The organism is Streptomyces sp. NPDC001822 (genome assembly GCF_042892135.1).
Classification (GTDB): Bacteria; Actinomycetota; Actinomycetes; order Streptomycetales; family Streptomycetaceae; genus Streptomyces.
The window spans coordinates 327,431-437,481 of the sequence record NZ_JBIATW010000001.1 but is presented as its reverse complement, the minus strand read 5'-3'; the positions used below and the strand labels follow the sequence as shown (position 1 = coordinate 437,481).

The 110,051-nt window shown below is 72.8% G+C and carries 104 protein-coding genes, 2 pseudogenes and 3 riboswitches (1 of these 109 cut by a window edge); of the genes and pseudogenes, 49 read left to right on the top strand and 57 right to left on the bottom strand.

Annotated features, from left to right (window positions below; genetic code table 11):
• Nucleotides 1-13 precede the first annotated feature (13 nt).
• The gene (locus ACFYY2_RS02015; RefSeq protein ID WP_388735702.1) at nt 14-355 is read right to left on the bottom strand and encodes a chaplin; all 342 of its coding nucleotides are present in this window, start codon (nt 353-355) and stop codon (nt 14-16) included.
• A gap of 233 nt (nt 356-588) precedes the next feature.
• On the opposite strand from ACFYY2_RS02015, the gene ACFYY2_RS02010 reads away from it, so the two are divergent.
• A complete protein-coding gene (locus ACFYY2_RS02010) occupies nt 589-918 on the top strand; it encodes a UBP-type zinc finger domain-containing protein (protein ID WP_388735699.1) in 330 nt (109 codons plus the stop codon).
• 103 nt (nt 919-1,021) lie between these two features.
• Here ACFYY2_RS02010 and ACFYY2_RS02005 read toward each other — a convergent pair whose 3' ends face one another.
• On the bottom strand, nt 1,022-1,891 hold the full coding sequence (locus ACFYY2_RS02005) for an oxygenase MpaB family protein (RefSeq protein ID WP_388735696.1): 870 nt from the start codon (nt 1,889-1,891) through the stop codon (nt 1,022-1,024).
• 186 nt (nt 1,892-2,077) lie between these two features.
• On the opposite strand from ACFYY2_RS02005, the gene ACFYY2_RS02000 reads away from it, so the two are divergent.
• Nucleotides 2,078-2,590 carry an SRPBCC family protein gene (locus ACFYY2_RS02000; RefSeq protein WP_388735694.1) on the top strand — a complete coding sequence of 171 codons (513 nt, stop codon included), beginning with the start codon at nt 2,078-2,080 and terminating at the stop codon, nt 2,588-2,590.
• Between the two features lie 119 nt (nt 2,591-2,709).
• On the opposite strand, the gene ACFYY2_RS01995 is transcribed toward ACFYY2_RS02000, so the two are convergent.
• Nucleotides 2,710-3,675, bottom strand: a complete 966-nt coding sequence (locus ACFYY2_RS01995; RefSeq protein ID WP_388735691.1) for a pirin family protein — start codon at nt 3,673-3,675, stop codon at nt 2,710-2,712.
• 121 nt (nt 3,676-3,796) lie between these two features.
• Between ACFYY2_RS01995 and ACFYY2_RS01990 the strand changes: the two genes are divergently transcribed.
• Nucleotides 3,797-4,201 carry a tetratricopeptide repeat protein gene (locus tag ACFYY2_RS01990; protein WP_388735688.1) on the top strand — a complete coding sequence of 135 codons (405 nt, stop codon included), beginning with the start codon at nt 3,797-3,799 and terminating at the stop codon, nt 4,199-4,201.
• Nucleotides 4,202-4,273: 72 nt separating this feature from the next.
• Here ACFYY2_RS01990 and ACFYY2_RS01985 read toward each other — a convergent pair whose 3' ends face one another.
• Both ACFYY2_RS01985 and ACFYY2_RS01980 read right to left on the bottom strand, forming a co-directional pair.
• Nucleotides 4,274-4,978, bottom strand: coding sequence for a TetR/AcrR family transcriptional regulator (locus ACFYY2_RS01985; protein ID WP_388735687.1), 705 nt, complete (start codon nt 4,976-4,978; stop codon nt 4,274-4,276).
• Nucleotides 4,979-5,108: 130 nt separating this feature from the next.
• A complete protein-coding gene (locus tag ACFYY2_RS01980; RefSeq protein ID WP_388735684.1) occupies nt 5,109-5,858 on the bottom strand; it encodes an SDR family oxidoreductase in 750 nt (249 codons plus the stop codon).
• 202 nt (nt 5,859-6,060) lie between these two features.
• Between ACFYY2_RS01980 and ACFYY2_RS01975 the strand changes: the two genes are divergently transcribed.
• Entirely contained in the window at nt 6,061-6,639 is a 579-nt protein-coding gene (locus ACFYY2_RS01975) for a GNAT family N-acetyltransferase (protein ID WP_388735683.1), read from the top strand.
• Between the two features lie 135 nt (nt 6,640-6,774).
• Here the strand turns inward: ACFYY2_RS01975 and ACFYY2_RS01970 are convergent, their stop codons facing one another.
• Entirely contained in the window at nt 6,775-7,551 is a 777-nt protein-coding gene (locus ACFYY2_RS01970; protein WP_388735681.1) for a CbtA family protein, read from the bottom strand.
• A 26-nt stretch (nt 7,552-7,577) separates the two neighbouring features.
• Complete coding sequence (locus ACFYY2_RS01965; RefSeq protein WP_329042387.1) at nt 7,578-7,793, bottom strand: CbtB-domain containing protein; 216 nt, start codon at nt 7,791-7,793, stop codon at nt 7,578-7,580.
• 273 nt (nt 7,794-8,066) lie between these two features.
• Between ACFYY2_RS01965 and ACFYY2_RS01960 the strand changes: the two genes are divergently transcribed.
• Nucleotides 8,067-8,639: a histidine phosphatase family protein gene (locus ACFYY2_RS01960; RefSeq protein WP_388735678.1), complete on the top strand. Its 573-nt coding sequence runs from the start codon at nt 8,067-8,069 to the stop codon at nt 8,637-8,639.
• 5 nt (nt 8,640-8,644) lie between these two features.
• Here ACFYY2_RS01960 and ACFYY2_RS01955 read toward each other — a convergent pair whose 3' ends face one another.
• The 4 genes from ACFYY2_RS01955 to ACFYY2_RS01940 form a co-directional block, all read right to left on the bottom strand.
• Entirely contained in the window at nt 8,645-9,325 is a 681-nt protein-coding gene (locus ACFYY2_RS01955) for a 4'-phosphopantetheinyl transferase (protein ID WP_388735676.1), read from the bottom strand.
• The gene (locus tag ACFYY2_RS01950) at nt 9,322-10,215 is read right to left on the bottom strand and encodes a metallophosphoesterase family protein (RefSeq protein WP_388735674.1); all 894 of its coding nucleotides are present in this window, start codon (nt 10,213-10,215) and stop codon (nt 9,322-9,324) included. Before ACFYY2_RS01950 ends, ACFYY2_RS01955 begins: the two co-directional genes overlap by 4 nt.
• 184 nt (nt 10,216-10,399) lie before the next feature.
• The gene (locus ACFYY2_RS01945) at nt 10,400-10,957 is read right to left on the bottom strand and encodes a BLIP family protein (protein WP_388735672.1); all 558 of its coding nucleotides are present in this window, start codon (nt 10,955-10,957) and stop codon (nt 10,400-10,402) included.
• A 308-nt stretch (nt 10,958-11,265) separates the two neighbouring features.
• On the bottom strand, nt 11,266-12,441 hold the full coding sequence (locus tag ACFYY2_RS01940; protein ID WP_388735669.1) for an epoxide hydrolase family protein: 1,176 nt from the start codon (nt 12,439-12,441) through the stop codon (nt 11,266-11,268).
• Between the two features lie 164 nt (nt 12,442-12,605).
• On the opposite strand from ACFYY2_RS01940, the gene ACFYY2_RS01935 reads away from it, so the two are divergent.
• Nucleotides 12,606-13,226 carry a maleylpyruvate isomerase family mycothiol-dependent enzyme gene (locus ACFYY2_RS01935; protein WP_388735667.1) on the top strand — a complete coding sequence of 207 codons (621 nt, stop codon included), beginning with the start codon at nt 12,606-12,608 and terminating at the stop codon, nt 13,224-13,226.
• Nucleotides 13,227-13,344: 118 nt separating this feature from the next.
• Here ACFYY2_RS01935 and ACFYY2_RS01930 read toward each other — a convergent pair whose 3' ends face one another.
• The gene (locus ACFYY2_RS01930; protein WP_388735664.1) at nt 13,345-14,310 is read right to left on the bottom strand and encodes a MerR family transcriptional regulator; all 966 of its coding nucleotides are present in this window, start codon (nt 14,308-14,310) and stop codon (nt 13,345-13,347) included.
• A 95-nt stretch (nt 14,311-14,405) separates the two neighbouring features.
• Between ACFYY2_RS01930 and ACFYY2_RS01925 the strand changes: the two genes are divergently transcribed.
• Nucleotides 14,406-15,962, top strand: coding sequence for an alpha/beta hydrolase (locus ACFYY2_RS01925; protein ID WP_388735662.1), 1,557 nt, complete (start codon nt 14,406-14,408; stop codon nt 15,960-15,962).
• 60 nt (nt 15,963-16,022) lie between these two features.
• On the opposite strand, the gene ACFYY2_RS01920 is transcribed toward ACFYY2_RS01925, so the two are convergent.
• The gene (locus tag ACFYY2_RS01920) at nt 16,023-16,949 is read right to left on the bottom strand and encodes a cupin domain-containing protein (RefSeq protein WP_388735659.1); all 927 of its coding nucleotides are present in this window, start codon (nt 16,947-16,949) and stop codon (nt 16,023-16,025) included.
• A gap of 124 nt (nt 16,950-17,073) precedes the next feature.
• On the opposite strand from ACFYY2_RS01920, the gene ACFYY2_RS01915 reads away from it, so the two are divergent.
• The 5 genes from ACFYY2_RS01915 (at nt 17,074) to ACFYY2_RS01895 (ending at nt 23,015) form a co-directional block, all read left to right on the top strand.
• On the top strand, nt 17,074-18,045 hold the full coding sequence (locus ACFYY2_RS01915) for an SDR family NAD(P)-dependent oxidoreductase (RefSeq protein WP_388735658.1): 972 nt from the start codon (nt 17,074-17,076) through the stop codon (nt 18,043-18,045).
• Nucleotides 18,046-18,177: 132 nt separating this feature from the next.
• Complete coding sequence (locus ACFYY2_RS01910; RefSeq protein WP_388735656.1) at nt 18,178-19,443, top strand: NAD(P)/FAD-dependent oxidoreductase; 1,266 nt, start codon at nt 18,178-18,180, stop codon at nt 19,441-19,443.
• Nucleotides 19,444-19,492: 49 nt separating this feature from the next.
• A complete protein-coding gene (locus ACFYY2_RS01905) occupies nt 19,493-20,725 on the top strand; it encodes a lycopene cyclase family protein (RefSeq protein ID WP_388736805.1) in 1,233 nt (410 codons plus the stop codon).
• Entirely contained in the window at nt 20,722-21,456 is a 735-nt protein-coding gene (locus ACFYY2_RS01900) for a class I SAM-dependent methyltransferase (protein ID WP_388735653.1), read from the top strand. Before ACFYY2_RS01905 ends, ACFYY2_RS01900 begins: the two co-directional genes overlap by 4 nt.
• Nucleotides 21,453-23,015, top strand: a complete 1,563-nt coding sequence (locus ACFYY2_RS01895; protein WP_388735650.1) for an FAD-dependent oxidoreductase — start codon at nt 21,453-21,455, stop codon at nt 23,013-23,015. The genes ACFYY2_RS01900 and ACFYY2_RS01895 overlap by 4 nt, the downstream gene beginning before the upstream one ends.
• Nucleotides 23,016-23,035: 20 nt before the next feature.
• Here ACFYY2_RS01895 and ACFYY2_RS01890 read toward each other — a convergent pair whose 3' ends face one another.
• The 5 genes from ACFYY2_RS01890 to ACFYY2_RS01870 all read right to left on the bottom strand — a co-directional run bounded on the left by ACFYY2_RS01890 (nt 23,036) and on the right by ACFYY2_RS01870 (nt 28,461).
• The gene (locus ACFYY2_RS01890; protein ID WP_388735648.1) at nt 23,036-24,043 is read right to left on the bottom strand and encodes a DUF5914 domain-containing protein; all 1,008 of its coding nucleotides are present in this window, start codon (nt 24,041-24,043) and stop codon (nt 23,036-23,038) included.
• Entirely contained in the window at nt 24,040-25,020 is a 981-nt protein-coding gene (locus tag ACFYY2_RS01885; protein WP_388735646.1) for a phytoene/squalene synthase family protein, read from the bottom strand. Before ACFYY2_RS01885 ends, ACFYY2_RS01890 begins: the two co-directional genes overlap by 4 nt.
• A complete protein-coding gene (crtI, locus tag ACFYY2_RS01880; protein ID WP_388735643.1) occupies nt 25,017-26,549 on the bottom strand; it encodes a phytoene desaturase family protein in 1,533 nt (510 codons plus the stop codon). The genes ACFYY2_RS01885 and crtI overlap by 4 nt, the downstream gene beginning before the upstream one ends.
• Complete coding sequence (locus ACFYY2_RS01875) at nt 26,546-27,766, bottom strand: polyprenyl synthetase family protein (RefSeq protein WP_388735640.1); 1,221 nt, start codon at nt 27,764-27,766, stop codon at nt 26,546-26,548. The genes crtI and ACFYY2_RS01875 overlap by 4 nt, the downstream gene beginning before the upstream one ends.
• A 206-nt stretch (nt 27,767-27,972) precedes the next feature.
• Complete coding sequence (locus tag ACFYY2_RS01870) at nt 27,973-28,461, bottom strand: carboxymuconolactone decarboxylase family protein (protein ID WP_388735636.1); 489 nt, start codon at nt 28,459-28,461, stop codon at nt 27,973-27,975.
• Nucleotides 28,462-28,585: 124 nt separating this feature from the next.
• Here ACFYY2_RS01870 and ACFYY2_RS01865 point away from each other — a divergent pair, with 124 nt between their 5' ends.
• From ACFYY2_RS01865 to metE, 3 genes are all read left to right on the top strand, one after another.
• Nucleotides 28,586-29,581 carry a pirin family protein gene (locus ACFYY2_RS01865; RefSeq protein WP_388735633.1) on the top strand — a complete coding sequence of 332 codons (996 nt, stop codon included), beginning with the start codon at nt 28,586-28,588 and terminating at the stop codon, nt 29,579-29,581.
• Nucleotides 29,578-29,919, top strand: coding sequence for a GNAT family N-acetyltransferase (locus ACFYY2_RS01860; protein WP_388735631.1), 342 nt, complete (start codon nt 29,578-29,580; stop codon nt 29,917-29,919). The genes ACFYY2_RS01865 and ACFYY2_RS01860 overlap by 4 nt, the downstream gene beginning before the upstream one ends.
• 219 nt (nt 29,920-30,138) lie before the next feature.
• Nucleotides 30,139-30,287, top strand: a riboswitch (cobalamin riboswitch).
• A gap of 182 nt (nt 30,288-30,469) precedes the next feature.
• A complete protein-coding gene (gene metE, locus ACFYY2_RS01855; protein WP_388735629.1) occupies nt 30,470-32,788 on the top strand; it encodes a 5-methyltetrahydropteroyltriglutamate--homocysteine S-methyltransferase in 2,319 nt (772 codons plus the stop codon).
• An 80-nt stretch (nt 32,789-32,868) separates the two neighbouring features.
• Here the strand turns inward: metE and ACFYY2_RS01850 are convergent, their stop codons facing one another.
• Together ACFYY2_RS01850 and ACFYY2_RS01845 are read right to left on the bottom strand one after the other, a co-directional pair.
• A complete protein-coding gene (locus ACFYY2_RS01850; RefSeq protein WP_388735626.1) occupies nt 32,869-33,585 on the bottom strand; it encodes a (2Fe-2S)-binding protein in 717 nt (238 codons plus the stop codon).
• Nucleotides 33,572-33,910 carry a (2Fe-2S) ferredoxin domain-containing protein gene (locus ACFYY2_RS01845; protein WP_388736804.1) on the bottom strand — a complete coding sequence of 113 codons (339 nt, stop codon included), beginning with the start codon at nt 33,908-33,910 and terminating at the stop codon, nt 33,572-33,574. Before ACFYY2_RS01845 ends, ACFYY2_RS01850 begins: the two co-directional genes overlap by 14 nt.
• Before the next feature lie 123 nt (nt 33,911-34,033).
• Nucleotides 34,034-34,156: riboswitch (cobalamin riboswitch) on the bottom strand.
• Between the two features lie 161 nt (nt 34,157-34,317).
• A riboswitch (cobalamin riboswitch) is annotated at nt 34,318-34,491 on the top strand.
• Nucleotides 34,492-34,532: 41 nt separating this feature from the next.
• Between ACFYY2_RS01845 and ACFYY2_RS01840 the strand changes: the two genes are divergently transcribed.
• From ACFYY2_RS01840 to ACFYY2_RS01830, 3 genes are read left to right on the top strand one after another with little or no spacing between them, the layout of a single operon-like run.
• On the top strand, nt 34,533-35,564 hold the full coding sequence (locus tag ACFYY2_RS01840) for an ABC transporter substrate-binding protein (protein ID WP_388735624.1): 1,032 nt from the start codon (nt 34,533-34,535) through the stop codon (nt 35,562-35,564).
• A complete protein-coding gene (locus tag ACFYY2_RS01835; protein ID WP_388735621.1) occupies nt 35,561-36,676 on the top strand; it encodes a FecCD family ABC transporter permease in 1,116 nt (371 codons plus the stop codon). The genes ACFYY2_RS01840 and ACFYY2_RS01835 overlap by 4 nt, the downstream gene beginning before the upstream one ends.
• The gene (locus tag ACFYY2_RS01830; protein WP_388735618.1) at nt 36,673-37,476 is read left to right on the top strand and encodes an ABC transporter ATP-binding protein; all 804 of its coding nucleotides are present in this window, start codon (nt 36,673-36,675) and stop codon (nt 37,474-37,476) included. The genes ACFYY2_RS01835 and ACFYY2_RS01830 overlap by 4 nt, the downstream gene beginning before the upstream one ends.
• A gap of 55 nt (nt 37,477-37,531) precedes the next feature.
• Here ACFYY2_RS01830 and ACFYY2_RS01825 read toward each other — a convergent pair whose 3' ends face one another.
• The 7 genes from ACFYY2_RS01825 to ACFYY2_RS01795 all read right to left on the bottom strand — a co-directional run bounded on the left by ACFYY2_RS01825 (nt 37,532) and on the right by ACFYY2_RS01795 (nt 47,129).
• Entirely contained in the window at nt 37,532-39,880 is a 2,349-nt protein-coding gene (locus ACFYY2_RS01825; RefSeq protein WP_388735616.1) for a GH92 family glycosyl hydrolase, read from the bottom strand.
• A gap of 312 nt (nt 39,881-40,192) precedes the next feature.
• Nucleotides 40,193-40,792, bottom strand: coding sequence for a class F sortase (locus tag ACFYY2_RS01820; protein ID WP_388735614.1), 600 nt, complete (start codon nt 40,790-40,792; stop codon nt 40,193-40,195).
• Between the two features lie 81 nt (nt 40,793-40,873).
• Entirely contained in the window at nt 40,874-41,245 is a 372-nt protein-coding gene (locus ACFYY2_RS01815) for a hypothetical protein (protein ID WP_388735612.1), read from the bottom strand.
• A gap of 103 nt (nt 41,246-41,348) precedes the next feature.
• Nucleotides 41,349-43,439 (bottom strand): ATP-binding protein, encoded by a 2,091-nt coding sequence (locus tag ACFYY2_RS01810; RefSeq protein WP_388735610.1) that lies wholly within the window; start codon nt 43,437-43,439, stop codon nt 41,349-41,351.
• Complete coding sequence (locus ACFYY2_RS01805) at nt 43,423-44,145, bottom strand: response regulator transcription factor (RefSeq protein WP_388735607.1); 723 nt, start codon at nt 44,143-44,145, stop codon at nt 43,423-43,425. The genes ACFYY2_RS01810 and ACFYY2_RS01805 overlap by 17 nt, the downstream gene beginning before the upstream one ends.
• 239 nt (nt 44,146-44,384) lie before the next feature.
• Nucleotides 44,385-44,555: a hydrophobic protein gene (locus ACFYY2_RS01800; protein ID WP_327111949.1), complete on the bottom strand. Its 171-nt coding sequence runs from the start codon at nt 44,553-44,555 to the stop codon at nt 44,385-44,387.
• Nucleotides 44,556-44,816: 261 nt separating this feature from the next.
• Nucleotides 44,817-47,129, bottom strand: coding sequence for a SpoIIE family protein phosphatase (locus tag ACFYY2_RS01795; protein WP_388735604.1), 2,313 nt, complete (start codon nt 47,127-47,129; stop codon nt 44,817-44,819).
• A 380-nt stretch (nt 47,130-47,509) separates the two neighbouring features.
• On the opposite strand from ACFYY2_RS01795, the gene ACFYY2_RS01790 reads away from it, so the two are divergent.
• The 8 genes and pseudogenes from ACFYY2_RS01790 (at nt 47,510) to ACFYY2_RS01755 (ending at nt 56,187) form a co-directional block, all read left to right on the top strand.
• A complete protein-coding gene (locus tag ACFYY2_RS01790; RefSeq protein ID WP_388735601.1) occupies nt 47,510-47,746 on the top strand; it encodes a hypothetical protein in 237 nt (78 codons plus the stop codon).
• A 151-nt stretch (nt 47,747-47,897) separates the two neighbouring features.
• A pseudogene (locus ACFYY2_RS01785) lies at nt 47,898-48,497 on the top strand (TetR/AcrR family transcriptional regulator); the annotation flags it as partial.
• Between the two features lie 46 nt (nt 48,498-48,543).
• Nucleotides 48,544-50,202: an acyl-CoA dehydrogenase family protein gene (locus ACFYY2_RS01780; RefSeq protein ID WP_388735598.1), complete on the top strand. Its 1,659-nt coding sequence runs from the start codon at nt 48,544-48,546 to the stop codon at nt 50,200-50,202.
• 316 nt (nt 50,203-50,518) lie between these two features.
• Nucleotides 50,519-51,058 carry an ArsR/SmtB family transcription factor gene (locus ACFYY2_RS01775; protein ID WP_388735595.1) on the top strand — a complete coding sequence of 180 codons (540 nt, stop codon included), beginning with the start codon at nt 50,519-50,521 and terminating at the stop codon, nt 51,056-51,058.
• Nucleotides 51,055-52,347, top strand: a complete 1,293-nt coding sequence (locus ACFYY2_RS01770; protein ID WP_388735593.1) for an MFS transporter — start codon at nt 51,055-51,057, stop codon at nt 52,345-52,347. The genes ACFYY2_RS01775 and ACFYY2_RS01770 overlap by 4 nt, the downstream gene beginning before the upstream one ends.
• 89 nt (nt 52,348-52,436) lie before the next feature.
• On the top strand, nt 52,437-53,144 hold the full coding sequence (locus ACFYY2_RS01765) for a GntR family transcriptional regulator (protein ID WP_388735590.1): 708 nt from the start codon (nt 52,437-52,439) through the stop codon (nt 53,142-53,144).
• 200 nt (nt 53,145-53,344) lie between these two features.
• The gene (locus ACFYY2_RS01760; protein ID WP_388735587.1) at nt 53,345-54,649 is read left to right on the top strand and encodes an amidohydrolase family protein; all 1,305 of its coding nucleotides are present in this window, start codon (nt 53,345-53,347) and stop codon (nt 54,647-54,649) included.
• A 188-nt stretch (nt 54,650-54,837) separates the two neighbouring features.
• Nucleotides 54,838-56,187: an amidohydrolase family protein gene (locus tag ACFYY2_RS01755; protein ID WP_388735584.1), complete on the top strand. Its 1,350-nt coding sequence runs from the start codon at nt 54,838-54,840 to the stop codon at nt 56,185-56,187.
• A 106-nt stretch (nt 56,188-56,293) separates the two neighbouring features.
• Here the strand turns inward: ACFYY2_RS01755 and ACFYY2_RS01750 are convergent, their stop codons facing one another.
• Both ACFYY2_RS01750 and ACFYY2_RS01745 read right to left on the bottom strand, forming a co-directional pair.
• On the bottom strand, nt 56,294-58,303 hold the full coding sequence (locus ACFYY2_RS01750; RefSeq protein ID WP_388735581.1) for a hypothetical protein: 2,010 nt from the start codon (nt 58,301-58,303) through the stop codon (nt 56,294-56,296).
• 328 nt (nt 58,304-58,631) lie between these two features.
• Nucleotides 58,632-58,874 carry a DUF6411 family protein gene (locus ACFYY2_RS01745; protein WP_327111959.1) on the bottom strand — a complete coding sequence of 81 codons (243 nt, stop codon included), beginning with the start codon at nt 58,872-58,874 and terminating at the stop codon, nt 58,632-58,634.
• Nucleotides 58,875-59,191: 317 nt separating this feature from the next.
• On the opposite strand from ACFYY2_RS01745, the gene ACFYY2_RS01740 reads away from it, so the two are divergent.
• From ACFYY2_RS01740 to ACFYY2_RS01730, 3 genes are all read left to right on the top strand, one after another.
• Nucleotides 59,192-59,392, top strand: a complete 201-nt coding sequence (locus ACFYY2_RS01740; protein ID WP_388735579.1) for a hypothetical protein — start codon at nt 59,192-59,194, stop codon at nt 59,390-59,392.
• 344 nt (nt 59,393-59,736) lie between these two features.
• Nucleotides 59,737-60,612, top strand: coding sequence for an SDR family oxidoreductase (locus ACFYY2_RS01735; protein ID WP_388735576.1), 876 nt, complete (start codon nt 59,737-59,739; stop codon nt 60,610-60,612).
• Between the two features lie 49 nt (nt 60,613-60,661).
• Nucleotides 60,662-61,846: an alcohol dehydrogenase catalytic domain-containing protein gene (locus ACFYY2_RS01730; protein WP_388735573.1), complete on the top strand. Its 1,185-nt coding sequence runs from the start codon at nt 60,662-60,664 to the stop codon at nt 61,844-61,846.
• Nucleotides 61,847-61,983: 137 nt separating this feature from the next.
• On the opposite strand, the gene ACFYY2_RS01725 is transcribed toward ACFYY2_RS01730, so the two are convergent.
• Nucleotides 61,984-63,429: a dihydrolipoyl dehydrogenase family protein gene (locus tag ACFYY2_RS01725; protein WP_388735570.1), complete on the bottom strand. Its 1,446-nt coding sequence runs from the start codon at nt 63,427-63,429 to the stop codon at nt 61,984-61,986.
• A 115-nt stretch (nt 63,430-63,544) separates the two neighbouring features.
• On the opposite strand from ACFYY2_RS01725, the gene trxA reads away from it, so the two are divergent.
• Nucleotides 63,545-63,928, top strand: coding sequence for a thioredoxin (trxA, locus tag ACFYY2_RS01720; RefSeq protein WP_388735568.1), 384 nt, complete (start codon nt 63,545-63,547; stop codon nt 63,926-63,928).
• Nucleotides 63,929-64,000: 72 nt separating this feature from the next.
• Here the strand turns inward: trxA and ACFYY2_RS01715 are convergent, their stop codons facing one another.
• Both ACFYY2_RS01715 and ACFYY2_RS01710 read right to left on the bottom strand, forming a co-directional pair.
• Nucleotides 64,001-64,297: a hypothetical protein gene (locus ACFYY2_RS01715; RefSeq protein WP_388735565.1), complete on the bottom strand. Its 297-nt coding sequence runs from the start codon at nt 64,295-64,297 to the stop codon at nt 64,001-64,003.
• A 153-nt stretch (nt 64,298-64,450) separates the two neighbouring features.
• A complete protein-coding gene (locus ACFYY2_RS01710; protein WP_388735563.1) occupies nt 64,451-65,587 on the bottom strand; it encodes a glycosyl hydrolase family 18 protein in 1,137 nt (378 codons plus the stop codon).
• Nucleotides 65,588-65,676: 89 nt separating this feature from the next.
• Between ACFYY2_RS01710 and ACFYY2_RS01705 the strand changes: the two are divergent.
• Nucleotides 65,677-65,907: pseudogene (locus ACFYY2_RS01705) on the top strand (type II toxin-antitoxin system PemK/MazF family toxin); the annotation flags it as partial.
• Here the strand turns inward: ACFYY2_RS01705 and ACFYY2_RS01700 are convergent.
• A complete protein-coding gene (locus tag ACFYY2_RS01700) occupies nt 65,892-66,728 on the bottom strand; it encodes a TIGR02452 family protein (RefSeq protein ID WP_388735560.1) in 837 nt (278 codons plus the stop codon). The pseudogene ACFYY2_RS01705 and the gene ACFYY2_RS01700 overlap by 16 nt on opposite strands.
• A 145-nt stretch (nt 66,729-66,873) precedes the next feature.
• Between ACFYY2_RS01700 and egtA the strand changes: the two genes are divergently transcribed.
• The 4 genes from egtA to egtD are packed head-to-tail and all read left to right on the top strand — an operon-like array spanning nt 66,874 to nt 71,223.
• Nucleotides 66,874-68,172, top strand: a complete 1,299-nt coding sequence (gene egtA, locus ACFYY2_RS01695) for an ergothioneine biosynthesis glutamate--cysteine ligase EgtA (protein WP_388735557.1) — start codon at nt 66,874-66,876, stop codon at nt 68,170-68,172.
• Complete coding sequence (gene egtB, locus ACFYY2_RS01690) at nt 68,169-69,509, top strand: ergothioneine biosynthesis protein EgtB (RefSeq protein WP_388735555.1); 1,341 nt, start codon at nt 68,169-68,171, stop codon at nt 69,507-69,509. The genes egtA and egtB overlap by 4 nt, the downstream gene beginning before the upstream one ends.
• Nucleotides 69,509-70,264, top strand: a complete 756-nt coding sequence (egtC, locus tag ACFYY2_RS01685) for an ergothioneine biosynthesis protein EgtC (RefSeq protein ID WP_388735552.1) — start codon at nt 69,509-69,511, stop codon at nt 70,262-70,264. Before egtB ends, egtC begins: the two co-directional genes overlap by 1 nt.
• Nucleotides 70,261-71,223 (top strand): L-histidine N(alpha)-methyltransferase, encoded by a 963-nt coding sequence (gene egtD, locus ACFYY2_RS01680; RefSeq protein ID WP_388735550.1) that lies wholly within the window; start codon nt 70,261-70,263, stop codon nt 71,221-71,223. The genes egtC and egtD overlap by 4 nt, the downstream gene beginning before the upstream one ends.
• On the opposite strand, the gene ACFYY2_RS01675 is transcribed toward egtD, so the two are convergent.
• The 3 genes from ACFYY2_RS01675 to ACFYY2_RS01665 all read right to left on the bottom strand — a co-directional run bounded on the left by ACFYY2_RS01675 (nt 71,166) and on the right by ACFYY2_RS01665 (nt 74,271).
• A complete protein-coding gene (locus ACFYY2_RS01675; RefSeq protein ID WP_388735547.1) occupies nt 71,166-72,005 on the bottom strand; it encodes a lysophospholipid acyltransferase family protein in 840 nt (279 codons plus the stop codon). The genes egtD and ACFYY2_RS01675 overlap by 58 nt on opposite strands.
• The gene (locus tag ACFYY2_RS01670) at nt 72,002-72,847 is read right to left on the bottom strand and encodes a GNAT family N-acetyltransferase (RefSeq protein WP_388735545.1); all 846 of its coding nucleotides are present in this window, start codon (nt 72,845-72,847) and stop codon (nt 72,002-72,004) included. The genes ACFYY2_RS01675 and ACFYY2_RS01670 overlap by 4 nt, the downstream gene beginning before the upstream one ends.
• Nucleotides 72,848-73,017: 170 nt before the next feature.
• Nucleotides 73,018-74,271, bottom strand: coding sequence for an extracellular solute-binding protein (locus tag ACFYY2_RS01665; protein WP_388735542.1), 1,254 nt, complete (start codon nt 74,269-74,271; stop codon nt 73,018-73,020).
• 204 nt (nt 74,272-74,475) lie between these two features.
• Between ACFYY2_RS01665 and ACFYY2_RS01660 the strand changes: the two genes are divergently transcribed.
• The gene (locus ACFYY2_RS01660) at nt 74,476-74,691 is read left to right on the top strand and encodes a dodecin (RefSeq protein WP_388735540.1); all 216 of its coding nucleotides are present in this window, start codon (nt 74,476-74,478) and stop codon (nt 74,689-74,691) included.
• Nucleotides 74,692-74,864: 173 nt separating this feature from the next.
• Nucleotides 74,865-75,434, top strand: a complete 570-nt coding sequence (locus tag ACFYY2_RS01655) for a type 1 glutamine amidotransferase domain-containing protein (protein ID WP_388735538.1) — start codon at nt 74,865-74,867, stop codon at nt 75,432-75,434.
• Nucleotide 75,435: 1 nt separating this feature from the next.
• Here ACFYY2_RS01655 and ACFYY2_RS01650 read toward each other — a convergent pair whose 3' ends face one another.
• A complete protein-coding gene (locus ACFYY2_RS01650; protein ID WP_388736803.1) occupies nt 75,436-75,714 on the bottom strand; it encodes a plasmid stabilization protein in 279 nt (92 codons plus the stop codon).
• A gap of 114 nt (nt 75,715-75,828) precedes the next feature.
• Between ACFYY2_RS01650 and ACFYY2_RS01645 the strand changes: the two genes are divergently transcribed.
• Both ACFYY2_RS01645 and ACFYY2_RS01640 read left to right on the top strand, forming a co-directional pair.
• On the top strand, nt 75,829-76,020 hold the full coding sequence (locus tag ACFYY2_RS01645; RefSeq protein ID WP_388735535.1) for a DUF6381 family protein: 192 nt from the start codon (nt 75,829-75,831) through the stop codon (nt 76,018-76,020).
• Between the two features lie 207 nt (nt 76,021-76,227).
• Nucleotides 76,228-78,684, top strand: a complete 2,457-nt coding sequence (locus tag ACFYY2_RS01640) for an ABC transporter (RefSeq protein WP_388735533.1) — start codon at nt 76,228-76,230, stop codon at nt 78,682-78,684.
• A 32-nt stretch (nt 78,685-78,716) separates the two neighbouring features.
• Here the strand turns inward: ACFYY2_RS01640 and ACFYY2_RS01635 are convergent, their stop codons facing one another.
• From ACFYY2_RS01635 to ACFYY2_RS01625, 3 genes are read right to left on the bottom strand one after another with little or no spacing between them, the layout of a single operon-like run.
• Complete coding sequence (locus ACFYY2_RS01635; protein WP_329042300.1) at nt 78,717-79,463, bottom strand: succinate dehydrogenase/fumarate reductase iron-sulfur subunit; 747 nt, start codon at nt 79,461-79,463, stop codon at nt 78,717-78,719.
• Complete coding sequence (locus ACFYY2_RS01630) at nt 79,460-81,409, bottom strand: fumarate reductase/succinate dehydrogenase flavoprotein subunit (protein WP_388735530.1); 1,950 nt, start codon at nt 81,407-81,409, stop codon at nt 79,460-79,462. The genes ACFYY2_RS01635 and ACFYY2_RS01630 overlap by 4 nt, the downstream gene beginning before the upstream one ends.
• A 1-nt stretch (nt 81,410) precedes the next feature.
• Nucleotides 81,411-82,118, bottom strand: a complete 708-nt coding sequence (locus tag ACFYY2_RS01625; RefSeq protein ID WP_388735528.1) for a succinate dehydrogenase — start codon at nt 82,116-82,118, stop codon at nt 81,411-81,413.
• 96 nt (nt 82,119-82,214) lie between these two features.
• On the opposite strand from ACFYY2_RS01625, the gene ACFYY2_RS01620 reads away from it, so the two are divergent.
• On the top strand, nt 82,215-83,147 hold the full coding sequence (locus tag ACFYY2_RS01620; protein ID WP_388736800.1) for a LysR family transcriptional regulator: 933 nt from the start codon (nt 82,215-82,217) through the stop codon (nt 83,145-83,147).
• Nucleotides 83,148-83,159: 12 nt separating this feature from the next.
• Here the strand turns inward: ACFYY2_RS01620 and ACFYY2_RS01615 are convergent, their stop codons facing one another.
• From ACFYY2_RS01615 to ACFYY2_RS01605, 3 genes are all read right to left on the bottom strand, one after another.
• Nucleotides 83,160-85,334, bottom strand: coding sequence for a putative bifunctional diguanylate cyclase/phosphodiesterase (locus ACFYY2_RS01615; protein WP_388735525.1), 2,175 nt, complete (start codon nt 85,332-85,334; stop codon nt 83,160-83,162).
• A complete protein-coding gene (locus ACFYY2_RS01610) occupies nt 85,331-86,149 on the bottom strand; it encodes an SAM-dependent methyltransferase (RefSeq protein ID WP_388735523.1) in 819 nt (272 codons plus the stop codon). The genes ACFYY2_RS01615 and ACFYY2_RS01610 overlap by 4 nt, the downstream gene beginning before the upstream one ends.
• Before the next feature lie 203 nt (nt 86,150-86,352).
• Nucleotides 86,353-87,309 carry an SCO0930 family lipoprotein gene (locus tag ACFYY2_RS01605; RefSeq protein WP_388735520.1) on the bottom strand — a complete coding sequence of 319 codons (957 nt, stop codon included), beginning with the start codon at nt 87,307-87,309 and terminating at the stop codon, nt 86,353-86,355.
• 801 nt (nt 87,310-88,110) lie between these two features.
• On the opposite strand from ACFYY2_RS01605, the gene ACFYY2_RS01600 reads away from it, so the two are divergent.
• Both ACFYY2_RS01600 and ACFYY2_RS01595 read left to right on the top strand, forming a co-directional pair.
• Complete coding sequence (locus ACFYY2_RS01600; protein WP_388735517.1) at nt 88,111-88,878, top strand: hypothetical protein; 768 nt, start codon at nt 88,111-88,113, stop codon at nt 88,876-88,878.
• Between the two features lie 200 nt (nt 88,879-89,078).
• Nucleotides 89,079-89,609: a hypothetical protein gene (locus ACFYY2_RS01595; RefSeq protein ID WP_388735514.1), complete on the top strand. Its 531-nt coding sequence runs from the start codon at nt 89,079-89,081 to the stop codon at nt 89,607-89,609.
• Nucleotides 89,610-89,711: 102 nt separating this feature from the next.
• Here the strand turns inward: ACFYY2_RS01595 and ACFYY2_RS01590 are convergent, their stop codons facing one another.
• Nucleotides 89,712-90,344 carry a hypothetical protein gene (locus ACFYY2_RS01590; protein WP_388735512.1) on the bottom strand — a complete coding sequence of 211 codons (633 nt, stop codon included), beginning with the start codon at nt 90,342-90,344 and terminating at the stop codon, nt 89,712-89,714.
• Nucleotides 90,345-90,657: 313 nt separating this feature from the next.
• Here ACFYY2_RS01590 and ACFYY2_RS01585 point away from each other — a divergent pair, with 313 nt between their 5' ends.
• Nucleotides 90,658-91,320: a class F sortase gene (locus ACFYY2_RS01585; protein ID WP_388735509.1), complete on the top strand. Its 663-nt coding sequence runs from the start codon at nt 90,658-90,660 to the stop codon at nt 91,318-91,320.
• A gap of 136 nt (nt 91,321-91,456) precedes the next feature.
• Here ACFYY2_RS01585 and ACFYY2_RS01580 read toward each other — a convergent pair whose 3' ends face one another.
• Nucleotides 91,457-92,305 (bottom strand): polysaccharide deacetylase family protein, encoded by an 849-nt coding sequence (locus tag ACFYY2_RS01580; RefSeq protein ID WP_388735507.1) that lies wholly within the window; start codon nt 92,303-92,305, stop codon nt 91,457-91,459.
• A 163-nt stretch (nt 92,306-92,468) separates the two neighbouring features.
• Here ACFYY2_RS01580 and ACFYY2_RS01575 point away from each other — a divergent pair, with 163 nt between their 5' ends.
• The gene (locus tag ACFYY2_RS01575) at nt 92,469-92,930 is read left to right on the top strand and encodes a universal stress protein (protein WP_388735504.1); all 462 of its coding nucleotides are present in this window, start codon (nt 92,469-92,471) and stop codon (nt 92,928-92,930) included.
• A gap of 39 nt (nt 92,931-92,969) precedes the next feature.
• On the opposite strand, the gene ACFYY2_RS01570 is transcribed toward ACFYY2_RS01575, so the two are convergent.
• Nucleotides 92,970-94,190, bottom strand: coding sequence for a CapA family protein (locus ACFYY2_RS01570; RefSeq protein ID WP_388736798.1), 1,221 nt, complete (start codon nt 94,188-94,190; stop codon nt 92,970-92,972).
• 257 nt (nt 94,191-94,447) lie between these two features.
• On the opposite strand from ACFYY2_RS01570, the gene ACFYY2_RS01565 reads away from it, so the two are divergent.
• Nucleotides 94,448-95,017, top strand: coding sequence for a sigma-70 family RNA polymerase sigma factor (locus ACFYY2_RS01565; RefSeq protein WP_388735502.1), 570 nt, complete (start codon nt 94,448-94,450; stop codon nt 95,015-95,017).
• Here ACFYY2_RS01565 and ACFYY2_RS01560 read toward each other — a convergent pair.
• Nucleotides 94,951-95,148, bottom strand: coding sequence for a zf-HC2 domain-containing protein (locus ACFYY2_RS01560; RefSeq protein WP_388735499.1), 198 nt, complete (start codon nt 95,146-95,148; stop codon nt 94,951-94,953). The two genes, ACFYY2_RS01565 and ACFYY2_RS01560, sit on opposite strands and share 67 nt — an antisense overlap.
• A gap of 110 nt (nt 95,149-95,258) precedes the next feature.
• Between ACFYY2_RS01560 and ACFYY2_RS01555 the strand changes: the two genes are divergently transcribed.
• Entirely contained in the window at nt 95,259-95,765 is a 507-nt protein-coding gene (locus ACFYY2_RS01555) for a hypothetical protein (RefSeq protein ID WP_388735497.1), read from the top strand.
• A gap of 37 nt (nt 95,766-95,802) precedes the next feature.
• Here ACFYY2_RS01555 and ACFYY2_RS01550 read toward each other — a convergent pair whose 3' ends face one another.
• The 4 genes from ACFYY2_RS01550 to ACFYY2_RS01535 form a co-directional block, all read right to left on the bottom strand.
• Entirely contained in the window at nt 95,803-97,029 is a 1,227-nt protein-coding gene (locus ACFYY2_RS01550) for a sensor histidine kinase (protein ID WP_388735495.1), read from the bottom strand.
• On the bottom strand, nt 97,026-98,516 hold the full coding sequence (locus tag ACFYY2_RS01545) for a cation acetate symporter (protein WP_388735493.1): 1,491 nt from the start codon (nt 98,514-98,516) through the stop codon (nt 97,026-97,028). The genes ACFYY2_RS01550 and ACFYY2_RS01545 overlap by 4 nt, the downstream gene beginning before the upstream one ends.
• Entirely contained in the window at nt 98,513-98,875 is a 363-nt protein-coding gene (locus ACFYY2_RS01540; protein WP_388735491.1) for a hypothetical protein, read from the bottom strand. The genes ACFYY2_RS01545 and ACFYY2_RS01540 overlap by 4 nt, the downstream gene beginning before the upstream one ends.
• Nucleotides 98,876-98,938: 63 nt before the next feature.
• The gene (locus ACFYY2_RS01535) at nt 98,939-99,691 is read right to left on the bottom strand and encodes a LytR/AlgR family response regulator transcription factor (RefSeq protein WP_388735488.1); all 753 of its coding nucleotides are present in this window, start codon (nt 99,689-99,691) and stop codon (nt 98,939-98,941) included.
• A 167-nt stretch (nt 99,692-99,858) separates the two neighbouring features.
• Between ACFYY2_RS01535 and ACFYY2_RS01530 the strand changes: the two genes are divergently transcribed.
• Complete coding sequence (locus ACFYY2_RS01530) at nt 99,859-100,104, top strand: zf-HC2 domain-containing protein (protein ID WP_388735486.1); 246 nt, start codon at nt 99,859-99,861, stop codon at nt 100,102-100,104.
• A gap of 9 nt (nt 100,105-100,113) precedes the next feature.
• On the opposite strand, the gene ACFYY2_RS01525 is transcribed toward ACFYY2_RS01530, so the two are convergent.
• From ACFYY2_RS01525 to ACFYY2_RS01515, 3 genes are all read right to left on the bottom strand, one after another.
• Nucleotides 100,114-100,974, bottom strand: a complete 861-nt coding sequence (locus tag ACFYY2_RS01525) for an Fpg/Nei family DNA glycosylase (RefSeq protein ID WP_388735483.1) — start codon at nt 100,972-100,974, stop codon at nt 100,114-100,116.
• Nucleotides 100,975-101,110: 136 nt separating this feature from the next.
• Nucleotides 101,111-102,472, bottom strand: coding sequence for a wax ester/triacylglycerol synthase family O-acyltransferase (locus tag ACFYY2_RS01520; protein ID WP_388735480.1), 1,362 nt, complete (start codon nt 102,470-102,472; stop codon nt 101,111-101,113).
• 120 nt (nt 102,473-102,592) lie between these two features.
• Entirely contained in the window at nt 102,593-104,656 is a 2,064-nt protein-coding gene (locus tag ACFYY2_RS01515; RefSeq protein ID WP_388735478.1) for a SpoIIE family protein phosphatase, read from the bottom strand.
• Nucleotides 104,657-104,851: 195 nt separating this feature from the next.
• Between ACFYY2_RS01515 and ACFYY2_RS01510 the strand changes: the two genes are divergently transcribed.
• Nucleotides 104,852-105,361: a DUF1990 family protein gene (locus ACFYY2_RS01510; RefSeq protein ID WP_388735476.1), complete on the top strand. Its 510-nt coding sequence runs from the start codon at nt 104,852-104,854 to the stop codon at nt 105,359-105,361.
• Nucleotides 105,362-105,391: 30 nt separating this feature from the next.
• Nucleotides 105,392-106,831, top strand: coding sequence for a lipase maturation factor family protein (locus tag ACFYY2_RS01505; protein WP_388735473.1), 1,440 nt, complete (start codon nt 105,392-105,394; stop codon nt 106,829-106,831).
• Nucleotides 106,832-106,895: 64 nt separating this feature from the next.
• Here ACFYY2_RS01505 and ACFYY2_RS01500 read toward each other — a convergent pair whose 3' ends face one another.
• The 3 genes from ACFYY2_RS01500 to ACFYY2_RS01490 all read right to left on the bottom strand — a co-directional run.
• Nucleotides 106,896-107,069 carry a hypothetical protein gene (locus tag ACFYY2_RS01500; protein ID WP_388736840.1) on the bottom strand — a complete coding sequence of 58 codons (174 nt, stop codon included), beginning with the start codon at nt 107,067-107,069 and terminating at the stop codon, nt 106,896-106,898.
• 417 nt (nt 107,070-107,486) lie between these two features.
• Complete coding sequence (locus tag ACFYY2_RS01495; protein ID WP_388735471.1) at nt 107,487-108,977, bottom strand: SDR family NAD(P)-dependent oxidoreductase; 1,491 nt, start codon at nt 108,975-108,977, stop codon at nt 107,487-107,489.
• Nucleotides 108,978-109,134: 157 nt separating this feature from the next.
• Nucleotides 109,135-110,051 carry the 3' portion of an MFS transporter gene (locus ACFYY2_RS01490; protein ID WP_388735469.1) on the bottom strand. 547 nt of this gene lie beyond the right edge of the window, so 917 of the gene's 1,464 nt are visible here — the last part of the coding sequence; its start codon lies off the right edge, out of view — the gene reads right to left on this strand; the stop codon is at nt 109,135-109,137.

Here is a 110,051-nt window from a genome sequence, read left to right as displayed (position 1 = left end):
GGCTCAGGAGGTGTTACTCGCCGTGGCCTTCGGAGTGGCCGTGGTGGCCGCCCTTGCCGTCGCTGTGGTGCTCACCCTTGCCGTCGCTGTGCTCGTCGAAGTCCTTGCCGCCGAAGTCGCCGTTGATGCAGGTGTTGCCGGCGCTCGGGTTCAGCAGGCCGATGATGTTCACCGAGTTGCCGCACGCGTTGACGGGGATGTGGATGGGCAGCTGCACGACGTTGCCGGACAGCACGCCCGGCGAACCGTAGGCGACGCCCTGCGCACCGGCGTCGGCGCTGGCCACACCCGGCCCGGCCAGAACCAAGGCGCCCGCGGCCACGCTCAGGACCGCCGCACTTCCCAGCTTGAACATGATGTCTCCAGACGTGTGGGGGCCGCCCCACGGAGGGCGGCGAACTGCGATCTACACTGCGCACGCCCGCCCGCCCGTCCACGCTGACACGCCTGTTGCCCGGTACCGCCCCCTCGAACGGTGGACCCCGCCGGGCGGGCCGGAGCGTTCGATCCGCTCGATCGGGCAGCATGTCCGCAGCAGTGGCGGTCGGTACGCTCGCCGACGGCGCGCGACGACGGAGGGACGGGCCGATGGCCGCATGGAAGGTGGCGCCCGACGCGGGCGCGCTGGGCCGCAGATGCTGCACGCACGCGGACGCGGACGAGCACCTGCCCGAGCGGGAGGGTACCCCGGCCTGCGACGACTGCCGTGCGGGTGCCCCGTCCGCGAGCCTGCTGCGCTGTCTCACCTGCGGGCATGTCGGGTGCAGCGACAGTTCGGCCGGACAGCACGCGTACAGGCATGCCCGGACCCGCGGTCATCCCCTGGCCCGCTCCCTGCGTCCCGGCGACGCGTGGGCCTGGTGCTACGAGGACGAACTCTTCCTGCTTCCCGTGGACGGCGACGGCCTCTCCCGGTGACCTCACACCCATGGCCTCCGGGCCGGGGCGCCGGCATTCCGTCGCCGATGGACGGTGCGGTGGGGGCGACGCAGGAGACGCGACGGCTGGGGGTTCAGGATCGTCATCCGTCCTCGGGCCCGCGCATGGCCCACCCGATGAGGCCGGTGGCCGCTCGTCCCACCGGCCTCAGCACCCACCGCTCCCCCGGCTCCCAGCGCGGAAGGCCCAGTTCGCCGGCCGCCCAGCGGGGCAGGAGGGCGACGGCGTTGCCCGCCAGTGCCCCGTAGAACGGCAGCGCGATGACCGGTACCGGCGGCCGCAGGAGCAAGTACCGGGTGGTCTCCCGTGCCTGCGGCGTGCCCCGCAGTTCCGCACGGTACGTCTCCAGGCGTGCGCGCAGGGCCTCGGCCGACCGGGGCGGGGACGCGACTCCCAGGGCCTGGGCGATTCGCGCCATCTCCGCGACGTAGCGAGAGCATTCCTCGTCCGTGAGGGGGCGCGCCCCGAACACCTGGTGCGCTTCGAGGAAGCTGTGCGTCTCGGCGATGTGAACCCACTCCAGCAGATGAGGGTCGGAGGCGCTGTACGGCACGCCCTCGTCGGTCACGCCCTTGATACGCGCGTGCACGGCCCTGACGCGCTCGCAGGCGGACTGCGCGCTGTCGGCCGTGCCGTAGGTCGTGGTGGCGAGGAAGGTGCTCGTGCGCTGGAGCCGCCCCCACGGATCGCCCCTGAACCCGGAGTGGTCGGCCACTGCGGCCATGGCCTGCGGCTGGAGGGACTGCAGGAGCAGCGCGGACAGTCCGCCGATGAACATCGAGCTGTCCCTGTGGACGCGGCGTACGGGACTGTCCGGCGCGAACCATCGAGGGCCGGGCGTGTGGTGGATCGCGTCCCGGTTCCGGGGGCCGTCCGGGCCGGCCACGCGCTCGAACAGGAGCGCGCCGGCGCGCCTGCGCAACGCGTCGAGTGCATGGGGGAGAACGGCCATAGACGCTCCTCGCGGCTCTGCCGGCCTGCGCGCGCGACCGGCCCGGGCTGTGCCCGCCACGCCCGGCGGATGCGGCCGGGCGGAAGCGGCAGCCGTCACCCCATGGTCCGCACGGCACGGGGCGCCCGCCACTCGTCGGGGGGACCGGCGTGCGTCCGATGATCGCGCACGGGTAGGAGGACCATCGTGCCCAGCGCGGGCACGGAGCACGACGTGACCCCAGGAGCCGCAGTGATCAAGGTCGAACGCATCATGCACTCGAACCGCACGCGCGACGAGATCGTCGCCTACATGGCCGACTTCTCCCACACCGAGCAGTGGGACCCGGGCACCATCAGCTGCCGGCAGGTCGATGCAGGTGCTCCGGTGAGGGTGGGCACGACGTGGCTGAACGTGTCCTCGTTCCGCGGACGCCGCACCGAGCTCCGCTACGAACTGACACGGATGGACGACGACCGGCTCACCTTCGTCGGGCGCAACAGGACGGCGACGTCGACGGACGACCTGCGCTTCGAGCCGGACTCCGGCGGCACCAGGATCACGTATCGCGCTCTCGTCGAGTTCCACGGGGTGGCGCGCCTGGCGACACCCGTCCTGAAGCGGGAGTTCGAGCGGCTGGGGGACGAGGTCTCCGAGCAGCTTCCGGCCGCACTCCGGGAAGCCCTGGGCCCCTCCCCGTCCGGCCCGCAAGAACCGTGACCGGTGACCACGAGGCTCTCCGACGGCCGACGGGGAAGCCCGGCCCCGTGGACGGCGGCGGCGCGAGGCCACGGCACGTCCCGGGGCTCCCCCGACGGCGAGCCGAGGGCGGCGTACGCCTAGCGCACCCGGCCCCGGGGCTTCAGCGCTCCCGGGGGAAGAGCCGGCGCGGGCAGGCGCGCGCCGTCGTAGCCCCGTACTACGCCGAAGCGGGTGCCCTCCATCCAGTCCAGGCGGGCCGCCTCGACCTCCCCGTGGGACCGTCCGACGAAGTTCCACCACATGACGATCTCCTCCTCGAACGGCTCGCCGCCCAGAAGCATCAGCCCGGCGTCGGAGGCCGCGCGGAGCGGCAGTTCGGTGCGTCCGCAGCCGAGGTAGAGCATGGACCCCGGAAGCACCGGCACACCGTCCACCTCGGCCTCACCCGACATCGACAGCACCGCGTACTCGAAATCCGGGTCCATCGGCAACCGGGCTTCGGCACCGGCATCCAGCGCGATGTCGGCTCCTACGATCGGCGTGTACGCCGTGCCGGGTGAGGCCGCCCCGTCGAGCTCACCCAGGATCACGGTCGCGGTGAGGCCCGGAGCCGTGACGGCGGGCAGGTCGGTGTGGTGCTGGAAGTGCGGCTCGACGTGCCGGTGGGCGTCCGGGAGGGCCACCCAGAGCTGGGCGCCGTGCAGGAACCTGGCGTGCGGCTTCGGGCTCTCCTCGGAGTGACTGATCGCCCTGCCCGAGGTCATCAGGCCCAGTTCGCGCGGACGGATGGTCCGCAGGCTTCCCAGGCTGTCACGGTGCAGGACCTCGCCGTCGTGCAGCCAGCTGACCGTCTGCAGTCCCATGTGCGGGTGCGGGGGCACCTGCATGCCCGGCTCGTCGGCGATGTCGTCCGGACCGTAGTGGTCCACGAAGGCCCAGGCCCCGACCATGCGGCGGCCGAGGTTGGGAAGCAGTCGGCGTACCTCCGCGGACTCCCCGAGCCGGACGCGGCGGGGAGTGAGGAGTTCTCGTACGGGCTCGGCCACGACGAACCCCCGTCCCCCGCAGACGGAGAGGGGTGCCTGACGGTCCAGATTGCTCATGGCGCACAACCTACGGCCAAGGAGGGCCCGGGGCGCCGGTCCCACGCCGAATATTTAGTGGAATGTTAAACTATCTTCCGGTGTTGGGCACGATGCACCACACCATGGCCGAGGAGGAGAAGTGGACGAGACCTACTACGAGTTCGGCACACCGGCCGAGCGCTGGGACCGTGCGCAGATGTTCTTCGAGGCGAAGGAATACCTGACAGCCGCACGGATCCTCGGCGGGCTGGTCCAGGAGGCGCCGGAGCAGGTGGCGCCGCGCCTGCTGCTCGCCCGCGCCTACTACCACTCCGCCCGGCTCACCAAGGCCGAGACGGAGCTGCGCGAGGTGCTGAGGCGCAACCCTGTCGAGGACTACGCCCTCCTCATGCTCGGACGCACGCTCGAGCGCCAGGGCCGGGCGGCCGAGGCGGCGCCCCACCTGCGGATGGCGCGGGCGATGGCGGGGGACTTCGAGCCCGGGCCGACCGGTTCCGGGCCGGCTCCCCTGGGCCTGTCGTCCGGAGGCGCGGAGCCGGCCTGACGGTCCGAGGAGGGGGCCGGCGCCGGGAGGGCGAGGGGTCCGGCCCCCGAAGGTGCCCGGGCCGGGCCCCTCTCAGCCGCGCTCCGGCCCCCCGCTCGACACGCGGTCCAGCCACTCCGTCATCAGGGCCGATTCGGCCGCACTGAGGCCGGCCCCCTGCGAGCGCCGCAACAGCGCGGCGAGCCGGGCCGCCACGGACGGGACCTCAGCGTCCTCCGGTTCGGCCGTCCACGCGTCCGGCGTGAAGACGGCCGCGTGCACGGCGTCGCGCACACGGACCGAAGTGGCCGCGTCCGGGAAGGTCGCCGGGCGGGCCACCAGCATGAGCGCCACTCCCGTCGTGGCGGACATGATCATCTGGGCCGCGGCCTCAGGGGCGATGCGGAGTTTCCCCTGCTCCGCCGCGCGCTCCAGATCCCGGGTCAGAATGCGATGGGCCTCGATCGCGGAGGCCGGGGGCGTCCGCATCGCCGGCGAGTTCATCAGGCGGTAGAGGTTGGGGTTCCGCCGGGCGAAGTCGATGTGCCCGTCCCAGCCGTTGCGCAGGTCCTCGACGGGGTCCCCACTGTCTCCCCGCTCCCGTTTGGTCGCCAGGTACGCGTCGAATCCGTGGTCGACGACGGCCGAGAGGAGTCCCGCCTTGTCCCCGAAGTGCCGGTAGAGGGCCGGAGCCCCGACCTGCGCCCCCTCGCACACGGCCCGCGTGGAGATGTCCCCGTCCGGGGACTCCGCGACCAGCTCGGCCGCGACTTCGAGGATGCGTGCTCGTGTACTCACCGGACGGACGCTATCAAGCGCCGCGCCGGCCAGGACCGGACGACGGTATGCGATGCGCCTCCGCTCTCCGCGACGGCGCACCAGCGGCGCCGGGCATCCCCGGACAGGCACGGCGGACGTCGACGGCCCGTCAGGCGATGCCGCCGTTGGCCCGCAGGACCTGGCCGTTGATCCAGCGCCCGGGACCGGCGAGGAAGGAGACGACCTCCGCGATGTCCTCCGGCACGCCGAGCCGCTCCAGCGGCGGCTGCGCGGCCGTCCTCGCGATCGTCTCCTCGTCCTTGCCGTCGAGGAACAGGGCCGTGGCGGTGGGCCCGGGTGCTACGGCATTGACGGTGATGTCCCTGCCCCGCAGTTCACGGGCGAGTATCAGCGTGATCGCCTCCACCGCACCCTTGGACGCGGCGTAACCGCTGTATCCCGGGAGCGCCAGCGCCAGCACGGAGCTGGAGAAGTTGATGACCGCTCCACCGTCACGCAGCCGGCGCGCGGCCTGCTGGCCGACGACGAAGGTGCCGCGGATGTTCGTGCGGTGCATCTGGTCGAGGACGTCCAGATCGAAGTCGGCCAAGGGGGCGAGGGACATCACGCCCGCCGCGTGGACGACGACGTCCACTCCCCCGAAGGCCTCCTCGGCGGCGTCGAAGAGGGCGGCCACGGCCACCTCGTCGGCGACGTCCGCCCGGCGGGCGAAGGCCAGGCCCCCCGACGCGGTCACGGTCTCGACCACCGCGCGTGCCTCAGCCTCGCGTCCCGCGTAGGAGACGACGACCGCGAATCCGTCCGCCGCCAGCCTCTCGGCGCTCTCGCGGCCGATCCCCCGCGACCCACCGGTGACGAGAGCGACCCGGCGGGCGGGGGCGGGGTTCTGCTCGGTCATGACGTGCTCCTCGACGAGAGATGTACGCCGCTGACGCCCCGGGCCATGACGCAGCCGGCCCGGCTCGGCCTCGACGCTGACAGGAACAACGCTAACATTCACGTGGTATCGACGCTACACCCTTACTGTCGCTCCCTCCCGGACCCCTCGCGAGGACGAAATCAAGGTGCGTGCGCCGGGGCGGCGGTGATACCCAGGCCGGATGAAAGCCCTCATGACCACCCGGCTCGCGCTGCATCCCCTGAGTGCCGCCGAAGCCGCGGACATAGAAGCAAGCGGCCGCGAGAACCCGCCGGCGGCGCACTGGGCGCCCGGCTATCCCGATGCAGGCGACCGGAGGGCGGCAGGCCGGTTCCTGCGGACCTGCGCGAGTGTCGGTGACCCCGGGCCCTTCGGCGCGTTCGAGATTCGCCGGCGCGCGGACGGTCTGGCGATCGGCGGCGCGGATTTCCACGGCGCCCCGGATTCCGAGGGGCGGCTCACCGTCGGATACGGCCTGATCGCCTCGGCACGGGGGTTCGGCTACGCGGCCGAGGCACTCGGTTCACTGCTGGCCTTCGCACGCTCGCAAGGGGTGTTGTCCGTGAAGGGCGACGCCGATCTCGACAACGTCGCCTCCCATCGCGTCATGACGTCGGCCGGTATGCGGCTGGTGGCGGTGGACGACCGGTTGATGCACTTCCGCGTCGACTGGAGGGACACCCCGGCACCGGGCCCCGGGCCATCGCACCCGGTGCGGGCCCGGCCGTCGGCCGCCCGCCCTGAACCACGGGGAGCGTGAGACCGGTTGCCCGGCGCCCGTCCACTCGACGGGCTCCCGTCACGCAGGGCCGAGCGATCACGCAAGGTACCGCGGACGACGGAACCCGCCGGTGAATCCGGCGGGTTCCGTCGTCCGTTCCGTGGCGCGTGAAGGTCAGTTCGCGACCCCCACCGACCGCGTGGCGCCCGGCGCGGCACCGGCCGCCGATGCGGTGGGCGGCAGCAGCTGTCGTTCCGTGAGCGCCCCGAAGACCAGGCCGAACGCGGTCCAGAGGGTCGCCTGAACAGCGAGCGTGGACAGCCTGAACTCCCAGAGGAGCGTGGCAGGGAAGTCGGCACCGACTTCGTTGAACGAGGGGAGGAAGGCGTAGGCGAGCCCGATCAGGACGACGTAGCCCCCGGCCGCGGCGATCGTCGCGTTCCAGTTGCCGAGCCGCGGCGCGAGTCGTTTGCCCGTGATGACGGCGGCGACGGCCAGCAGCACGCTGAGCGCGACCATCAGGAAGAACAGACCGGTGCGCTGACCGATGGTGTCGGGGTTGCCGACGGCGGGCGGGTTCGCCGGATACTTCAGGAACGGCACCACGTACACCGTCAGCAGCGCCGCCCCCGCGACCAGCGCGGCGGTGGCCCTGGGACCAAAGGCGCCGATGCGGCCCAGTGCGTAACAGAAGACGAGTGCCGCGATGCCGCCGGCTGCGACACCGAACACCAGGACGCCGGTGGCGAGTCCACCGGTGGCCTGCATGGTGCGGCTGACGAGTTCCTCGCCGCCGTGCTCGTGGCTGTGGGCGTGCGCCTCTTCCAGTGCGATGGCGGCGTCCACCCGGGATTCCCCGAGGAAGTAGGCCACGCCCAGCGCGAGCACGCCGGCCACGAGGCCGGCCAGCATGCCGCGGATGAGCAGGGCCCGGACCGATACGGAGTTCATGGGGCGCTCTCCTGCTTTCCCGTCCCTCAGTGGCAGGGGAAGCCGAGCAGGTGACGGCCGTCGTGCACCCATTCGTGCACGCCTTCGCCGGAGATGAGCGCCGTGGCGCCCTGCTCCGCACCGACGAAGTAGAGGAGCACGAGCATCAGGATTCCGAAGAAGACCGCCCACGGCGCGAGGGCCTTGAGCGATATGGGCGCGATGACCGGTGCGACGGTGGTGGGGGCGGCAGAGTGTGCCATGGCAGAACCTCCTGTGGGAACACGCGTCCCTGTCGTGGTGCCGTTGACGAGGTGCCGGGTCTGACTTCCCGCAGCGGGGCGGGTACACAGTGGCGCGACCGTGCCGGATTCTCACCGGGCTTCCGTCACACCTTCGTCATGGTTGCCGAGACCATACCGCTTGCCGTTCGGCCACCGCCATGGCGCAGGGGGAGCTTGTCGGTCCGCGGGACCCCTGTGTTCCCATGGGGCGACTGCGGGGCGGGCCCGCTGTCCGGGGAGTGGAGTCGGAGCATGACGGTACGGGTGATGTTGATCTCACCTGCGGTCAACGCCGCTTTGCGTGAGGCCCGGTTCGAGGGTGACGCTCCCCTGGACGAGGCCGGCGCGCGCGGGGCGGCGGCCGTCGCGGCGGCAGGAGGGGTGCCCGGCGCGGACCGGCACGTGCGGAGTCCGTCCCGGCGCTGCGGCGGGACCGCTGCCGCGCTGGGGGTGGAGGCCCGCGCCGAACCGGTCCTCGCCGACTGGGACATGGGGCGCTGGCGGGGCCTGCGGCTCTCGGACGTCGGCGCGGTCGAGCCGGACGCCGTGTCCGCCTGGCTCGCCGACCCCTCGGCCGCGCCCCACGGCGGTGAATCCCTGCTGGACCTGATCGCCCGGGCGGGGACGGCACTGGATTCGCTGGGCGGCGCTGACGGACGGCTGCTGGCCGTGGCGGAGCCGGCGGTCGTACGGGCCGCGCTCGTCCACGCGCTGAGACTTCCCGTGGAGGCCTTCTGGCGGCTGGACGTCGCCCCCCTGAGTCTCACGGAGCTCAGCGGCCGCTCGGGCCGGTGGAACCTGCTGTGCGGCCGGCCGCTGAGCTGAGGTGATCAACCGGCGGCGTCGCCCCCGTCCGCCGGGAGCACGATCGCGGTGACGACGAGCCCTTCCGCCGCCAGCCAGCGCCCCTCGTAGGACGCGGGCATCCCCGGAGCCGTGCGCAGCAGTTCCGCGGTGAACGTGCCTTCGGCGGCGGCTCCCGGGCTGCGGTGGAAGGTGATGTCGGCCTCGCTGAAGTCGAGTTCGACGCGGGTGAGCGGGAACCACGTCTTGAAGACGCTTTCCTTGGCGCTGAAGAGCAGCCGGTCCCAGTGGACGCCCGCCCCGTCGGTCCCCGCGGATATCCGCGCGCGTTCCGAGGGCAGCGAGACGATCTCGTAGACGTCGGACGGGAGCGGTTCGTTCGGTTCGGCGTCGATGCCGATCGCCCGGGCCCGAGAGGTCCGGCCCAGCACCGCGGCGCGGTAGCCGTCGCAGTGCGTCATGCTGCCGATCACTCCGTCGGGCCACAGCGGTATGCCGCGGTGCCCCGTCAGCACCGGCATCGGCGGCAGCCCGAGAGCGGCCATCGCCCGCCGTGCGCAGACGCGTACGGCCGCGAACTCGTGCTTGCGGCGGTCCACGCTGCGGGCCACGAGCCGCGCTTCCTCGGGGTACAGGCTCCCGGGCGGCGCCTCCGCCATGTGCGTGTCCGCGCAGGCGACGTAAGAGGGGAGCAGGCGTTCGATCATGTGTCGGCTCCGTGTGCGGCCGGGGCCCGCTCGCCGTCGTAGGGGAGGATCTGCCGCAGCAGGCCCTGTGGATGGCCGCGTTCGCGCCACTCCCTCGGGTAGCCGATCGAGACCTCCTCGAACCGGACGCCGTCGTACCACGTCGTCCGGGGGATGTGGAGGTGGCCGTACACGACGGCGGCGACGTTGAAACGGCGGTGCCAGTCGGCGGTGAGTTCCGTGCCGCACCACTGGGCGAACTCCGGGTACCACATGACCGAGGTCGGTTCGCGCAGCAGGGGCCAGTGTCCTGCGATGACGAGGGGGATGGACGGGTCGTGCGCCGTCAGTCGCTCCTCGGTGAGCGCCACCCGGGCGCGGCACCAGTCGTCCCTGGCCGGGTAGGGGTCGGGGTGGAGGAGGTATTCGTCGGTGCAGACGACGCCCGCCTCGTGCGCCCGGGCCAGGGACTCCTCCTTGGTCGACGTCCCCGGGACCCTGAAGGTGTAGTCGTACAGCGTGAAGACGGGCGCCACGGCGACGGGGCCGTCCGCGCCCCGCCAGTGCGGGTACGGGTCCTCCGGCGTGGTGACCCCCAGCTCCCGGCAGACCTGTACGAGGTGCTCGTACCGCGCTCGGCCCCGCAGGCGTACCGGGTCCTTGTCCACGGTCCACAGTTCGTGGTTCCCGGGGGTCCACACCACATGGGCGAAGCGGCGGGTCAGCTGCTCCAGCGCCTTCTCGACCTCTTCGGCCTGCTCCGCCACGTCTCCCGCGACGATCAGCCAGTCCGCGTCCGTGGTGGGCCGCAACCGGTCGGCGATCGGGCGGTTGTCCGCGATACCTACGTGGAGGTCGCTGACGGCGAGGAGCCGCCCCTCCCCCTTCGGCGTCCGGGGGACGTCGCTCATCGGGCTCATTGTTCGAATTTACCGCCTCGACGGATCTCCCCCGCACCGGCTCGCTCGACGTGCTCTCCCTTCGTGCGGCCGCGGTTCACAGCGGGCGCACCGGGCGGGGCGGCGTCGCGCGCACCGGTGGCGTCCGGACGGGCCGGCCGACGCGGCGGCCGCCACCGGTGCGGGACCGCTCGCGTCAGGTCAGGCTGCGCTGGTAGCGGTAGGTCAGCCGGCCGTCGGTGAAGTCGAAGTAGGCGGTCGGCGGGAAGAGTCCCGTGGCCGCCTTGCAGGCGTACTTCTCGACGAAGCCCGTGGTGGCGGGCCAGTTGGCGTAGCTCTGTCCCTGCACGACACAGGAGTCCTTGGGAACGACTGCCCACACCTGGGCCTCGCTCATCCCCAGGGCGGTCTTGTTGTAGTGGGACAGCCTGATGGACGGGCTCTTCGGCTTGTACAGGAACTCGTTGCGCTTGGAGTACAGCTTGCCGTCGTCGGTGAAGTCGAAGCCTCCGTAGGGGGCGTAGTCGCTCGACTCGGTGAAGCAGAGGATGGAGTCACCGACGACACCACCGGTGTCGCACGCCGGTTCGCCGCCGCCGATCTCCCAGACCTCGTCGAAGGTCATGCCGAACTGGATCTGCTCGTATCTCTCGACCGAGAAACCGGAATTGGCCTCTGCGGCCGTCGTCGTGGCGGCGAGGGCTGCCGCGGCGGTGGCGAGTGCGAGTCCCGTACGCGCAATCCGGGTCTTCACCACGTGTGTCCTTTCGTCGAGGCCCCGGGCACACGCCTCGTCCTGGACGCGGTGGGGCGGTCCGTGGGGTGCGGTCCGTGCGGTGCGGGGAGTCCCACACCGTCTGCGGCGCGGCAGGCCCGCGGGCGTGGCCCCCGCCACCGGTCGCGACGCTATGGTCCGCCGCTCTCCGCCCCGTCTCCCGGCCGGATCCGTGGCCGGGAAACGCCGTGCGTTCCGCGTACCCACCCTCCCGCCGGACGCCTGTCGCCCGGCACCACCCCGAACGGCGGGCCGGGAGAAACGCCGCGTGGTGGACGCCGCGGTGTTCAGCCCTTCGCGGAGGTCCGGTAGGGGCGGAAGAAGGCGCGCAGTTCCTCGGCGTAGATCTCCGGCTCCTCGAACGCGGCGAAGTGTCCGCCGCGGGCGGGTTCGGTCAGGCTCACCAGGTTCGTCGTACGTTCCAGCCAGGCCCGCGGAGGGCGGACGATGTCGCCCGCGAAGAGCGAGAAGCCGGACGGGACCTCTACCCGGCGGGCGAGCTGGGCGGGCGGAATCGCGGCGTTCGCGCGGTACATGCGCATCGACGAGCCGATCGTCCCGGTGAGCCAGTAGAGCATCACGTTCGTCAGGATCTCGTCCTTCGTGAAGGACCGCTCGATGTGGCCGCCGCAGTCGCTCCACGCCTGGAGCTTCTCCGCGATCCAGGCGGCGAGGCCGGCGGGCGAGTCGTTCAGGCCGACGGCCGCCGTCTGGGGCTTCGTGCGGTGCACGGCGGCGTACGCGCCCTCGGTGGCTCCCCAGGCGGTGACGTCCTCCATCCAGGCTCGCTCCTCGGGCGTGAGGAGGGCCGGGTCGCCGCTGAAGACGGGCAGACCGCCGTCGGTCCGGTGGACCGCCACGACGCGGTCGGGGTGGTCGAGTGCCAGGTACCGGCTCACGTGGCTGCCGATGTCCCCTCCGGCCGCACCGAAGCGGGTGTATCCGAGAACGCTCATCAGCTCGGACCACAGGCCCGCCACGGCGATGGAGTCGAGGGGCTCGTCCGTGGGCCGGTCGGAGTACCCGAAGCCCGGCGCGTCGGGCACGACCACGTCGAACGCGTCGGCGGGGTCGGCCCTGTGCGCTCCGGGGTCGGTGAGGAGCGGAATGACCTTGGTGTAGCGCCAGAAGGAGTCGGGCCACCCGTGGCTCAGGATCAGCGGCAGCGCGCCCCGGGCGGGTTCGGCCGCACGCACGTGGACGTAGTGGATCCCGAGGCCGCCCAGAGGCACGCGGAAGCGGGGGAACCGCGAGAGCGCTGCCTCCTGCGCGGGCCAGTCGAACTCCTCGGCCCAGTAGGCGACGAGCTCGCGGAGCCAGCCGAGGTCGGTGCCCTGCGACCACCCCGCGTCCTCCGGGCTGTCGGGCCAGCGTGTAGTGCGCAGTCGTGCGCGCAGGTCGTCGAGCGCCGCGGGGGCGGTCTGCTGGATGAACGGCTCGGGGCGGGGCTCGGCGTCCGGCATGGGGATCATCCTAGAGGGCGGTGTGCCGCCGGCCCCGGCGTCGGCAGCCGGCAGGACGGAGGTCGCGGGGGCGCCGCGTCCGGCGGACGATGAGTTCGCGCGCTCCCCGGGGTCTCCATGGGCGGACAGTAGCGCCGAGGAAGGCCGACGAAGGAGGAGGAGCCGTGCAGAAGGACGAGGTCTGGGGCGTGGTGCACGCGGAGCGAGCGGCACTGATCGAGGACCTGGCCGGCCTCGACGACGAGGGCTGGCGGACGCCCTCGCTGTGCGAGGGGTGGACCGTGCACGACGTGGTGGCCCATCTCGTCGACTCCGCCCGGACGACGCGCCTCGGTTTCGTGGTCTCGCTGGCGCGGGCGCGGTTCGACTTCGACCGGCAGAACGCCCTCGGCGTGGAACGCGAACGCGGGGACACCCCGCAGGAGACCCTGCGACGGCTCCGCCGGGCGGCACCGCGTACGTCCACCCCTCCGGCGCCGCTCGCCGGCCGCCTCGTCGAGGAGATCGTCCACGGCGAGGACATCCGCCGGCCCCTGGGACTCACGCGCGCCTATCCGCAGGCGGCCGTCGTCGACGCGCTGCGGCTCCAGACGCGCACGTCCGCGTCCTTCGGCGGAGCGAAGGAGCTGGTGGCGCGCGTACGCCTCACAGCGACCGACACGGATCTGGCGATCGGGTCCGGGCCTGAGGCCGCGGGCCCCGTGCTCGGTCTCCTCCTGGCCGTGTCGGGCCGCCGGGTGGCGCTGGACGACCTATCGGGGGCCGGCGTGATGGGGCTGGCGTGACGGGGCTGGCGTCACGGGCGTCGGAGCGCGCTGAAGTCGCTCTCCCCCGGCTGCCACGGTCGCCGCCCGGAGCCCGCCGGTACGGGCGAGGGCAGTCGCACGGCAGGGTGCGGCCCGCTCAGCCGCGCCGGACGGCCGCGGGCGCCCCCGAGTCGGCGTGAAGGGCGGCCAGCAGCCAGTCGTGCGCCGTGCCGGGGTTCGGCTCGGGCCGGTCGGTGTGCCCGCTGACGAGCTCGGCCGTCAGCTCCCAGTACCTGTCGATGCGCGGGTCCGCCGCGAGCCGCCCTGCGAGCGCCCGGCGGAAGGCCGGGGTGTCGGCGGCGTCGCCGGCGCGCGCGTAGGCGTCCACGAACGCTTCCAGCGCCTCCCCCGCGTGCGGTTCCCTCCCCTCGCGCATCCGGACCGCCGCCAGGTCGTACGCCTCGGCGAGGCCCGCGTACAGCACGGCCGACTCCCGGGCGCCCGCCGACGCGTGCGCGTGGGGCTGGGTGGGCGTCCCGTCGTCGCAGGGGCCGGACACCATGGCGTACAGCCGGGCGAAGGCAAGCACCTGGGCCGGTTCGGGGTCCTCGGGCGGCTGCGGGACGGCGGCGTCGAGGAAGGCGCTGACGGACCGGGCCGGCATCCGTGGTGGCAGCCACGCACGCCAGAACCGTGCCAGAGGAGCGGTGTTCGGCGGCGCGGCGACGGCTCCGATCAGCAGCAGACGGCCGGGGCGGTCGGACGGCGGGCTCTCCTGCACCGCGCGCAGAGCGGCCTCTCTCCAGCGCAGGGCCGTGAGTTGTGTACCCAGTTCAGCCAGCTGCCGGGCGACCGCCTCCTCCAGCGCTCCCCCCGCCCGGCCCCGGTCGTCGTCACCGAGGACGCGGTGCACGGTGGAGACGGGAAGGTCCAGGGTGCGCAGGGAGCGGATCAGCCGCAGCCGTTCCAGGGCGTCGGGGCCGTAGCGGCGGTGCCCGCCGGGACTGCGGGCCGCCTCCGGCAGGAGACCGCGGTCGGAGTAGAAGCGGACCGTCTTGACGGTGACCCCCGCGCGCCGGGCGAGCTCGCCGATACCGCACAGACCGTCCCATGACGAGAACACTTGAACCTCCCTCTGGGGGAGTTCCTACGGTACCGGCGAGAGGGCCGGCCGGAAGGTGTGCCGGCCCGCGGACGACGGCGTACCGAGGAGAGATCATGACCGTGTTCATCCTGGTGTCGGGCATGTTCACCGGACCGCACGTGTGGCACGACACGGCGGCGCGGCTGACCGCCGCGGGGTCCGGCGTCCGTACGGTGCCGCTCGGCGGGCTCGGCGGGACCCCAGCCGCGCCGGGTCGGGTCATCGATCTGGAGTCGCACGTCGCGGACGTCGTCGCGGTGATCGACTCGGTCCTGCGGGAGGCGCACGCGGAGGCCGGCCCGGTCCCTCCGGCAGCGCACGCGGAGATCGTCCTGGTCGGCCATGACTACGGCATCCATCCCGTGCTGGGCGCCGCCGACCGTCGCGCCGCGTCGATCGCGCGGATCGTGTACCTGGACTCGGGGCTGCCCCGGGACGGCGTTCCCGCGCTGGCCGCCGTCGCCGACCGGCAGGTGCGCGAGGAGGTGATGCGGCGGTCGGCCGGGGGCGGGGGCGCGGCAGCCGAACTCCCGCCCCCGGCCCGTGAGGAGTGGGGGCTCTGGGGCAGTGTCGCCGGCGTCCCGGACGCGGCCCTGGACCGGCTCACCGAGTCGGCGGTGCCTCAGCCGCTGGGCACACTGCTCCAGCCGCTGAGCCTGACGGGGGCGCTCGCCCCGGTCCCCTCGACCGGCGTGCTGTGCACCGCCGGCGGGGCGGGGATCGCACTGGTCCAGAGCCGGGTGGATCTGGGCGAACCCTCACTGCGGGAATGGGCCGATCCGCGGATGACGTTCTTCGAACTGCCCACGGGGCACTGGCCGATGCTGTCGTGCCCGGACGAACTGGCACGGACGCTGATCGGGGCCGCCGCCGGCGAGGGGCACCGGCTCACTCCCGCGAACGCCTCCGGGGGTCCGGCGCATCTGCGTCCGTTCCTGCTGGACGTGCCCGCGGCGCCCGTCGAGCGGGTCGCCCACGTCGATCTTCATCTCCCCTCCGCACCGGGCCCCCGCCCGGCGGTCCTGTTCGTGCACGGCGGGCCCGTTCCGGCGGCAGTCCGCCCGACCCCCAGGGAGTGGCCGGGCATGACCGGGTACGCCCGTTACGCGGCCGCGCAAGGCGTGGTGGGTGTGACGGTCGATCACCGCCTGCACGACGTGGCGGACTACGGGCGGGCCTCGGCGGACGTCGCGGCGGCGGTGGATCTGGTCCGGTCGGATCCCCGGGTGGACGCGGACCGGATCGCGCTGTGGTTCTTCTCGGGCAGCGGCCTCATGAGCACCGGGTGGCTGGCGGCGCCCCCGGCGTGGCTGCGCTGCCTGGCGGCGAACTACCCGGTCATGGCTCCGTTGCCGGGCTGGGGCGGGGTGGGGAGCGGGTTGTACCCGGCGGAAGCGGTCGCCCATGCCGGTGACCTGCCCGTCGTGCTGGTGCGCGCCGGGCTGGAGAGTCGTGGGATCGCCGCCACCGTGGAGGAGTTCCTGGACTCGGCGGAGCGGCACGGGGCGAACGTCGAGGTGGTGGACGTGCCGGAGGGCCACCACAGTTTCGAGGCGGTCGATCCCACGGACGCGTCGCGCGAGGCGGTGCACCGGGCCATGCGTGCCGTGCTGGGGCGTCTGACGGCCTGACCCGTGGCCTCGGAGCGGCCCCGGGGCCGTCGCCGCGCGGGTGCCTGCAGGCGGCCCGGTTCACCCGCCCCGGGGCTGCCGGAAGGCGGCGCGGTAGTCCCGGGGCGACGATCCGGTGACCCGCTTGAAGGCCGTACTGAGCGCGCTCTCGGAGCCGTAGCCGACCGCGTGCGCGATGGTGGCGATCGTTCCGGTGTCCTCGCGCAGGTGCCGGGACGCGAGCTCGACGCGCCAGCGTGTGAGGTAGTCGAGCGGCCCGCAGCCGACCATGTCCTTGAAGCGCGCGGCCAGGGTGGACCTGGACACCGCACCCGTCTCCGCGAGCTCGGCCACGGTCCACCGGTGCTCGGGACGCCGGTGCATGGAGGTCAGGGCGGCTGCCACCGCGGGGTCCGTGAGGCCCGCCAGCCAGCCCGACACCGCGTGGGGCTCGCGGGCGAGGTGCACGCGCAGGACGTGGACGAGCATGACGACGGCCAGGTGCTCGGCCACCAGTGCCGAGGCCATCTCCCCGCGCCGGAGCTCCTGGTCGATCTGCGCGAGTGCCCACTGGAGGGTGTCGGCACCGGCGGTGCCCGCCGGCACGTGCACGACCGCGGGCAGGCCTTCGAGCAGCAGTGACCGCGCCCGGTCGCCGAAGGAGAAGCGTCCTCCCACGAGAAGGACCTCGTCCGAGCCGTCGCCCGCCCGCGCCACCCCGCCCTCGGCCCGGGAGAAGACGTGCTCGGCGTCGACGGCGAAGGCCCCGGGGTCACTGCGCAGGGTGAACCGACGCGGCTGGGTGAGCAGGTAGCAGTCCCCGGCGGCGAGGGCGATCGCCTCCCGCTCCCCCTCCACCTCCAGGGAGCACGCGCCGCGCCGTACGGCGTTGAACTTCACCCCGGCCGGCGCCTCGAAGTTCAGGGCCCACCGCCCTCCGGCAACCAGGCTCGACGAGAGGTGACTGCGTGTGTCCAGCAACGCGAGTACATCTTCCAAGGGATCCATCACCACTCCACTCCTGGACGTTCAAACATGTTTCCAGGATTCCACATCATAGATGCTCCGCATCGCTGTCGGTAACGTCGGGAAGCGACAGGTACTCCCCACCTCCTACACGGAAGGGTTTCCCGTGCGAGACCACCAGCGACTGACCACGCCGTTCCACTCCCATGCCACAGCGGCCGAAGTCCTCGACGGCGCCGACCTCACCGGGCTCCGTGCCGTCGTCACCGGGGGAGCCTCCGGGATCGGCACCGAGACCGTGCGGGCTCTGACAGCCGCGGGGGCGGACGTGACCGTCGCCACCCGGAACCCGGCTTCCGCAGGGGCCACGGTCCGTGAGCTCGACTCCCTGCCCGGGCCCGGGTCCGTGCGCGCCACCGCGCTCGATCTCTCGGACCTGGCGTCGGTCGAGGCCTTCGCCGGGACCTGGCAGGGTCCGCTCGACATCCTGGTCGCCAACGCGGGCGTCATGGCCGTGCCGGAGCGCCGGCTCAGCCGCGAGGGCTGGGAGCTGCAGCTCGCGACCAACCACCTGGGCCACTTCGCCCTGGCCACGGCCCTGCACCCCCACCTGCGCGCGTCAGGGTCGGCGCGCATCGTCGTCGTCAGCTCGGGTGCGCACCTCACCGCGGCCTTCGACTTCGAGGACCCGCAGTTCGAACGCCGCCCCTACGACCGCTGGACGGCCTACGCCCAGTCCAAGACCGCCGACGTGCTGCTCGCGGTGGGCGCCCGGCGATGGGCCTCCGACGGGATCACCGCCAACGCCCTGAACCCGGGGTGGATCAGCACCCGGCTCCAGCGCCACCTCGACGACGACACCATGCGTGCGCTGGGCGCCGTCGACGAGAAGGGCGAGATCATCCCCCAGCCCTATTACAAGGAGCCGGACCAGGGAGCCTCGACCTCCGTGCTCCTCGCCGCCTCCCCGCTCCTGGACGGCGTCACCGGCCGCTACTTCGAGGACAACCAGGAGGCGCGGCTCGTCGAAGGACCTGAGGAGACTCCGGGCGGGGTCGCGGCCCACGCACTGGATCCCGTGGCGGCGGATCGCCTCTGGGACTACGCGTCCGAGGCCGTCGCGGCCGCGCGCGGGTGACGAACCGCCCGCTTCGCGGGCACACGGGTCACACGATGAGGGGATCTCCGTGGCGGCTCCTGGCTTCGGAGCCCCGAACGTGATCGGGTTGACAACCCGTCAGCCTTGCGGGAACCAAGCCGAGGGACACGGATGACGAACCGACAGCACCAGCGGTCGCCGGACGCTCTCGTCGTCGGCGCCGGGCTCGCGGGACTGGCCTGCGCACTCGACCTCAGCCGCGCGGGTCTCCGCGTCGAACTGCTGGAGGCGTCCGACGGCGTGGGCGGACGGATGCGGACGGACCGCAGGGACGGCTTCCTGCTGGACCGCGGTTTCCAGGTCTTCAACACCTCGTATCCGCAGGTGAAACGCCGTGTCGACCTGCGCGCACTGCGCCTGCGGCCGTTCACCCCCGGCCTCGTCGCCAGGACCCCGTCGGGGCGGGTGCGCCTCACGGACCCCACGCGGCGGCCCGCAGACGCGGCGGAGTTGCTGCCAGGCCGCGTCCTGTCGGCCCGGGACCTGGCCGCGCTGGCCTCCCTCACCGCACGTGACGCGCTGCTTCCGGCGAAGCGTCTGGGGCGGTCGACCGACCGCACCGCCGCGGAGGCGCTCGTCCGCGCCGGGCTCTCGCCCCGCGCGATCGACGAACTGATGCGGCCGTTCCTGTCGGGGGTGTTCCTCGAAGAGGGGCTGGAGACCTCGGCGCGCTTCCTCCACCTCGTCTGGCGCAGCATGGCCCGGGGCACTCTCTGCCTGCCCTCCGAGGGCATCGGGGCCGTGCCCGCCCAGCTCGCGGCCCGCCTGCCGGACGGTGTCCTGCGGCTCGGTTCGCCGGTCGCCGGCATCACGGACTCCGGAGTGCTGCTCGCGGACGGGCGCGAACGGACGGCCGCCCGCGTGGTCGTGGCCACGGATTCCGCCGCGGCGGCGCGCCTGCTGCCCGGCCTCCCCGTCCCCGGCAGCCGGACGGTGACGACCTACTACCACGCGGCCGAACGCTCCCCGCTGAGCGAGCCGACCCTGGTGGTCGACGGTGGTCTGGCCATCCTGAACAGCTGTGTGCTCACCGAGGTCGTCCCCGGTTACGCTCCGCCGGGCACCGCGCTGGTGTCCACGTCCGTCCTCGGCGGCGGGCCTCCCGGGGGTGAGCCGACGGTCCGGGCCCGGCTGGCGGAGCTGTACGACACGGACACGAGTGTCTGGGACCCGGTCGCGTCGTACACCGTGGAGGGGGCGCTCCCCGCCATGCTGCCGCCCTGGCCGCTGAGCCGTACGACGCGTTTCGTTCCGGGGCGTTACGTCTGCGGGGACCACCGGGCCACCGGATCGGTGCAGGGGGCGCTCGCCTCGGGCAGCAGGGCCGCACGCGAGGTGATGGCCGACCGCGCGGCGGCGCGGGCCGCCAGGACGTGACCGGGCCGTGCCGGGTAGCGGGCGGGACGCGGTGCGGGCGGTGGAGCGGGTGAACCCGTCGCCGGCGGGACAGGACCGGGTGGACGACGTGGTGGTGGTCGGCGGCGGCGCGGCGGGACTCTGCCTGGCGGACCGGCTCACCGCCGCCGGTGTCGGCGTGACCCTGGTCGAGGCCCCCGACGGACCGTTGCGCCCGGCGGAGCGCACCTGGTGCTACTGGGAGGCCGGTTCGGGCAGGTGCGAGGAGGAGGACGAGGAGGTGGTCGCCTCGTGGCGCCGGCTGAGGGTGCGCGGGCCCGACGGCCGCGGCGTCGAGGCGGACCCCGCTCCCCTGCGCTACCTGATGGTCCGCTCGACGGGGTACGAACAGCTGGTCCACAGGAGGCTGCGGGCCTCCCCCGGCGCCCGCGTCCTGCGTGCCACCGCCCACGAGGTGCGCGACGCGGCGTGCGGCGCGGAGGTGCGCTGCACGACGTCGGACGGCCGTCCGCTGACCGTGCGCGGCCGGCGCGTCTTCGACTCCCGGCCCGTGCCTCGCACACCACCGCACCGCACGCTGCTGCTGCAGCACTTCCGCGGCTGGTTCGTGCGCACCTCGGCTCCCGCGTTCGATCCGGGCGTGGCCGACCTCATGGACTTCCGGGTCCCGCAGCCACGTCACGGCCTCGCGTTCGGCTACGTGCTGCCGCTCGCGGCCGACCGGGCACTGGTGGAGTACACGGAGTTCTCCCGCAGCCCGCTGACGACGGCGGCGTACGAGAAGGCGCTGCGGCACTACAGCGACGACGTGCTGCGGCTCGGCCCGCTGACGGTGGAGTCGGCCGAGCAGGGTGTCATCCCCATGACCGACGCACGCTTTCCGGGCAGGACAGGGTCCGCGGTCTTCCGCATCGGGGCGGCCGGCGGCGCCACCCGGCCGGCCACCGGATACACCTTCGCGGCCGTGCGGCGGCAGAGCGGCGCCATCGCCACCGCGCTGAGCCGCGACCGCGACCGTCCGTTCGTGCTGCCGGCGCCTCACGGCCGCAGGGCGCTGGCCATGGACGCCGTCCTGCTCCGCGCGCTGGACACGGGGCGGGTCGACGGCCCGCGCTTCTTCACCGGCCTCTTCCGCCGTGTCCCGATGGAGCGGATGCTGCGCTTCCTGGACGGCGGGAGCACGCCGTGGGAGGAGTTCGGAATCGGTCTGCGCACGCCCGTGGGGCCGATGCTCCGCACCGCGGCCGAACTCCCCTTCCTCGCCCGCCGGACCGCCGGCCGATCCGAAGAGAGCCCTCGATGACCCTGCTGCGCGACCGCGAACTCGCCCGCGCCTTCGATCACGCGTCCCACACCTACGACCGCCTCACCGGGCTGAACCCGGGCTACCGCTCCGGCCTCCTCCGCTCGGCGCGCCGCCTCCGTCTGCAACGCGGCGGCACGGGGCTGCGGGTGCTCGACGTCGGATGCGGGACGGGCGCGTCCACGCGGGCGCTGCTGCGGGCCGCCCCGTACGCCAGGATCACCGCGGTCGACGCGTCCGAGGGCATGCTGGCGCGGGCCCGGTCGAAACGCTGGCCGGCGAACGTCCGCTTCCTGCACCGGTCCGCCGAGGACCTCTCCACCACGGACGACGACGGGACGTACGACGCGGTCTTCGCCGCCTACCTCTTCCGCAACGTCACCGACCCCGGGACGGTCCTCGAAGCCATGCGCGCCCTGCTGCGCCCGGGGGGCCGGATGCTGGCCCACGAGTACAGCCTCAGCGGCTCGCCCGCGCACCGGACGCTGTGGAACTCGGTCTGCCGGGGCGTCATCGTCCCCGCGGGCACCCTGACCGGCGACCGGGAGCTCTACCTCCATCTGTGGCACAGCGTCCTCGCGTTCGACACGGCCCCGGACTTCGCGGCCCGGATCTCCCGCGCCGGATTCCCCTTCGTGCGGGTCCTCCCCGTCCCCGGCTGGCAGACCGGCATCGTGCACACCTTCCTGGCCCGCAGCGGTGCGGAGCCGGGCACGGCGGAGGCGTCGTGAGCGGCCGGGGAAGCCGCCCGGGAGCGGCCCGGCACGGGCGCGACCGCCGGGCCGAGGTCGTCCTGCCGGCCCCGGGCCGCGCGCGCCTGACCGGCGACGCGCCGTCCACGGCGGTGATCGGAGGCGGCATCGCCGGGCTGGCGGCGGCGACCGCGCTCGCGGAGCGGGGGATCCGCGTGACCCTGTACGAGCGGGAGCCGGCCCTCGGCGGCCGGCTCGCCGGATGGCCGGTGCGGCTCGCCGACGGGTCCGCGGTGACGATGAGCCGCGGCTTCCACGCCTTCTTCCGGCAGTACTACAACCTGCGCGGCCTGTTGCGTCGTACCGATCCGGGGCTGACCGGGCTGACCCCGCTCCCGGACTACCCGCTGCGGCACCGCAGCGGCATGACGGACGGTTTCGCGCGGGTGCCGAGGACTCCGCCGTGGAGCGCTCTCGGATTCGTCGCGCTCAGCCCGGCGTTCGGGTGGCGCGACCTCGCCGCGATGAACCCCCGCGAGGCCCTGCCCATGCTCGACGTGCGGGTCCCCGAGGTGTACGAGCGGTTCGACGGGATCAGCGCGTCCGGCTTCCTGCACCGGATCAACTTCCCCGAGGCCGCGCACCACCTGGCCTTCGAGGTGTTCTCCCGCAGCTTCTTCGCCGACCCGCGCGAGCTGTCCGCCGCCGAACTGCTGCTGATGTTCCACATCTACTTCCTGGGCTCGTCCGAGGGCCTCCTCTTCGACGTACCGCGCGAGCCCTTCCCCCAGGCCCTCTGGGAGCCGTTGGGCGGCTATCTGCGCGGACTCGGCTGCGAGGTGCGCACCGGTACCCCGGTGCACCGTGTGCGCCGGGCCGGGGGCGGGGACTTCATGGTCGAGGCCGGCGGAGCGCCCGTCCGCCACCAGGCGGTGGTCCTCGCGCTGGACACCGGCGGGCTGCGCCATGTCGTCGCCGCGTCGGAGGAGTTGGGGGACGCGGGATGGCGCGCGGACATCGCGGGGCTGCGCACCGCACCCCCGTTCCTCGTCTCCCGTCTGTGGCTGGACCGGCCCGTGCGCGAGGACCGCGCCGGGTTCCTCGGCACCAGTGGATACGACGGCCTCGACAACATCAGCGTCCTCGACCGATGGGAGGGCGAGTCCGCACGCTGGGCGGCGCGGACGGGGGGCTCCGTGGTCGAACTGCACGCCTACGCCGTCGACGAACGCGCCGAACGCAAGGAGGTCCAGGGACGGATCCTCGACCGCCTCCACGAGGTCTACCCCGAGACGGCGGACGCCCGGATCGTCGACGCGCGGCACGAGTGGCGTGCGGACTGTCCGGTCTTCTCCGTCGGCGGCTACTCCCGGCGGCCCGCCGTGCGGACGCCGCACCGGCGGCTCGTGCTGGCCGGGGACCTCGTCCGCACCGGCCTGCCCGTCGCCCTGATGGAGCGTGCGGCGACATCGGGGTTCCTCGCCGCCAACGAGCTGCTCGCCGGGTGGGGCGTCCGCGGGCAGGTGCTGTGGACGGTGCCGCGCGCCGGGCGTTCCAGGGTGCTCGGCGCGCTGGCCTGCGCGGCCTCCCGGCGCTGAGACCCGGGCCGGCCGGGCGTTCAGCCGGGGAAGCGTCCGGAGCTCCGCAGCGACCAGCGGCGTTCGGCGTACGCCAGGTCGTCGCGCCAGAGCCGGGCCGCCGTGCGTCGCATCAGCGGGCGCAGGGCCGGGGCAGCGGCGCGCGCCACGGCGAAGCCCCGTCGTCCGGAGGCCGCGACGACGGCCTCGACCACGGCCGTCCTGGGCCGGGCGGTGCCGGGCGCCGTGAGGGGCGTCGCGTGGGTCTCCACCACCGAGCCCTCCCCTTCGCCGTCCGTGATGTGCATGACGACGGTGCGCGGTTCGGGCGCGGTGAAGACGGCCCGTACGGGGACGACCAGCCGCCCGGCCACCTTGAACGAGACGTCGACGGCGAATCCGTCGTCACCGCCGTCCTCGGGGGTGCGGACGACCTTCAGCCCGACGAAGGCGTACGGGTGGAACCACGAGCCGTGCCAGGGGTCGAGCCGGTTGGCGACCACGTCCTGGGGCTCGCAGCGGCCCACCGCGGTGAACACGGCGTCCACCGCGCTCCCGGCGCGGGGCCGCACCGGCACGACCGGCCGCTCCAGCGGTGGCTCGCCTCCCTCGGCGTCCAGCCTGACCCACACCAGCACCCCGTCGTCATGCACGGGAAACGGCTGCCACCCGGCGAACGCCCCGCCGTTCAGCGCCAGTCCGTGCCAGTGGCACAGGAGCGTCCCGCAGGTCACCCGGCTGTCGCGCAGCGGGGCCCCGAGGTGGGGGCACTCACCGGGACCGGCGCGCAGCGTGCCGTCCCCGGCCCGCCACAGGACGATCTCCCTGCCCGCGACCGTGCGGCCGTAGGGGCGGTCCCGGGCGGCCGTGTCCCGGGAGGAGCCGACGACGTACCAGTTGCCCGAGGGGCGTGCCGCGGCCCGGGCGAGCGCTTCGGCGATCAGCGCCGGCCTGGCCTCACGCCAGGTCGGGGCCTGCCGTTCCCACCGCGGGGAGCGTCGCAGGCGGAGCGGCGGGGTCCATGCGGGCCCGGTGCGGGGTCCGTTCATCCGGGAGCGCCCTCCTTCCCGGTGACCGGCACGGGCGCCGGCTGACGTGTCAGGACGCGTGCCCGCAGGATGCCGGCGAGTCCGGCCGCCGCGACGGCCGCCCGCCGCCGCCCGGGTACGGCGGCGCGCCGGTGCAGGACGGCGTAGCCGCTGTCGGCGATCGCGTCCAGGATTCCCCCGTACAGCGTGAACGCCGTACGGATGCAGGGCCGTACCCGTGGTTCCAGCATCGCGATGCCGGGCTCCGCCTCGCGGTACACGGTGCGGATCATGGCGTCGGCCTCGACGAGCGCCGCCCGGATGCGCGGGTCGTCGCGTCCCGTGCGACGGCTCCATCGCAGGAGTGCCTGGTCCACGCCGTGCGAGGCGAGCATGTCCTTCGGCAGGTAGACGCGGCCCCGGTCCAGGTCCTCCCCCACGTCCCGCAGGAAGTTCGTCAGCTGGAAGGCCTCACCGAGGGCGGCCGCGTGGGGCGCCGCCTCCGCCCGGTCCACGACCGTCCCGAGCACCGGCAGCATCTGCAGCCCGATCACCGCGGCCGAGCCGTGCATGTAGGCACGCAGGTCCGCGTACGTCGGGTAGTCCGTGACACTCAGATCGCTGCGCATGGACACGAGGAAGTCGGCGAAGAGCCCGTGGTCGATGGCGTAGCGCTCGGCGGTGTCCGCCACGGCCCTGACCACGGGTTCGTCGCCGCCCCCGGTGCGCAGTCCGTGGGCCAGATCCGCTTCCAGGAGCCTCAGGAGGCGGTCCCGCTCCTCGGGGGGCTCCTGGCGGTCCAGATCGTCGACGATGTCGTCGGCCCACCGGGCGAAGCCGTACAGGGCGTGCACGGCGCACCGGCGTTCCACCGGGAGGAGCCGGGTGGCCAGGAAGTACGTCCGTCCGTGCCGGGCGTTGAGCGCGCGGCACCGGCTGTACGCGGCTCGCAGGTCGGGGCCGGTGATCCCGGCGGCGTCCAGTTCACGTCGGTTCATCGGCGCTGCCCTTCTGTGACGGGTCCGCGGCGCGTGCCGGCCCCACCGCGGAGGCCTGTGACCCGGGCCGCGGCGAGCTTGCCGCTCACGAGGACGGTCGGTACGCCGACCCCGGGCGTCGTCCCGCAGCCGGCGAGCACGACGTTCTCGTGTCCGCGCACGAGGTTGCGGGGCCGGAAGGGGCCGGTCTGCGCGAAGGTGTGGGACACGGAGAAGGGTGTGCCCGCCGCGTGTCCCTGGGCCGTCCAGTCCACGGGGGTCACGAGCAGTTCCCTGTCCATGGACGCCTCGAAACCGTCGAGTCCCCGGCGCTCCAGTTCGGCCAGGAGGCTGTCGCGGTAGCGCGGTCCCAGTCCACGCCAGGTGCCCGCCGACGGGCCGGTCGTGGTGTTGGGGCAGGGCGCGAGGACGTAGTGGAGGTGCTTGCCCGCCGGGGCGAGGGACGGGTCGTGCGTGGTCGGCCGGGTGATGAGGAGGGACGGGTCGCTCATGAGCCGCCCGGCGCGGGTCAGTTCGTCGAAGGTGTTCTCCCAGGCGGCCCCGAAGGAGATGGTGTGGTGGGCCAGTTCGGGCCAGGTGCGGTCCGTGCCGGCGTGCAGGACCACCGCCGAGGGCGAGTGGCGCAGCCGCACCGGGCGGCGCGGTGCCCGGCCGAGGAGGCGGTGGACGACGGGCAGGTCGGGCGTCAGGACCACCGCGTCGCAGGTGATGCGTTCGCCCGATGCCAGGTGTACCGCTTTCACCCGGCCCGCCGAGCGTTCGAGCCGGGTGACCTCGGCGGACCAGTGGAAGTGCCCGCCGGCGTCGGCGGCCGCGTCCGCCATCGCCCGGGGGAGGGCGTGCATGCCGCCCTTCGGGAACCAGACGCCCGCGACGGTGTCCATGTATGCGATGACGGCGTACGCGGCGAGGGCGCGGGCGGGTGCCACTCCCGCGTACAGCGCCTGGAAGGAGAACACCCGGCGAAGGCGGGGGTCCGCGAGGAAGCGGCCGATCTGCGGATCCAGCCTGCCGAAGCCGCCCAGGGCGGCCAGCCGCGCCAGATCCGGATGCAGGAGCTGGAGGGGCGAGTCGAAGTTGGTGTCGATGAAGCGGCGCATCTGTACGCGGTAGAGGCGTTCGAGCCAGCCGCGCAGACGACGGTATCCGGCGGCCTCCGCGGGACCGGCGAACCTCCGCACCTCGGCCTCCATGGCCTCGCCGTCGGTGTGGACGTCCACCTGGCTGCCGTCGGCGAAGCGGGCCCGGTAGGCGGGATGCAGCGCGATGAGCTCGACCCGCCGGTGAAGGCTGTCCCCGACGGCGGCGAAGGCCTCGTCGGCGAGGTGCGGCATGGTCAGCACCGTCGGCCCGGTGTCGACGCGGTAGCCGCCGAGTTCGAGCCGTCCCGCGCGGCCGCCGGGACCGGCGTCGCGTTCGACGACGGTGACCCGGCGCCCCGCGCCGAGGAGGTGCAGTGCGGCGGCGAGTCCGGACAGGCCGGCGCCGACCACCACCACGTGGTCCGTGGGACCGGACAGGGCCCTCATGCGTCCTCCTCCGCGCTCATTTCACGGGCCTCGCGGATTTCACGGGCCTCGTGGGTCTCGCGGATCTCACCGGCTCCGTTGATCCCACGGGCGGGCGTGGCGCCGACGGCTCCGGCCACCAGTGACGCGAACTCGCACCGGGCGGGATCGTCGGCACCGGCGTCCGCGAAGTGACGCAGACCGGCTGCCGCCAACTGCGCGATCTCGTCCTCCACCTCCGCCCGCGCGCCCGTGCGTTCGAGGGCCGCACGCATCCGGTCGGCCCTGTCCGGCGACGCCGCGCCTTCCGGACCGAGCGCGTCCAGCGCTTCCTCGTCCCCCGACTCCGCCGCGCGGCGGAGGCCGACGGCGAGCAGGTAGGTGGGTTTGCGCCCCCGCAGGTCCTCGTCCGCGGGCTTGCCCGTCACGGCCGGGTCACCGAAGGCGCTCAGCAGGTCGTCGCGGAGCTGGAAGGCGACGCCCGCGCAGCGTCCGGCGGACCGCAGGGCGTCCATGGTGCGGGGGCCGGCGCCCGCGAGGGACGCGCCGAGGGCGAGCGGCCGCTCGACGGTGTAGAGCGCGCTCTTCAGCGTGGCGATGTTCAGTGCCTGGACCGGATCGCACGACCCGGTCGCCTGCGCCCGCATGTCGAGGTACTGCCCTGCCACCATCTCACCGCGCATCGCCCGCCACTCGCGGTGCAGCACACCGCCGTGGGGGGTGACCAGCGCCGTCTCGGTGAGCAGGTCGTCGGCCCACACCAGTGCCAGGTCACCGGCCAGCACGGCCGCGGTGGCCGAGAAGGACGCGGCGGAACCGCCCATGCGGGCCGCCCGGTGGACACGGGCGAAGTCCTCGTGCACGGCGGGTGCGCCTCTGCGTACCGGCGATCCGTCCATGACGTCGTCGTGCATGAGTGCGCAGCCCTGGAGCAGTTCCAGGGCTGCCGCGACCCGCAGCGGCGTCGCCGGGTCGCCGGTTCCCCCTGCGGCCAGCCATCCGCACCACACGAATGCCGTTCTCAGCCGCTTGCCGCCGTTGAGGACGAACCCTGCGACACGGGCCGCGACCTCCTCCGCGAACACCGCGTCCAGCAGCCCGGCCTCCCGGAGCCTGGCGGCCAGATGGTCCGCCAGGACGGTGCCGACGGCCCGGGTGGCCTCGCCTGCCGTGGACGAGGGCCCGCCGGAGCCGGTGCCTGCGGCGGTGCCGGTCGGCGTCGCCCGTGGACCGAGCATGGAGAGCCCCTTTCGCCCGGCACCCCCTTCCGCGTCCACCGGCGCTTCCGGCCGCGGGAATCCCGGTCAGGCCTATGCCTGCCCTGCGGACGGCACGGTCGGTGCGGAGTTCACCCGGATGCCGGGTGAGAGCGGGGCGGGGGCCGTTCGACGCACCGTGCCGGGGCGTCGCGGGAAGGTCCCGATCCGTCCGTCCGGCCGCGGGCTCAGTGCCGCGGGACGGCGCGCACCGGGTGTTTGCTCATGATGGAGACGCGGTTGAAGGCGTTAATGGTGAGGGCGACCCAGATCACGGCCGATATCGCCTCGTCGGAAAGCGTCTCCCGGGCGAAGGCGTAGGCGTCCTCCTGCAGGGTCGCGTCGGCCGGCTCGGTGGTCGCCTCCGCCAGGGCGAGGGCGGCCCGCTCCTGCGCGCTGAAGACCTCGGTGTCGCGCCACGCGGCCAGCACCCCCAGGCGCTGCGTCGTCTCGCCCACGCGCAGGGCGGCCCTGGTGTGGACGTCCAGGCAGAAGGCACAGCCGTTGATCTGGGACACCCTGAGGTTGACCAGCTCGACCAGCACACGGTCCAGTCCCGCCTCCGCGGCGACGGTGCGCACGGCCTCGGCCGTCGCGGTGAGGGCGTGGTACGCCTCGGGACTCTGCTTGTCGATGTAGACCCGCCCGGCCGCGCGGGCCGCCTCCGTACCGTTCACTCCGGACTCCTCACCGGGACGCGATCCGTCCCTCGCACCGGCCGAACGCCCGTATGGGCCACGGCTTAGGATCAAGCATGATTGTTGAACATGTAATTATCCTGGGTGCACCGGGGGTCCCCCGATGAGCGGCACCGGCACGGATCGCGTCGTACCGGGGGCGGACACCCGTGGCGGGGAACCGGCACCCGCCGCCCGCGTGGAGGTGCTCCCGGCCCGCGACGTCCCCCTGGGCGGCCCTCGGGCGATGACGGTGCGGCGCACGCTGCCCCAGAGGGCCCGCACACTCATCGGTGCCTGGTGCTTCATCGACCACTTCGGCCCGGACGACGTCGCCGAGACGGGCGGGATGGACGTGGCGCCCCACCCGCACATCGGCCTGCAGACGGTGAGCTGGCTGTTCAGCGGGGAGATCGAGCACCGCGACAGCCTGGGCAGCCACGCCCTCGTGCGCCCCGGCGAACTGAACCTCATGACCGGCGGCCGCGGGATCAGTCACACCGAGGTCTCCACCCCGGACACCACCTCCCTGCACGGCGTGCAGCTCTGGGTCGCCCTCCCCGACGAACACCGGCACACCGGCCGGGACTTCCGCAGTCACGCTCCCAGCCCCGTCCGGCTCGACGGGGCCGTCGTCCGGGTGTTCCTCGGGTCCCTCGCCGGGGCCACCTCGCCCGTCCCGTCCTTCACGCCGCTGCTCGGCGCGGAGATCGTCCTGCGGCCGCGGGCGAGCACGACGCTGGCCGTGGACCCCGGCTTCGAGCACGGCCTGCTGGTCGACCAGGGAGACATCGGGGTGGCGGGGACGGTGCTGCGCCCCGCCGAACTCGGGTACCTGGCCCCGGGGGCCACCACGGTGACCCTCACCAACGAGACGGACACCGCGGCCAGGGCCGTGCTCCTGGGCGGCACCCCCTTCGGGGAGGACATCGTCATGTGGTGGAACTTCGTCGGCCGCAGCCATGAGGACATCGCCGAGGCGCGCCTCGACTGGGAGGCCGCCTCCGACCGGTTCGGCCGTGTCGACGGCTACCCGGGTGCCCGTATCCCCGCCCCCGCGCTCCCGAACGCCACCCTCGCGCCGCGTGGCAACCCGACGCACCCGAAAGGCACCCGATGAACCAGCCCGCCACCACTCCGGCCGTCCGGCGCGTCGACGCACGGCACCGCTACGAGATCCACGTCGACGGCGTCCGAGCCGGTCTCACCGCCTACCGCGACCGCGACGGTCGGCGCGTCTTCTTCCACACCGAGATCGACGACGCCTTCGCCGGTCAGGGACTGGCCTCCGTCCTCGTGCGGGAGGCGCTGAGCGACGTACGGACCTCGGGCATGCGGATCGTGCCGGTCTGCCCGTACGTGGCGAAGTTCCTCGAGAAGCACGGGGAGTTCGCCGACATCACCGACCCGGTCACGCCCGAGGTCCTGCGGTGGCTGGAGACCGCGCGGGCGCGCTGACGGCCGGCGCGCCCGGTCCTCGCCGTACGGCGAGGACCGGTGGCGCCGCGGGTGCACGGCTCGCGACGGCGGCGTGCGGGGCGCGGCCTCCCGATGCCCCCGCCGCATCCCTCCCTCCCTACCCGTCCGAATCGCGGAAAGGATGCGCGGCGCGCCCGGAGCGGCCCGTAGGGTGGAAGGTGCAGCTGGTTCGCCCCGTCCGCCAGGCGGGAGCGTCGCAAGAGGGAACCCGGTGGGAATCCGGGACTGCCCCGCAGCGGTGAGCGGGAACGACCGCCGTCATTCGCACTGGGCCCGGGAGGGCCTGGGAAGCGACGGCCACTAGGTGTCCTCATTCCACGAGGGCGTGCCCGCGAGTCCGAAGACCTGCCACTGCCCGCGCACGGACGAACCGCGCGCGGACATCCCGGTGACCTCGTGGGCGGGTCGGCGTACACATCAGGCGGTTCACCGCGCCGACGCGCGCGGTCGTCCTGTCCGGTGCGTCACCCCTTCGCGCTCTCGTCCCGTCTCCGGGATCTCAGGGATTCATCTCGCGAAGGAGATCTCCGTGACCATCCAGTCCACCGCCGCGGCGGCGCGGTCGACCGTGCACGGCTACCCCCGGCAGGGGCAGCACCGGGAACTGAAGAAGGCGGTCGAGGGCTACTGGAAGGGCGGCGTCACCGCCGACGCCCTGCACGCCACCGCGGCCGGACTCCGGCGCGCCAACTGGCTGCGGCTCGCCGGGGCCGGCATCGACGAGGTCCCGACCGGTGACTTCTCCCTCTACGACCACGTGCTCGACACCAGCGTCATGGTCGGAGCGGTCCCCGACCGTCACCGCGAGGCGGTCGCCGCCGACCCCCTCGACGGGTACTTCGCGATGGCGCGCGGCACCCAGGACGTCGCACCGCTGGAGATGACCAAGTGGTTCGACACCAACTACCACTACCTGGTGCCGGAGCTGGGTCCCGGCACCGTCTTCGCCGCGGACTCCTCCCGGCAGGTCGCCGAACTCACGGAGGCCCTCGCCCTGGGCCTGACCGCGCGGCCCGTGCTCGTCGGACCGGTCACCTATCTGCTCCTCGCCAAACCGGCCCCCGGGGTGGCGGAGGACTTCGACCCGCTCACGCTCCTGGACCGTCTGCTGCCGGTGTACGCCGAAGTCCTCGCCGACCTGCGGGCCGCCGGGGCCGAGTGGGTGCAGCTCGACGAACCCGCCCTCGTCCAGGACCGCACCCGGGCCGAACTCGGCGCGTGCGAGAGCGCCTACCGTGACCTCGGCTCGCTCACCGACCGGCCGAAGCTGCTCGTCGCGTCCTACTTCGGCCGTCTCGGCGAGGCCCTGCCGCTGCTGGCCGAGGCACCGGTGGAAGGTCTCGCCCTCGACTTCACGGAGACCGCCGCCCGGCAGGTGGACGACCTGGCCGCCGTCGGCGGCCTGCCCGGGAAGCGTCTGGTCGCGGGGGTCGTGAACGGCCGCAACATCTGGATCAACGACCTGGAGAGGTCCCTGTCGACGCTCGGCACCCTGCTCGGGCTGGCGGGCCGGGTCGACGTGGCGTCCTCGTGCTCGCTGCTGCACGTCCCGCTCGACTCCGCCGCCGAGCGTGAGCTCGATCCGCAGGTGCTGAGCTGGCTGGCCTTCGCCCGGCAGAAGACCGAGGAGGTCGTGACCCTCGCCGCGGGGCTGGCCCGGGGCACCGGCGCCGTCGCGGCCGCACTGGCGGCCAACCGCGCGGGCCTCGCCTCCCGCCGCACCTCCCCCGTCACCCGCGATCCGGCCGTGCGGGCCCGCACGGCCGCGGTGACCGCGGCGGACACCCGGCGCACCCTGCCGTACGAGGAACGGGCCGCGTCGCAGCACGCCCGGCTCGGCCTGCCCCTGCTGCCGACGACCACCGTCGGTTCGTTCCCCCAGACCGGCGAACTGCGGGCGGCACGGGCCGGTCTGCGGGCCGGGCGCATCGACGCGGCCGCCTACGAGGCGCGCATCAGGGCCGAGATCCAGGAAGTGATCACGTATCAGGAGAAGGCCGGGCTGGACGTGCTGGTGCACGGCGAGCCCGAACGCAACGACATGGTGCAGTACTTCGCCGAGCGGCTGACGGGATACCTCGCCACCCGGCACGGCTGGGTGCAGTCCTATGGCACCCGCTACGTCCGCCCCCCGGTCCTGGCCGGCGACATCTCCCGCCCCGAGCCGATGACCGTGGACTGGACGACGTACGCCCAGTCGCTCACCGACCGTCCGGTCAAGGGCATGCTCACCGGCCCGGTCACCATGCTGGCCTGGTCCTTCGTGCGCGACGACCAGCCGCTCGGGGACACCGCCCGCCAGGTCGCGCTCGCCCTGCGCGACGAGGTCCGTGATCTGGAGGCGGCGGGCACGCCGGTCATCCAGGTGGACGAGCCCGCACTGCGGGAGACGCTGCCCCTGCGCCGTGCGGACCGGCCCGCCTACCTGGGCTGGGCCACCGAGGCGTTCCGGCTGACGACCGGTGGAGTGCGCCCGGAGACGCAGGTCCACACGCACATGTGCTATGCGGAGTTCGGTGACATCATCCAGGCCATCGACGATCTCGACGCCGACGTCATCAGCCTGGAGGCCGCACGCTCGCACATGCGGGTCGCCCACGAGCTCGCCGCCCACGGGTACCCGCGCGAGGCGGGCCCCGGGGTGTACGACATCCACTCGCCCCGCGTACCGACCGCCGCGGAGGCGGCCGGGCTGCTGCGCGCCGGGCTGCGGGCGATCCCGGCGGAGCGTCTGTGGGTCAATCCGGACTGTGGTCTGAAGACCCGGGGCTGGCCGGAGACGAGGGCGTCGCTGGAGAACCTGGTCGCGGCGGCCCGCACCGTCAGGGCGGAGCTCTCCGCGTCCTGAGCCGTCGGGCGGCACCGGCCGGGGCGGGGGTGAGGGGCCCGGCCGGTGCCGTTGTGCGCCGCGGCCGCGTCAGCGGCGGATCAACGGGCGAGGCAGCAGTCCCCGCACTTCGAGCCGGCCGGGGTCCGGTAGTAGAGGCAGCAGCTTCGCCGGCGGAAGGCCAGGCCGGGCCCGGTGACCGAGCCGGTGCCCACCAGCCGCCCCGTGCCGAGCAGTCGGGTGACCAGACGGGTCAGCGGGACCCTGGTCTCCGGACGGGCGGCCAGCAGGACACCGGCCGAACCCATCAGTGCGGAGGCGGCGTTGCCGTCCAGCAGGCGTGGCGCGATCCTGACGGCCAGTCCCGCCTCCAGCCGGCTCAGATGGTCCATGACCTGTGCGCCGACGGCGAGTTCACCGTCCGGAAGGCGGTCGGCGTACCACCCGGCGGGCGCCGGGAGTCCGAGTGCAGAGGCGGTGTCCTGCCTGCGCAGGGCGTCGAGGTCGGGCACGATGCCGTGGAGCAGGGTGCACGCGAGCACGGGCGACCAGAGGCGTGCCGCGTGGCCGAGCTGGGCGATGGACACGCCGACGCGCTGATCCGTGGTGCGGTACCGGTCGGTCACGGCCGTGGACAGGTCGGCGAATCCGCGGTCGTAGGAATGCTGGACGGGGTGCCAGCCTTCGTCGGGCGCGTCCGTGCGCAGCGCGAAGAAGCCCCCGAGCGTCGCCACGTCGGCCAGAGCGGCCGCCACGGCCCCGCCCGGTGCCCGTGCCGCGTCGGGCGGGCCCGCTGTCACCGGCTCAGCTGGTCGCACGGCGCCGAGGGGGTTCGAACGCGTACAGGTCGAGGATCCCCGGGCGGGTCGCCACGCCCGGGCCGCCGGCGCGCACCCAGGCGGCTATGTCCTCGGTCGCGTCCGGGTCGTTGACCAGCCCCAGCCAGACCGGCCGGGCTCCGGCCGCCCTGCCGGCGGCGGAGGGCTGCACGACGACGACGTTGGCCTGATCGCACACGTCGAGGCATTCGGAGACCCGCACCGGTGCCGCGGCGCGCAGACGCGCGGTCTGCGCCGCGTGGTCCCCGCTCACCTTGGGGCTGCCGCAGCAGCAGTCCCGGCACACGACGATCCGGCAGGGCACCTGCCCTGTCACCGCTGATGCCACCGTGCTGCCGAATACCTCTTCGGCCGGGTTCTCGGACACGCCGAACCACCCTCTCTCCGGGGAGATCCGCCCCGGGGTACGTCGAGGAGGCGACCGCGTGAGTCTCCTGGCTCTCGGGTCGTGGCTCGTCCCGTCCTTCCCGCCCCGAGGGGCGGTGGACGTACCGGGATCCGCTCGCCGATCACAGTGGCGGGACCGCGCCGGATTCGCACCGGCTTCCTCGGACCGCCGTCGCCCTGTCGGGAACCATCATGGCATCCGGTGCCCGAGGGCGTGGCGGGCAACCCCCGCACCGGTGCCGGACCGCGCCGGGGCGGTGGGGTGCCGGTCGGCGAACCGTCTCCCTGCGCGTGCGGACGGGTGCCCGTTCGAGCGCGCCGCGGCAGAACGTAGGATCACCTGGTCATCGCCGCGACGGGAGACAGGAAGCCGGTGTGAGTCCGGCACGGTCCCGCCACTGTGACCGGGAAGCGCAGCCCCTCCGCATGCCGCCGCGCGGCGGAGCGGGGAGCGTCGGCCCGGGAGTCAGGACACTGGCCTGTCGCGGGCCCGATCCGAGGAGCGCGGACTCCCCAGGAGGCTTCACGTGTTCACTGGCATGCCCCTTTTCCCCCCGGCACTCACGGCCCGCGGACGCGGCGCCCTGCGTCTGGCGGCCGGCGTACTCGCCCTGTCCGCGGTCGCGCTGACCGCGGGCTGCGGCTCGTCCGGCGGCCCGGACGCAGACCCCCGGGCCGCGGCCTCGTCGCCCGCGGGATTCCCCGTCACCATCGACAACTGCGGGGTGAGGACGACGTACACCAGGCCTCCGGCCCGGGTCGTCACCATTCACCAGCACCCCGCGGAGCTGATGCTCGCCCTGGGCCTCGCCGACCGCATGGTCGGGACCGCCTACCCCGACTCGTCCGTGCTGCCGGATCTGAGGAAGGCGTACGAGTCCGTCCCGGAACTGGCCGCGAAGGAGCCGTCGTTCGAGACGGTCCTGGATGCGGAGCCCGACTTCGTCTACGGGGGGTACGGCAGCGCGTTCGGCGAGAAGGAGGGCCGCTCCCGCAAAGCCTTCGCCGACGCGGGGATCGACACCTATCTCAACCGTGAGTACTGCGGTGAGAAGCGCGTGACGATGGAGGACACCTACGACGAGATCCGCACCATCGGCACGATCTTCGGTGTGTCCGGCCGCGCCGACTCACTCGTGGCGGACCTGAAGGGCCGTGTGGGCCGGGCCGCATCCGCCGTCGCGGACGAGGCGGACGTGCCGGTCTTTGTATACGACAGCGGCGACAAGTCGGCCTTCACCGCCGGCGGCAAGAGCCTCGGCACCGAGCTGATCCGGCTGGCCGGCGGCAGGAACGTCTTCGGCGACCTGGACGACGTCTTCGGGGACGTGTCCTGGGAACAGGTCGTGGACCGCAGGCCGGAGGTCATCGCCATCTACGACTACGCGGGTTCCGGGAGCGTCGAGCAGAAGAAGGAGTACCTCCTCTCCCGGCCCGCGCTCGCCGACGTGCCGGCGATCAGGAACAAGCGGTTCGTCGTCCTGCCGCTGACCGCGACCCTGGTCGGGATCCGGTCGGCCTACGCGGTCGGCGATCTCGCCCGCGGGCTGCACCCCGCGAGCTTCCGGTGACCGCTCCCGCACTGGAGGAGTCCGGCAGGCGGGACGAGGGGCGGCAGTCGCCCGGCGGGCCGGGAACGGGCCGGGGCACACCGGCCGTCACCCTGCTCGTGCTGACGGCGCTGCTGCTCGTCTCCGTCACCGCGGGCCTGGCGATCGGTTCGGTGCACGTGCCGCCCGGGCAGGTGTGGGGCATCGTCGCGCACGCCGTCGGCGTAGACCGGTCACCACCGGACTGGTCCCCGGCACGGGAGACCATCGTGCTGGACGTGCGCGCGCCGCGTGTCCTGCTCGGGGCGGTGACCGGTGCCGGGCTGGCGGTGGTGGGTACCGCCATGCAGGCGCTCGTACGCAACCCGCTCGCCGAGCCCTACCTGTTGGGGGTCTCGTCGGGGGCGTCCCTGGGTGCCGTGAGCGTGATCGTGTTCGGGGTGACGCTGTTCGGCCCGGTCTCGCTGTCGGCCGCCGCCTTCGCCGGCGCGCTGGGCGCCCTGCTGCTCGTGTACGCAACCGCTCGCACGGGGGGCCGCATCAGCTCCGTGCGCCTCGTGCTGTCCGGTGTGGCGATCGCGGCGGTGCTCACCGCGGTCCTGGATCTGCTCCTGCTGACCACGGACCGCGGGAACGAGGCCCGCGCGGTGCTCGCGTGGACACTCGGCGGCCTCGGCGGCGTCGACTGGGCGACGCTCTGGCTGCCCGCCTCGGCACTGCTGCTGGGCATCGGCGTCCTCTTCGTGCAGGCCCGCAATCTGAACCTGCTGCTGGCGGGCGAGGAGGCCGCCACCACCATGGGGCTGGACGTGGCCCGCTTCCGCTCCCGCATGTTCGTGCTGCTGTCCCTGGTCACGGGTGTGCTGGTCGCCGCGTCGGGGCCCATCGGCTTCGTCGGCCTGATGCTGCCCCACATCGTGCGTCTGTTCGTCGGCGGTGACCACCGCCGCGTGCTGCCCACCGCCGCGCTCGGCGGGGCGGTCTTCCTCGTCTGGGCGGACATCGCCGCACGCGTGGTGGCCGCGCCCATGGAGATACCGGTGGGGGTGCTCACCGCCCTGTGCGGCGGACCGTTCTTCCTCTGGCTCATGCGCCGCGACGCACGGCGCGGCACCGGCGAAGGAGTGGCATGACCGCGACCGCACTCGTCATCGACGGGGTCACGCTCACCGCGGGGGCCCGTCGCCTGGTCAGGGACGTCTCGTTGACCGCGCGCCCCGGTGAGGTGATCGGCCTGGTGGGACCCAACGGTAGCGGCAAGTCCAGCCTGCTGCGCGCCGTCTACCGTGTCCTGCGCCCCGCGACGGGCGAGGTCCGGGTCGACGGGGAGGACGCCTGGTCGCTGCCGGTGCGACGACTGGCCCGCACGGTTGCGGCGGTGACGCAGGAGTCGGCGGCCGAGTTCGACCTCACGGTGCGCGAGGTGGTCGCCATGGGGCGTACCCCGCACAAGCGGCTGCTCGCGGGGGACACCGCCGAGGACGCCGGACTCATCGCGTCGGCCCTCGCCGCCGTGGACATCACCGAACTGACGGAGCGCCCCTTTGACCGCCTGTCGGGTGGAGAGCGCCAGCGCGTCCTGATCGCACGGGCGCTCGCCCAGGAGCCCGCGCTGCTGGTCATGGACGAGCCGACGAACCACCTCGACATCCGGCACCAGTTGTCGGTCCTCGGCGCCCTGCGGCGGCTGCCGGCCACCGTCCTGGTCGCTCTGCACGACCTCAACCTCGCGGCGCGCTACTGCGACCGCCTGTACGTGCTGGACGACGGGGAGGTCGTCGCCTCCGGCGCGCCGGCCGACGTGCTGACACCGGTGCTGCTGGCCGAGGTGTACGGCGTGACCGGCGAGGTCGCCGTCCACCCCCTGACGGGCGCGCCGCAGGTGACGTTCCTGTCCGGCCCTCCGGACCCTGGCGGGCCCGCGGGAGGGTGAAGCGCGGACGGGACCCGCCCCTCGGCCGAGGGGCGGGTCCCGTCCGTCGCGGCGGTCAGTCGAGGGCGGGCGGCGCCGCGTCCGCCGATGTGCCCCAGTCGGAGGGAGCCGTGCCGACCTCGAAGGACAGCTCGCGAGTGCCGCGGATGTCCTCGGTGGTCAGGTAGGTCTTCCCGTACGCCGCCCCGTCGGTCCGGGCCGACCGGATGTAGCGCGCCGAGTCGGAGGTGCCGGGGGCCCTCACCGTCAGACGGCCCCGGGGGTAGTAGCGGCGGTCGAGGGTGAGGTCCACCCGCTCGAAGACGGGAGTGGAGAGACCCCAGGTGTCCGTGCCCGGCTGAACCGGGAAGATCCCGATCGAGGACAGGACGTTCCACGCCGACATCGTCCCGAGGTCGTCGTTCCCGGTCATGCCCGTCGGGGCGTCGGTGAACAGGGTGAGCGCCGCGTGCACCACGTCGGTCGTCTTGGACGGCTGACCGGTGGAGAGGTAGGTGTACGGGGCGATCAGGTCGGGCTCGTTCTGCGGGTTGTACTTGTCCGCGTTGTAGTAGTCGTACGGCCCGTTGACCCACACCTCGCGGGCGGTCTTCGCCGGGTCCTCCAGCAGCCGGTCGTACGCGAAGAACGAGTCGAGGCGCTCGTTGGCCGCCTGCGTGCCGCCGATCAGGGAGACCATGCCGGGCAGGTCCTGGGGCACGAGCCACTGGTACTGCCAGGACGTGCCCTCGTGGAAGCCCTCGCTCTGGGCCGGGTCGACGGGTCCGGTGAAGTCGCCGTTCACGTCACGGGCCCGGAAGAAGCCGGTCGAACTGTCGAAGATCTTCCGGTAGTTCTGGGCGCGCTCCGTGTAGCGCGCGGCGTCGTCCTCATGGCCGAGCTTCTTCGCCATCTGCCCGAGCATCGCGTCGGACAGGGCGTACTCCAGGGTCGCGGACGCGCCGTGGTCGTAGTCGGAGTCGCCGGGCTTCGCGTGCGGGCGGCCCTTGATGTAGGGGGCGAAGCCGTTGGCGAGGTACTCCTTGTTGGCCTCGCGGCCGACGGGGGCGGATCCGGCCGCGGGTACTCCGTCGGCGTTCTTCTTCAGCGCCCGGTACGCCTGCTCCTCGTAGCCCTTGAGCAGGCCCTGCTGGTAGGCGTTGGTGAGGAACGGGGTCACGGGGTCGCCCGTCATGATGTTCGTCTCGACCGTGCCGTAGCCCCACTTGGGCAGCCAGCCGCTGTCCTCGTCGATCTTGATGACGGAGATCGCCATGTCGCGGGACTCGCTCGGCGCGAGGAGCGACAGCAGCTGGGCCTGGGTGCGGTAGGTGTCCCAGAGCGACCAGTTCTGGTAGTAGGTGAAGCCCTTGGCCCGGTGGGTCTTCTGGTCCCAGCCGGTGTAGCGGCCGTCGACGTCGCTGCCGATGTTCGGTGCGAGGAACGCGCGGTAGAGGGACGAGTAGAAGGTCCGGCGGAGGGTCTCGCCGCCACCCTGTGCCCTGACCTGGCCGAGCCTGTCCTCCCACGCGGCCTGCGCGGCGTGCGCGACCTGGTCGTACGAACGGCCGCCCTCGGCACGGAGGTTGAGGGCCGCCCCCTTCGCGTCGACGTACGAGATCGCCGTGGTCGCCTCGACGGTGCGGTCCTTGGTGGTGTCGAAGCGCAGGTAGGCACCGTTGCGCTCGCCGCCGGCCGTCGAGGTCTTCGAGCCCTCGGTGACCTTGTCGCCCTTCCATGTGCCCGAGGTGGTGAAGGGCCGGTCGAAGCGGGTGATCGTGTAGACCGTGTACGGCTTGGTGTCCTGGCAGAAGCCGCTGCCGGTGATGGCGGTGCGCACGGTGCGGCTGTCCAGGATCTCGACCTCGGTGTTCAGCGTCCTGTGCAGCGACTGGCCCGCGTTGACGAGGACGTTGGCCTTGTCGGTGGCGGGGAAGGTGTAGCGCTGCACGCCGGTGCGCTCGGTGGCGCTGAGTTCGGCCCTGATCCCGGTCTTCAGACCGACGGTGTAGGTGCCGGGGCTCGCCTTCTCGTCGTCGTGACTGAACTCGGCGGCGTAGGAGGCGTTGTCCGTGGACGTGATGTCGCCGGTCGTCGGGAGGACCGGGAGGTCTCCGCCGAGCCCGCAGCCCACGCCCGAGATGTGCACGGTGGAGAAGCCCCTGATGTGGTTCTCCGAGTAGTCGTAGCCGGTGTTGTGGCCGGTGTCGGGCGAGAACTGCACCATGCCGAAGGGCACCGCGGCGCCGGGATAGGTGTTGCCCTCGTTCTCGGTTCCGATGAACGCGTTGACGAGATCGGTCAGCCGGCCGCGCTCGGTGTGCGCCCCCGCGTCCGCCGCGGCGGGCGCGGCGAGGGCGGCGCCGAGGAGCGCGGCCGTGGCGGCCGCCGTCCCCGCACCGCGTGTCAAGTGGGTCCATCTCATGGGGAGAACGCCTCTCCAGCCGTAGACAACGTTGTCAGATCGCACTGCGCGATCATTCTTGGCTTGTATGCGTGTACCCGTCAAGAGTTGTGTCCGTGCCCGTGAGGGACCTCCACCGGTCGGCCACGAGCGTCGACGGGCGCCGACGGACCTGAGAAGGAGTCACCGGAATTCACAGCCCTGCGCACCTGCCCGGCGGGCCGTCCGGCCACCGGGCGCCGCGAGCCGCCGCCGGGACGACCGTCCGTCAACGGCGGCCCGCAGCGGGTGCGCCGCACGGGCGGCGGACCCGGAGGTGCCGGGGAGACGCCCTCAGCGCAGGGAGGCGTACACGATGAGGTTGTCCACGGGGTGCCCGTCGGCGTCGAAGGCCCCGTCGCAGGTGATCAGACGGAGGACACGTTCGTCCGTCGGTCCGTAGACCTTGTCGGTGGGGAACGCCTTCTTGCTGACGGTCTGCGTGCCGGTGACCCTGAAGTGCGTCTGCCTGCCCCCCACGTCGGACACGGCGATGTCCGCGCCCCGGCCTATCCGGTGCAGGTCGTGGAAGACCGCCCTGCCGAACCGTGTGTCGTTGTGGCCGATGAGCACGGCGGCGCCCGGCTCGCCGGGAACGGCCCCGCCCGCGTACCAGCCTGCCGTCATGCCCTTCTCGGCCGGCGGGACCTCCACCGTGCCGTCCTCGTTCAGCCCCAGTCTCAGCAGGTCGCTGTCTATCCCGAGCGACGGCACGGTCAGCCGTGACGGTGCCGGGGCCTTCGGCGACTGCGGCTTGGGGGAATCGTGGGCGACCGCGCTCACGGACGACTCCGGTGCGTCAGCCGCGCCGCAGGCGGTGACAGGGGCGAGCAGCAGGAAGACGGCCGCGGCCACGGCGGTCCGCCGCGACGGGTGCGGGGTGAAGGGAGGCATGAGTACTCCGGTGCGCTGGACGAGCGGGGGGACGTACGGCGGGTGGCGCCGCTCCCGGGAGAGCGGCGCCACCGTGCGGGATCAGCCGTTGCGCTGAGCGGCGGTCCGTCGGCGTACGACGAGGACGCCGGCGCCCGCGAGCAGGACCGTGCCCGCCGCCGTGCCGTACAGCGCCGTGCCGGCGGCGTCCTGGGCGGGGCGCTCCCCCGCGTCGACGCCGCCGCGGGGCAGCCGGCCCGCCGGTGCGGGTGCCGCGGTCGGCCTCGCGGGACGGCTCGCCCGGCTGGGCTCCGGAGTGGCGGTGCGCTCCGCGGGCGCCGCCGAGGCGGGGGCGGGCTCGGCGGGCACCGGGGTGGGGGTGCCGTCGGCCAGGGCCGCCGCCGACGGGAGCAGCACGGCGCCGGCGACCACGGCGGTGAGGACGGTGGTGCGGACGATGGGACGAAGGGACATGAAGGACTCCGATTCCGGCTCGGCGTTCTGTGGGGCCCGTGCACGTGTGCGCGCCGGGCGGCCGAGCGTGACCTCAGAGTGGAGGGGAGTTGTGAGGAAGCTGTCAGACCGCTGTGTTCATCGGATCAGGGCCCGCGGCAGGGAAGCGGAGGGTGAAGACGGAGCCCTCTCCGACGGTGCTGGCCGCCTCGGCGGTCCCTCCGTGGGCCTCGACGAGTTTGCGGACGATCGCCAGTCCCAGGCCGCTGCCGCCCGTGCGGCGGTTGCGCGACTTCTCGGCGCGCCAGAACCGGTCGAAGACGTGGGGCAGGGCCTGCGGCGCGATACCCGTGCCGGTGTCGGCGACTTCGACCACCACGTCCTGGCCCGCCTTCCCGGCCCCGTCCGCGTACGCCCTCAGGGTCACCCGACCGCCCGCCGGCGTGTGCCGCACGGCGTTGGTCACCAGGTTGCCGATCGCCTGACGCAGTCTCACCGGGTCGGCGACGAGCTCGGGGACGGGTGCGCGCGGGGCGTGCGGATCCACGTCCAGGGCGACACCGGCGGCCTCGGCCGGTGCCTGGTGGGCGGCCACGACGTGGGCGAGCAGTTCGTCGATCCGCACCGGCTCCGGGTGCAGCCGCAGGGCTCCGGCGTCGGCCGCCGCCAGGTCCTGGAGGTCGTCGATGATGTGCTGCAGTTGCACGGCCTCCTCCAGGAGCGAGGAGACGAAGCCCGCGTCGGGGTCGGCGATGCCGTCCTGCGCCCCCTCCAGCCACCCGCGGATGTTGCTCAGCGGGGTGCGCAGTTCGTGCGCGACGTCGCTCACCATCGCCTTGCGCTGTTCCTCCGAGCGGGCGCGGTGCGCCGACATGTCGTTGAAGGCGGCCGCCAGGCGGCCGATCTCGTTGTCGGCGGCGACGACCACGTGCGGTGGGTCCTCCCCGTCGCGCATCCGCTGCGCGGCGCCGGTGAGCGCGTGGAGCGGCCGCACGAGCCGGGCGCCGGCGAGGACCGAGGCCCCGACCGTGAGGGCGAGAACCAGTGCGGCCACGCCGATGATCTTCGCCGTGTTCGCCGAGGACAGCTCGAAGCCGGGGACCGCACCGCCGCCGGGGTCGGTGATGAACAGCAGGGCCGGGGACGCCACGTAAGAACTGAGCTGCTCCTGACGCGCGAGGGCGACGCAGGAGGCGATGTCGCGGTCGTTCTCGCTGTCGGGAGGGGGCACCGGGCCGGGCACGGGCGTCGCGGCCGGCTGGGGCCGAGCGGTGGCCCGCTGGGCCGGCCGCAGTCCTTCCGCGTCAACGCTCCCGGCCGGTGCGGCTGTCGGAACCGGCTCGCGGGGAGCGCCGGGGGCGGGCATGGGAGTCGGCTCACGGTAGGCGGCGGTGCGCGATTCCCCTGCCGTGCTCCAGGAGAGGTCGAGGTCCAGCCGCACCGCGTCGCGCCCCTGCCGGTCCAGGCAGGCGTCGACGAGTTCGTTGAGCCCGGTGAGCGCCTTGCGCTCGGTGGCCGTGGGGCGGTCCAGCGCGTCCATGGAACACCGGGTGCTCCGCGTGCGGTCGGGGTCGTTGCCCACCACGGCTATGCGGGGGCGCCCGCTCGGTCCCTCCACGACGTCGGAGGCGATCCCGGAACGGCCGAGGCACAGCACCGCCGACTCGGCGGCGCGCTTCAGCGACGCACGCTCGGCCTCGGGCAGCCGGAACGGGCCGACGGCGCGCGGGTCGACGCGGTCGCTCGTGGAGCGCGGTGCCCCGTCCGCTCCGGGTGCCGCGACCGTCACCGACCCCGCTTCGGACCCGGGCGTCACCGCGGCGACGGACAGCGGGTCCACGACCGCCGACGCCTGGGGCGGCAGTGGCGGCGGGGCCGGGGTGGAGCCGGCCGAGTCGGCGATCACCGCCCGGCTCTGGGTCGTGAGGGTGATCCGCCGGTCGGACTCGTCGGCCAGTGCCTCGACGGTGGGCCCCACCCCTTGCCAGCCAGGGTGCTCGGCGGCGTAGGCGAGCAGGGTGTCCAGGACCCGGGTGTCCGCCGCGAGGTTACGCCCCTGTTCCTGCTCGATGGCACCGGATGTCGTCTGCACGGCCAGCCACGCCGTCGCGGCCACCGAACAGGCCGCCACCAGGGCCGAGACCGCCAGCAGCCGGCCCAGCAGGCTCTTGCGCAGGGGCAGCCGGTGGCCGTCGTGGTCAGAGCGACGCGGCACGTGAGGCGCCCTTCCGCGGATCCGTGAGCTTGTAGCCGACGCCGAACACGGTGAGCAGTCGCACCGGACGTCTGGGCGCGCGCTCGATCTTCTTGCGGAGGTTCATGATGTGCACGTCGACGGTACGGCTGCTGATGTACCGGTCGAAGCCGTGGAGTTCGGCGAGCAGCTGTTCCCGCGTGAACACCCGGTCCGGCTCGGCGGCCATCGTCGACAGGAGCCGGAACTCGCCCGGTGTGCACTCGACTCCCACGCCGTCGACCGCGACCTCGTGGCGCAGGGGATCGACGGCGAGCGTGCCCACCGTCAGGACGTGACCGGTCCCGCGTTCCGCGTCCCTCCGGGTGCGGCGCAGGAGCGTGCGTACGCGCGCCATGAGTTCACGCGGGCTGTACGGCTTCGTCATGTAGTCGTCCGCGCCGAGGTCGAGCCCGAGCAGCAGATCGTCCTCGGTGGCCCGTGCGGTCAGCATGAGGACGGCGGTCTCCCGCGCCTCGGCGCGGAGGACGCGGACCACGTCGAGCCCGTCGGCCCGGGGCATCATCACATCGAGGACCAGCAGGTCGGGCGAGCCCTGCCGGGCCTGTTCCAACGCGGCGAGGCCGTCCGACACCACGGTGACCGCGTGCCCCTCCCGTTCGAGGTAGCGGCGGACCAGCTCGGCCTGTTTCGCGTCGTCTTCAGCGACGATGACGTTTGCGCACACGGGGCGATCGTAAGGGAGCCCTGGACGCGCAGGCTGAGGTGGCCGGGGGCCCACCGGTGGAGGTGCGCGGTTCCCCTGCGCGTCCGGCGGGCCTCCCGGACACACTGTGCTCCTGCCCCGCGCCTGCGCCGTCCTCCCGCCCGGTCACCGCATTTTCACGCGAACCGCACACGGCTGAGGGGCGGTCCGGGACCTCTCGGTCCGGGACCGCCCCTCAGCACCGTGGGGACGAGCGGCGGCTACCAGCGGTACCAGCGGCCACGTCGGCCACCGGTGCCCGCGGATCGCATGACGAAGCCGAGCAGCCATACGGCGAGCACGATGACGGCCACGATCCACAGGGCCTTCAGTGCGAACCCGGCTCCGAAGAGAACCAGGGCGAGAAGCAGGACGAGAAGCAGGGGAACCATAGTTATCAACCTCCGAAAAGGCGGGTGCCCCGGCGCTCCCGGCGCATGCCTGGGAAGTTGTCTGTTTCTTGTCCGTCGTGGCGGGCATGCGATTTCGCCTGGTGGGGGCCGTCCCCGCAGCCATGACGCCCGGCCGGCCCGGCCGGCCCGCTCGGCATGGCTTGTCGGCCTGTCGGCCGCGGGACGGCACGCCGATCACGGCGACACGGTTACGGCCGCGGGCGGATACGGGCGGCAGCGGTCAGGGCAACGGCAACACGTCTACGGCCACGACGAGAAGGGCGTTCCCGGGACGGGCACCGCCTGCTCGGTCCAGATCGTCTTGCCCTCGCTCGTGAAGCGGGCTCCCCAGCGCTGAGCGAGCTCGGCGCAGATGAACAGCCCGCGGCCGCCCTCGTCCGTGCTGCGGGCGTGGCGCAGGTGGGGGGCGACGAAGCTCGAGTCGCTGACCTCGCACGTCAGCGTGGGGCCGTTGACGAGGCGTAGCTGCAAGGGAGGCGTTCCGTAGCGGATCGCGTTGGTGGCGAGCTCGCTGACGATGAGTTCGGTGCCGAACGTCAGCGCGTCGAGGCCCCATTCGGCCAGCCGCCGCCGGGCCCATTCGCGCGCTTCGGCCACCGCCGACGGCTCCGGCGCGAGGTCCCGGGTGGCGACCCTGTCGGCGCCGAGGGCATGGGTGCGGACGAGGAGCAGGATCGCGTCGTCGGCGTGCCGTCCGTCGGGAGCCACCGAGCGGACGGCTTCCCCGCACAGATCCTCCAGTGTGTGTCCGGTGCCGGAGAGCGCGCGCAGGAGACCGTCACGACGTTCCTCCGCCCGGGAGCCGTCCGCCCCCAGGAACACGTCCGTGTACAGGCCGACGACGCTGCCCTCGCCCAGACCGAAGGAGGCCGCGGCGAACACCGCCCCGTCGGAGTCCTCGCCGAGGGCGGGGGCGTGCGGCAGGTCGGGAATGTCCGTCGTGCCGTCGGGGTGCGCGAGCAGCGGCGGCGGGTGCCCGGCGAGGGCGATCGTGCACGTGAGGGTGAGCGGGTCGTAGATGCCGTACGCCAGAGACGCGGTCAGGGCCTCCTCGGGCGGGAGGCGGCCAGGGTCGGCGGCCGCTCTCTCGGCTGCGAGCCGGGCCGTCGTGTCGTTGAGCCGGGCGAGCAGTTCGTCGCATTCGAGGTCCAGTGAGGACAGGGTGTGGATCGCGGTGCGGAGCTGGCCCATGGCCGCGGTCGACTGGATGCCCTCGCCGGACACCCGGCCGACGGTGAACGCCACACGTGCGCCCGACAGGGGGATGACGTCGGACCACCCTCCGCCGGCTCCCCTCGGACGGTGGAAGTGGCACGTCTCCAGGGCGTCGCGGCGGGGCGGGTTCTGCGGGAGGAGATGGTTCTGGAGCGTGAGCGCGATGGTGTGCTCACGCGTGTAGCGGCGGGAGTTGTCGACGTGCAGAGCGGTGCGCGCGGCCAGCTCCAGAGCGAGCTCCAGGTCCTCCTGCTCGAATGCCGCACGGCCGGCCGACCGGTGGAGACTCAGCGTCCCGAGCACGCCACCGCGCAGGGTGAGCGGGGCGATGATCGTCGAGTGCGGCTCCGGGCGGCCGGAGCCGGATTCGGGGCTGTGGACGATGAGGTGGGGCCGCAGGTCGGTGAGGGCCTGCGACCACGCCGCGGGAAAGCGGAGGGGGGCGGGTCCCCCGTCCGCCTGCGGCGTGCCGGCGGGGGCGAAGGCCATGCGCCGCAGCGGTATTTCGAGCGGGACGGGCGCCAACGGCGGTTCGTCGCCGCGGAGCACCGGGTCCAGGAGGTCGACCTCCCCGCCGTCGGCGAAGGCGGGCACCAGGACACGGAGGAGTTCGGCACAGGTGGTGTCCATCTCCAGGGTGTGCCCCACGCCCTCGCGCAGCGCGTCGAGGACGCGGGTGCGCGACAGGGCGTGTTCGCGTCCGGTGACGTCGACCACCGACGAGGCGAGACCGAGGTTCTGGCCGTCGGCGTCACGGAGCGGGAACACGGACACCTGGTACAGGTGCTCCCGGGTGGGGTCGGTGGGCGGGTTGGCCCCCACGATCCTGTCGAGCGCGGGCTCACCGGTGGCGAGCACTTCCTTCAACATGGCGGTGGTGGCCGCCGGGCTGCTGAGCCGGATCACCTCCGTCATCCGGCGCCCGATCAGCTGCTCGGCCGGGATGCCGCTGACCCCGCCGGCGGCGGTGTTGACCCGCAGCACGCGCAGTTCGGGGTCAAGGACCTGCATACCGATGGGCGACACGGTGAAGAGGGCCCGCAACAGCGCCTCGCCGAGCGGATCCTCGTGGCGGTCCGACACGGTCCTGTACAGACCCCAGGCGTGGGAGCCGTCCCGGCAGGTCACCGGGCGTACCAGTAGCCCCGCCCGCGGTGTCCCGGCCCTCGTCAGCCACGCCTCACCGTCGGCCGGGGCGGGCAGCAGTTCCCGGACCGGGCGTCCCAGCGCCGTGGACTCCGTACGGCCGAACAGTGCTTCGGCCTCCAGGCTCCACTCCAGCACGGCCCCCGACGCACCCACCACGACCAGCGGCACGTCATCGGATGCGGATGCCATCGGACGCTTCGCCTCCGCTCCTCCCGAGGGCACCGCCTGGCATGCGTGCCCGTGCCCGGCCTCCCTCCCAGGTTGCGGGCGGCCGGGGTTGTCTGCACGTCGGCGGGCTCCCGCTGAGCCGGACGGGTGCGCCGGACGAGACGCCCGTCGTGCCGGGCAGACCTCTCCCAGGTAGTCGCACGGCCGGGGCGTCCGGTTTCCGCTTCTCGCGCGCGACCGGCAGCACCCGAAGCACGGGGGCGTCCGGCCGTGCACCGGCCGCGTCCGCGCCCTCCGCTTGCGCGATTTCCCGGCGGGAATGCCTACCGGGACAGCCCACCGGACCGTCCGCTCCTGTCCGGCGGCCGGTGCCGGGGCGGACGCGGAGCGAGGAGAAGCACATGAGGGATGTGGGCGCGATGGAGCCTTTGGCGACGTTCTGCGGCAACTGCGACTGCGGATGCCCGCAGCTGTTCGTCGACGAGACCGCGCCGGAGGACCGCAGGGTCGTGATCACCGACGACTTCGGTCAGCAGATCCGGATGAGCACCGATCAGTTCGGCTCGATCGTCCAGGAGGCCAAGGCGGGCAATCTGGACGCGGTGGTCGAGAGCGCGGGCGTTCCCTCGGCGGGCTGAGACGGGCCCGGACCTGCGAACGCACCTCCCGCACGGGCGCCCCGCCACCCGTGCGGGAGGAATGCCGTGCACGAGGAACACCATGCGGAAGGAATGCCGTGTGGCGACGGCTCTCTTGCCGCCAAGTTATGAATGATGGTTCACTTCTTTCATGGCCTACCGCAAGACCCCGGCCGAGCTCCACCGCCTGGAAGCCGCCCGCGACCGGCTCGTCGCCCGGGCCACCGACGTCGTGGCCGAGGTCGGCTGGGCCCAGGCGTCCGTGACCGCGGTCGCGGGCGCGGCGGGAATCGCCGCCGGGTCGGTGTACCAGCACTTCCCGTCGAAGGCGGCGCTGGCCGTCGAGGTGTTCCGGCGGGCGGCCCGGCGCGAGGTGGAAGTCCTGGGTGAGGTCCTCGGCGGTGCGGGCACCCCCGTCGAGCGCATCGCGGCGGGCGTCCAGGTCTTCGCCCGGCGCGCCTTGGAGAACCGGGGACTGGCCTACGCCCTGCTCGCGGCCCCGGCCGAGCCGGCCGTCGGTGCCGAGCGCCTGGAGTTCCGCCGCCGGTACCGCACGCTCTTCGCCGAGGTGATCGCGGAAGGCATGGCACAGGGCGTCCTGCCTCCCCAGAACGGCGACGTGACCGCGGCGGCGCTCACCGGTGCGATCGGCGAGGTCCTGGTCGCACCGCTCGGCGCTCCGGAGGGCGACGACACCACGGAACTGCTCACCGACCTCACCGCGATGGCCCTGCGCTGCGCGGGGGCCCCGCACGCTGTTCCGTCGCACCCACCCGTCCCAGCCCCGGAGGGCCGCCATGTCCGCGACCGACGTTCTGTCCAGCCGCCCCTCGGGGACCACCCACGAGGTGACCAATCAGCCACCGCCGCTGACGGGCCATGACGTCGCCGACGACGTCGTGCTGCTCGACGGCGTACGCCGCGAGGGCGCGGAGTGGTGCCTGGACGACCTGCACGCGCTGGGCCGGCGCGCCGGGAGCGAGGAGGTGCAGCACTGGGCGGACGAGGCCAATCGCCACGAGCCCGTACTGCGGACCCACGACCGCTACGGGCACCGGGTCGACGAAGTGGACTTCCACCCCGCCTACCACTCCCTCATGGACGTGGCCATCGGGGAAGGACTCGGAGGCGCCCCCTGGTCGGACGCGCGACCCGGGGCACACGTGGCACGCGCGGCGGGCTTCATGGTGTGGAGCAGCGCCGAGGCGGGCCACGGCTGCCCCGTCTCCATGACCTACGCGGCAGTGCCGGCCCTGCGCCACTCCCCCGCTCTCGCGAAACTGTACGAGCCCCTGCTGACCAGCCGTGTGTACGACCCCGGCCTGCGCGCCCCGGCCGGGAAGCGCGGACTGCTCGCGGGCATGGGCATGACCGAGAAGCAGGGCGGGACCGACGTACGCGCCAACACGACCACCGCGACGGAACGGCCCGACGGCACCTGGCGGCTGCGCGGCCACAAGTGGTTCACCAGCGCGCCGATGAACGACCTGTTCCTGGTGCTCGCCCAGGCACCGGCCGGGCTCTCGTGCTTCCTCGCCCCGCGCGTCCTGCCGGACGGGAGCCGGAACACCTTCCGGATCCAGCGGCTGAAGGACAAGCTCGGCAACCGCTCCAACGCCAGCAGCGAGCCCGAGTTCGACGACACCGTGGCCTGGCTCGTCGGGGACGAGGGCAGGGGTGTACGCACCATCATCGACATGGTCACGATGACCCGGCTCGACTGCGTGCTGGGGTCCGCCGCCGGAACGCGCGCCGCACTGGCCCAGGCCGCCCATCACGCACGGCACCGGGCGGTGTCCGGCGCGAAGCTCGTCGACCAGCCGCTCATGCGCAACGTCCTCGCCGATCTCGGGCTGGAGTCCGAGGCGGCGACCACCCTCGCACTGCGCCTGGCCGGGGCGACGGACCGGGCCCAGCGCGGCGACTCGCAGGAGCGCGCCTTCCTCCGCCTCGCCACGGCGATCGGCAAGTACTGGGTGTGCAAGCGCCAGCCGGCCGCGGTCGCGGAGGCGCTCGAATGCCTCGGCGGCAACGGTTACGACGAGGCGTCAGGCATGCCCCGCCTCTACCGCGAGGCCCCGCTCAACGGAATCTGGGAGGGCTCGGGCAACGTCAACGCCCTGGACATGCTGCGCGCTCTCGCGCGTGAGCCCGAGTCACTCCATGCCTTCCGTACGGAGATCGAGGCCGCCGCCGGAGCCGACGGGCGTCTCGACGCGGCCTGGCGCGAGCTGCAAGGCGAGTTCACCCTCACCGAGGACGCCCCGCTGCGCGCCCGCCGCGTGATCGAGCGCGCCGCCCTCGTGCTGCAGGGGTCCCTGCTCGTCCGCCACGCACCGCACGCCGTGGCCGACGCCTTCTGCGCGTCGCGTCTGGCGGGCGACCGCGGCCTCGCGTTCGGCACCCTGCCGCCCGGCTCCGACTTCACGGCGCTGCTCGGACGGCTCCCCGTCTGAGCTCTGCCGTCCTCGCCCTCGTCCTCGTACCCGTCCTCGTCCTCGTACCCGTTGCTCGGCCGGCCGTGGCGTTGCGTTCCGCCGTCCGCCACCGTGGCCGGGCCGGGGAACACCCCTGCCGGCGTGCGGGTGATGCGCAGGCTTCCGACCGGGCGTCGCGGCGGGAGAGATCTCCGGAACCGGGGGTTTCCAACGACCCCTCCCGTCGACGGCTGGTGCGGGCTCCGGCACTGGCTCACGCGCGCCGGACAGCGGATTCCGGAGCATCGGGCGAATCCCCTTGCGCAATGGTCAAGGGTCGTTGACCATTGCTCGCATGCCCACCGACGAACTGCCCGAGACGTTTCACGTCACCACGGACGAGCAACTGCGCGCCGTCTCCAGTCTCACGCGCCACCGGATCATGGCCGTGCTCCGCTTCGAGCCCGCGACGATCACCCAGATCGCCGAGCGGGTGGGCCTCGCGAAGGGGAGTTCCAGCTACCACGTGCGCCTGTTGGAGCGGGCAGGCCTGGTGAAGGTGGTGCGGACACGGAAGGTCAGGGGTGTCACCGAGCGGTACTACGCCATGGCCGCCCGGACGATCACGCTGCCGGATCCGGGCGAGGGAGGACCGGACACGCTGATGCGGCATGCGGTGGCGGACCTGGAGGCTGCGCCGACGGACGCCGAGCGGCACGTGGGCATGGCGCATCTGCGGCTCTCCGACGAGCAGTTCGCACAGCTGGGAGCACGACTGCAGGCACTGGCGGACGAGTTCCGGGAGCTGTCCGATCCCTCGCTGCCGGACGCGTCACTCGTCTTCGCGCTGTTCCACCCGGCTCAGCGGAAGCAGGCCGACGGGGGTGCCGAATGACGGACGTCAGGGAGTTACCGGCCGGCTTCGGGCGGTTGTGGACCGCGCAGACGGTGTCCTCGCTCGGCGACGGGGTGACCCAGGCCGCGTTGCCGCTGATCGCGTTGACGCTGACACGGGATCCGATGGCACTCGCCGTCGTCACGGCCGCGGGCACGCTGCCTTGGTTGCTCTTCGGGGTGCTCGGCGGTGCGCTGGTGGATCGCTGGGACCGTCGGCGCGCGATGTGGGCAGCGGACGCGGGGCGCGCGGCGCTGCTCACGATACCGGCGGTGGCGACCGCGCTCGATCTGCTGAGCATTCCGCTTCTCGCGGCCGTCGCCTTCCTGCTCGGCCTCGGCGGGCTCTTCTTCGACACGGCCGCCACGGCCTATCTGCCGGACCTGCTGCGCCGTGACCCCGCGCTCCTGGAGCGCGCCAACACCCGCCTGCGCGGCGCCCAGACCGCCATGTCCGGTTTCGCCGGGCCGCCCGCGGGCAGTGTGCTGCTCGCGTTCGGACGGGCGGTTCCGCTGCTGGCTGACGCGGTGTCGTTCCTGGTCTCCGCGCTGCTCGTCCGTACGCTGCCCGCCGCGCCCCGCCCAGTGCCGGAGGCCCGCGAGTCCCTGCTGCGGCAGGCGCGGGCCGGGGCTTCGTACGTCTTTCGCGACCGGGTCCTGCTGGGGCTCGCGCTCCGCCCGGCGGTCGGGAACATCGCCTTCATCGCCGTGGAGACCGTCCTCGCCCTCTTCGCGCACGAACGCCTCGGCATCGACACCTACGGCTTCGGACTGCTCCTGACGGCCGAGGCCACGGGCGGTCTGCTCGGTGCGGGCATCGCCTCCCGCCTCGGCCGACGGCTGGGCACCGGCACCGCGCTGACCTGCACGGCCGCCGCGGAAGGGCTTGCCATCCTGGGCCTGGCCGCGGCCCCGAACCCGTACGTCGCAGGGCTCGCACTCGCCGCATGCGGAGCCGGCATGGGCGCCACGATGGTGCTCGGGCCTTCCCTCCGGCAAGCGATCGTCCCGCCCCACCTGATGGGCCGGGTCGCCTCGACCTCGCGCATGCTGGCGATGTGCGCCGCCCCCGTCGGGGCGTTCCTCGGCGGCTGGCTGGCCACAACGTACGACATCCGCACCCCGGTCTACACCGCCGCGGGCCTTCTCCTGGCGATGACGGCCGTCACGGCATCCATGACCAGCGACCGCCGGATCGACGCGGCGCTACGTGCCGCCGCCCCGGACGGCGGGACGGATCACCCGTCACCCAAGGAGCCCGCTCAGGAGAGTGCGCCCGGCTCGCCGTGAGGCGCGGAGTCCGGCCGGAGGGCGGCACACGTCCGCCGACGTATCCTCACCGGGGCGCGAAGGACCGTGGAAGGAAGAGGTCGGACAAGGTGGCGGACAGCAGCAGGACCGGCCCGGCGGCCCCGGAGGGCGGAACACGCACACCGGCCCACCGGGCCTCCGCCTCACTCAGCGCTCAGGCACGCGAGGCCGTCCTGCAGCGCATCGTCGACCGGCGCTACGAACAGGGGTCCCGTCTCGTGGAACGGGAGGTCGCCGAGGAGCTGAGCATGTCCCGTGTACCCGTGCGCGAGGCGCTGCGCGCACTGGTCACCGAGGGGCTCCTGGAGCTGCTGCCGCACAGCGGGGTGCGTGTCCGGCGCCTCGCACTCACCGACGTGGAGCATCTGTACGAGGTGTGGGAGCCCCTCGCGGTCCAGGCGTCGCGCCTCGCCGCCCGGGCGGTGGCGGCCGGAAACGCCGGGCATCTCGTCGCGCTGGAGGCCACGCTCCGTCAGGCCGAGTCGGCTGCCGCGGCGGACGAGGGGCCACGCGAAGTGGCCGCTCACACCGCGTTTCACGAGGGTGTGGTCGCGATGGCGGCCAACCCGCTGCTCGCCCGCACGATGGAACAGCTGAGCTGGCAGCTGCGGCTGCTGTTCGGTCTGCGCGAGGAGCCCGCACACATGCGGGCCCAGCACGCGGAGATGTACCGGCACATCTCCGCCGGCGACGCGGAGGCCGCGGCGGCGAGCACGCTCCTGCACGTGCGTGACAGCAGGGCCGTCGCCCTGCGGACCATGTTCGGCGGGTCCTGACCGGGTCGGTGCACGCGGGTTCGCGCACCGGCCTCGTATACCAGGTTCGTATACCAACAGATCACATGCGCGGAGTCGCCAACACACCCAAGGGGCCAAAGCGCAGATTTCCGTACGACCTGGGCGCGACTCTTGCCCGGCCGTCGTAGACTGGTATACAAACTGGGGACTCATCGACTCACTCCCCCCAAGGAGCTCCCGTGTGCGTCGAAGCCACACCCCCGCCCCCCGGCAGGCTGACCCGACGCGGAGTGCTCGCCGGCGCCGCCGCCCTCGCGGGTACCGTCGCCGCCGCCCGCTCGGCGGCCGCCGCGCCCTCGGACGGTGGGACCGCGCCGGGTTCCGCCGGCCGGCACGCCTCCCACCCCGCCGCACGGGGCGCAAGCCTCGTCATCGAGGGCGGCACGCTCCTCGACCCGGCCACCGGTGACGTCACCGAGAACGCCGTCGTCGTCATCGAGGCCGGGACCGTGCGTGCCGTGGGCCGCCGGGGCAGCGTCACCGTGCCGCGGAACACCGAGACTTTGGACGCACAAGGCCGCTGGGTCCTGCCGGGGCTCGTGGACGCGCACATCCACCTCAGCACCGCGACGGAGGCCCGCGACGCCGTCCGCCAGGGCGCGACCAGCGCGCGCAGTGGCTCGACGGCCTTCTTCCAGGACGTCGCAGTCCGCGAACTCGCACGTCACAGCCCCGAACTCGCGCCCCGGCTGACCGCGGCGGGCGTGTTCGTCACGCCTGACCTCGGTGAGACGGTGCTCGCCGACCCCGACCTCACCACGCTCGCGCGTCTCAAGGACGGTGTCCGCTCCGCCGAGGCCCTGCGCCGCGTCGTGCAGGTGAACCTCGCCCGGGGCGCCGATGTGATCAAGACGCGGGTCAACGAGCGCGCGGGTCTGCCCGAGCAGGACCCGCTCGCCCAGGTGTACTCGCACGAGCAGCTCTCCGAGATCGTCGCCGCGGCCCGCCGGGGCGGCAAGGGCGTCCTCTGCCACAGCTACAGCGAGCAGGGCTGCCACGACGCCGTCACGGCCGGCATCCGCTCCCTCGAACACGGGGCGTTCGTCGGCGAGCGGACCCTGCACGAGATGCGCCGCAGGGGCACGTACTTCACGCCGACGCTCACGGCCATCGCAGGCCTGACCGAGTCCACGGACCCGGTCCTCGCCGAGCGGGGGCGCACCTACCTTCCCGTGCTGGAACGAGCCGTCCTCGCCGCTCACGGCATGGGTGTCCCCCTGGCCGCGGGAACCGACTCGTCGGGAGGCACCGTCCGCCCCATCGGGCGGGAGGTGGAGCTGATGCACGCGGCGGGACTGTCACCGCTCGACGCGATCCGTACGGCCACGACCGGCGCGGCACGGCTCCTGGGGCTGGAGCGCACGGTGGGCCGCCTCGCGCGCGGCTTCACGGGCGACGCGATCATCCTGGACGGCGACCCGCTGGCCGATGTCGCCCGGCTGAAGAAGCCCGCGCGAGTGGTCCGGGCCGGCATCCCCCTCTGATGAACCCCACGACGGCGGGGCGACCCGCCGTCCCGGCCGGGCGGTCGTCCGGTCACGGTCCGTGCGCGTGCCGGACCCACGGCCGCCCCCTGCGGGCACCCCCACGCACCGGCCGGGACTTCTCCGATCGGCCGGCGTGCGGCACGCGCTCCCGACACCATCCACCTCCCCACGCAGCAGGAGCCCTCATGCAGCCGACACCGTCGTCCACCGGTACCTTCTCGCGCCGATCGATGCTGGCGGGTGCCGCCGCCCTGGCCGGCACCGCAGCCACGTCCGCCCCCGCTCACGCGGCCACGACGCACACCGGAGCGGCTTCGGCCGCGACCGCCGGAGCCACGGACAGGTCCGGGAACCACGCCGGGGCGACGGTCTTCCGCGACGTACGTCCGTACGGAGCGGAGGCCACCGATCTCGTGGTCGTCGACGGCACGATCTCGCACGGTCCGGCGCCGCGCGGAGCGCGGGTCGTCGACGGGGGCGGCCGGATCGCTCTCCCGTCCCTCGTGGACGCGCACATCCACCCCGACAAGACGACGTGGGGCGGATCGTGGGTGTCACGGCGCCCGGCGAACGGCATCGCCGACTACGTGGCCCAGGACGTGGAGCTGTTCCACAGTCAGCGCCGCCCCGTCCAGGAGCGGGCGTACGGCCTGATGGCGCACGCCGTGACCCGCGGCACGCGCGCGATGCGGGCCCACGTCGACGTGGCCCCGGCCTACGGCCTGGCCGGGGTGGAAGGGGTGGCCGCGGCTCGTGACCGCCTGGGTCACGCGCTGGACGTCCAGATCGTGGCGTTCCCGCAGCACGGCGTGATCCGTACCCCGGGCACGGCGGAGCTGCTGGAGGAGGCCGCCCGCTCCGGCGCCGTGGACATGATCGGCGGCATCGACCCGATCGGCTTCGACCAGGCCCTCGACGAACAGCTGGACCTGGTCTTCGGAATTGCGGACCGGCACGGGACCGGCGTGGACATCCATCTGCACGACCGCGGGGAGAAGGGGCTCGACGCCATGCGCGGCATCATCGAGCGGACCCGTGCGCTGTCCCTCACCGGCAAGGTCACGGTCAGCCACGTCTTCTGCCTGCCCGGCCTGTCGGACACCGAACTCGCCGCGGTGGCCGCGGACCTGGGTGACCTGGACATCGCGCTCACCACGGTTGCGCCGTCCGAGTCCCTGGTGCTGCCCGTCGCCCGGCTGCGCGAACACGGTGTGCGGGTGGGACTGGGCTCCGACGGTGTGCGCGACTCCTGGAGCCCGTTCGGTGACGCCGACATGCTGCACCGCGCCCATCTCCTGGGATGGGTGACGGACGTGCGGCTGGACGAGGAGCTGACGGACTGTCATCGTGTCGCCGCCGACGGTGGAGCGGACGTCATGGGCCTCGCCCACGCGGATCTGCGGCCGGGCTCACCGGCCGACTTCGTCCTCGTGCGGGGCGAATGCCTGCCGCAGGTCGTGGTGGACATGCCCCGGAGGGACGTGGTCGTGCACGGCGGGACCGTGGTGGCCAGGGACGGGGAGCTCCTGGCCTGAGCCGTAGGCCGGAAGGGCCGGGCCGGCGCGGAGTCTCCCCCCGCCGGGTACGAGCGGCGGCCGGCCCTGCCGCGAGCGCCCCGGAGACTCCACCGCGGAGTGCCCGTCACCGCACCGACTGCATCGTCCCTCCGCCTCGGAGCGTCGCACTCGCCCGGAACCCCGCGTCGCGTGGTGCGGGGACGGCCAGGCTCTGCCCCTTGGACGCTCCTCGCACCGAGCCCGTGACCTGGATACCCGTGGCCGCCCGGCTTCCCGCGGCCAGTACGTACCAGGCGCCCGCCGGAGACCTCCAACGGGTCGAGGCGACGACGTGCTGGCCGAAGCGGCTGCACAGGGCGGTGTTGCGCCGGTCGGCGACGAGCTCAGCCGGAGCCGTGGCCGACGTCGCGGGCGGGACGAACTGCACGAGGACCCGTCCCTGTCCCCGCCAGGTGTCGGCCCTGGTGCACACCCAGCCCGCGCTCGTACGGGTGCCGGGAAGCGGCTGCTCGGCGAACTGCCAGTGGTTGACCGCGCGCACCCCTGAGCCCCGCAGGCTCTGGAGCGAGCACGCGGTACGCGCCCAGCCGACCAGCGCGTCGGCACCGGTCGCCTCGCGCGGCTGCCTCGCCGGTGCGCCGGATCCCGGTTTCGGTGTGTGGGTCAGGTGCACGGGCGAGAGGTCCCCGAGATCCGTCACGAGGAAGGCGTGCTTCTCCACGATCTTCTCCGAGGACCGCAACTGCACCACGGGCCAGGACCGGCATCCGCCGCCGGCCGCCGGGCCGGACACCGCCGCGGTGACCCCGTCCGGGTCCACGGCCAGCGGCCGCGCCGGACTGTCCGGGGTGAGGAGGTCGCGCGTCGCCGACTCCGCGATCCAGGGCGCCAGCAGGAACCGGGCGGCGCCGCCCGAGCGGCTGACGACGACCGCGGCGGCCGTGGTGACATCCGCGTCGTCGACCCTGGCGAAGTCGAGTTCGGGAGCCCCGACGCGGGACAGCGGCTCGGCGTACCGGACGACGCGTACGCCACCGTCGTGGAACAGCACCACGGCCTCGTCGTCCAGATCACCCGCGAAGAGCAGTCGCGGCGACTGGGCCGGGGGCACGTCGGGGGTGCCCGGGGCCCGGGTGACCGCGGTGCCCGCGGGCGGCCGGCCCCAGGTGCCGAGTGCGCGCGTGAGCAGCGCCTCGTCGTCGGTGCGGCTGCCCCGGGGCGCCCAGGCGCTGAAGTCCACGCGTGAGGTGTCGGCCCACTGCCCTGCGGGCGTCCGCGCCAGGGCGACGGGGTCCAGCGCGCCGACGGCCGGCATCGTGCGCGGGGCCGCGGCGGGCGGTCCGGAACGGCCGGTCCCGGCGGCCGCGTTGAGGGCCAGGCCTCCCGCCACGGCGAGGAGGGCCACCGCCGCCGTCGCCGCTCGCCTCCGGTTACGGCGTCGCAGGAGGTCACTGGGCCGGGTCTGCACCGTGCAGGGATCGAACTCCGGCGACCGGAGCAGCGTCCGGACCCGGTCGTGGTCGCTCCCCGCGATCTCTCCGGCCGTCCTGACGGCGTCGGCCGGATCGGCGACACCGGCCTCGCCGAGCAACGCGCGCGTGCCGTCGTCCGACAGGGACTCCAGGAACAGCAGCCCCAGTGCGGCACGGGCGGGTCCCGTCACCTCCGCCACCGCCCGGTCCAGGGTGAACTCCTCGATCCCGCCCGCTCGCGGGAAGAGCCGGAGCCCCCGCACCACCGGCATCGAGGGACGCAGCGCCGCGGGCGGGGGCAGGCGCGCGGGCCACCAGAAGGGGCGCGCGTCGTGGGCCAGGGCGGTGCGTACGACGCGGAGGCGGACTCCGGCGTAGGCGGACGACTGCGGGCCGCCCCCGCCGACGGAACCGGCGGTCCGGGGGGCGGGGACGGCTCCCTCACCGTGTCCGGGCGCGGCGGGCGCGCCGCCGTACAGAGCGCGCTGCACCGAGGCGTGTGCGGCGAGCACCCTGCGGTGCCTGCCGAGGGACGGTGGCAGCGTGAGGTAGGCCAGACGTACGAGGCGCGGGTAGTGCTCGACGAGCGCGGCCTCGGCCTCCTTCACGTCGAGGCGCGCACCGTTGCCGAGGATGCGGAGCGGCGAGGGATGGAGCGGCATGGGTGGGTGCCTTCCGTGCCGTGGGCGGAAACCGTCACTGGGGCAAACGAGCCAATCGTGTGACGGTCACATCAAGCCCGTCGCCCCCTAGCGAGGCACGGCGGGAGCGCGGCGGCGGCCAAGGCGCACTGCACCACCAGGATGCGGAGGACCGACACCCTCATCACCGGTCGCACGCCCACCGGCCTCGGCGCCCTCGTCTGAGCCGGCGCTGCCCCGGTCCGCCCCGGGTGAGCGGGCAGAGAAGCCCCGGTGCCCCGGACCGTCGTCGTGGTCGGTCCGGGGCACCGGGGCTCCGCCGCCGCGGGAACACCCGTCGGCCGTGCCGTCAGAAGGGCATACGGCCACGGGCGCGGCGACCGGCCGAGCCACTGTGGCCGACGGCCTTGGAGCTGCTGCGGAAGGGCTTGCTGAATATCCGGCCCAGCACACCGGGCGCCTTGCCGCCCGCGCGCGATCCGAGCCCCAGGGTGCGCTGCGTGCCGCGTTCCGGGTGCCGGGACAGGCGCGGCACGAAGAAGGCCAGGACGGCCAGAACGACGCATACGGCAACGATGCCGACCACCACCATGACGAACTCCTCACATCGACGTCGGACCTGCCGTGTGCCCGACGCCGTGCCGTGTATGCCGACTCCGGCCTACGGTCACGACGCGCCCCCGGGGCGGCCGGCGGCCCCGGCGCCGTACGCGCGGCCCGGGCTCCTGCCGCCGGGCGGCTTGTCCTACTTCCGGCGGCATTCAAGTCAGCCTGTAGCCCACTTCCGTGACGATTCATCAGGTCCAGTCGAATGGCGTAGGGAACACGGAACCGCAGAGCGCCGCAGCCCGTTCTTCATGCCAATACACAGCCGCCGAGCCACGGCGGCGAGGACAGAGGAGAGGCACCATGAAGAAGACGGTCGGGTGGGCCCAGGACGGCGACGACTGGACGATCACCGTGAACGGGACCCTCTACCGGGCCATCGAGCGACCGGAGGACGGACGGGTGCACAACTACCTCGTGCGCGGGAACGACCTGGATGCCGAGTTCACCAGCCTGGGGCGTGGCCTCAGAGCGATCCGGGCTCACGAGTCCACCGCGAACTGACGCGGCATCCGTACGGACGGCGCCGGGGCACCGCCAGCGCGCCGGTGCCCGGCGCTGCCGTCGCCGCACCCCCACGCGACCGGCCGCCCGCCGTGTGGCAGCCGCGGACGACGGCATCGGAGGCCTGTGCCGGAGACGTTCGCGGGGGCGGCACCCTCGCTGCGGGCAGAACCACCCGGACCGCCCCTCGTATCCTCGACGCACATGTCGCGGATGCACCTTGTGCGGCTTATACCCAGAATGGGCTGTGCTGCAGATGCGGGTCTTCCGGTCGCCGGCCGTCCGGCCCGCGCGTCCAAAGGTGCGGAGCACCCCTGCGGCCACACCCCGTCGAGGAGGCCCATGTGACCGGCACAGCTCGTCCTCTGCACGACCGCGTCGCCGTCGTCACCGGTGCGGCGAGGGGCCTGGGCGCGGGAATGGCACGGGAACTGGCGCGACGAGGCGCCAGAGTGGCCCTGCTCGGCCGGGAGGAAGCCACGCTGGCCGAGGTGCGGGAGACGATTCCCGGGGCCCACTGCTGGGAGGTGGATGTCACCGACGACGCCCGGATGGGCCAGGTCGCCGACGAGGTCAGGGCGCGCATGGGGCACGCCTCGGTCGTCGTCGCGAACGCGGGACTGGCGGAGGGCGGCCCCTTCGGCGAGTCCGATCCTGCGACCTGGCGGCGCGTGATCGAGGTGAACCTGACCGGCAGCGCGATCAGCGCCCGCGCGTTCCTGCCCCATCTGCGGACCACCGGGGGCTACTACCTGCAGGTCGCCTCCCTCGCCTCGATCGGCGCGGCGCCCATGATGAGCGCCTACTGCGCTTCCAAGGCCGGCGTGGAGTCGTTCGCCCATTCCCTGCGCGCCGAGCTCGCCCATGAGGGCGTCGGCGTGGGGATCGCCTATCTGAACTGGACGGACACCGACATGATCCGCGACGCGGACGAGCACCCCGTACTGCGGGAGCTGCGCGCGCACATGCCGGCGCCCGCCCGCAAGGTCTACCCGGTGGAGTACGTGGCCGGACGCCTGGTGCGGGCCGTCGAACACCGGCGCGCCGCCGTGTACGCGCCCGCGTGGCTGCGCGCGACACAGGTCGTGCGTGCCGCCATGCCGCCGGTCGTCACCGCCCTGTCCAGGCGCGAGATCCCCCGGCTCCAGCGGGAGACGTCCTTCGAGGGGACGGGACTGCTCGGCGCGGGAGGCCGGGCGGACGTCGACGGGCGGAGATGACCCGAGTGGCACGAAGATCGTCCGGACCTCCGGTGGAAGGAGTCGGAGCATGCGCGCACTGACGTGGCAGGGCAAGAGGGACGTCCGGGTGGAGACCGTCCCGGACCCGAGGATCGAGGATCCGGCCGACATCATCGTCCGGATCACGTCCACCGGCATCTGCGGCTCGGATCTGCATCTGTACGAGGTCCTGGGCCCGTACCTCGACCCCGGCGACATCCTCGGCCACGAACCGATGGGCATCGTGGAGGAGGTCGGCCCGGACGTGACCTCCCTGGTCCCCGGTGACCGGGTCGTCATTCCCTTCAACAACTCCTGCGGGCACTGCTTCATGTGCGACCGGGGCCTGCAGTCCCAGTGCGAGACCACGCAGGTCCGCGCTCACGGGATGGGCGCCGCTCTCTTCGGCTACACCAAGCTCTACGGGCAGGTGCCCGGCGGGCAGGCGGAACTCCTGCGCGTGCCGTTCGGGAACAGCCTGCCGATCAAGGTGCCGCACGGACCGCCGGACGACCGGTTCGTCTATCTGTCCGACGTGCTGCCCACCGCGTGGCAGGCCGTGGAGTACGCGTCGGTGCCGCCCGGCGGGACGTTGACCGTCCTGGGGCTCGGGCCCATCGGCGCGATGGCGGCCCGCATCGCCCTGCACTGGGGCGCGGGCATGGTGGTCGGCGTCGACCTCGTCCCCGAGCGCCTGGCGCGTGCCGGGGCGGACGGCGTGAAGTGCCTCGACGTGCGCCGGCACGGCAGGGAGCTCGGCGACGTCGTCCGGGATCTGACGGAGGGCCGTGGCACGGACGCGGTGATCGACGCGGTGGGCATGGAGGCACACGGCGCTCCGGTCGCGAAGGCCGCGCACTGGGCGGTGGGGCTGGTGCCCGACGCCGTGGGCGAGCGCCTCATGGGGACCATGGGGGTCGACCGGCTGGCCGCGTTCAGGGCGGCGGTCGACATCGTGCGACGCGGCGGCACCGTCTCGGTCTCCGGCGTGTACGGCGGGGCGGCCGACCCACTGCCGATGCTGACCATGTTCGACAAGCAGATCCAGTTCAGGATGGGGCAGGCCAACGTGAAGCACTGGGTGGACGACATCCTGCCGCTGCTGAGCGACGAGGACCCGCTGGGTGTCGACACCTTCGCGACGCACCGGCTGCCGCTCGAAGCCGGCCCGGAGGCGTACAGGACCTTCCAGGACAAGCGGGACGGGATGATCAAGACGCTGCTGATTCCCTGACCGCGGGAGCCTGGGGCCCCGCCGCACCGGCCCGCAGCGCATCGGCGGCCCACCGGGTACGACGACGCCGGGGACGCACGGGTTCCGCGCCCGCCGCAGGGCGTGCGGCCCCCTCCGTCGTCCGTCCCCGGGGACGGTCAACCGCGGAAGGTCTCCAGCAGCCTGAGCCAGACCTCGCTGATCGTCGGGTAGGCGGGTACCGCGTGCCACAGGCGGTCGATGGGGACCTCGCCCGCGACGGCGACCGTCGCGGAGTGGAGCAGTTCACCGATGCCGGGTCCCACGAAGGTCACACCCAGCAGGATCTCGCGGTCCAGGTCGATGACCATCCTGGCCCGGCCCGTGTAGCCCTTGGCGTACAGACCCGATCCGGCGACGGAGGCCAGGTCGTAGTCGACGGCGCGGACCCGGCGGCCCGCCGCCTCGGCCTCGGCGAGGGTGAGCCCGACCGACGCCGCCTCCGGGTCGGTGAACACGACCTGGGGCACGGCCGAGTGATCGGCCGTGGCCGCGTGCGCGCCCCAGCGGTCCGTCTCCAGCAGCGGTGTCTCCTGCGCGCGGGCCGCGATCGCGGCACCTGCGATGCGTGCCTGGTACTTGCCCTGATGGGTGAGCAGGGAGCGGTGGTTGACGTCGCCGACCGCGTACAGCCAGTCGCTGCCCTCCACCCGGCAGCTGTCGTCGACGCTCAGCCAGGAACCGGGCTCGATCCCCACCGTGCCGGTGCCCAGGTCGTCGGTGCGAGGGGCGCGGCCGGTGGCGAAGAGGATCTCGTCGGTTTCCAGCCGCTCCCCGTCGTCGAGCGCGACGGTGACGGGACCGTCGTGGCCCGACCGCCGTACCTCGGTTGCCGACACCCCCGTCATGATCCGGACACCGGCCTCGGCGAGGGAGGCGGCGACCAGTTCACCCGCGAAGGGTTCCATCCTCGGCAGCAGCCGCTCGCCGCGGACCAGCATGGTGACCTGGGCGCCGAGTCCCTGCCAGACGGTGGCCATCTCCACGCCGACCACTCCCCCGCCCACGACGACAAGCCGGCCGGGCACCTCCTTCGCACTGGTCGCCTCGCGGCTGGTCCACGGCCGGACGTCCTCGATGCCGGGGAGATCGGGGACCACGGCCCGGCTGCCGGTGCAGACGGCCACCGCGTGCCGCGCGGTCAGGTGCCGCACCGACCCGTCGGGGGCGGTGACGGAGACCCGCCGGGCACCGGTCAGCCTGCCCGTGCCCCGGTAGACGTCCGCGCCGACGGACTCCAGCCATGCCAGCTGGCCGTCGTCGTTCCAGTGCGCGGCGGTCTCGTCGCGGTGGGCGAGGACTGCGTCCGCGTCGAGCGGGCCCTGCACCGCTCCGCTCAGGCCCGGCACCCGGCGTGCGTCGGCGCGTGCCACGATCGGCCGCAGCAGGGACTTGCTGGGCATACAGGCCCAGTACGAGCACTCGCCGCCGATCAGCTCGGACTCGATCACAGCGGTACTGAGTCCGGCGGCCCGGGTGCGGTCCGCGACGTTCTCCCCGACGGGGCCCGCCCCGATGACCACGACGTCGTATTCGGTGCTCTTCGCAACATCATCATCAGTCATGGGAACAGTGTGGTGGCGGGTGTGCGGCGGAGCCACACGGGCAGGCGGAATAGCTCAAGCGACATCACCGTTGAGCCCGACAGGTCCGAACGGTCCCAGGAAGAGGTAACAGAGTATGAGCACCGTAGAGCTCACCAAGGAAAACTTCGATCAGGTCGTGAGCGACAACGAATTCCTGCTGATCGACTTCTGGGCTTCCTGGTGTGGTCCGTGTCGGCAGTTCGCGCCGGTCTACGACTCGGCTTCCGAGCGCCACCCCGACCTGGTCTTCGCCAAGGTCGACACGGAGGCACAGCAGGAGCTGGCGGCGGCTTTCGAGATCCGTTCCATCCCCACGCTGATGATCGTCCGCGACAACGTCGCGGTCTTCTCCCAGCCCGGTGCGCTTCCGGAGGCGGCCCTGGAGGACGTCATCGGACAGGCGCGCAACCTGGACATGGACGAGGTGCGCAAGTCCGTGGAGGAGCAGAAGCAGGCACAGCAGCAGGAGCGGCAGTAGTCCCTGAGCCCGTGCGGCAGACGTGAGGAAGGCCCGGCCGGACGGCCGGGCCTTTGTCATACGGAACAGCCTTCAGCCCGTCCCGCGGTCCCCGCCCGTGCCTCCGGTGCCCGGTGCCCGCTCCGCGATCCTGGCCGTGAGCCCGTAGTCGAGTTCGGAACCGTCGACCAGCAGGGCGGCGACGGTGTGCGTGGCCGGGTTGATGTCCGCGGCCATGCCCTCTCCCTCGTAGCGGGGGTATCCGGACGCCCCGGTGTCCCCCGTGGCGTCGACCACCGCCGAGCGGATCGCGGCACCCGGCTCCGGCGCGGGGGCGGATCCCTGTGGTTCCGCGAACAGCAGGATCTCGTAGCTCTGCGGATGGCTCATGGGCATGACGCTAGGCATCCGGGCCGGGTCCCGCAATCGTGAACGGCGCCAAGGCCGCCGTCGCGCCCCGTCCGTCGGACTCGCGTGCGAACGCTCCGGCGGCAGGCAGCGGCACTGCCCGCGGCCGGCCGGGGCACCGCCCTGGAACGCGCGTCAGCGCCCGGCGAGTACAGGCCAGATTCCCGGATCCTCGAAGTTCAGCGCCCACAGCGCCGTGTTGGTGACGCCGTGCTTGCGCAGCACGGGCAGGTGGGTGGCGACCCCCCGTGCGTCCTGGTACCAGACCTCGCGGGCTTCGTCGCCGTCGTCGTAGGTGAAGTACGGCGTACCCGAGACCGCGTCGAAGCGGTACGGGGCGCCCCGTTCGGCGCGCAGCGCTTCGGCCTGCTTCCACGTGACGTGTTTCGTGGGTGCCGTACCGGTGCCGTCGGCGGGCCAGTCCCAGCCGTAGGCGGGCAGGCCCATCTCCAGCCGGCCGGCCGGGACGACGGCCGTGGCACGGGTCAGGATGTCGTCGTACCAGCGGGTATCGGCGAGCGGGCCCGGGTCGCCGCCGGACCAGTGCAGGTTGTAGCCCATGATGCGGATCCGGTCGGCGACACGCCCGAGTGCGGCGTAGTCCCAGATGCGTCCGGTCGTCGCGGTCCGGGGGAAGACCGTGATCACGCACTCCTTGGCGAGCCTGTGGAGGCGGCCGCAGAGGTCCGTCGCCAGAGCGGTGAACCCGTCGCGCACCGAGGCGTAGGTGGCGTCGCCCGTCGTGGCGATGGACTCGTAGTCGAGGTCGAGGCCGTCGTAGTCGCGGGTGGCGAGGGTGCGCATGAGCGCGTCGGCGTGCTCGGTGCGCCGGGCGGGGCTGGTGAGGATCGCCGCCAGGTCGCCGGACTTCATCGTCTCCATGACCGTCGGGACGACCTTGATCCCGGCCCGGTGCAGTCCGTCGATGACCCGCCGCTCACCGGCGCCCGGGTGGGAGTCGATCCGGTTCGCGGAGATCGCCTGGTACCAGAAGGGACTGACGGTGTGCAGCTGGTCGGCGTGGAGCAGGGCGTCCTGGTAGGCACCTTCCTGGTCCCAGTAGGGAAGCCATCCCGACACCGTACGGGGTGAGGGTTCGGCGGATCCGCCGGCCGTCCCTGAGGCTTTACCGGAGGTCGAGGTCGAGGTCGAGGCCGCGGAGGGCGGCGGCGCTGACACGGCGACAGGAACCGTCTGCAGCAGGGCCACCGCCAGGAGCCCGGTCGCGGTCACGGCGCGGGCCAGATGCGGGAGGACGGAAGAGGTGATCATGGGACCGAGCCTGCTGCCCTGTTCGCGGCCCCGCTCCGCGGACTGGGCCGTACAGGTTCTACGGTGTGGCGATGACGTTCCAGCAGGCGGGGGGCACGCTCCTCGCCGTGCAGTTGTCGAGCAAGCAGCACGAACGGGACCACGAATGGGTCGCGCTGGGCGCCGGCCCCTGGGACAGCTCCGGCCGGCCGTCCTGGGTGGATCTGGACCGCGTGCTGCGGGTGCACGAGGACGGGATGCGGCGCGAGGCGTGCGCTCTGGACCGGGACAGGTTCGACCTGGTCGCGGGGCGGCTGCGGGAACGCTACGGCTGGAGCTGACCCGCGAAGACCCGGGTGAAGGCGGCCCGGGTCGCGGAAGCCGGGTCCCGGTCCGGGATCCCGAAGACGATCTGCTCGAAGTGGCCGGCGAAGCGTCCTCCGTCGGCGAGCAGCGAGTGGAAGGCTCCGGCCACCTCGCCGGGATCGTTCATGAAGACACCGCAGCCCCAGGCGCCCAGCACCAGCCGGCGGTAGCCACGCGTGACGGCGACCTCGAACACCCGTTCGGCGCGGCGCGCCAGCGCGGCGGGTATCCCGGCGGCCAGCTCCGGTTCCCGGCGGCGGATGACTCCGGCGTTGGGTGCGGGCGAGGTGAGGAAACCGGCGGTGTACGGCGTGTCGAGGAGCCTCCCGCGGTCGTCGCGGAAGACGGGCACCCCGGGCGAGTGGATGACCCGGTCGGTGTAGAAGGCGCTGCGTTCCGCCCGGTGGTGCGCGTAGTACTCCGGGGCCCGGAGCAGGGTGGCGTGGAGCGCGGAGCCGCGGCACAGGGACTCCTCCTGGGCCTGTGCGCCGTTCAGGTAGCCGCCGCCCGGGTTGCGCGCGGAGGCGTAGTTCAGCACGGCGACCCTGCCCGGGGACCCGCCCGTCAGCCGGCGGGCGGCCTGCAGGCTCGTCTCCCCCGTCACCTCGAAGACCGGGACGCGGTCGGTGTCCACCACGGCCACGGGCACGGGCTCCGGGCCGTGCAGCCGCGTGCCGGACAGGGCCGCCGCGAGGGCACGCTCGATGGACACCTCGCGGCCCTCGGACGTGCGATAGCGCCCGGCCAGGACGATGTTCTCGGTCTCGCGCGCGATGCCGCGCAGTCGTGCGCTCATGGGCGCGCCCCCGTGTGGTGCATACGGGGCATGCTGGTCGCGGTGGCGGCATGGAGGCAAGCGGTTTTCACGGCGCGGGGGCACCCTTGTGCGAACCCCCGGTAAGGGTTTGGGTGGAAGGAAGCACCCTCAGAGGAGGCCCAGCATGCCCCCGGACACTCTCGGCAAGCACGGTCCGCCCGTCGACGCGACGCCCCTCGGCGAGGAGGAGGCGGAGGATCTGCTCCGCGGCATATGCTTCAAGACGGGACCGCCCCGGACGGTCGGTGTGGAGTTGGAATGGCTCATCCACGACCGTGAGCACCCCGAGGCAGCCGTTTCACCCGAGCGCCTCCGCGCCGCCGCCGACGCTGCGCGCGCCACGCCGCTGGACGCGGCTCTGACCTTCGAACCGGGTGGCCAGCTGGAGCTCAGCTCCCAGCCCGCCGGCTCCCTCATGGACTGTGTCGTCACCACGGCGGCGGACCTCGCCTCCGTACGCGGCACCCTGGACCGCGCCGGACTGGTCCTGTCCGGTCTCGGGGTCGACCCGTGGCACCCTCCCCGGCGTCTGCTCCAGGAACCCCGCTATGCGGCCATGGAAGCGGCCCTCGACCGGTCGGGGCCGTCCGGCAGGGCGATGATGTGCACCTCCGCGTCCGTCCAGGTCTGCCTGGACGCCGGCGAGGAGGAGCCGGGCCCTCTCGGCTACGGGCGGCGCTGGCAGCTCGCGCACCTGCTGGGTGCCGTGCTGGTGGCGGCCTTCGCCAATTCGCCCTTCCGGGAGGGCCGGCGCAGCGGCTGGCGCTCGACGCGGCAGGCCCTGTGGGCGGATCTCGACCCGGACAGGTCGCTGGCACCGCGGAGCCGCCTCGGGCCGCGCCACGCCTGGACCGCGCACGCGCTCGACACGCCCGTGATGTGCATCCGGGAGGACGGCGCCCCGTGGGGCGTACCGGTCGGGCTGACGTTCCGGGAGTGGATCCGGGGCGGCGGCCCCCGGCCCCCGGTCCGGGCCGACCTCGACTACCACCTCACGACCCTGTTCCCGCCGGTGCGCCCGCGTGGGCACCTGGAGCTCCGCATGATCGACGCCCAGTCCGGCACCGACGGATGGCTCGTGCCGCTGGCCGTCACCACCGCGCTGTTCGACGACCCGGAGGCGGCGGAGACCGTGTACCGGACCGTGAAGCCGCTGGCCGAGACGGCGGGCCCCGCTGCGGCGCCCCGCAATCCGCTCTGGACCGCAGCGGCCCGCGACGGCCTGAGCGACCCGGAACTCGCCGCGGCCGCAGCAGCGTGCTTCGCGACGGCGCTGGAGGCGCTGCCGCGGATGGGCGCCGACGCCCACGTCATCGACACGGTGGCGGCCTTCGACGACCGCTACACGGCCCGCGGCCGCTGTCCGGCCGACGATCTGGCCGACCCCTCACACGCACCTCACGGAAAGGGCCTGGTCCGATGACCGACACCCCCGCTCCGTCCACCGGCCGGGAGCACGACGCGGAGATACTGCGCGAGCGCGCCCTGGCAGCCCTTCTCACGGCCCGCGAGCGCACCGCCCTGCTCACCGACAGCGTCGACGACGACGAGCTGACCGCACAGCACTCCCCGCTGATGTCACCGCTGGTCTGGGACCTGGCCCACATCGGCAACCAGGAGGAGCTGTGGCTGCTGCGGGCCGTGGGAGGCCGGGAGGCCCTGCGCCCGGAGATCGACGGTCTGTACGACGCCTTCGAGCACTCCCGCGCCAGCCGCCCTTCGCTGCCCCTCCTCGCACCCGCCGAGGCCCGGACCTACGCCGCCGACGTGCGCGGCCGGGCCCTGGACATCCTCGGCGGTGCGCCGCTGCACGGCGGGGGCCGCCCCCTCGAACAGGCCGGCTTCGCCTTCGGCATGGTCGCCCAGCACGAACAGCAACACGACGAGACGATGCTGATCACCCATCAGCTGCGTACGGGGCCCGCGGTGCTCGGCGCGCCGGAGCCCCCGGCCCCCACCGACGCGGTCTCCCTGCCGCCCGAGGTCCTCGTCCCGGGAGGCCCGTTCACCATGGGCACCTCGACCGAGCCGTGGGCCCTGGACAACGAGAGGCCCGCCCACCGGCGCGAGGTGGCGGCGTTCCACATCGACACCGCCCCGGTCACCTGCGGCGCCTATCAGCGGTTCATCGAGGACGGCGGCTACACGGACGCCCGCTGGTGGGCTCCCGAGGGCTGGGACATGGTCCGCGAACACGACCTGGGAGCGCCCCTGTTCTGGCACCGTGACGCGGGCCAGTGGCTGCGCAGGCGCTTCGGGGTCACCGAGCCGGTGCCCGCGGACGAGCCGGTGCTCCATGTCAGCTGGTACGAGGCGGACGCCTACGCCCGCTGGGCCGGCAGGCGGCTGCCGACCGAGCCGGAGTGGGAGAAGGCCGCCCGTCACGACCCCGCCTCGGGCCGTTCGCTGCGCTACCCCTGGGGCGACGACGACCCGACCGCCGAGCGTGCCAACCTGGGCCAGCGCCACCTGCGGCCCGCCCCTGCGGGAGCGTACCCGGCCGGCCGGTCCCCGGCGGGTGCCGGCCAGCTGATCGGTGACGTGTGGGAGTGGACGTCGAGCGACTTCCTGCCCTACCCCGGCTTCGTGGCGTTCCCGTACCGCGAGTACTCCGAGGTGTTCTTCGGCCCCGGGCACAAGGTGCTGCGCGGGGGCTCGTTCGCCGTGGACCCGGTCGCCGTCCGTGGCACGTTCCGCAACTGGGACCTTCCCGTGCGACGTCAGATCTTCTCCGGTTTCCGGACCGCGAGGGATGTCTGATGTGCCGCCATATCGCTTACCTGGGACCCTCGGTGCTTCTGGGCGAGGTACTCGTCGCGCCCTCGCACGGGCTGGTGCGCCAGTCGTGGGAGCCTCGGCGCCAGCGGTCCGGGACGGTGAACGCCGACGGCTTCGGAGTCGGCTGGTACGCGGAGGAGGACCCCGTCCCCGGCCGCTACCGGCGCGCCGGGCCCGTCTGGGGCGACGAGACGTTCGCCGATCTCGCCCGCGTGGTGCGCAGCACCGCGCTGCTCGCCGCCGTGCGTGACGCGACGTTCGCCGGCGCCGACGGCGAGGCGGCCGCTGCGCCCTTCGCCGAGGGCCGCCTGCTGTTCAGCCACAACGGCGCCGTCCTGGGGTGGCCCGGCTCACTGGCGCCGCTGGCCGCCGCCCTGCCGCCCGAGCGGCTGCTGTCGCTGGCCGCGCGGAGCGACTCGGCACTGCTCTGGGCACTGGTGCTGCACCGGACGTCCCAGGGTGACGAGATAGGGCGGGCGGTCGCCGACACCGTTCTCGATGTCGCGGCCGCCGCCCCCGGCTCACGCCTCAATCTGCTGGTCACCGACGGTTCCACCGTCGTGGGGACCGCGTGGGGCGACTCACTCTGGTATCTGCACGACCCTGGCCACCGCACGGTGGTGGCCTCCGAGCCGTACGACGACGATCCCCACTGGCGTGAGGTTCCGGACCGCACACTGCTGGCCGCGACCCGTACCGACGTCCTCACGACCCCGCTCAAGGAGCCCTCTGCGTGAGTCCCTTCCTGCTGACCCGCACCCTGCCGGCGGACGCGACGGACGCGGCGCTGCGCGCCGACGTGCGCAGTGGTCTGACCGCGCACCCGAAGACGCTGCCCCCCAAGTGGTTCTACGACGCGCACGGCAGCGACCTGTTCGAGGAGATCACCCGGCTGGCCGAGTACTACCCGACGCGTTGTGAACGCGAGATCCTGATCGCCCGCGCCGGAGAGATCGCCGCCGCCTCCGGGGCCCGCACACTGGTCGAACTGGGCTCGGGCTCGTCGGAGAAGACCAGGCACCTCCTGGACGCACTGCCCGGACTCCACACCTACGTACCGGTCGACGTGAGCGAGAGCGCCCTCGCCGGCGCGGCCGAGGCGCTGCTGGCCGAGCGCCCCGGCCTCTCCGTGCACGCGCTCGTCGCCGACTTCACCCATGCCATCGACCTGCCCGACACCCCCGGTCCCCGGCTGGTGGTGTTCCTGGGGGGAACGCTCGGCAATCTGCTGCCCGGCGAGCGCGCCGTGTTCCTGCGCTCCGTGCGGGAGCGGCTGGCACCGGGTGACGGCCTGCTGCTCGGCACGGACCTGGTCAAGGACGAGGCGACCCTGGTGACGGCCTACGACGACGCGGCCGGGGTGACGGCCGCGTTCAACAAGAACGTCCTGACGGTGGTCAACCGCGAGCTCGGTGCGGACTTCCCGCCCGACGACTTCACCCATGTCGCCCTGTGGAACGCGGAACGCGAGTGGATCGAGATGCGGCTGCGTGCGCGCAGGGCGCTGACGGTGAAGATCCGGGACCTGGACCTGGTGGTGCAGTTCGAGGAGGGCGAGGAACTGCGCACGGAGGTCTCGGCGAAGTTCCGCGAGGAGGGGGTCCGCGCCGAGCTGGCGGCCGCCGGCATGCGGCTGGATCAGTGGTGGACGGACGAGGGCGGCAGGTTCGCGCTCTCGTTGGCGACCGCGGACTGAGCCCTGCGCGCCAGTGCCCGCCGGTCGGGCTCGCCGACCGCGGAGACCTGCGGCAGGACGTGGATCTCGGCGGTGAGCCCGGCGGCGGACACCACCCGCCACAGGGAGGCGGCGAGCGGGTCGTCCCCGACGAACGCGACGGCCCCCGCCGCGTCCGACCGCGGGGTCCGGTAGCCGATCCGGACGGGACGGACGACGGCGCCCGCGTCGAGCGCCGCCTGGAAGGCCGCGGGCCGGAACCGGCCTCCGGCGCCGCGGCCGCACCAGGTGCTGCCCTGCGGGAACACCGCCACCCGCGATCCGGCGCCCAGGGCTCCGGCGAGCGTGCGCACGGTGTCGGGCAGGGCGCGCAGCCGGTCCCGCTCGATGAACAGCGTGCCGGCGAGCGCGGCGACCGCCCCCAGGACCGGCCAGGACCGTATCTCGCTCTTGGCCAGCATCCGTGCGGGGAGCACGGCGGCGAGCAGCGGGACGTCCAGCCAGGACACGTGGTTGGCGACCACGAGCTCCCCGGCCGAAGGCCGCGCGGAAGGAACAGCAGCCCCGGTGACGCGCAGGCGTACGCCGAAGGCCCGCACCACCGCGCGCGCCCACCCGCGGATCAGCCGGTCGCGGTGCGCCTGGCGCAGGAGTAGTGCGGCGGGTGCGCAGAGCGCGCCGAGGAGGGTGACGGCGCAACCGGCGGCCAGCAGGGCGGCGGCGGCGAGGGGCGGCCGTACGGCGTCCTCGTGATACGCGCAGTCCCCCGGGGTGCAGGGCGCGACGGGCAGCCAGGCGCTCATCGCAGCGGGGCCAGTGAGAGGAAGTGGCGCAGGTAGCGGGGGTCGGTGCGGCGCATGGAGAGCAGGACGTACAGGTCCGCGACGCCGAAGTCGGGGTCGTGCGCGGGTGCGCCGCAGACCCAGGCGCCGAGGCGGAGGTAGCCGCGCAGCAGCGGCGGGAGTGCCGCCCGCCCGGCGGGCCCGCCACCGGGGTGGCCGGAGGTGTCCCAGAGGCGGTGGGGCGTGACCCAGTAGTCCTCGGGCGCCAGGTTGTGGGTCCGCACCGTGTCCCAGCTCCTGGCGGCGAGCGCGCCACCGTCCGCGAGGGGGACGGAGCAGCAGCCCGCCAGCCAGTTGTGGCCGGTGCGCTCCATGTAGCGGGCGAGTCCGGCCCAGATGAGGGCGATGACGGCACCGTCCCGGTGGGCGGGGTGGACGCAGGACCTGCCCACCTCGACGAGGTCGTCACGGATCGGCCGGAGCCTTCCGAGGTCGAACTCGCCCTCCGCGTAGAGGCCGCCGGCCCGCCGGGCTCCCTCGGGGGGCAGCAGCCGGTAGGTGGCGACGACGTCCCCCGTGGCGTTCTCCCGCACGAGCAGGTGGTCGCAGTGCGCGTCGAAGGCGTCGGCGTCCAGGCCGGGTTCGGGACTGTCGAGGCGGGCGCCGAGCTCCCCGGCGAACACCAGGTGGCGCAGGCGCTGTGCGGCCCGTACGTCCTCCGGGCCGGCGGCCAGACCGACGCTGTATCCGGAGGAGGTGCCGGTGGGGGCGGCCCGCCGGGGAGCGGGGACGACGGCGGGAGGGGCGGACAGGGGTGCGGCGTCGGGGAGGGTCGCGGGCGTGGAGAGGGGCAGCACGGTCATGGCGGTCTCCGGGGACGGATCGGCGAGGGCGGTTGCCGGGCCCTGGCGGGTGGTGCGACGGCCCGGCCCCCTACTTCTTCCGCGACCGGCTGGATTCGACGTGACCGCTGCGGGGATCCGGGATGTGCGACGGCTGAATCCCCGGGTCGCCCTCCGCACAGGCCCTGCGGTCAGCCGCTGATCAGTTGGGAGGTGATGCGGTCCGACGCCCTCTTGGCCTCTTCGGCCGGGTCGCCGCCCTGCAGCACCGCCGTCATGTACGGCTTGATCGGATTGTCCGCCTCCACTGCCGCCCAGTAGGGCGAATTGGGTGTGGCACGGCCCTGGGTGGCGCCCTCGGCCATGGCGGAGGTCCCCTCCTGTCCGGCGACGGCCCGGGCGAGCGAGGCCTTGTTGGGCACGTAGCTCATGGCGCGGGCGAGCTCCGTCTGCCACTTCTCGCCGGCGAGCGCCTTGACGACCTCGATGCCCTCGCCCCGCTGGTCGGCGCCGTCCGGAACGATGAGGTCGGAGCCTCCCGTGAAGACGGCACCCGGCTTCTCGGCGGTCTTCCCGGGGATCGGGAAATAGCCGAGCTTGCCCTTGAGGTCCGGGTTCCGCTGTTCGATGAGGGCGGCGCTGCCGGGCACGGAGACGATCTGTGCCACGTCCCCCTCCGCGAACACGTCGGTTTCCGGGGGCGTCTGTTCGTCGGCGTCCTTCGGCCCGTCACCGTAGGCCTGGAGCCGCTTGTAGAAGTCCATGCCCCGCAGGGCGGCGGGCGAGTCGAGGGCGCCCTGCCAGTCACCGCCGCCGTCGTCGGCCAGCTCTCCGCCCTCGTCCCAGATGAAGCCGGCGAGGACGTACCAGTTCTGTCCCGCGAGGTAGACGCCCTGCTCGGTCGCGGTGTCCAGCTTCTCGCTGACGTCCAGCCACTCCTCACGGGTCTCGGGAAGGTCCGTTATCCCCGCCTGCGCGAAGAGTTCCTTGTTGTAGATCACGACACGGTTCGCCGCGTACCAGGGGATTCCGTACTGTCCACCGCCGACCTTGCCCGGCTCGGCGAGTCCCGGCAGCCAGTCCTCGCCCCCCAGGTCACGCATCGACTCCAGGGTGAGGTCGCGCAGCTCGCCGGTCTCCGCGTACTGCGCGACCTGCGTGTTGCCGACCTCGATGACGTCGGGAGCGTCGTCGCCGTCGAGCGCCTTCAGGACTTTGGGGCCGATGCCGCCCCACTCCTGGAGCACGAACTCCAGTTCGACAGACGGGTGCTGCGCTTCGTAGGAGTCCTTGAAGCCGTCGAGGAACTCCTCGGAGGCGCTGCCCTTCATCAGCCACACGGTCACCTTGCTGCCACCGGCGTCCGAGCCGGGGAGGTGACCGCAGCCACTCAGCGCCACGGAGGATACGAGCGCGACGGCTCCGGCCAGCTTGCGGATCTTCACGGTGGTCACCTTCTGCGAGACGGCACGACAGCTCGACAGGACCCGGATGGGGGGACTGCGGGCGGCGCTCGCACGGGTGTGTGGGTCGGAGTTTGGTATGTACCAATGGCCCGGTCAAGCCCCGGCCGAGGGCGAGCCGGGATGCGGACACCTCGCGCGCGGACACGGAGTGAGGCACCGTGGAGGCAGGAAAGGAGACAATTGATGTCCAATCACACCTACCGGGTCACCGAGATCGTAGGAACCTCCGAGGAGGGCCTGGACGCGGCGATCCGTAACGGCGTCGCACGCGCCTCCGAAACTTTGCACAATCTCGACTGGTTCGAGATGACGCAGGTACGCGGACACATCGAGAACGGCCGTATCGCCCACTACCAGGTGGGCCTCAAGGTCGGCTTCCGGCTCGACGGCGACAGCTGAGGAACGGCCCCGGCCCGGCCGTCCCGGATCGCCGGCGGCCCGCACGGACTCGGCGTCGCCCACCGCCCGCACCCGAAGGCCCCCTTTCGCCGGGGGTCTTCACGTGCGGGCGGTGGGACGCGGGGCCGGGGCAGACGCAGGAGCCACCGGGAAGGACGACGGAAGGAGAGAGGATGACGGACCAGGACCTCGACGGGCGCCGCGTGCTGGCTATCGTGGCCAACTACGGCGTCGAGCAGGACGAACTCGTCCTGCCTGTGAGGCGGTTGCGGGAAGCGGGGGCGACCGTGGACGTCGCCGCGGTCTCCACGGACCCCATCCGGACGCTCGTGGGGGACAAGGATCCGGGAGAGACCGTCCGCCCCTCGTTCACCCTGGCCGACGCGGACCCGGCCGGCTACGACCTGCTGCTCGTGCCCGGCGGAACCCTCAACGCCGACACGCTCAGACTGCAGGACGCCACCACGGAGATCGTCCGGTCGTTCACCACGACCGGCCGGCCCGTGGCGGCCATCTGCCACGGACCCTGGGCGCTCGTCGAATCGGACGTGCTCAAGGGCAAGACCCTCACGTCGTACGCCTCGCTCCGGACGGACATCCGCAACGCGGGCGGCAGTTGGGTCGACGAACCCGTCGTCCGGGACGAGACCGGCGGCTGGGTCCTCATCACCTCGCGCGATCCGGACGATCTGCACGACTTCCTCGACGTGATCGGCAGGGAACTCGCTGCGGTCGACTCCTGACTCAGCGTCCGAGGGCCTTGCGCAGCTGCTCCTTGTTCATGGAGGAGCGGCCCTCGACCCCCCGCTTCCTGGCCTCCTCGTACAGCTGGTCCCTGGTGGGCCCCTGTGCTCCGCTGTGCGAGCGCTGCCCCCCGCGCTCGGAGGCCGACTTGGGGTCCCGGAGGGACGCCCGGCTCGCGGTGCGGGACTCACCGGAGCGGGCCCGCTCCTTGTTGACGGTACGGGCCGCGATCTCCTCGGCCCGTTCGGTGGAGGCGCCTCGCTTCTCCGAACGGGGCAGCGGTGCGGGCCATTCCCCGCGCGCCGGTCGCGGAACGTGGCCGTTCGAGATGCATACGGGGGCGGGCGCTGCTTCTCTGATGCTGTCCGCTCCCCCACAGATCCAGGAGTGATCATGAGCAGTGCAGGAGAGTCCGGTGGCCGCGTCCGGCAGCTGCGGGCCAAGGCGCAGGAGCTCAACGAAGCCGCGGACCGTGCCACCGATCCGGAACAGCGGCAGCGGCTCCAGGACAAGGCCCGCCGCCTGCGGGAGCAGAGCGAGCAGGAGAGCGCCATGACCGACCGCGGGATGGACCCGATGGTGTAGCGGGGGCATCCGCTCACCGCGGTGTTTCCCCTCGGCGCCGGGCGCGGGGCCAACGCTCCGCGCCCGGCGCCGGCCCGGGCCCCGGTTCGGCGGGCCCGCGCGCAGGCGTCCGCGCGCGGGCACGGGCGTGCGGGCGGGTACGCGCGTGCGAAAGGATCACGGCCGGAGCCGTACCCCGGCTGTCGAGCGAACGGAGCCGTGCCGCCGATGTCCACCCCCCATGACCCGTACGTCCGCGTGCGCGGCGCGCGCGAGCACAACCTCCGTGACGTGGACGTCGACATCCCGCGGGACACGCTGGTGGTCTTCACGGGCGTGTCGGGCTCGGGGAAGTCCTCCTTGGCGTTCGGGACGATCTACGCGGAGGCACAGCGCCGCTACTTCGAGTCGGTCGCCCCGTACGCGCGTCGGCTGATCCACCAGGTCGGGGCTCCGGACGTCGGCGAGATCACCGGGCTGCCGCCGGCGGTGTCCCTGGAACAGCGCCGGTCCGCGCCGGGCTCGCGTTCCTCGGTGGGTACGGTCACCACGCTCTCCAACTCGCTGCGCATGCTGTTCTCGCGCGCGGGCGACTATCCGCGGGGAGCCGGACGGCTGGACTCCGACGCCTTCTCCCCGAACACCGCCGCCGGAGCGTGCCCCGAATGCCACGGGCTGGGAAGGATCCACCGGACCACTGAACAACTCCTCGTTCCCGATCCTTCGTTGTCCATCCGGGAAGGGGCAGTCGCCGCCTGGCCGGGTGCCTGGCAGGGCAAGAACCTGCGCGATGTACTGGACGCCCTCGGACACGACATCGACCGGCCGTGGCGGGAGCTGGAGCCGGACGCCCGCGAATGGATCCTCTTCACCGACGAGCAGCCTGTGGTGACGGTCCATCCGGTACGCGACGCGGACCGGATCCAACGCCCTTACCAGGGCACCTACATGAGCGCCCGGCGCTATGTGATGCACACGTTCGCGGACTCGAGGAGCCGCACCCTGCGTGCGAGGGCCGAGCGCTTCCTGACGAGCACGCGCTGCCCCGTGTGCGAGGGCGGCCGGCTGCGCCCCGAGGCCCTGGCGGTGACGTTCGCGGGCCGGACCATCGCGGACCTCTTCGCCCTCCCCCTCACCGCCCTCACCGAGGTGCTGCTCGCCGAGGGCGGGGCCAACGACACGGCCCGGCTGCTGACCGCCGACCTGCTGGCCCGGATCGGGCCCGTCACGGAACTCGGCCTCGGCTACCTCAGCCTCGACCGCACGGCACCCACCCTGTCCTCGGGCGAGTTGCAGCGGCTGCGGCTCGCCACACAGCTCCGTTCGGGCCTCTTCGGCGTCGTCTACGTCCTGGACGAGCCGTCGGCGGGCCTCCATCCCGCCGATACGGAGGCGCTGCTCGGCGTACTCGGCCGGCTCAGGGAGGCGGGGAACTCGGTGTTCGTGGTGGAGCACCAGATGGACGTGGTGCGCCAGGCCGACTGGCTGGTGGACGTGGGCCCGCAGGCCGGCGAGCACGGTGGCCGGGTGCTGCACAGCGGCCCCCCGGCGGACCTCGCCGGGATCGCCGAGTCCGCGACGCGGCGGTTCCTCTTCGGCGAGGACCCCGCGCCGGTACGGGAGCCGCGTACTCCGTCCGGAAGCATCACCCTGCGCGGGGTGGACCTCAACAACGTGCGCGACGTCGACGCCGTGTTCCCGCTCGGCGTCCTGACCGCGGTCACCGGGGTCTCCGGGTCGGGCAAGTCGACGCTCGTGGGGCAGGTCCTGGCGGGCGTGCTCGCCGACCGGCGGCCCGCGGAGGCGGCGGAGCGGACCGAAGCCTCCGGGACGCCCGCCGGGGCACAGGGGTGCGCGTCGGCTGAGGGCCTGGACGCGGTGGACCGGCTCGTCCAGGTCGACCAGAAGCCCATCGGCCGCACGCCCAGGTCCAACCTCGCCACGTACACCGGGCTCTTCGACGTCGTCCGCAGACTCTTCGCGGGTACGGAGACGGCCAGGTCCCGGGGCTACCGGGCGGGCAGGTTCTCCTTCAACGTGGCCGGAGGCCGGTGCGAGACCTGCCAGGGCGAGGGGTTCGTCTCCGTCGAGCTGCTGTTCCTGCCGAGCACCTACGCCCCCTGCCCGGACTGTCACGGCGCGCGCTACAACCCGCGGACGCTGGAGGTCACCCTGCACGGTCTGACCATCGCCGGGGTGCTCGACCTGACGGTGGAGGCGGCTGCGGGATTCCTCGCCGGCACTCCGGCGGCCGAGCGCAGCCTGCGGGCGTTGCTCGACGTGGGACTCGGCTATCTGCGGCTCGGTCAGCCGGCGACGGAGCTTTCGGGCGGTGAGGCCCAGCGCATCAAGCTCGCCTCAGAGCTGCAGCGCGCCCGGCGGGGGCACACGCTCTACCTGCTGGACGAGCCGACGACCGGGCTGCATCCCGCCGATGTGGAGGTGCTGATGCGGCAGTTGCACGGTCTGGTGGACTCCGGGAACAGCGTGGTCGTCGTGGAGCACGACATGACGGTGGTGGCCGGCGCGGACCATGTGATCGATCTGGGGCCCGGGGGCGGGGACCGGGGCGGCAGGATCGTCGCCACCGGCACCCCGCGGGAGGTCGCCCGTGCCGCGGGGAGCCGTACCGCCGCGTACCTGGCGAGGGCTCTGCGGACGGACGGGCTCCCCGCGGGGGCGTGAGGTGCCGGATCCCGTCGGGACCGTGCGGCGGATCAGCGGCGGACCTTGCGAGTGGCCCGCAGCCACTCCTTGTTCATCGCGGTGATCGACGGCAGCGGGATGCCCTTGGGGCAGGCCGTGGCGCATTCACCGGTGAGGGTGCAGCCGCCGAAACCCTCGTCGTCCATGGTGGCCACCATGTCGAGGACCCGCGTCTCGCGTTCGGGTGCGCCCTGCGGGAGGACGTTGAGGTGGTTGATCTTCGCCGAGGTGAAGAGCATCGCCGAGCCGTTCGGGCACGCGGCCACGCAGGCGCCGCACCCGATGCACTCTGCGTGCTCGAAGGCGGAGTCGGCGTCCGGCTTGGGCACCGGGGTGGCGTGCGCGTCCGGCGCCGTGCCGGTGGGCGCGGAGATGTAACCGCCGGCCTGGATGATCCGGTCGAAGGAGGACCGGTCGACGACCAGGTCCTTGACGACGGGGAAGGCCGAGGCCCGCCACGGCTCGATGTCGATCGTGTCGCCGTCGTCGAAGGACCGCATGTGGAGCTGACAGGTGGTGGTCCGCTCCGGGCCGTGGGCGTCGCCGTTGATGACGAGGCTGCACGCGCCGCAGATTCCCTCGCGGCAGTCGTGGTCGAAGGCGACGGGATCGTCCCCGCCGAGGATGAGCTCCTCGTTGAGGGTGTCGAGCATCTCCAGGAAGGACATGTCCTGGGAGATGCCGTCGACTTCGTAGGTGGCCATGGCGCCGGGCGCCTCGGCGTTCTGCTGGCGCCAGACGCGCAGGGTGAGCTTCATGCGTAGCTCCGCTGGGTGGGGTGGACGTACTCGAAGACGAGGTCTTCCTTGTGCAGGACGGGGGCGTCGCCGGTGGCGCTGAACTCCCAGGCCGCGGCGTAGGAGAACTCCTCGTCGCGGCGGGCGGCCTCCCCGTCCGGGGTCTGTGACTCCTCGCGGAAGTGGCCGCCGCAGGACTCGGCGCGGTGCAGCGCGTCGAGGCACATCAGCTCGGCGAGCTCCAGGTAGTCCACGACGCGGTTGGCCTTCTCCAGCGACTGGTTGAACTGCTCGCCGCTGCCGGGCACCTTGATGCGGCGCCAGAACTCCTCGCGGATCTCCGGGATGCGGTCGAGCGCCTTGCGGAGCCCTGCCTCGGTCCGGGCCATCCCGCAGAACTCCCACATGAGTTCACCGATCTCGCGGTGGAAGGAGTCCGGGGTGCGGTCCCCGTCGACGGCGAGGAGCAGGTTGAGCCGGTCCTCGGTCTCGGCGACGGCCTCGGCGACCGCGGGGTGACCGGGGTCGATCTCCTCGGCGTGGGGGTTGCGGGCCAGGTAGTCGTTGATGGTGGACGGCAGGACGAAGTAGCCGTCCGCGAGTCCCTGCATCAGCGCCGAGGCTCCGAGCCGGTTGGCTCCGTGGTCGGAGAAGTTGGCCTCGCCGATCGCGAAGAGGCCGGGAACCGTGGTCTGGAGGTCGTAGTCGACCCAGAGCCCGCCCATCGTGTAGTGGACGGCCGGATAGATCCGCATGGGCGTCTCGTACGGGTTCTCCGCGGTGATGCGGGCGTACATGTCGAAGAGGTTGCCGTACTTCTCCTCGACCGCCTTCCGGCCCATCCGTGCGATGGCTTCGGCGAAGTCGAGGTACACGCCCTGGCCGCCGGGTCCGACGCCCCGTCCCTCGTCGCAGACGTTCTTGGCGGCGCGCGAGGCGATGTCGCGGGGCACGAGGTTGCCGAAGGCCGGGTAGACGCGCTCCAGGTAGTAGTCGCGCTCGTCCTCGGGGATCTCGTTCGCGGGGCGGTCGTCGCCCTTGGCCTTGGGGACCCAGATGCGTCCGTCGTTGCGCAGGGACTCGCTCATGAGGGTCAGCTTCGACTGGTGGTCGCCGGTGCGCGGGATGCACGTGGGGTGGATCTGAGTGAAGCAGGGGTTGGCGAAGTAGGCACCGCGGCGGTGGGCCCGCCAGATGGCCGTGGCGTTGGAGTTCATGGCGTTCGTCGACAGGTAGAAGACGTTGCCGTAGCCGCCGCTGGCCAGGACGACCGCGTCGGCGAAGTAGGTGTCGATCTTCCCGGTGACGAGGTCGCGGGCCACGATGCCGCGCGCCTTGCCGTCGACGACGATCAGGTCGAGCATCTCCGTACGCGCGTGCAGCTCGACGTTGCCGGCCGCGATCTGCCGGGAGAGCGCCTGGTAGGCGCCGAGGAGGAGCTGCTGACCGGTCTGTCCGCGGGCGTAGAAGGTGCGGGAGACCTGGACTCCGCCGAAGGAGCGGTTGTCGAGGAGGCCGCCGTACTCACGGGCGAAGGGGACGCCCTGGGCGACGCACTGGTCGATGATCTCCACGGAGATCTCGGCCAGGCGGTGGACGTTGGACTCGCGGGCCCGGAAGTCGCCGCCCTTGACCGTGTCGTAGAAGAGCCGGTGCACCGAGTCGCCGTCGTTGCGGTAGTTCTTTGCCGCGTTGATACCGCCCTGCGCGGCGACGGAGTGGGCACGCCTCGGCGAGTCCTGGAAGCAGAACTGGACGACGTGGTAGCCCTGTTCGGCGAGCGTCGCGCCCGCCGAGCCGCCTGCCAGGCCCGTGCCCACGACGATGACGGTGTGCTTGCGGCGGTTGGCCGGGTTCACGAGCTTCGCCTCGAAGCGGCGGGTGTCCCAGCGGTCGGCGACCGGTCCGCCGGGCGCCTTGGCGTCGACGACGGGCTCACCGGTCGTGTAGTTCGTGTAGTCGCTCATGTCAGCTCACCACTCCGGTCATCACGGCGACGGGCACGGAGACGAAACCGGCCGTCAGCACCACTGCGAGGGCATTGGCGAGGGTCTTCAGGACGCGGTCCCTGGCCGCGCTGCCCACTCCGAGGGTCTGCGCCGCACTCCAGAATCCGTGCTGGACGTGCAGGCCGAGGGCGAGCACGGCGACGATGTAGACGACGTTGCCCCACCACGTCGAGAAGGTGTCGAGCACGTTCTGGTACGGGTGGCCCGACTGGAATCCGCCGGAGTGCACGGTGCCGGTCGTGAGGTCGAGGATGTGCCAGACGATGAAGAGCGCGAGGATGACGCCGCCGTAGCGCATGGTGCGCGTGGCGTAGCTCGCACGCGCCTTCCTGTGCACGTAGGCGGTCGGGCGGGCCCGGAGGTCGCGGCGGCTCAGCTGGTACGCGGAGACGGCGTGCAGGACGACGGCCGCGACGAGCACGACGCGGATGATCCACAGCGCCCACTCGTAGTGCAGGAAGGGCTCGCCGATGGTCCTGAGCCAGTGCGCGTAGTGGTTGAACTCGTCGGATCCGAAGAAGATCTTCAGGTTGCCCAGCATGTGGACGACCAGGTAGCCGAGCATGACCAGGCCGCTCACAGCCATGATCGTCTTCTTGCCGACGGACGAGTCCCAGAGCGTACGCGTCATGGACGGCCGTCGGTCCGCCCGCGTTGCCAATGCCATGGACTTGACGCTAGATCCGAAGGACACCATCAGTCCAAGACATGAAACGAGTCATATCCATAGGCATCCCCTATGGCATCGCCTATGGTCGTCCTCATGCACTTCCAGCAGCTCACCTATTTCGTCGCGGTGGCCGAGGCCAGGCACTTCACCCGGGCCGCCGAGGACGTGCACGTGTCGCAGCCCTCGCTCTCGCAGCAGATCAAGGCCCTGGAGAACGAACTGGGCGCCGAACTCTTCAGCCGGGCCCGCGGGAACATCGCGCTGACCGACGCGGGCGAGGCCCTGCTGCCGCTGGCCCGCAGGATTCTCGCGGACGCGGACACCGCACGGCACGAGGTGCAGGAGCTCGTGCAGCTGCGCCGGGGCCGGATCAGGCTCGGCGCCACACCGAGTGTCTGCACGGGCCTGCTGCCGGACGTGCTCCGCGCCTTCCACGACGCACACCCGGGAATCCGGCTGCTGATCGAGGAGGGGGGCTCCCACGACCTGGTGCGGCAACTGGCCCGCGGCGCCCTGGACCTCGCCCTGCTCGTCCTGCCGCTGCCCGCCGGATCACCGGCGCTGACCACGGTGGAGCTGCTGCACGAGGACCTCGTGGTGGTGTCGTCGGCCTCCCGCCCGGCACCGGGGCGCAGGGGCTCGGTGACCGTCGCCGACCTAGAGAACGAACCACTGGTGATGTTCCGGCACGGCTACGACCTCCGCGAGCTGACCGTCGCCGCCTGCCGCGCCGAGGGCTTCGAGCCGACGTTCACCGTCGAGGGCGGTGAGATGGACGCGGTCCTGGGGTTCGTGCGGGCCGGTCTCGGCATCGCGGTGGTGCCCCGCATGGTCGCCGTCCGGGCGGGCCAGGACCTGCGTACGACACCACTCGCCACCCCGTCGCTGCGGCGCACCATCGCCCTCGCGCACCGCAGCGACGTCGAACCGCCCCGTGCGGCGCGCGAGTTGCAGCGGATGCTGCTGGGATCGGAGCCTCCCGTCGCACCGACGGCCGCCGGCGGGCCGGGCCCGGCCGGCGGCTGAGGCACCGGCCCGTCAGACCGCGTCGGCCAGCAGCAGCGCGTGGATCGCGTCCGGAGCACCCGGACGCGCGTAGTACCAGCCCTGGGCGGTGTCGCAGCCCAGCTGTCGCAGCTGGTCCGCCTGGGCCCGGGTCTCGACCCCCTCGACCGTGACGGCGAGGTCCAGGCTGTGGGCGAGCGAGACGATGCCCTCGACGATCTTCAGATCGACGGGATCGGCCGGGTGGTGCTGCATGCCCCGGGTGAAGGAACGGTCCAGCTTCAGCACGCTCACCGGCAGCCGGCGCAGGTTCGCGAGGTTCGAATAGCCGGTGCCGAAGTCGTCCAGAGCGATGTCGACACCCATCTCGGCCAGCTGGCGCAGCGGCTTGAGCAGGTCGTCGTCGGCACCGATCAGCGCGGACTCGGTGACCTCCAGGCAGAGGGCACCCGGCTCCAGGCCGGACCGCTCCAGCACGTCCACGGTCTCGGCCACCAGCCGGGGATGATGCAGCTGCGTCGGCGAGAGGTTGACGTTGATCCGCAGGGGGCCGCCGTCGGTATGACGTTCCTGCCAGAAGTTCGCCTGCCGCACGGACTCCTCCAGCACCCATCGGCCGAGCGGCACGATCAGCCCCGTGTGCTCGGCGAGCGGGATGAACCGGTCCGGGCCGAGCACACCGTGCTGGGGGTGGCACCAGCGGACCAGCGCCTCCGCACCGTGCACGCTGCCGTCACCGAGGTGCACCAGCGGCTGGTACTCGATGAAGAACTCACCGCGGTCGAGCGCCGTGGGCAGGGCCGTGGTGAGCCCGTGCCGGGTGATGGCCCGGGCGTCGGCCTCGGCGTCGGCGAGCGCGAAGCGGTTCCCGCCCGCCGCCTTGGCCCGGTACATCGTGATGTCGGCGCTGCGCAGAACCTCCGCCGCGGTGCGTTCGCCCGAGGGGCCCTCGACCACGCCGACGGATCCCCGCACCGTCAGCTCCCTGCCGTCGAGGCGGATCGGAGTGGCGAGCGCCGAGAGGATGCGGCCGGCGAGCTCGTGCACCTCGTCCTGGGTGCGCGGGCCGGTCGTGAGGGCGACGAACTCGTCGCCGCCGAGCCGCGCCACCATCTCGCCGGGGGCGGTCGCGCAGCTCTGCAGCCTGTCGGCGACCTCGACCAGGAGCCGGTCCCCGGCCGCGTGGCCGAGGCTGTCGTTGATCGCCTTGAAGCCGTCCAGGTCGAGGTAGCAGAGCCCGAAGCGCATGCCGTCCCGCGGCGTGAGCGCCTTCTCCAGCCGCTCGAAGAACAGCGTGCGGTTGGGCAGACCAGTGAGCGCGTCGTGCGTGGCCTCGTAGCGCAGGCGGAGGTTGAGCAGCCGCCGCTCGGTCGTGTCCTCCAGCAGGGCGAGCTGGTACTGGGGCCGGCCCTCGGCGTCCCGCAGCAGGGACACGGTGAGGTTGGTCCACAGCACCGTGCCGTCGTTGCGGTAGTACGGCTTCTCGACGCTGTAGTGCTCGCGCTCGCCCCGCACCAGTTCGTCGTAGTACTTCCAGACGTGCGGCGAGTCCTCGGGGTGGACCCACTCGTTCACCTTGTGGCTGCGGACGTGGTTCTCCAGACCGCCGAACATCCTGGTGAGGGTGTCGTTGATCTCCAGGATGTTCCCTTCGAGATCGGCGATGCCGATTCCCACGGCGGCGTCCTTGAAGACCGCGCGGAAGCGCGCCTCGGTGGCGTGCAGGGCCTGCTCGGCGTGCGAGCGGGCGGTGAGGGCCGAGCGGGCGATCGCCTCCTGCTCGGCGAGCGTGCGCTCGCGCAGCGCCTGGCTGAAGCCGCCGGCGAGCGCGTGCTGGATGCGCGCGCAGCGTGCCCGGCTGTCCTCCGTCGACAGCTCCACCGGCCCGTTGCCCCCGCAGTAGAGCACCAGGTAGGAGTCGACGACACCGAGTGTGGAACTCAGCGCGTCGGGGTCCGTGCAGTGCGCGGCGACCAGCGAGGCTCCCACACCGTGTGCGGGCGTGGCGTCGAAGGCCCTCGCGTGCAGGATCCGGTTGAGCTCCCGGGCGAGCGGCAGCAGGTGTTCCTCGAACTCCGGCCGGGTCAGGGAGGTGGCCGTGGAGGGGAAGATCGCCCGGCTCCAGATGGTGGCGAATCTCCGGAGGCGGCCTTCGGGGCCGTCGGGTTCCGCGTCCGGCGTGCCGGACGACTGGGCGGGAATGCTCACGCCTTGCGTCCAACCCCGGCGAAGCCCGAGAAGGCGAAGGGGTCCTCCTGCGCGCGGGACCCGGGGGACTCGGGGCGCCAGTCGGGCATGGAGACCAGGCCGGGCTCGACCATCTCGTACCCCTCGAAGAAGCGGCTGCCCTCGGCGCGGGTCCGCATGACCAGCGGACTGCGGATGTTGCGGTAGACGCCGACCGTCCCGCCGGCCTCCTCCTCGGAGAGCGGGATTCCCTCGTACGAGGCGTGGGTGAGGACGAGCATGCTGCCGGGGGCGAGTGCCGCGCTCAGCTCCGCGACCGCACCGTAGGGATCGTCGGCGTCCTCGATGAAGTGCAGGACCGCGACCAGCAGCAACGCCACCGGCTTGTCGAAATCGAGAAGGGCGTTGATCTCCGGGTTCTCCAGGATCTCCTTGGGCGAGCGGAGATCCGCGGCGACGACGACCGCCCGTTCGTTGCCCTCCAGCACCGCCTGGCTGTGCGCGACCGCGACCGGGTCGTGGTCGACGTAGACGATCCGGGATTCCGGGTCGTCGGCCTGGGCGACCTCGTGCACATTGCCGAAGGTCGGGATACCGGAGCCTATGTCCAGGAACTGATTGACACCGGAAGCGGTGGCGTAGTGCACGGCCCGCCGCATAAAGGCGCGATTCGCCTGCATGACCTTGGGCAGACCCGGCATGAACTCCATGGCCTTGCGGGCCGCTTCCCTGTCCACCTCGAAATTGTGCGAACCGCCCAGGTAGAAGTCGTACATGCGAGACACGCTCGGCACCGAGATGTCAATGCCCTGCGGTGCCCAGGCGGGACGCTCCATCGATGTCTCCAACAAGTCGCCACGGCGATCCGGCCATGTTCATGGTCAGTGTTGACCAGAGGCTACTGATCGACCGCCAGGAGAGCGAGTGGAAACGGAAATTAGAGATCCGTTATTGGTCACACACCGCAGGCATGTGCGGCCGGTCCGTCGCTGCGCGTGCGCACGCGGCGACGGACCGGCACCACGGGGTCCTCCGGCGGCTACTTCGGGGCTCCGACGAGCTTCGCCTCGGGCGAGACGGCGTACCATGTTCCCCCGACGCCTTGGCCGTTGGTGTCCCCGGGCTTCGCGTCTCCGGAGAAGGTGTACACCGGCCAGCAGTCGATCGACTGCTGCTTGATGCCGTCGGGCCGGTTGAAGGTGACGAATCCCTTCGTGGTCACTCCGTCGACGTCATTCTTCGACACGGGACTGACGACCGGCCACTTCTCCAGGCAGTCACCCGTGCAGGCGGACTTCATCGGCCACGCCGAGTCCTTCTTGAAGCGGTAAACCGTCATTCCGCGCTTGTCCACCACGATGTCGCCGAGTTTCGGATCCTTGCGGACCGAAAGTCCCGCGAGGTCGGCCGGCTGACCGGCATCCGCTCCGTCCGCATTGGCCACCGCCTTCTTTCCGTCCGGCGCGGAGACGAACCAGGTGCCGCCGACGCCCTGGCCGTTGGTCTCCCCGGGGCCGGTGTCCTTCGCGTAGCGGTACATCGGCCAGCCGCCGACGGTGAGCTGCTTGGTGCCGTCGGCACGCGTCACCTCCCCGATGAGCCCGGCATCGGTGCCCGCGGCGGCCGTGGCGTTGCCGGCGGCCACCACCGGCCACGTCTTCGCACAGTCGCCCTCGCAATTCGACTTGGGCGGTTCGGCCGTGTCCTTGTCGAACCGGTAGAGCGTGAAGCCCTCGCTGTCGGTCAGCACCTCGCCGAGCTTCTTGCTGTCCCACACCGCGAGTTGGCCTGCCTCCTTGGGCGCGCTGTCCGCCCCCACGTCGGATCCGTAGCCGCCGTCCGAGCCGTAACCGCTGTCGGCCGGCGCCTGGGCGGCCGCGTTGCCCACCGGCTGGCCGTTGGGTGACGTGGGTCCCTGCTCCTGACCGCACGCCGTCGTCAGCGCCAGGAGGGCCGCCGCGGTCACCGCGAGAGAGGCGTTCCGCCAGGTATTCATGTCGACTCCCGTTGTCCTTCTGCCGTCCGGGACGCGAGTCCGCGCCTTTCGTGGCCCTAGGTACGGGCGGCCGGGGTCCAGGTGTTCAATACATCGCCGAGAAACTTTTGCCGGGCGCAAACGCGAATCGCCGAATGTCCCCACCATCAGGCGAATCACCTGCATCGGCCGCGTGTCCGACGGCTGCGGGGAACATGCTCCCCGGCGTGTACGGATCACGCATATGGCGGCTGACGGCAACCACCCTGCTCGTGCTGCTCGCCGTCCCGCCGCCCGCCTTCGGTGACGACTGCGCGGTGGCCTCCATCGGGCAGGGGGAGGACGGATCGTCCTTCGCCATCTCGGGCGGGGGGCGGTGCACGGCGATCATCGGCGAGCCCGAACCGGCTCCCCCTCCGCCACCCCCGCCTCCACCTCCCCCACCTCCCCCACCTCCTCCGCCTCCCCCACCGCCCGCACCCGAACCGCCCCCTCCACCCCCACCGCCACCACCACCGCCCGCACCCGAACCGCCCCCTCCACCCCCACCGCCACCACCACCGCCCGCACCCGAACCGCCCCCTCCACCCGCGCCGCCCCCGCCGCCTCCGAAGCCGAAACCGGAACCGCCACCACCACCGCCCAGCGCACGCCCCGCACCGCCGGCGCCGGTGGCGCTCCCCGCCTACCGCAAGCCACCCCGCAAGACACCACGGTCCGGACCGTCACTGGTGTCCCTCACCCTTCTGATCACCGCGCCGGCCGTCTTCGCCGTGGCCGTGCTGCGCCCCCGCTCCTCCCGCTGACCCACGAAGGGATCCCATGTCGGAATGGCTCGTTCTGACCATTGCCATGGCGTCGGCGTGTGCCGTCGTCCTGACCATCGCAGTCCTCAGCAATCGCCGGCTCGCCGACGACGACGACCCCTCCGAGACCCCGGACGTCATCGAGTACATGACGATGATGATCGGCGTGGTCTACGCGATCGTGCTCGGCCTCGCCATCGCCGGTGTCTGGGAGGGCCGCAGCGCCGCCCAGGAATCCGTACGCCTGGAGGCGCAGGCCCTGCACGAGGTCAGCGCCCGGTCGGCCGTCTACCCGGCCGAGGTCCGCGACCGTATCCGCAGCGACGTCGACGCCTACGTGGCCCATGTCGTGAGTGACGAATGGAGGTACATGACGGACCACGGCGCGCTCACCGAGGAGGGCACCAGACTGCTCGACCGGGTGCGTGCCGACGTCACCGAGTACAAGCCCCGCACCGACCACGAGGGGCAGGCCTACCAGCCGCTCGTGGACCAGGTGGCCGCCGTGGACGACGCCCGGGGATCACGGGGGCAGAACGCGGGCGCGACCATGCCGGGGGTCGTCTGGTTCGGCCTCATCACGGGAGCGCTGGTCACGGTCGGGCTGATCTTCACGCTCCAGATCCGCAGAACCTTCCGCGAACTGCTCCTGGCCGGCCTCTTCAGCGTCCTCATCGCCTTCCTGCTCTTCCTGATCTGGGACTTCGACGCTCCCTTCGGCCGGGGCATCTCCGCGACGACCGCGCCGTTCGTCGACCTGTTCCCCCACGCCACGGGGGGATAGGCCCGCGCCGGACCCCACCACCCCACCCCGCCCCGCTCCCCCGGCCCGGTCCGCCGGCCGGGGGACAAGGCTGCCCCATTCGCCCGACCCCGATCGCGGGTGATATGCGGCGCTTCTACCGTTTCGGGCATCGAGGTGCATTTCTCATACCTCGCGGAAACCCGTTCCGCGGCTGCCCCTCGGGACCCGGAGGATTCACCATGCGCGCGATACGTGTCGCACCCGTCGCCCTGCTGGGCGCCGCCGCCTTCCTGTCGATGGCACCTGCCGCGTCGGCCGATTCGCTCACCGGCGGCACGTCCACCCCTTTCACTCCGACCATCACCCCGTCGACGGTCGCCCCCGGAGGCTCGGTCACCCTCGGCGCCATGGGCTGTGCCGGTGACGCGACCGCGTTCTCGGGTGTGTTCGACACGACGACCATCCCGCGGGGCCGGTCGGCGACCGCCATGGTCGACCGGGAGGCCAGGCGGGGCGCCGTCTACGAGGTGACCTTCCGCTGCGGGACGACCACCCGGTCGGCGAATCTGACGATTTCGGGCTCGACCACGCCCACGACCACGCCCACCACCAGCTCCACCGCGTCTCCCGCCGGAGTCCTGGGTGGCCTCGGCGGCAGCGTCGACACCATGGACCCCGCGGAGATCGCCGCCGGGTCGGCCCTGGTGGCGACGGCAGCGGCCGGCGCGGTCTACGTCCTGCGCAGGCGGCGCACCGGCAGTCAGCACTGACGGCACGGCGCCTGGTCCGAACGAACACACGACAGTCGCCCCGGGTCCTGGTCCAGGACTCGGGGCGACGGGCGTATCGGACCGGACGGGAGCTTCGACGCGTCAGATCGCCGCATTGCTCATCCGGCGACGGACGACGAAGACGGCACCACCCAGGGCCGCCGCGGCGACGAGACCGCCACCCACCTGCATCTCGACCGAGCTGGGCCCCATCGAACCGCCGAGACCGCCCTGCGCGCCGCGGGACGGGAGCACAGTGAAGCGGGCCGTGGCGACCGAGTCGTTCTGGCCTCCGCGGTTGCCGAGGTCATTGCCGCGGTCGCCACGGCCGTTGCCGTTTCCGTTGCCGCTGTCACCCCCGTTGCCACCATTGCCACCGTTGCCGCCGTTGCCGCCACCGAAGTTGTTGTCGCTGTTGTTGCACCGCACGGACAGGCTGTACTGCCCGGGCGTCGCGTCGTTCCGGATGTGCGCCGTGGCGTAACCGACGCGGCCCGGGGAGAGGTTCACCGTCGGGAAGGCGTTCGACCACACCCTGCCGCCGGAGCGGCCGCAGCCCTCCGCACTGACCTGCATCGTGGCGCCCTGGTGGACAGAGGACGGGTTGACGGTGACGTTGGTCGGGAAGTTGCTCGGGTTGCTGCCCGGGCCGCCCCCGGCGGCGGCCAGCGGGGCAGCCAGCCCGACCGCCGCGAACGCGGTCGCGGTCACCGCGAGAGTGCGTGAAGCACGCATCGTTGAACCTCCAGCGGGAAGCGCGCCCCGGAGTCCTGATTCTCCGGGATCTGTCGAATGAAACGCATCCCATGACGAACCATCACCACATACCGCAGTAGGCGCATTTCGGCATCGCTCGGCCCCGGGAGCCGACACGCCGCGTGGCGCAGCCGAAATCTGACGGACCCGCAGGTCACGGACCGTCAGACTTTTTATCCGCTCATTACTCCGAAGAGGAGTCGGTGCTGCTGGCCCCACCCGTTCGCCCTTCTCCGATAGCCGCCCCGGATCCCCCCGCCTAGCGTGGCGATGTCGCGACGAAGGGAGAACCATGGGCCGGGACCAGTGGGGCGGCGAGCGGATCAGGCACACACCGTGGGGCGCGATCGCCCTGGTGATGCTCACCGGGCTCGCGCTGATGCGCAACGGCGCGGAGACCTCACCCGGACCGCCGCAGCCCGCCGCCGCGGCCTCGGTGGCCGGTCCCCGGGACACGCCGCCGTCCGCCCCGGTCGACGGCGAACCGGTGCAGCCCCTGGCGTACGCCCCGGCCGAGCGCGTACAGATCCCCTCGATCCAGGTCGACGCCCCGATCGTGGACGTCAATCTGGACCCCGCCGGCTGGATCGAGGCACCCCCCGCCCAGGACTCCAATCTCGCCGGCTGGTACCAGAACGGCATCGCGCCCGGCCAGCGCGGAACCTCCGTCCTGGTCGGCCACGTGGACAACCTGGCCGGCCCCGCGGTCTTCTACGGGCTCGGCTCGCTCGGCAAGGGGCAGCACATCGAGGTGTCCCGCTACGACAACCGCACCGCCGTGTTCGAGATCTACGGCGTCGAGGTGTTCGCCAAGAACGACTTCCCCGGCCCCCGGGTGTACGGCGACACCGGGTACGCCGAGCTGCGCGTCATCACGTGCGGCGGGGGCTACACCAAGGCCGACGGCTACGACGGCAACGTGGTCGTGTTCGCCCGCCTGGTAGAGACGCGCTGACGGGTCCGGCACTCACCCCGCGCAGCCGCTCCGGGGACCCGTGGCCGCCGCGGACCGGGGCGGATCGCCGCGACTCCGGCCCCCACGGCGCACGCGGGGCGGGGACGCGAACGCGTCCGCCGCCGTGCGCCCGCGTTCAGACCCGCCGCGGGACCGTCAGGCGATAGCCCTTGTCGATGAGCGCGGGCAGGTACCGCCGCAGGGCGGCCACGCTCTGGGAGCGGTTGCCGCCCGCGTCGTGGGAGAGGACGACGACGCCCGGCGCCGCACCCCTCTTGACCCGGCGGACGATGGTGTCGGTTCCCGGCTCGGTCCAGTCCAGGGTGTCGACCGTCCAGGCCATCGGCTCCATGTCCATCGAGGCGCCGATCTCGAAGGAGTTGCGGTTCCAGGCACCGTACGGGGCGCGGTACCAGAGCGGTGGTGCGCCGAGCGTCTTCTCGATCACCTCGCTCGTGCTGCCCAGTTCCTTGCGGATACCGGCTCTCGACAGCTTCGGGATCAGCGGGTGGGACCAGGAGTGGTTGCCGACCACGTGGCCGTCGTCGGCCATCTCGCGGAGCAGATCACGGTTGTCGGCCGCCATCTCCCCGCACACGAAGAACATCGCGCGGACGTCGTACCGGCGCAGGATCGCCAGCACGTCCGGGGTGTACCGCGGGTCGGGGCCGTCGTCGAAGCTCAGGACCATGGCGTCGTCCCCCAGCTCGGGCAGCTCCTCGAAGGGCCGGGTGCGGACGGGCGGCGGCGCGGGCAGGAAGCGGGACGGACCGCCCGCGGTCATGGGCCGCAACCGGTACGCACGCGAGCCCGCCCGGGCACTCGCCGGGGGCCCCGCCGCCGGGGCCGGCAGCGGTTCGCCGCCCGGCCGGGCGGGGGTGCCCGCCGGATCCGCCGCGATCATGTGCACGGCCGTGGTGGCGCCCAGCGCGAGGGCGAGACGCAGCATGGTGCGACGGTCCACTGGAATCTGATCATGCTTCATGAACAACTGCTCGCACGGAGTTGTGCCCGTGCCGTTCGCCGACACCGGGGATGTCACGTTTTGCACCCGATGGATGCAGTGCACACGCGGTCGCCCCGGCAGTCCGTGCGTCCCGGTGGAGGCGGCGGCGGGGCGCGCGAGGGCAGCGGCTACCCTCGGGGCCGTGACAGAGCAGCGGGAAGACCGTTTCGAGCGCGGCACCGACGGCCCCAAGGTGATCGTCGCGGGCCTCGACGGTTCCGAATCCTCGATGCGGGCCGCGGCGTACGCCGCGGGCCTGGCACGCAGGCAGAACGCGTTGCTCGCCCTCGTCTACGTCCAGCCGGTGATGGCGGCCGGCGCCGCCCTGGGCGCGCCGGTCGCCGACGCCACCGGGGAGGTCGCGGAGGGACTGGTGCACGAGATCAGAACCGCGACCGAGCGGCTCAAGGACATATGGAACGTCCGCTGGGAGTTCCACACGTTCCGCGGCGATCCGTACAACGGACTCGTGACGGCGGCCGACGAGCTGAAGGCGGACGCCGTGGTGGTGAGCGCGTCGGAGTCCGCCGGGCACCGCTTCGTCGGGTCCGTCGCGGTGCGCCTCGTGAAGGCCGGGCGCTGGCCGGTCACCGTGGTGCCGTAGGGCCCGAGGCAGGCAGGTCCCGACCCGCCCGCAAGTCCGTCAGCGGCCCTCGACTAGTCCGTCCTGGGCCGCGCCGCGACTGAGCACGACGCGGCCGATGCGGTCGCGGATCGCACGCAGGTCGCCGCCTGACGGACCCGCCTCCGCGGATGCCGGGGCGAGGCCGACGACCCGGCCCGCCGCCGGGTCGAACCACTGCGGCAGGAATTCGGCCTTCTTCACGGTCCAGCGCTCCCCGGGTCTCACCGGTGGCGCGAAGGTGAAACGGCCCATGGAACTCTCCCCGGCGCGCGGGTCCGGCACCCCGTCGCGATCGGCCGCGGGACCGGTGATCTGGTTGCCCGTCCCGTAGACGATCCAGGTGCCGTTGACCTTCTCGTACGCCTGCGGGACGTGCGCGGTGCCGAGGATCAGGTCGATGTCGGGACGTCCGCCGGTGACGGAGGCCGTCAGCGCGCGGCCGAGGGCGCGCTGGGCGTCGTCTGGTGCCTCCTGCCACTCGGTGCCCCAGTCCAGGGAGACGACCACCACGTCGGCACCGCCTTCGCGGGCCCTCCTCGCGTCCGCGATGATGCGCGCCCTGTCGATCGGGGCGACCGCCCACGGCTGCACCGCCGGCGTCCGGGCATCCGAGGCGCCGTGGGTGTAGGCGAGATGGGCGACCTTCGCGGCGCCCTCGCCCCGTCCCGCCCTGAGCAGGGTGGGGCGGGACGCCTCGGCCGCCGAACGGGCGGACCCGGCATGGGCGATGCCCGCCGCGTCCAGGACGTCGAGTGTCCGTCCGACGCCTCGGGCGCCGTCGTCCAGGCTGTGGTCGGAGGCGGTGGAGCACGAGTCGAAGCCCGTGGCGCGCAGTGCCGTCGCGAGCTCCGGCGGCGATCTGAAGGAGGGGGCGCCGGTGTAGGGGCCTCCCTGTTGTCCGTAGACCGTCTCCATGTGACAGAGGGCCAGGTCCGCTTCCGAGACGGTCCGGGCGGTGCCCTTCAGCATCGGGCGGAAGTCGAAGCCCTGTCCGCCGGCGTCCTGAGCCGCCCGGTCGATGAGCGGGGTGTCGGGCAGGACGCCGCCGGCGGCCAGCAGCGTGAAGGCGCCGCCGCCGTCCGCTCCCCCGCCGCCGCCCGCACCGTTCGCGCCGTGCGCGGCGGTGAGATGACGGCCCGCGAAGCCGGGGGGTGTCGCGGGTGGCCCGGAGCAGGCCGTCGCGGTGGCGAGGAGGCCGGCGACGGCGATCGCCGCACTCGGTCGGATGCGCTTCGTCATCAGCACGACTCCCAGGTCGGAGAGTTTCAGCCACCCGACTACACATATATCCATACTGCCGAGTCAAGAACAAAGGTGACCAAGTACCTGAATCGGCCGTATCGGCGCCGAGTGACCGTTCACCGCACCACTCGCCGCTCCGTGCGACCGCTCGGCGCACACATCGGTGCACCGCCTGTTCCCCCGCGCCCCGATGCGTTCGTATACGCCAGGCGGGAGCGAGGCGTCAGGGGCCTCTTCGGGAAGGGACGTTCACCATGATCACTGCGACGACGGACGAACGGGCCCTCGCCCGGATGCAGCGCGAACACGGGCCCGCGCTCTTCCACTTCCTGCTGGGGCTGACCTTCGGTGACCGGCAGCGGGCGGAGGACCTGCTGCAGGAGACGCTCGTGCGCGCCTGGCAGCACCCCGAGGCCTTCGACGCGCCCTACGACTCGATGCGGCCGTGGCTCTTCACCGTCGCGCGGCGGCTGGCCATCGACGCGAGGCGGTCCCGCCAGGCACGGCCGGCCGAGGTCAGTGACGTGGTCCTGGAGACCGCGCCCGCCCGGGACAACACCGCCGAGGCCGCGGCCCGTTCGCTGGACGTGCGTGACGCCGTCCGGACGCTGAGCCCGGAGCACCGCGCGGTGCTCGTGCAGATCTACTTCCGCGGGCTCAGCGTGGGCGAGACGGCGCTGGCCCTCGGGATACCGGCCGGCACCGTCAAGTCCCGTTCGTACTACGCGCTGCGCGTCCTGTCGCGGAACCTTCCCGGCTATTCGAGCAGATCCTCCTCGTCGGCCAGCCCCAGCAGGGACGCCGCCTCCGCGACCTCCACATAGGCGGCCGCGCACACCGCGCACGTCTGGAGGTGCGCGGCGACCGAAGCGGTCTCGCCTGCGGCCAGGGCATCGAGCACATAGGCGCCCAGCGACTGCCGTACGTGCGGGTCGTCGCCGCGGTCGGCGTTCATCACACCTCCTGTCTCCCGACGGATCCTGCCCTTCTGCCCACGCGGGGCACGCGCCCCCGGTTCAATGCTGCGTGTGGCCGGTGCCGAGTAGACGAAAGAGGCGAGACGGGATGCGTCCCGATTACTGCGAAGAAACCGGCGGGGGCGGGCTGCCGGTCCCGATGGCGTGGATGTACTCCGAGTACATCGCCGACGAACTGCTCGTGACCGGTGACCTCATGGAGCCGGCCACCCTGGAGTTCCGGGCGGGGCGCGACGCGCTCGCCCTCACGATCTTCCTCTCCGACGGCGCGGCGGCCGAGGAACTGCCCGCCGTACGGGTGGACGAGCTGCGGCTGCTCACCGCGTACGGCGCGCCGTGGCGCAGGTGGGTCTGCGCCCGGCTGGAGGCCCTGGAGCGGACCACCCCCGCCGACGGGCCGGCCGACCCCGACCTGGTGATGGCACGGGCGGCCTGGCGGTGGCTGGAGGAGACCGAACTGCTGGCCGCGGACCTCGACGCCATCGGTGCGCAGCCGTGGGAGCCGCTGGGCACCGAGGACGGCGAGGCGCAGGTCTGGACGCCGGCCTGGCAGCTGGGGCTGCCCCTCGGGCATCTGGCCGTCCATCTGTACTGAGACGCCGGACAGGCCCGGGGACCGGCCAACCGACGGATCACGAACCGTGCACGCCCGCGCGGTACTTGGGCAGTCGCAGCGTGATCCTCATGCCGGCGCCGACGCCCGTCTCGATGACGAGCCCGTAGTCGTCGCCGTACACCTGACGCAGCCGCTCGTCCACGTTGAGCAGGCCGACTCCGCTGGATGTGCCGCCCTCGCCGCGCAGGATCTTCCGCAGCCGCTCCGGATCCATCCCCGCCCCGTCGTCCTCGATGACCACCTCGGCCTCGGCGCCCGCGTCCAGCGCGCTGATCGTGATGCGGATCGGAGCGTCCGCGGCACGGATCGCGCCGATCGCCCGCGGGTGGGTGACGGCCCCCTCCAGTCCGTGCTTGACCGCGTTCTCCACCAGCGGCTGGAGGCACAGGAAGGGCAGCGCGACGGGAAGCACCTCGGGGGCGACCTGGAGGGTGACGGACAGCCGGTCGCCGAACCGGGCCCGGACCAGGGCGAGGTACTGGTCGATGGAGTGCAGCTCGTCGGCCAGGGTGGTGAAGTCACCGTGCCTGCGGAACGAGTAGCGCGTGAAGTCGGCGAACTCCAGGAGGAGTTCACGCGCCTTCTCCGGATCGGTGCGGACGAACGAGGCGATGGCCGCCAGCGAGTTGAAGATGAAGTGCGGAGAGATCTGGGCACGCAGCGCCTTGATCTCCGCCTCGATGAGCTGCGTGCGCGACCGGTCGAGCTCGGCGAGTTCCAGCTGTACGCAGACCCAGCGGGCCACCTCTCCCGCAGCTCGGGCGAGTACCGCCGACTCCCGGGGCGCGTAGGCCACGAGGGTGCCGAGGACGCGGTGGTCGACCGTCAGGGGCACGGCGACGGCCCAGCGCAGAGGGCAGTCGACGTCACCGCAGTCGGTGTGGAAGGCGGTGTCGCGGCCGCTGGCCAGCAGGGCCTCGACGTGGTGCATCACGTCCTTGCCGTGGTGCTCGCCCTCCCCGTCCCACACGAGCACCCGGTCGCGGTCGGTCATGCAGAGGGCGTCGGTGCCCAGCAGTGAGCGCAGTCCCCGGGCGGAGCGGCGCGCACTCTCCTCCGTGAGCCCGGCGCGCAGCGGGGGCGCGGCGAGGGACGCGGTGTGCAGCGTCTCGAAGGTCGCGTGTTCGACGGGCGTGCCCACGTCGCTGGTGCGCACGGGGCGGGCGGTACGGCCCAGCAGGAATCCCGTGCCGAACAGGAGCAGCGCGAGCACCGCGATGACGGCGACCCCGGCCCCGGTCACCGGCCGCGTCCCGAGGTCAGCGTCTCGGGCAGGTGGAAGCGGGTCATGGCGGCGTTGGTGCCCGGCGGTATGCGCCCCGGCGTGGCGAGGGAGACGAGGACCATCGCGAGGAAGCCGACCGGTACGGACCACACGGCCGGCCAGGCCAGCAGGGCGTGCGGCCAGCCGGGCGGGCGCACCGCGCCGCTGACGGTGATGGCCACCGAGACCAGCGCGGAGCCGCCCCCGAGCAGCAGTCCGGCGATGGCGCCGGGCGGGGTGAGGCGCCGCCACCAGATGCCGAGGACGAGCAACGGGCAGAAGGAGGAGGCGGACACGGCGAAGGCCATGCCCACGGCGTCGGCCACCGGCACCCGGCTGACCAGCAGCGAGCCCGCCAGTGGGACCGCGATGGCCAGGACGGTGGCGAGCCGGAAGTGACGCACCCCCCGGGAGGGCAGGACGTCCTGGGTGATCACTCCGGCGACAGCCATGGTGAGTCCGGAGGCCGTGGACAGGAACGCCGCGAACGCCCCGCCCGCCAGGAGCGCGCCGAGCAGGTCGCCGCCGAGCCCGCCGATGACCCGGGCGGGCAGAAGCAGCACGGCGGCGTCGGCGTCCCCGCCGTGCAGGAGCTCGGGCGCGTACAGCCGCCCCAGGGCCCCGTAGACGGGGGGCAGCAGGTAGAACAGGCCGACCAGGGCGAGTACGGCGACGGTGGTGCGGCGGGCGTCGCGGCCGTTGGGGCTGGTGTAGAAGCGGACGACGACGTGGGGCAGCCCCATCGTGCCGAGGAAGGTCGCCACGATCAGCCCGTACGTCGCGTAGAGCGGATGGTCGGCCCGGAAGACGGAGATCTGCTCGTCGAAGGTCACAGGGGGACGGCCGTCGCCCTGCCAGGCGAGTACGAGGAAGATCGCGGGCACCAGGAGCGCGGTGAGCTTCAGCCAGTACTGGAAGACCTGCACGAAGGTGATCGACCGCATGCCCCCGGCCGCGACGGCGATCACGACGACCGAGGCGACGAGCACGTCGCCGAGCCAGCCGGGCGCCCCCGTGAGGGTCTTGAGGGTGAGTCCGGCGCCCTGGAGCTGCGGCACCAGGTACACCCAGCCCGCGCCCACGACGAAGACGCTCACCAGCCGGCGGACCTGGCGCGATTCGAGCCGCCCCTCCGCGAAGTCGGGCAGGGTGTACGCACCCGAGCGGCGCAGCGGCGCCGCGACGAAGACCAGCAGGACCAGATAGCCGGCGGTGTAGCCGACCGGGTACCAGAGCATGTCGGGGCCGTGCACGAGGACCAGGCCCGCGATGCCGAGGAAGGAGGCGGCGGAGAGGTACTCTCCGCTGATCGCCGCGGCGTTGAGGCGCGGCCGCACGGTCCGCGAGGCGACGTAGAAGTCCGAGGTCGTGCGGGAGATCCGCAGCCCGAAGCCGCCCACGAGGACGGTGGCCAGGACGACGAGGGCGACAGCGGCCACCGCCGCGGGGTGCCCGGGGGCGCTCACGGTGCGGGGCGGCCTTCCACGAGCCGGGCGAAGTCGCGCTCGTTGCGCTCCGCCCGGCGGACGTACCACCAGGCGGCCAGGGTCAGGGGCGGGTAGGTGGCGAATCCGAGCACCGCCCAGACGACGGTGTTGCTGTGCAGCGCCTCGAAGACGAGCGGCAGGGTTCCGGCGACGAGCGCGAGCACGGCGAAGGCGCTGAGTCCGGCCCGCAGCTGGCTGCGCATCAGCGACCGCACGTAGGCGCCGCCGAGCGCCGTGTGCTCGTCGATCTCCGACTGTGCGCGGTAGCGGGGCAGCGGACGCACCCGCCGGGGCTCGCCCGTGACCACCTCGCGCCGGGGCGTGCTCTCTGCGGACATGGGCCCGGAGTGTAGGCGGCACGGGGGCCGGCTGGGAAGGGGCCGGGTCCGGGTAGGGCCAGGTCAGCGGCCGGTCTGCCGCATGAGGAGGTCGCGCAGGGCGCGGCTGTGGCGACGGCTGACGGCGAGCTCGGCAGCCCCGACGCGGACGCTCATGCTGCCCGCGTCGAGCCGGAGTTCGTCGATGCGGTTCAGTGCCACGAGGTGGCGGCGGTGGATGCGGACGAAGCCCCGGGAGCGCCAGCGCTCCTCGAGGGTGGTGAGCGGTATACGGACGAGGTGGCTGCCCGTGGCGGTGTGCAGCCGGGCGTAGTCGCCCTGCGCTTCGGCGTACGCGATGTCGTCGACGGGCACGAAGCGGATGACTCCCCCGAGTTCCACCGCGATCTGGTCGGCCGCGGTGTCATGGACGGGGGCGGAGCGTTCGCCGACCTGTTCGGCGACGCGGCGTACGGCTTCGGCGAGCCGCTCGCGACGGACCGGCTTGAGGACGTAGTCGACCGCCTTGAGGTCGAAGGCGTGCACGGCGAAGCCCTCGTGCGCGGTGACGAAGACGATGAGCGGGGGCGCCGCGAAACCGGCCAGGAGCTGGGCCACGTCGAGTCCGGTCAGACCCGCCATGTGGATGTCGAGGAACACGACGTCGATAGCCGAGGGGTCGTCCGGTCCGGCGTCGACGGCGCCGCCGATGCGGCGCAGCGCCTCGGTCGCGCCGGTGGCACCCTCGGCGCTGCGGATGCGGGGGTCGGCGCGCAGGAGGTAGAGGAGTTCCTCCAGGGCGGGTTCTTCGTCGTCGACGGCGAGTACGCGCAGCATGAGGCCGGAGTTTAGGGCCTCTTGTCCGCATCGCACCCGGCTCGCGCCCTCCGGTGCCGGAGCCGTGATCCGCAGGGCGGGCACCACGTGCTGTCCGGGTGCGACGGCACGTGGTGTCCGGGTGCGACGGCTTGAATGATTTCCGGTCCCGTCGCGTACCTGAGTGCATGCGCGCCATCGACTCCCACCGCGACGCCGGAGCCTACGCACTCGGGGTGCTCGGGGCTGCCGACGCCTTTCGTTTCGAGGAGCACCTGACGCGGTGTTCCGTGTGTGCGGTCCAGCTGCGCGAGTTCGACGAGGTGGTGGACCGGCTGGTGGCCTACTCGTACCGGATGCCGGGCGGGGCCGCACGCGCCCCGGCCGTCGCGCGCGGGTCCCGGTGGCCGGGGCGCGTGCGCCGGCGGAGCTGACCGGGCGGGCTACTTGAGCAGCCGCGAGAGCCTGCGGTCCGCGAGGGGTTTCCCCCCGGTCTGACAGGTGGGGCAGTACTGCAGCGAGGAGTCGCTGAACGACACCTCCAGCACGGTGTCGCCGCAGACGGGGCAGGGCAGGCCGGTGCGGCCGTGGACGCGCATGCTGCCCTTCTTCTCGGCCTTGAGCCGGCCGGCCGCGACGCCCCGGGAGCGTTCGACGGCCTCCTGGAGCGTGGTGCGCATCGCGTGGTAGAGGTGGGTGATGTCGTCCTCGCCGAGGGACGTGGTGAGTCCGAAGGGCGACATCTTCGCGACGTGCAGGATCTCGTCGCTGTAGGCGTTGCCGATGCCCGCGATCAGCGACTGGTCGCGCAGGGCTCCCTTGAGCTGCCGGCGCCGGCCGCCGAGCACCACCGCGAACGCGTCCCGGTCGAAGGAGTCCGCGAGCGGGTCGGGGCCGAGCCGTGCGACGCCGGGGACGTCGGCGGGGTCGCGTACCAAGTGGACGGCGAGGCGCTTGGTGGTGCCCATCTCCGTCAGGTCGAACCCGTCGCCCCCGGCAAGCTGCACGCGCAGCGCGAGCGGTCCCTTGCCCGGCCGTGGCGGAGTGGCGGAGAATCCGTCCTTCCACTGCAACCAGCCGGCACGCGCGAGGTGGATGAGCAGGTGGAGGGGCCCGGCCGCGATGTCGAGGAACTTGCCGTGCCGGGTCACGGAGGTGACGGTGGATCCCTCCAGGTCCGTCGTCGGCGGGTCGTAGGTCTTCAGGACGCTGATCGCGAGCGGGAGGACACGGGCGATCTCCTTGCCGACCAGGTGGTCGTCCAGGAAGTCCCGCAGGGCTTCGACTTCCGGCAGTTCGGGCATGCCTCCAGCCTGCCGCAACGGGCGGGCGGACGCCCACCGGACCGTCCGTCGCCCCGCGGGCCGTGTCGCGTACGGCGGCGTCCCGGCGGACGGGGCGGGCGCGAGCCGGGAGCCGCGGCGCCAGGCGGTCAGGCGGTCAGGCGGGAGCGGGCACCGTAGGCAGGAGCGCCTGCAGTACGCGGAGTTCCTCGTGCACCGCGGCGGCCAGCCGGTCGAGGTCGGGGAGCGCCTTGCCGTCGGCCACGAGTCCGACCTGTACCCGGCCGCCGTAGGTGGAGAGCGCGACGGCGAGCGACTGGCCACGGGCCAGCGGCGCCATGGGGTAGACGGCGCGCAGGGGGCAGCCCCCGAGCGAGAGGGCCGACCGGGGCAGCGGCACGCTGGTGACGAGGACGTCGAAGAGCATCCGGGCCGCGTTCCCGGCGAGCGGCGCTCCGAACCGGTGGGCCAGCGCGGGCAGCTGATCGGCCAGCACGGCGACCGCGCCCGCCCCGCGCAGGGGCCCGGCCGCCTTGTTGCGGTCCATGCCCGTGCGTACGAGCCGCAGCCGCTCACGGGGGTCGGGTTCCCCGACGGGAAGCCCCAGGAGATAGGCGGAGAGCCGATTGCCCGTCGCGGCACCACCCGGCCGGCGCCGCGACACGGGCACGAGCGCGCGCGGATCCACGCCCGGGAGTGCCTCGCCGCGTTCCAGCATCCAGCGGCGGAGCGCGCCGGCGACCAGGGCGAGCAGGACGTCGTTGGCCGTGCCGCCCTCGGTGCGGCGGACGCGCTGCACGGTGTCGGCGTCGAGCTCGGCCGTGGCCAGGCGGCGCGTGCCGCTGGAGCGCGCGGTCAGGGCCGTGGACCCGCGGAGGTCGAGCCTGCTGGCCCGGACGACGGAGGCCCCGACGCCCAGTGCCCGGCGTACGTCGCCGAGCCTGTCCAGGGCGATCCCCGCGGCCTCCTGCGGACCGGGCAGCCACGAGCGGGGCGGCACGGGGTGGTGCCGGCGCCGGACCGCGCCCCGGCCTGCCGCGGCGGACGCGATCTGGTCGAAGATGCCCGCGCCGATGGCGACGGCCCGCATGCCGTCGGCGAGGGCGTGGTGCAGCTTGACGAGCACGGCGAACGGGCCGTCGCCCACACTGTCCAGCAGGTACATCTGCCAGGGCGGCAGGCCCCGTTCCAGCGGCTGTTCCATGAGCTCACCGGCGAGCCGCGTCGCCTGCGGCATGAAGTCGTCCCCGCTGAGCACGATCCGCTTGACGTGCCGGTGCACGTCGAAGTCCTTGTCGGTGAACCACGCGGCGCCCCCGACGGGCAGCAGGACATCGCGCACCCGCATGCGCAGCCGGGGGATGGCGGCAGCTCGGGTCCCGAGCAGTTCGAGCAGCTCCCGCGGTCGTGCGCCGGGGGCCGGCTCGAACACGGCCAGAGCGCCGAGGTGCATCGGATGGGCGTCGGTTTCGAGGTGCCAGAAAGCCAGATCAAGAGGTGCCAGGAGCTCGGTACTCAACGGGGCCTCGCGTCGTCGACAGCGGAACGTCGGGATCGAAGTCAATCCCTACAGGTCGGTTACGGTCAAGCATGAGCATGTTACGTACTGTTACAGTCTTTCGGCGCCCGGACGACAGCGCTACCGGTGCCCCTCGATGAGGAATTCGCACCACACGCACTTGCCATTGCCCCGGGACTCCACTCCCCAGACATCGGCCAGCCGGTCGACGAGCATGAGGCCGCGGCCCGAGACCCCGGACTCCCCCGCGTCCCGGCGGCGCGGCAGCGCACTGGAGCGGTCCTCGACGTCGACCCTGAGCCGCCGTTCGGGTCCGGTGAGCACGCGGATGGTGACGATGGCGCCGCCGTCGGTGTGCATCAGCGCGTTGGTGATCAGCTCGTCGGCGGCGAGTTCGACCTCGTCCGCGCGCTCCTTGGCGCCCCAGGCGCGCACAGCGGCGCGGATCATGTGGCGGCAGGAACTGAGGGCCTCCGGGTCGTTCTGCGCCACGTGCTGCTGGAGCCGGCCGCCCGGGTGCGGCGCGTGGGCGGCGTTGCGGCGCAGGAGCAGCACCGCCACGTCGTCCTCGCCGCCGCGCTCGTCGACGACCTCGCAGAGCCGGTCGGCCAGCTTCTGCAGGTCCTCGGGTCCGTCGGCCACGGTGGAGGCGAGCAGCCGCATGCCGTCGTCGAGGTCCGTCCCCGGCAGTTCCACCATGCCGTCGGTGTAGAGGATCATCGTCTGGCCCGGGTCCAGGTCGACGGTGCTGACCGGATACTCGAGCCGCCCGAACTCGGCGGAGAGCCCCAGCGGCAGCCCGCCGTCCACGGGCAGTTTGCGGCAACTGCCGTCCACGTCCCTGAGAGCGGGGTCGACATGACCGGCCCGGACCAGCTGGACCACCCCGGTGGTCAGGTCGGCCTCGGCGTAGGTGCAGGTGGCGAAGCGATCGGTGTCCAGCTCGTGGAGGAAGACGGAGGCCCGCGCCATCACCGTGGCCGGGCTGTGGCCCTCGGCGGCGTAGGCGCGCAGCACGATCCGGAGCTGGCCCATGACGGCCGCCGCATGGGTGTCGTGCCCCTGCACGTCGCCGATGACGGCACCGACCCGGCCGCCGGGGAGCGCGATGATGTCGTACCAGTCGCCGCCGATGTCGCGGCCCAGCCGGGCGGAGCGGTAGCGGACGGCGACCTGGGCCCCCGGGACCTCGGGGATGCGGCGCGGCAGCATCGCCTGCTGGAGGCCCTCCGCGAGGTCGTGCTCCTGCTCGTAGAGCATGGCCCGCTGGAGGCTCTGGGCGATCGAGCTGCCGAGGGCGACGAGCAGGTTCCTCTCGTCGGCCGTGAATCCGGCCTTGTCGCCGTAGAGGAGTCCGAGCGCCCCGATCGGGCGGGCCTGCGCGATCAGCGGCATGTACGCGGCGGCGGTGATCCCGAGGTGGCTGATGTGCGGCCAGAGGATCGGGTACGAGGTGGCGAAGTCGTCGGCGCTCTCGATGAAGCGGGGGGTGAGGGTGCGGATCACCTCACTCATCGGGTACGGCTCGTCCACCCGGGTGTAGCGGGTGCCCTGCACGAACGCCCCCTCGGGGCCGTCGGCCACGAGGTGGATCCGGCCGGACTCCAGCAGGCCCATGACGAGGCTGGTGGCCCCCAGGTTGGCGAGACCCCGGGAGCTCTTCAGCACCTCGGTCACGTCCTTGACCGTCCGTGCGTGGGCCAGGGCGGCCGTGGTGCCCTCGACGAGACTGGTCCGCCGCCGCCGCTCCTCGTCGACCGTACGCCGGGCGGTGGACTCGGCCAGTTCCTGGGTGGCGTCGCGGATGATGCCGATGATCCGGCGGGGCCGGCCGGTGCCGTCCCGGCGGATGAACCCCTGGGTGTGCGTCCAGCAGAGGGTTCCGTCACGGCGTTTGCGGCGGAAGTACGCCCCGTAGTTGCTGCGGCCGCTCTTCAGCGCCTGGGAGACCATTCCGTCGAGCCGGATCGCCTCGTCCGCCGGCATGCACTGCCCGAGCGTCGCCGGGTCGTCGTCGTACTCGTCGGCTCGCAGGTCGAACACGTCGAGGGCGGGCTCGTCCATGTGCATGAGGCCGCTGTCGAGGTCCCAGTCGAAGCTGCCCATTCGGTTCAGGGCGAGGCTGAGATCCGGGTGGGCGGGCCAGTCGTCCGGGAGTGACAGGGCACCCGCCCGATCATCCATATGCGCCACTCTGCCATTATTTGCCCGATTCCTCGACCGAGCGGCACTTGAACGAGTTCAGAACAAGCTCTACGCTCGGCAGCGAAGCGAATGAACGCGTTCAATTCGGTTCGGTGACGCGCTGGGGCTCACGCTCCATGCCCCGTTCGCCCGGCGCCGGCTCCCAGACCTCACCCGGACGGAAGGCGGAACCGCATGAGCACCCTGACCTACCCCGAGGTCGGAGCCACCCGGCTCGGCCCCCTCCCCGGCGGGTACCACCACCTGCACCACAGAGCGCCCGTCGGCAGCGGCAGGGCGGCGTTCGAGGCCGCCGGAACCACCGTCACAGAGTGGCGCATGCACCGGGCCGCCGGAGCGGGCGTGAACGCCTCCGCGGCCAGGGCGGCGGCCGGAGTCCTGGTCGACGTCTCCGCGGGCGTCGGACGGTTCCGCGTCATCGCTCCCTGCGAGGTCGTCTGGGCGGTGTACGAGAGCCACCGCATCGGCTTCGCCTACGGCACCCGCGCGCGGCACCCCGAACGCGGCGAGGAGAGCTTCGTCGTGGAGCTCGCGGACGACGGCACCGTCTGGTTCACCGTGACGGCGTTCTCGCGGCCCGCCCGCTGGTACGCACGGCTCGCCGGCCCGCTCGTGCCCCTCGCCCAGCGGTGGTACGCGCGGCGGCTCGGAAACGTGCTGCGCCGCTCCGTGTCGGCCGCCTGACGAAAGGGCGCGCGCCGGATACTGGGCGCGATGGAGTGGTTCACCGCCGAGGGCTACTGGCTGAGCAGGCTGGTCTTCCAGCGTGCCCTGGCCGCCGTGTATCTGGTCGCGTTCGCCGCCGCCGCGCTTCAGTTCCGGGCGCTGATCGGCTCCCGGGGCATGCTGCCCGTGCCCGATCTCCTGCGGAGCACGTCCTGGCGGGCCGCTCCGGGGCTGTTCCGGCTGCACTACTCCGACCGCTTCTTCGCCCTGGTGGCGTGGACGGGCGCCGCCGTGTCGCTCGCACTGCTCGCCGGGGCGGACGCGCATCTGCCCCTGGGCGCCGCGATGGCCCTGTGGGCGGTGCCCTGGGTGCTGTATCTGTCGATCGTCCAGGTCGGCCAGGTCTGGTACGGCTTCGGATGGGAATCGCTCCTGCTGGAGACCGGTTTCCTCGCCGTGTTCCTCGGCAACGCGGGCACGGCCGCACCGGTGCTGGTCCTCTGGCTCCTGCGCTGGCTGCTCTTCCGGGTGGAGTTCGGGGCGGGACTCATCAAGATCCGGGGCGACGAGTGCTGGCGACGGCTGACCTGTCTGGATTTCCATCACGAGACCCAGCCCATGCCGGGTCCGCTGAGCTGGTTCTTCCACCGGCTGCCGAGACCGGTACACCGGGCGGAGGCCGCGGCCAACCACCTGACCCAACTGGTGGTGCCGTTCCTGCTGTTCACCCCCCAGCCGGTGGCCGGCGGCGCCGCGGGCCTGATGGTGGTCACCCAGCTCTGGCTGGTCCTGTCGGGGAACTTCGCGTGGCTGAACTGGCTGACGATCGTGCTCGCCCTCGCGGCGGTCGACTGGTCACCGATCGCCGGCGCCCCTCCCGCGCAGGCCGCCCCACCACTCTGGTACGAGGTGGTGGTGTGCGGGGTCACCGCCCTCGTCGTACTGCTCAGCTACCGGCCGGCCCGCAACCTCGTCTCCCGTCGCCAGGCGATGAACCGGTCCTTCGACCCGCTGCACCTGGTCAACACCTACGGGGCTTTCGGGAGCATCAGCAGGATGCGGCTGGAGGTGGTGGTCGAGGGGACCCGCGAGCCCGTGGTCCACGAGGGGACGCTCTGGCTGGAATACGGCTTCCGCGGAAAGCCCGGCGACCCGCGCAGGCTTCCTCGCCAGTTCGCCCCGTACCACCTGCGGCTCGACTGGATGATGTGGTTCGCGGCGCTCTCCCCCGCCTACGCGCGCCCCTGGTTCGGGCCGTTCGTCGAGCGGCTGCTGCGGGGCGACCGCGACACGCTGCGCCTCCTGGGCCACAACCCGTTCCCGGAGGGGCCGCCGGCGCACATCCGGGCCAGGGTCTTCCACTACCGCTTCACGGACCGGCGGGAACTGCGCGCCACCGGGCGCTGGTGGGACCGGACCTACGTGCGCGACTTCATGCGGCCGATGGCCCGGCCGCTGCCGCTACGGCCGGACGACGGGCCGGCCTGACAGGGCTCCGGCCCCCGTCCGAGGACGGGGGCCGGAGCGAGCGCCGTGCGGGGCGACCACAGGGTCAGTCGATGCCGGGCAGGATGTGCGGCTCGGCGAGGTCGTCCTCGTATCCGGCCAGCCTGATCGGGGCGGACCGGGCCCAGACCTCGATGTTGCGGAGCTTCTCGGGCCGGCCGGTCCGCTCCCGGGCCGAATCGGCCGGGCGCGTCTCGCTCTTGGTCATCTCAGGTGTCACCGCGGACTCCTTCGTGTCGCGTATCCCCGGGGCGGTGGCGACGCTGCGGCTGTGAGAACCGTGTCGACCGCCCTCTGAGGGCAGGGGCAGAAACAGTTCGGTCGCGGTGGCGCCGGTACGGGGCGGGACGTCGGACTGCTTGAAGACCTGTCCCGGGACGGCCGAGGAAGATTTGTGGGTTCCTTGGTGGCGTCCGTTCCTCTCAGACTAACCAAATGAGCGGCATCCCGCTCGACAGAACGTGTGGCCTGGGTCACTTTCAGCCAACAGGAACAGCGGCGCCCCCGCAATCTCGGGGCGCCGCCGTGTTGCCCGTACACCCGCGTGACCTGCGGTGTCGAGGACACCGAGGGCACGGGAGGGGCCTGAAAGGCGGGAGGACCGGCAGGGATCGGAGTTGCCTGTGGGGACCTCAGGTCACCAGCCGGCGGGCGCGTAGTCCTTGAGGAAGCAGCCGTACAGCTCCTCGCCCTCTTCACCGCGGACGATCGGGTCGTAGACCCGCGCCGCACCGTCGACGAGGTCGAGGGGGGCGTGGAAGCCCTCCTCCGCGAGGCGCATCTTGTCGGGGTGCGGGCGCTCGTCCGTGATCCAGCCCGTGTCCACGGCCGTCATCAGGATGCGGTCCTTCTCGAACATCTCCTGGGCGCTGGTCCGGGTCAGCATGTTCAGCGCCGCCTTGGCCATGTTCGTGTGCGGGTGGCCCGCGCCCTTGTAACCGCGGCTGAACACGCCTTCCATGGCGGAGACGTTGACCACGTAGGCCCGCTTGGCCGCCGTCCTGGCCATCGCCGGGCGCAGCCGGCTGATCAGGATGAAGGGCGCCGTCGAGTTGCAGAGCTGCACCTCGAGGAGCTCGATCGGCTCGACCTCCTCGACGGTCTGGATCCAGCTGTTGGTGTCGTGCAGGTCAGGGACCAGACCACCCGCGTCGATCGCGGTGCCGGCCGCGATGCGCGCCGGCGAGGCGGACCCGGTGACCAGCGCGAGATCCGTGACGTCCTGGGCGCTGAGCCCCTGGCTCTCCTGCCGCGCCGCGGGCAGCGCCGCCACGCGGTCGACCGTGCCGCTGCCGAACGTCCCGATGACCTCGGCGGCGGGGAGCTCCCCCGGGGGCAGCGGCGCGGACTCGGCACCGAGCAGTTCGCTGTACGCCTGCGGGGAGCGGCGCACGGTCTGCGCGGCGTTGTTGATCAGGATGTCCAGCGGGCCCTCCGCGGCGACCGAGTCGGCGAGGGCGACGACCTGGGCCGGGTCGCGCAGGTCTATGCCGACGATCTTCAGGCGGTGGATCCAGTCGTCGCTGTCGGGCATCGCCTTGAAGCGGCGGATCGCGTCGTTGGGGAAGCGCGTGGTGATGGTGGTGTGCGCCCCGTCGCGCAGCAGCCGCAGCGCGATGTACATCCCGATCTTCGCCCGGCCGCCGGTGAGCAGGGCGCGCCGGCCCGTGAGGTCCGTGCGCGCGTCGCGCCGGTCCCGGTTCTCCTTGGCGCACGACTGGCAGAGCTGGTGGTAGAAGGCGTCCACCTCGACGTAGCGCGTCTTGCAGATGTAGCAGGACCGCGGGCGCTGGAGGATGCCCGCGATCTCGGCGGTGGCCGAGGAGGACGGGAGGACGCCCTGGGTCTCGTCGTCGATGCGTTCGGCGGAGCCGGTCGCCGTGGCCTCGGTGACGGCCTTGTCGTGCGCGGTCTTCGCGGCACGCCGCTCCTGGCGGCGGCGCTGCTTCACGGTGCGGTAGATGCCCGCGGTGGCCCGGCGCACGGCGACGGCGTCGGGGTGGTCCACCTCGATGGTGTTCAGCTCGTCCAGCACGCTCAGGCAGACGGCCAGCCTCTCCGGGTCGACACCGGGACCGAACTCGTCGGTACCGGGAGCGAGCTCCGGGCTGTCCTCTGTCACCGTCATTGCCGTTCCTCTGTCACTCGTCACTCGCGCCGCCGCCGGGCGTCGGCGGGGCTTCGGTGGGGAGGGGGTCCGGCGGGGAGCCGGTGGGGGCCGGCGCGCCACGGGCCGAATGCCCCGGTCAAGTCTGCCACGAGTCGGACCCTGTTCCGTTCGGCCGTCACCCCTTGCCCTCACTGACCGACAGCGGGGTCGCGATGTCCTCCAGGGACTTCTGCTCGGCCGCGACCGCGAAGAAGGAGGCGACCAGTCCGGCGGCGACCATGAGGGCGGCCCCGATACAGAACGCGAGGACCGTGTCGCCCACCACGCCGCTGCCGGTCAGGTCGGCGAAGACCAGCGGGCCCGTGATGCCGCCGGCGGCCGTGCCCACGGCATAGAAGAACGCGATGGCCATCGCCCGGGTCTCCATGGGGAAGATCTCACTGACGGTCAGGTAGGCGGAGCTGGCTCCCGCGGACGCGACGAACAGGACGAGGCACCAGCAGCCGGTCATGGTGACGGCGGTGAGCCGTCCCGCCCCGAACAGTCCCGCCGTCGCGAACAGCAGCAGGCCGGACAGGATGTAGGTCCCCGCGATCATCGGCTTGCGCCCGACGGTGTCGAAGAGGCGGCCGAGGAGGAGCGGCCCCAGGAAGTTGCAGAACGCGATGACCGCGAAGTAGTAGCCGGTGGTGCCGCTCGACACGTCGAAGAACGTCACCAGGATCGAGCCGAACCCGAAGGTGATGGCGTTGTAGAGGAAGGCCTGGCCGACGAAGAGGGAGAGCCCGAGGACCGCCCGCCTCGGATAGGAGCGGAAGACCGTACGCGCGATGAGGCCGAAGCCGATGCTCGTGCGCTGCCGGACGGTGATGGCGGGTTCCGCCTGCGGCAGGCGCGTCCCGGTCTCCTCCTCGACCTCGCGCTCCACCGCCCCGACGAGCTTCTCCGCCTCCTCGTCGCGCCCGTGGATGAACATCCAGCGCGGGCTCTCGGGGACGTGGCGGCGCACCAGGAGGATGACGAGACCGAGGACGACGCCGAGGGCGAAGGTGAGCCGCCAGCCGACGTCCTTCGGGAAGACGTCGGTGTCCA

What these genes read in the sequence shown, in the direction of transcription:
- ACFYY2_RS02015 (WP_388735702.1), bottom strand. Translation starts at nt 355, where the DNA reads ATGTTCAAGCTGGGAAGTGCGGCGGTCCTGAGCGTGGCCGCGGGCGCC.
- ACFYY2_RS02010 (WP_388735699.1), top strand. Translation starts at nt 589, where the DNA reads ATGGCCGCATGGAAGGTGGCGCCCGACGCGGGCGCGCTGGGCCGCAGA.
- ACFYY2_RS02005 (WP_388735696.1), bottom strand. Translation starts at nt 1,891, where the DNA reads ATGGCCGTTCTCCCCCATGCACTCGACGCGTTGCGCAGGCGCGCCGGC.
- ACFYY2_RS01995 (WP_388735691.1), bottom strand. Translation starts at nt 3,675, where the DNA reads ATGAGCAATCTGGACCGTCAGGCACCCCTCTCCGTCTGCGGGGGACGG.
- ACFYY2_RS01980 (WP_388735684.1), bottom strand. Translation starts at nt 5,858, where the DNA reads ATGACCGAGCAGAACCCCGCCCCCGCCCGCCGGGTCGCTCTCGTCACC.
- ACFYY2_RS01975 (WP_388735683.1), top strand. Translation starts at nt 6,061, where the DNA reads ATGAAAGCCCTCATGACCACCCGGCTCGCGCTGCATCCCCTGAGTGCC.
- ACFYY2_RS01970 (WP_388735681.1), bottom strand. Translation starts at nt 7,551, where the DNA reads ATGAACTCCGTATCGGTCCGGGCCCTGCTCATCCGCGGCATGCTGGCC.
- ACFYY2_RS01965 (WP_329042387.1), bottom strand. Translation starts at nt 7,793, where the DNA reads ATGGCACACTCTGCCGCCCCCACCACCGTCGCACCGGTCATCGCGCCC.
- ACFYY2_RS01960 (WP_388735678.1), top strand. Translation starts at nt 8,067, where the DNA reads ATGACGGTACGGGTGATGTTGATCTCACCTGCGGTCAACGCCGCTTTG.
- ACFYY2_RS01955 (WP_388735676.1), bottom strand. Translation starts at nt 9,325, where the DNA reads ATGATCGAACGCCTGCTCCCCTCTTACGTCGCCTGCGCGGACACGCAC.
- ACFYY2_RS01950 (WP_388735674.1), bottom strand. Translation starts at nt 10,215, where the DNA reads ATGAGCGACGTCCCCCGGACGCCGAAGGGGGAGGGGCGGCTCCTCGCC.
- ACFYY2_RS01940 (WP_388735669.1), bottom strand. Translation starts at nt 12,441, where the DNA reads ATGCCGGACGCCGAGCCCCGCCCCGAGCCGTTCATCCAGCAGACCGCC.
- ACFYY2_RS01925 (WP_388735662.1), top strand. Translation starts at nt 14,406, where the DNA reads ATGACCGTGTTCATCCTGGTGTCGGGCATGTTCACCGGACCGCACGTG.
- ACFYY2_RS01920 (WP_388735659.1), bottom strand. Translation starts at nt 16,949, where the DNA reads ATGGATCCCTTGGAAGATGTACTCGCGTTGCTGGACACACGCAGTCAC.
- ACFYY2_RS01910 (WP_388735656.1), top strand. Translation starts at nt 18,178, where the DNA reads ATGACGAACCGACAGCACCAGCGGTCGCCGGACGCTCTCGTCGTCGGC.
- ACFYY2_RS01900 (WP_388735653.1), top strand. Translation starts at nt 20,722, where the DNA reads ATGACCCTGCTGCGCGACCGCGAACTCGCCCGCGCCTTCGATCACGCG.
- ACFYY2_RS01890 (WP_388735648.1), bottom strand. Translation starts at nt 24,043, where the DNA reads ATGAACGGACCCCGCACCGGGCCCGCATGGACCCCGCCGCTCCGCCTG.
- ACFYY2_RS01885 (WP_388735646.1), bottom strand. Translation starts at nt 25,020, where the DNA reads ATGAACCGACGTGAACTGGACGCCGCCGGGATCACCGGCCCCGACCTG.
- crtI (WP_388735643.1), bottom strand. Translation starts at nt 26,549, where the DNA reads ATGAGGGCCCTGTCCGGTCCCACGGACCACGTGGTGGTGGTCGGCGCC.
- ACFYY2_RS01875 (WP_388735640.1), bottom strand. Translation starts at nt 27,766, where the DNA reads ATGCTCGGTCCACGGGCGACGCCGACCGGCACCGCCGCAGGCACCGGC.
- ACFYY2_RS01865 (WP_388735633.1), top strand. Translation starts at nt 28,586, where the DNA reads ATGAGCGGCACCGGCACGGATCGCGTCGTACCGGGGGCGGACACCCGT.
- ACFYY2_RS01860 (WP_388735631.1), top strand. Translation starts at nt 29,578, where the DNA reads ATGAACCAGCCCGCCACCACTCCGGCCGTCCGGCGCGTCGACGCACGG.
- ACFYY2_RS01840 (WP_388735624.1), top strand. Translation starts at nt 34,533, where the DNA reads ATGCCCCTTTTCCCCCCGGCACTCACGGCCCGCGGACGCGGCGCCCTG.
- ACFYY2_RS01830 (WP_388735618.1), top strand. Translation starts at nt 36,673, where the DNA reads ATGACCGCGACCGCACTCGTCATCGACGGGGTCACGCTCACCGCGGGG.
- ACFYY2_RS01825 (WP_388735616.1), bottom strand. Translation starts at nt 39,880, where the DNA reads ATGAGATGGACCCACTTGACACGCGGTGCGGGGACGGCGGCCGCCACG.
- ACFYY2_RS01820 (WP_388735614.1), bottom strand. Translation starts at nt 40,792, where the DNA reads ATGCCTCCCTTCACCCCGCACCCGTCGCGGCGGACCGCCGTGGCCGCG.
- ACFYY2_RS01815 (WP_388735612.1), bottom strand. Translation starts at nt 41,245, where the DNA reads ATGTCCCTTCGTCCCATCGTCCGCACCACCGTCCTCACCGCCGTGGTC.
- ACFYY2_RS01800 (WP_327111949.1), bottom strand. Translation starts at nt 44,555, where the DNA reads ATGGTTCCCCTGCTTCTCGTCCTGCTTCTCGCCCTGGTTCTCTTCGGA.
- ACFYY2_RS01795 (WP_388735604.1), bottom strand. Translation starts at nt 47,129, where the DNA reads ATGGCATCCGCATCCGATGACGTGCCGCTGGTCGTGGTGGGTGCGTCG.
- ACFYY2_RS01790 (WP_388735601.1), top strand. Translation starts at nt 47,510, where the DNA reads ATGAGGGATGTGGGCGCGATGGAGCCTTTGGCGACGTTCTGCGGCAAC.
- ACFYY2_RS01780 (WP_388735598.1), top strand. Translation starts at nt 48,544, where the DNA reads ATGTCCGCGACCGACGTTCTGTCCAGCCGCCCCTCGGGGACCACCCAC.
- ACFYY2_RS01775 (WP_388735595.1), top strand. Translation starts at nt 50,519, where the DNA reads ATGCCCACCGACGAACTGCCCGAGACGTTTCACGTCACCACGGACGAG.
- ACFYY2_RS01770 (WP_388735593.1), top strand. Translation starts at nt 51,055, where the DNA reads ATGACGGACGTCAGGGAGTTACCGGCCGGCTTCGGGCGGTTGTGGACC.
- ACFYY2_RS01755 (WP_388735584.1), top strand. Translation starts at nt 54,838, where the DNA reads ATGCAGCCGACACCGTCGTCCACCGGTACCTTCTCGCGCCGATCGATG.
- ACFYY2_RS01750 (WP_388735581.1), bottom strand. Translation starts at nt 58,303, where the DNA reads ATGCCGCTCCATCCCTCGCCGCTCCGCATCCTCGGCAACGGTGCGCGC.
- ACFYY2_RS01745 (WP_327111959.1), bottom strand. Translation starts at nt 58,874, where the DNA reads ATGGTGGTGGTCGGCATCGTTGCCGTATGCGTCGTTCTGGCCGTCCTG.
- ACFYY2_RS01740 (WP_388735579.1), top strand. Translation starts at nt 59,192, where the DNA reads ATGAAGAAGACGGTCGGGTGGGCCCAGGACGGCGACGACTGGACGATC.
- ACFYY2_RS01730 (WP_388735573.1), top strand. Translation starts at nt 60,662, where the DNA reads ATGCGCGCACTGACGTGGCAGGGCAAGAGGGACGTCCGGGTGGAGACC.
- ACFYY2_RS01725 (WP_388735570.1), bottom strand. Translation starts at nt 63,429, where the DNA reads ATGACTGATGATGATGTTGCGAAGAGCACCGAATACGACGTCGTGGTC.
- trxA (WP_388735568.1), top strand. Translation starts at nt 63,545, where the DNA reads ATGAGCACCGTAGAGCTCACCAAGGAAAACTTCGATCAGGTCGTGAGC.
- ACFYY2_RS01715 (WP_388735565.1), bottom strand. Translation starts at nt 64,297, where the DNA reads ATGAGCCATCCGCAGAGCTACGAGATCCTGCTGTTCGCGGAACCACAG.
- ACFYY2_RS01710 (WP_388735563.1), bottom strand. Translation starts at nt 65,587, where the DNA reads ATGATCACCTCTTCCGTCCTCCCGCATCTGGCCCGCGCCGTGACCGCG.
- ACFYY2_RS01700 (WP_388735560.1), bottom strand. Translation starts at nt 66,728, where the DNA reads ATGAGCGCACGACTGCGCGGCATCGCGCGCGAGACCGAGAACATCGTC.
- egtA (WP_388735557.1), top strand. Translation starts at nt 66,874, where the DNA reads ATGCCCCCGGACACTCTCGGCAAGCACGGTCCGCCCGTCGACGCGACG.
- egtB (WP_388735555.1), top strand. Translation starts at nt 68,169, where the DNA reads ATGACCGACACCCCCGCTCCGTCCACCGGCCGGGAGCACGACGCGGAG.
- egtC (WP_388735552.1), top strand. Translation starts at nt 69,509, where the DNA reads ATGTGCCGCCATATCGCTTACCTGGGACCCTCGGTGCTTCTGGGCGAG.
- ACFYY2_RS01675 (WP_388735547.1), bottom strand. Translation starts at nt 72,005, where the DNA reads ATGAGCGCCTGGCTGCCCGTCGCGCCCTGCACCCCGGGGGACTGCGCG.
- ACFYY2_RS01670 (WP_388735545.1), bottom strand. Translation starts at nt 72,847, where the DNA reads ATGACCGTGCTGCCCCTCTCCACGCCCGCGACCCTCCCCGACGCCGCA.
- ACFYY2_RS01660 (WP_388735540.1), top strand. Translation starts at nt 74,476, where the DNA reads ATGTCCAATCACACCTACCGGGTCACCGAGATCGTAGGAACCTCCGAG.
- ACFYY2_RS01655 (WP_388735538.1), top strand. Translation starts at nt 74,865, where the DNA reads ATGACGGACCAGGACCTCGACGGGCGCCGCGTGCTGGCTATCGTGGCC.
- ACFYY2_RS01645 (WP_388735535.1), top strand. Translation starts at nt 75,829, where the DNA reads ATGAGCAGTGCAGGAGAGTCCGGTGGCCGCGTCCGGCAGCTGCGGGCC.
- ACFYY2_RS01640 (WP_388735533.1), top strand. Translation starts at nt 76,228, where the DNA reads ATGTCCACCCCCCATGACCCGTACGTCCGCGTGCGCGGCGCGCGCGAG.
- ACFYY2_RS01635 (WP_329042300.1), bottom strand. Translation starts at nt 79,463, where the DNA reads ATGAAGCTCACCCTGCGCGTCTGGCGCCAGCAGAACGCCGAGGCGCCC.
- ACFYY2_RS01630 (WP_388735530.1), bottom strand. Translation starts at nt 81,409, where the DNA reads ATGAGCGACTACACGAACTACACGACCGGTGAGCCCGTCGTCGACGCC.
- ACFYY2_RS01625 (WP_388735528.1), bottom strand. Translation starts at nt 82,118, where the DNA reads ATGGCATTGGCAACGCGGGCGGACCGACGGCCGTCCATGACGCGTACG.
- ACFYY2_RS01620 (WP_388736800.1), top strand. Translation starts at nt 82,215, where the DNA reads ATGCACTTCCAGCAGCTCACCTATTTCGTCGCGGTGGCCGAGGCCAGG.
- ACFYY2_RS01610 (WP_388735523.1), bottom strand. Translation starts at nt 86,149, where the DNA reads ATGGAGCGTCCCGCCTGGGCACCGCAGGGCATTGACATCTCGGTGCCG.
- ACFYY2_RS01605 (WP_388735520.1), bottom strand. Translation starts at nt 87,309, where the DNA reads ATGAATACCTGGCGGAACGCCTCTCTCGCGGTGACCGCGGCGGCCCTC.
- ACFYY2_RS01600 (WP_388735517.1), top strand. Translation starts at nt 88,111, where the DNA reads ATGTCGGAATGGCTCGTTCTGACCATTGCCATGGCGTCGGCGTGTGCC.
- ACFYY2_RS01595 (WP_388735514.1), top strand. Translation starts at nt 89,079, where the DNA reads ATGCGCGCGATACGTGTCGCACCCGTCGCCCTGCTGGGCGCCGCCGCC.
- ACFYY2_RS01590 (WP_388735512.1), bottom strand. Translation starts at nt 90,344, where the DNA reads ATGCGTGCTTCACGCACTCTCGCGGTGACCGCGACCGCGTTCGCGGCG.
- ACFYY2_RS01585 (WP_388735509.1), top strand. Translation starts at nt 90,658, where the DNA reads ATGGGCCGGGACCAGTGGGGCGGCGAGCGGATCAGGCACACACCGTGG.
- ACFYY2_RS01580 (WP_388735507.1), bottom strand. Translation starts at nt 92,305, where the DNA reads ATGAAGCATGATCAGATTCCAGTGGACCGTCGCACCATGCTGCGTCTC.
- ACFYY2_RS01570 (WP_388736798.1), bottom strand. Translation starts at nt 94,190, where the DNA reads ATGACGAAGCGCATCCGACCGAGTGCGGCGATCGCCGTCGCCGGCCTC.
- ACFYY2_RS01565 (WP_388735502.1), top strand. Translation starts at nt 94,448, where the DNA reads ATGATCACTGCGACGACGGACGAACGGGCCCTCGCCCGGATGCAGCGC.
- ACFYY2_RS01560 (WP_388735499.1), bottom strand. Translation starts at nt 95,148, where the DNA reads ATGAACGCCGACCGCGGCGACGACCCGCACGTACGGCAGTCGCTGGGC.
- ACFYY2_RS01555 (WP_388735497.1), top strand. Translation starts at nt 95,259, where the DNA reads ATGCGTCCCGATTACTGCGAAGAAACCGGCGGGGGCGGGCTGCCGGTC.
- ACFYY2_RS01540 (WP_388735491.1), bottom strand. Translation starts at nt 98,875, where the DNA reads ATGTCCGCAGAGAGCACGCCCCGGCGCGAGGTGGTCACGGGCGAGCCC.
- ACFYY2_RS01535 (WP_388735488.1), bottom strand. Translation starts at nt 99,691, where the DNA reads ATGCTGCGCGTACTCGCCGTCGACGACGAAGAACCCGCCCTGGAGGAA.
- ACFYY2_RS01530 (WP_388735486.1), top strand. Translation starts at nt 99,859, where the DNA reads ATGCGCGCCATCGACTCCCACCGCGACGCCGGAGCCTACGCACTCGGG.
- ACFYY2_RS01525 (WP_388735483.1), bottom strand. Translation starts at nt 100,974, where the DNA reads ATGCCCGAACTGCCGGAAGTCGAAGCCCTGCGGGACTTCCTGGACGAC.
- ACFYY2_RS01515 (WP_388735478.1), bottom strand. Translation starts at nt 104,656, where the DNA reads ATGGATGATCGGGCGGGTGCCCTGTCACTCCCGGACGACTGGCCCGCC.
- ACFYY2_RS01510 (WP_388735476.1), top strand. Translation starts at nt 104,852, where the DNA reads ATGAGCACCCTGACCTACCCCGAGGTCGGAGCCACCCGGCTCGGCCCC.
- ACFYY2_RS01505 (WP_388735473.1), top strand. Translation starts at nt 105,392, where the DNA reads ATGGAGTGGTTCACCGCCGAGGGCTACTGGCTGAGCAGGCTGGTCTTC.
- ACFYY2_RS01495 (WP_388735471.1), bottom strand. Translation starts at nt 108,977, where the DNA reads ATGACGGTGACAGAGGACAGCCCGGAGCTCGCTCCCGGTACCGACGAG.